Below are 115,033 nucleotides of genomic sequence, written 5' to 3'. Positions count from 1 at the left end.
AGAAGCCTGCGAGTGCCTGGCCCGACGGGCCGGGGAAGATCGTCCGCCCGTCGGTGGTCTCCGTGTGGCGCGAGGACGGCTGCGACATCGGCGTCTGATCCGCCGGGGGCCGCCTCAGGCCGTTGCCGCGTCCGGCAGGCGCTCGCGATACGCGGGTGCCTGCCGGGCCGCTTCCCAGTAGGCGTCCTCCAAGTCGCCGTAGACCGCGTCGAGTTCGGCCTCCGTGCGGGCGGCGAGGACGAGGCGTACGCCGATCGGGTCGCCGTCGAGGGGTCTTATGGCCATGTCGGGGCGGGCCCGTGACGTCGGCTGGCACAGGGTGACGACCTCGCCCGTGGCGACCAGGGACGCCGCCGTGAGGTAGTCGCCGTGCAGGATCGGGGGGTTGAGCCCGGCGGCACGCAGCACCCGCAGGAGGCCGTGCCATTCGCCGTCCACGGTGGGGTCGACCATCCACCGGTCGTTCGCGAGGTCGGCGAGGCGCACGACGGGGCGGCGCGCTGCCGGGTGGTCGGCGGCCAGGGACACGTACTGCGGCTCGCGTTCGACGAGTACGCGGCAGCGCAGGCCCGGTGGGACGCGCAGCGGGCTGCCCTCGACCTCGTGCACGAACGCCACGTCGAGCCGGCCGTCACCGACGAGCCGGAGCAGGGTGTTCGCCGAGACGTCCATACGGAGCGCGGGCTCACCGCCGGACGGGTGCTCGCGCTGCCGCAGCCGCCGCAGCCAGCCCGGTATGGCCCGGCTCGCCGTGGAGCCGATCCGCAGATGGGGACCGCCGGCGGCGAGGGCGCCGGCCGCCCTGGTCTCCGTGACGAGAGCGCGCATGCCGTCGACGAGGGGGCGGGCGCGGTTCAGGACGACGCGGCCCAGGGGGGTCGCGCGGCACCCGGTGCGCTCCCGGGCGAAGAGCGCGCCGCCGAGCGTGTCCTCGATGCGCCTGAGCTGGGTGGACAGCGACGGCTGGGTCATGCCGAGCAGACGGGCCGCCTTGTGCAGGCTCCCGGTGTCGTCGATGGCGCACAGCGCGCGCAGGTGCCTCACCTCGAGCTCCATGGGCATCGAGCGTAAGGCGGTCACAGACGTCGCACCAGACGTCCAAATGCGAACCGAAACGGGCGAGTTGGGCGGGTGATAGCTCCGTCCTATCGCCAATTGCCATCATCCCCAGGGGCCTCGTGCGCCACCACACTCTCCCTCGTACCGAACCGTTCACGTAACCCCCACTCACGGAACGAGGAGGAGCCCCCCACATGAAGCTCTCCCTGCGCTACGCCTCGGTCGCGGCCGGCATGGCCCTGGCCGCCGGCGCGCTCGCCACCGCGGCCCCCGCGTCCGCCGCCCCGGCCCCGGTCGGCGCCGGCTACACCCACTACGCGGGTTCGGCCGAGGAGGCCGCCGCCAACAAGGCGTTCTTCCAGGCCGTGCTGAAGTCGGTCGCGGAGAAGCGCGCCGCGCACCCGCACGCCGCGTCGGTCACCGTCACGTACGACGCGTCGGGCGCCCCGTCCTTCGCGCAGCAGATAGCCAACAGCACGTCGATATGGAACTCCTCCGTGTCGAACGTGAAGCTCCAGGCGTCCTCGGGCGGCGGCGACTTCTCCTACCGCGAGGGCAACGACCCGCGCGGTTCGTACGCGTCGACGGACGGGCACGGCAGCGGCTACGTCTTCCTGGACTACGCGCAGAACCAGGAGTACGACTCCACCCGTGTCACCGCGCACGAGACCGGTCACGTCCTCGGGCTCCCCGACCACTACGAGGGGCCGTGCAGCGAGCTGATGTCGGGCGGCGGCCCGGGCCCGTCCTGCACCAACCCGAACCCGGACGCGAACGAGAGGTCCCGCGTCGACCAGCTGTGGGCCAACGGCTTCGCCAAGGCCATGAAGTCGCTGAAGCAGTCCGCCAAGACCGGCTGACCGTCTCCGGCTGAACAGCACCGGCCGGCCGTCACCGGCTGAAGGTACCGGAGCAACCCCCCACACCGATGCGGGCCGTCCCCTCCCCGGGGCGGCCCGCATCCGCGTGCCGGCGTCAGTGCGGTGAGGCGATGGCGCGGGCGGCGGCGACCTCCTGGCGTACGGGTTCCAGCACCCCGTCGCGGTCCGCCTCGCTGAAGTCGGCGCGCACCCCCCTCAGGACGTCGGAAGTGCGCAGCCCCTGTGCCAGCTCACGCAGTTGCTCCGCCGCCTGGGCCACCTCGGCGGGCCCCGGCGTCGGCGCCCCCTCCTTGACCCTGACCCGCGCCGCGGTCGTGGCGTCCACGATGCGTTCCACGGCGACGACGAGCGGCCACCAGGCGGCGGCGCGGCGGCCGGTGGGAGGCGGTTCGGTCAGGGCGCGCTGGAACTCGGAACGGATGACGGACAGATCGCGGTAGAGCCGGCGGCGCATCCGCGCGCGGGCGGCCGGGACGTCCGGGTCCGCGGACGCCCCGAACGCGTGGTCCACGTATGTCGCGGTGTCCGCGACGGCGTCGGCGAGCCGGTCGCCGATGCGGGTGTGCCAGCTCTCGGGCCACAGCAGATATCCGGCGACCAGCGCGATGGCGCAGCCCATGAGGCTGTCCAGGAGCCGTGGCAGGACGAGCCCGATGCCCTGGTGGTTGAGGGTGTCGGACAGCAGCAGGATGGCCGGCGTGATGGCGGCGGTCTGATAGCCGTAGCCGCGCGGGGTGAGCGCAGGGATGAGCGCGGCGAGGACCATCAGCACGGGCACGTCCCACCACCCGCGGGGCACCACGGAGAGGACCGCCGTGGCGAGGACGAGCCCCACCGCCGTGCCGAGCGCGCGCTGGACGGCCCGCGAGAACACCGAGCCGAAGTCGGGCTTGAGGACGAACGTGATGGTCAGCGCCACCCAGTAGGAGCGCGGGACCGGCACCGTCGAGACGAGGACCTGGGCGATGCCGATGCACACGGCCAGGCGCAGCCCGTAGCGCCAGGAGGCGCCGGACAGCACGACCTTGCGCGCGGCGCGGACGGTGCGCACGCGCAGGACGGCGGGGCGGCCGAGGCGGTCGACTGCGAGGGCGCGGTGGGGGTCCGTGTTCTTGCTGGTGACGAGGCCGGCGGCGTGCCGCACCGCGTGGTCGACGGCGCGGGCGGCGGGTCCTTCGGGTGCGGGCAGGTCGAGGGGCCCGGCGTCGGTGCTGCCGGTGTCGACCGCGTCGGCGAGGCGTCGTACGGCGTCGGGGACGGCGGCGGGGAGCGGCACCCCGTGCTGGTGGGCGGCGGGCGCGGACTCGGCGATCGGGGTGAGCGCGTTCAACAGGGCGAGCAGGCGCACCAGTTCGGGGTTGCGGCCGTGGGCGAGGGCGCGCCGGGCGAGGACGAGGTCGTAGGCCTGGTTGAAGGACTGGGTGACGGCGTAGCGGGTCTCGGCGTAGTTCTCGGGGTCGGCCGCCGACGCGAGCAGGTTCGCGACGGAGCGGTACGTGGTGGCGACGGCCGCGCGTTCCGGCACCCCGGACCGCAGCGGCCAGGCGAGCAGCGCGAGCGCGAGGACGAGGAGTCCGCCGCCCGTCATCAGGAGCGGCGCGAGCCACCACTCGCCCGGCAGGGGCAGCCCGGCGCCGATCACGCAGTTGAGCAGGAGCAGCAGCCCGGACACCGAGGCGACCGCGCCGATCGTCGAGATCATCCCGGAGACCAGTGCCACGCCCGTGACGGTGGCGACGGCGACCCAGCCCTGCCCGTACACGAGCGTGCCGACCGTCACGCCGACCGCGCCGAAGAGCTGGGGGACCGCGATGTTGAGGATCCGCATCCGGTAGGCGTCGGCGGTGTCGCCGATGACGCCGGACAGGGCGCCCATGGAGGCGAGCGCCCCGTACGCGGGCTGCCCGGCGGCGAGCCCGATCGCGAGCGGCAGCGACAGCGCGAGGCCGGCGCGCGCGACGGCCGCCCAGGGGACCGGCGCGGGGTGCGGACGCAGGGTCCTGACCAGCCAGTCGGGTGGCGCGAGATGGCGGGCCGGGGACTCTGGGCGCATGCCGTCCATTGAACGCTACGGGGCCCGGCCGCTCAGGACGCCGCCGGCCGGTGCATCGTCAGGTCGACCAGGAGGGCGCGGTGGTCGGTGTCGGCCAGCTCGACGAAGCGGGCGGAGTGCGCGGAGAAGTCCTCGCTCACGAGGACGTGGTCGATCTGGGTGCCGAGCGGCGGGCGCAAGCGCGAGGGCCAGCTCGGGGCGCGGGACTTCCCGGCGAGGCGGGCACTGTCGTGCAGGCCCGCGTCGAGGATGTGGCGGAACGCGGCGTGGTCCTGCGTGGCGTTGAAGTCCCCGGCCAGGATGGTCGGCTGCGAGCGGCCCGCGGCGGCGAAGTCGCGCAGCTCGCCCAGTTCGGAGCGCCACAGGCCGACCTGCCGGGGCAGCGGCGGCATCGGGTGCGCGAGCTGGAGCCGCACGCCGTGGCCCTTCACATCGGCGACGGCGCCTGGCATGCCCATGGTCCCCGGGACGCCCGCGGCGGCCCTGAGCGGATACCGGCTCAGAATGACCGACCCCTGTGAGCCTCCCGCCTCCACGGCCTGCCGGTACGGGAAGTCGGCGCGCGGCAGCTCACGGCGCAGGGTGTCCTGGCACCCCTCATCGCACTCCTCGACGAAGACCAGGCCGGGCCGCTCGCGGCGCACCGCGCCCACGAGCGACTCGGTGCCGTGCCCGAACCGGACGTTCGAGGTGAGGACCCGCACATCGGCGACCGGCGGCCCGCTCGCGTCGACGTCCTTGCCGTACGGCTCGATGTACCAGGCGAGGGCGCCGAGCGCCGCGACGCCCCACACCATGCCGATACGCCAGCGCGCGAGCACAGTGAGCAGCAGCGCGGCGCCCGTCGGCGCGAGGAGCCAGGGCAGGAACGCCAGGAGCTGCGGGACGGGGGTGACCCCGTCCACGTCCGCGATCCGGCAGCCCACGACCGCGCTGACGCCGGCGAGGAGAAGGCCCGCGGTCCAGGCGGCCACGGTGCGGCCCGGCCTGCGGTCCCGGTCGTCGTGGGGGAGGACCGGCGGTGGGCCGGGCGCTTGCGTCACATGCTCCAAGGCCCTGGCCCGCCTTCCGCTCGCTCCGGCACCCTCCGGCGCCGGATGCCGGAATCCTTCCTCAAAGACGGGGAGGCCCGGGGAACGGTTGCCCGCTTCAGGCGCGGGCGGGGCGCCTGGGACCCTCGGTGGCCAGCGCCCAGATGACGAAGACGCCGATCGCGATCGCGATGAGCGACCAGAAGGGTTCGTAGGGCAGGAACATGAAGTACGCGATGACGTACAGCGAGGCGATGGCGATGCCGACGCCGCGCGCCCAGTCGCCGCCCTTGAGGATGCCGAAGCCGGTGACCGTGACGATGACGCCGAGCACCAGGTGGATCCAGCCCCACGTGGTGAGGTCGAAACCGTAGGTGTAGTTGCCGATGCGGGTGTACACGTCGTCCTTGGCGATGCCCGCGATGCCGTTCAGGATGCCCAGGATGCCGCTGACGATCATCAGGACGCCGGCGAACACCGCGCCGCTCGTCGCCCACTCGTTGCCCGCGCCGTCACCCCTGGTGGGGTCGGGCCCGGGGGAGCGGTGCTTGTCCGACCAGACGCCGTGGCCCGCATCGGGGTCGGGGGGCGGCGTCGAAGTGGGAGTCTCACTCATCAGTCCTCCTCGGTGTCACTGGAATGCTCACCCGGGAAGCGTCGGGCCGCATTTCGGGAGGAACCGGATGGGCCGGAGGACGCGGCGGGGTTCTGCGGCGCAGGTGCTCCGGCAGCCAGGCGCGGACGGCCACCGCGAGGGCGGCGCTCACGGTCCACCAGGACGCGGTGCTCACCGACGAGCCGAGGGCGTCGTAGGCCGCGCCCGCCGCGGAGCGGTCCACGTCCGAGGGCAGGTTGTCGAGGGTGACGGAGCGGCTCGTCGCCAGCGCGACGAGGAGCGCTCCCGCGGCCACCGCGACACCGAGCGCGGTCGCGGTCACGGCCCGGCGGCGGCGCCGGGCGAGCGCGAGGCCCGCGGCGGCGGAGGCGACCGCGGCGAACGGGAGCCACAGGCCCGCCCGTTGGAGCAGGTGCAGCGACGGGCGCAGCCGGTCGAGGTCGCGCGCGCTGATCACGGTGATGGAGGTGTGCGTGACGGGGATGCGGTCGGCGAAGGGCACGCCGTCGTTGCCGAGCTGCTGTTTGACCTGCCCGGTGACGGGCGCGAGGTCGAGGGTGACCGGGCCTTCGGTGCCGTCGTCGATGGCCTGCTGCACGGCGTCGTGCGCGGCCCGGCTCGCCGTGTTCCACGCCTTCTGGAAGGCGTCGGTGCCGGTGAAGGACCGCACGGCGTCACGCACGAACGCGTCCACGGCCGACTGGATCGGCCCCGCGTCGAGTTGCGGCACGATGGCGTTCGTGACGGCGTCGGCGACCGCGCCCCGCACGGCCGGTTCCGCGGCGAGCGGAGCCATCGTCGCGACGTACCGGTCACTGTCCCCGACCTCGTACTTCGCCCAGACGGAGAGCGTGCCGAGCGGCACGAGCAGGCAGGCCAGGGTCAGCAGGACGACGGACAGGGCTCTTCGCATCACCCTCCCAGGCAACGGGCGGGCGGCAGGGAGCGCCAGCGGGGGCGGGGCAGATGGCGGCTTCCGCGGTGGCGGGCTCGACCGAACGGGGGGTTCCCGGCCGGTCAGTCCTCGCGGGTGTAGTAGCGGTAGAACATGGTCGCGAACACAGCGACGGCGACCGTCAGGGCCATGATCGTGGAGCGCAGGACCGAGGCGTCGGTCAGGCTGTAGAGATAGCCGAACGCGATACCGGCCCACGCCGCCCAGGTGACGGCGCGCAGTTCGCGCGGCAGCCGGAACGAGGCCCGGTGGACCCCGAAGGTGACCACGGCGACGATGACGCCCGTCAGGACGCCGAACAGGACGTTGCCCGTGGTGATCGGGCTCGGGCCGGCGTCGCGGCGGATGCCCGCGGCCCAGATGCCGTAGACGACGCCGAGCAGGAGAGAGAGCTTCATCGAGAGCCTGGAGCCGGCCGCCATGGAGCGCATGCCGGAGGTTCCTGAGGCGGGTGCCGCGTGAGCCATGACGGCTCCTTTCTGCCTTTCCCCCCGCCTTCCATTGACCTCCGTCGTCTTCCGATCCGCAACATCGCGGCCGGTTCTCTGTCGCTCTGCCGCTCTATGCCGCGGGGATACGGGCGAACCGCCCGGCGACGTGCAGATCGGCCTCGATGCGTGAGGCCGTGGCGAGCAGCGCGGGCAGGACCTCGTCCGTGACCCGGGCCAGGTCGCGGCGGCTGCTGTGCGTGGCGACGTTCACCGCGGCGACGACCTGCCCGGCGAGGTCGCGCACCGGTACGGCGACGGAGCGCAGCCCCTCCTCCAGCTCCCCGTCCACGAGCGCGTGCCCCTGTCGCCGCACGTCGTCCAGGAGCGCGCCGAGCAGGCCGGCGCCGGTGACGGTGCGCGGGGTGAGGGGAGTCAGGTCGGCGCGGGCGAGGAACGCGGCCCGCGCGTCCGGGGCCAGACCCGCGAGCAGGACCCGGCCCATGGACGTGGCGAAGGCGGGGAAGCGGGTCCCGACCGAGATGTTCACGCTCATCACCCGGCTCGTCGCGACGCGCGCCGTGTACCGGATGTCGTCGCCGTCGAGCACGGTCAGGGACACCGAGTCGTGCAGCTCGGCGGAGAGCGCCCGCATGTGGGGCGTGGCGATCTCGGCCAGCGTCAGATGGGACAGGGGCGGGAAGCCGAGGGCGAGGACGCGGGGCGTGAGCCGGAAGTCCCGGCCGCGCGAGGCCACGTATCCGAGGTGCTCCAGCGTGATCAGGGCGCGGCGCGCGGTGGCCCGCGCCAGGCCCGTCGCCGCGGCGATCTCGGTGAGGTTCAGCTCGGCCCGCCCGGCCCCGAAGACGGTCAGCACGGCGAGCCCGCGCGCCAACGACTCGACGAAGTCCCGCCCGAGCCGCTGCTTGGCCTCGGCGGCCCAGGCGGCGTCGGGCCCCTTCGCCTGCGCTCCGGCCGGCGCTCCGGCCGGCGCTCCCGCAGGCGCGGGAGCGTCCGGTGCCGGACCCGGCGCAGGGCTGTCCGGTGCCGGTTCGCGCAGTGCCTCCTCCATCTCCGTGACAGCGGCCCGCAGCCGTCCCAGCATCGCCTCGCGCAGGGACGCGGCGGTGTGGCGGCTGGTGTGGCTGACGACGCTGACCACGCACGCGACGGCGCCCCCGGGACCCCGTACGGGCACGGCGAGCGCGACGAGGCCGGGCTCGATGAGCTGGTCGTCGAGGGCCCAGCCGACGGCCCCGGCGTGCGCCACGCGCTCCTCGAACCGCTCCTTCTCCGGTTCCTGACGGGGCGGCACCGCGGGGAACCCGCGGTCCTCGGGATCCGCCGCCCGCCGGGCCCGCCACCGCGCCCACATGTCCTCGTCCCACGCGCCCGCGAAGAGCGGTCCCGGCGCGGTGCGTTCGACGGGCAGCAGGTCGCCGATGCGGAAGCTCAGCGACATGGCGCGGCGCCGAGTCGCCTGGTGCACGAAGCGGATCCCGTCCCCGTCCGGGACCGCGAGGGACACCGACTCGTCCAGCTCGTCCGCGAGCCGCTCGGCGCGCGGCCCGAGCAGCGCGGGCACCCGCAGGGCGCCCAGATACGCGTTGCCCACGGCCATCAGCGGCGGCGCCAGCGTGGCGTCACGCCCGTCGAGGCGCAGGCAACCCATGTGCGCGAGGGTCGCGCAGATCCGGTCGACCGTGGACCGGGCGAGGCCGGTCGCCCGCGCGAGCTCGCTGAGGCTGAGGGTGCCGCCGGCGTCGGTGAGCCGCCGCAGCACGTCGATGCCGCGCATGAGCGGCGCGACGGCCTCCGCGGGCACCGCGACGCCGGGGTCGAGGGTGGGAACCGGTCCAGTGGACATGTGCGATGACTGCTCTCCGTGGCGCATTCTCAGGCAACGGTAGAGGAATCCCCCCGCCACCCGGTTCCCGGCCGCCCCGCGGGTGCGCTCAGCGGGCGAGGAGTTCCAGGATCCGGTCGAGCGCCGCGGGGGCGAGATGGCGGCGGAGGGACTCGACGACCTCTTCCGGGGTGCCCCGGCTGTCGATCTTGATTACGCCGTAATCACGCCGGGCCTTCGGCACGGTCGGCGGGGGTGCGCCGGTGTCGCCGGGGAGCGCCTGTTCCTCCTGGGGGAGGCGGGCGATGCGGCGGGCGTCCTCGACCGAGACGCGTCCGTCGGCCAGTGCCTCCTGGATGTCCTCGCGCAGCTTCATCAGGGACAGCCGCTGCGAGACGAAGCCCTGCGTCTTGCCGATGCGGGCGGCGACCTGGCGCTGCGAGTAGCCGTAGCTCTTGATGAGCCCCTGGATGGCCTGGGCCTGCTCCAGCTCGGTGAGGTCGTCGCGCTGGACGTTCTCGATCAGGGCGTCCTCGTCGGTGCGGGACGCGTCCTCGCGCACCAGTACGGGCACCTCGTCCAGGCCCGCCATCCGGGCCGCGGCGAGCCGCCGGTGGCCGTGCAGGACGACGTAGGGGGCCCGGCCCACGGCCTCCTCGTGGTGGGGGTGCGCCGCGACGAACACGGCACGGGGGACCACTCCGAGCGCCTGGAGCACCCCGCGCTCGCGCACGGTCTCGGCGAGCCCGTCCAGGTCGCGCAGCTCGTGGCGCGGATTGTCGGGGTTCTCGGCGAGGTCGGCGAGCGCGACGGTGACGGGGTGCGCGGCGTCGCGGGCGACGGGCTCGGCGCCTGACCGCGACGGCTCCGCGGCCGGGGCGGCGGCGGAGGAGGAGGACAGCAGGGAGGACAGATCGGTACGGCGCCCCATCAGACGTTCACCTTCTTGGCGGTCTTGTCGTTCTTGGTGTTCCCGGCGTTCCTGGCCTTCGCGCCCTTGGCCGCCGCGGGCTGCGCGCTCTTCTTCGTACTGGTACGGCTGCTGCTCGCGGAGCGCTTGGCGGGGGCCGGGATCGCGGCGAGGCCCACTTCCAGGGCGAGGCGGAAGAAGTCCTCGCGGGCCTGGAGCGCGACGCGGTTCGCGCCGTACTGGGTGACGACGAGGCCGTCCGCGGAGGCGCGCGTGTGCAGCTTGTAGTGCCGTACGACCGTACGGGCCAGCGGCCACTCCTGGGCCTCGACGAAGGCGCGCGTCTGCTCCAGGTCGGCCTTGCCGTCGCGCGGGTCCCAGTTGTTGATGACCACGCGGTAGGGCAGGCCGCGCGGCTTCACGACGCGCTCGATGGTGCGCTGTGTGGGCTGGAAGCCGAGCGGCTCGGGCTCGATCGGCACGATCACGTCGTGGGCGTTGGACAGGACGGCGCGCAGCGCGTCCGCGGCGGCGCCCTTGCCGAGCGGGTCCTCGCCGGCGGACTCGGCGAGGTCGAGCCAGCCCGGGGTGTCGACGAACACGTGCTGGGCGGAGGGGATGCGGGAGAGCGCGGCCAGCCCGGACAGGTCGTCGTGGGCCTGCACGAAGTCGAAGGGGAGGCCGCCGCCGACGCGCTCCGACCACCACACGGCGGAGCCCTGCGGGTCGATGGAGACGGCGACGACGGGCGGCCGGCCGCCCTCGGTCCCCGCGCCCAGCACGTCCGCGGTCACGGCGGCGAGGTTGACGGCGAGCGTGGACTTACCCACGCCGCCCTTCTGATTGAGGATCACGTGTACGTGGGCCATGCTCGCCACACTCCCTGAGAGACCGGCGTAACGAACGAATCTGATGAAACGCGCGAAACGGGTGATTCTGTACCTGGTCACTGTGGCAGTCAGGCAGGGGCGCGCGGAGCGAACACGCCGTGGACGGCGGGTGGTTACGCCCAGACATCCACCTGCTCGTACCCCACGGCCCGCCCCTCGGCGTCCAGGAGCCGCCCCATCAGCTTCACGGCGCGCAGGGCGACGGCCCGGTCGGCGATGCGCAGGTGGGGGAGTCTGCCGGCGAGTTTGACCTCCAGGAGCTGTGCGTCGAGCAGGGACGCGACCCAGACCGTGGCGATCAGGTTCTGCGGCCCCGCGGTGCCCACGCAGAGCCGGATCTCCGGGAGCTTCGCCAACTCCCGGGCCGTGGCGTCGAGATGCTCGGGCGGTACGGACCCGAAGAACGTGACGGAGACGGGGGAGCCGGACAGGGAACGGGCCAGGTCGCAGCGCAGGACCAGGCGGCCCGAGTCGAGAAGCCGGCCCAGGCGCCGGCTCGCGGTGTTCACGCTGACGCCGAGGCGCGTGGCGAGTTCCCCGACGGGCAGGCGGCCGTCCTCGCCGAGCGCGGTCACCAGGGCGCGGTGGTCCGCCAGGTAGGGGGCGGCGCCGCCGGCGGAGCGGCGGGACGCGGCGAGGGCCTCCTGCTGGGTGCGGGTGAGGCTGCGCAGGCGCCAGATGCTGCCCTCGGTGTAGCTGCGGGTGATGAGGTGCGCGCGCGAGGACGTGACGCCGGGGACGGCGCCGAGCGTGTCGACGATGTACGCGGACAGGGCGCTGAAGTCGGGCGTCATGGCGGTGACGAGCAGATCGCGGCCGCCCGCCGTGTGCTCGACGGTGACGACCTTCGGGTCCTCGGACAGGACGGCCGCGACGGCCGCGTCCTGGCCGGGCGCGCAGTCGACCTCGACCAGCGCCCCGCCGCCGACGTCGTACGCGTACGCGGTGACCCAGGCGAGGCCCGCCGAGCGCAGCCGTTCCCAGCGCCGGGCGACGGTGGCCGCGTCCACGTCGAGGGCGGCGGCGAGCTTGGTCCAGGGGGCGCGCGCATCGATCTGCAGGGCGTTGACCAAGGCGAGGTCGAGCTCGTCGAGATGGTCCGGGGTGCGGGCGGGCGTGCGGGTGGGCGTTTCGGCCATGCAGGGTCGGCTCCTTCTCCTCGGCGCGAGGCGGCCTGACGGCCGTGTGACATATCCCTGCATTTGATCTACGTGAATGCCACAGAAGAGCAATTCTGCCGGTCCGAATGGCGTCTGAATAGCATCGCCCCATCGTTCGGAACCGGCCACGCCGAGACGTTGGAGGTGTCATCGCATGGAGCGTCGCATGTCTTGCATCGAACAGCCGTTCGAAACATTGAGTGGTGCGGTGCACGCCCTGCGCACCGGCGCCGTCAGCAGCCGTGAGCTCGTCACCACCGCGCTCGCCGACGCCGACAGGCTCGACCCGCTGCTCGGCATCTTCGTCACCCGCTTCCCCGAGCAGGCGCTCGCCACCGCACGGGCGGCGGACGCGCTGCCGGCCGGCGAGCGCGCACCCCTGCACGGCGTGCCCGTGGCCGTGAAGGACAACTTCGCCGCCGCCGAGGGCCCGGTCACCGCGCAGAGCCCGGCCCACGACCCCGGCCTGTGGCGCGGACTCGACGCCCCGGCCGTGATGCGCCTGCGCTCGGCCGGAGCGGTGGTCATCGGCAAGACGACCATGGCCGAGTACGCGATGGGCCGCCCCGACCCGGCGCACTCCTTCCCCGTACCGCGCAACCCGTGGGACGTGGAGCGCTGGACCGGCGGCTCCAGCACCGGCAACGGCGCCGAGATCGCCGCGGGCCACCGAGGCAAGCGGGTCGCCGCGCACGCGCAGGGCCGCGGCGGCATCCTCAACGCCGTGCGCGGCGGTGTGGCCAGCGTCGAGCACGGCTACGAGATCGACGACGAGGCCATCGACCTGATGCTGGAACGCGGCACGTTCCTCGTGCCGACGCTGACCACGGCGAACACCGACCCCGACCCGCTGAAGGCCGCGAGCTGGGCGTACGCGAAGAAGAAGCACTGGCAGGCGGTCGCGCGCCGGCACATCCCGCACGCCATCGAGCGCGGTGTGCGCGTCGCCATGGGCACGGACTGCGGCATCGCGGCGCACGGCACGAACCTGCGTGAGCTCGCCCATCTCGTCGAGTCCGGCATGACCCCGATGGGTGCGATCCTCGCAGGGACGTCCGAGGCGGCGGAGCTGCTCGGCCTCGCCCACGAGATCGGCACGCTGGAGCCGGGCAAGCGGGCCGACCTCGTCATCGCGCGCGGCAACCCGCTCACCGACATCGCCTCCCTCGGCAAGCCCGAGAACGTCCTGCTCGTGGCGAAGGGCGGCGTCCCTTACAAGGACACGGACGGCCTCGCAGCCTGACCGCCGTCTGTCACACGAATGGACGCGGCCCACGGGCCGCGTCCATTCGGGCGCTGATATCCACGAAGGAGCACATCACCGCTGTCTGTGGGGGGCCTGACCGCCCGGCGCGCCAGCGCGTACGGGCCCCAGCGAGTGGAGGACCACTCATGCGCCACCTCACCGACACCGCCCCACTCGCCGTGGACTTCACATCGGGCCTCAACGATGCCTGGTCGAAGGTCGCCCAGTTCGTGCCGAAGCTCGTGGGCTTCCTGATCGTCCTGGCCATCGGCTGGTTCCTCTCGAAGATGATCGCCCGCGTGCTCGACCGGGTCCTGCGCAAGGTCGGCTCGGAGAGACTCGCCGAGCGCTCCGGCGCGGCCCGCATGCTGGAGGGCTCCAAGTACGACATGACGGGGATCGTCTGCAAGGTCGTGTACTACGCGCTGCTGCTGATCACCCTGCAGATCGCACTCGGCGTCTTCGGGCCGAACCCCGTCAGCAACATGATCAACGGCATCGTGGCCTGGCTGCCGCGCGCCGTCGTCGCGATCGTCCTGGTCGTCGTCGCCATGGCCATCGCCAACGTCGTGCGCGACATCGTCACCAACTCGCTGTCGGCGGTCTCGTACGGCAGGACCATCGGCACGATCGTGTGGGCCTGCATCGTCGCGCTCGGTGTGATCGCCGCGCTCGGCCAGGCGGGCATCGCCACGTCGGTCACCCAGCCGGTCCTGATCGCGGCGCTCGCCGCCGCCGTCGGCATCGTCGTCGTCGGGGTGGGCGGCGGTCTCATCGTCCCGATGCGGCAGCGCTGGGAGCGCATGCTGAACAGCGCCGAGCGGGAGACGGCCAAGGCCCGCGGCATCTCCGCCTACCAGGCGGGCCGCGACGACGCGCTGACGAACCAGCCCGTCCAGGAGCGCGAGCGCACCGACGACATGTGACGCGCGCCCTCGGGCTCCCCTACGCGAGACCGTGCCGCCTCACCAGCCAGCTGATGGCGGTGAGGCGGCACACCGCGTAGTCGTGGCCCACGGGCTCGCGCCAGCCGTTCTCCGCGAGGGCGTCGAGGAAGCCGAGCGCGTAGTCGGAGAGGACCTCCCGGTCGGGGGCCTGCGGCAGCAGCGCGCCCCCGCCCGCCTCCAGCTTGTCCCGCAGTTCCGCGACATGCTGGTCGACGGCGGCCGTGAAGCCGGGCTCGAACGCGAACTCCGCGAAGCGCGGGGTGTACGAGGTGCTGATGCGGGCCAGGGGAGACATGCGCTCCACCGTAAACGGGGCATAGCGCCCCGGAACAGGTCTTTTGTCATGCCATTGGTCACAGGCCCCGGGTGGGCCCGGGGGTGATCAGAAGCCGGGCAGCGAAGCCTGTACGGCGGCGGAGCCGTCCGCGCCGTAGCGGGAGCCGTTGACCGCCCCGCCGACGAGACCGAGCACGAGAAACGCCCCGACCAGGATCTTCGCTCCGGTCCCCAGGAACAGGGGCCGCGTCGGGGACGGGCCCGCGATGGTGCCGACGACGGCGTCCGGCGCCGACTGGTCGCCGAAGAGCCGCTTCGGGTAGGCGGGGGTCAGCAGCAGCAGGTACGCGCCGAGCCGCATCCGGTAGCGCAGGACCGCGGCCGTCGCCTCGAACAGCGGCAGCGGCGTCCGGCCGAGGAGCAGCACGACGAGCCACGACAGCACGGAGACGGCCCACCAGCCTGCGGTGGTGATCGCCCCGACGAGCGCCGCGGGGATCACCAGGAGCAGCCGGAGGAACACGGCCAGCCGGTTGAGGTGCACGGACTGGAGCACGCGCACCCGCACCGGGTAGCCCATCGGCTCGCCGAGTTCGAAGGGCGGATAGCGGCCGGTGAGGAGCATCGCGCAGGCGTTCACGCGGGTGTCGTAGCCGAGGAACCCCGTGAGGTACCGCTCGACCGGACCGGGCAGCCGCCCGATGAGCAGCGCCGCGAACCAGCCGGCGACCGCCGCGAAGAACGCCCCCACCGACAGCAGGGCGAGCACGACGAGATGCGGCAGGAGCAGCAGGAGCCGCACCAGCACGAAGAGCCGGTTCTGCCGCCCCGGATGCGGGATGTCCAACTCGGGCAGGGCCTCGGCCCCCGGAACCAGCGGGACCGTGCCGTAGTGGGGTTCCATGCCGGTAACTCTGCCGAGGGGACGGTACGCGGGCACCCCGGGTCGTCCGCCCGGGTGGACGACGGCGGCCGGCACGCACGCTCGCGGGGCGCCGGGATGCCCTGGCAGCTCCGGTACGAGGACATCCCGGGCGCCTTGCGCGCGCACGCACCGGCCGCCGCCGGGTGCGCGGATGACGGGAACTCAGGAGAGGCCGGGGCCCCCGCGGCGCCCGGGCGCCGCTCAGTTCACCCCCCGGTCCCGGCCCTCCCAATACGGCGCCCGCAGCTTGTACTTCTGGAGTTTTCCGGTTGCCGTGCGGGCCAGTTCCTCGCGGAACTCCACCGATGTGGGGGCCTTGAAGCCGGCCAGGCGAGCCTTGCAGTGGCGGATCAGCTCGTCCTCCGTGACCGTCGCGTCGGGGGACCGGACGACCAGGGCCTTGATCGTCTCGCCCCACTTCTCGTCCGGGACGCCGATGACGGCGACCTCCGCGACGCCGGAGTGGCTGAAGAGGGCGTCCTCCACCTCGATCGACGAGACGTTCTCGCCGCCGGTGATGATCACGTCCTTCTTGCGGTCGCTGATCGTCAGATAGCCGTCCTCGCCGACCGTGCCGCCGTCGCCCGTGTGGAACCAGCCGCCCGCGAGGGCCTTCGCGCTCTCCTCGGGCTGCTCCCAGTAGCCCTCCAGGATCACGTTCGAGCGGGCGAGCACCTCGTCCTCCTCGTCGGTGCGCAGCGTCACGCCGAGCGCGGGCGCCCCGGCCCGTACCAGCTTCTCGGCGCGCGCGGAGGCGTCCAGCCCGTCCCACTCGGCGCGCCCGCGGTTCACCGTGAGCAGCGGCGACGTCTCCGTGAGGCCGTAGATCTGGATGAACTCCCAGCCGAGTTCGGACTCGACGCGGGCCACCGTGCGCGTGGGCGGCGGCGCCCCGGCCACGATGATGCGGACCCGGTCGCGCCCCGGGATCGCGCCCTTCCAGGAGCGCGCGGCGTCCAGGACGGCGTTGACGACGGCGGGCGCGGCACACATCACGGTCACGCCGTGCTCGGCGACACGGCGCAGGATCTCGGCGCCGTCGACCTTGCGCAGCGCGATCTGGCGCACGCCGAGCGCGGACATGGCGAACGGCATGCCCCAGCCGTTGGCGTGGAACATCGGCAGCGTGTGCAGATAGACGTCCCGGTCGGTGACGCCCGCGTGCAGGGCGAAGGTGACGGCGTTGACCCAGATGTTGCGGTGGGTGATCTGGACGCCCTTGGGCCGGGCGGTCGTGCCGCTCGTGTAGTTGATCGTGGCGGTGGCGTTCTCGTCGGGCGTCCAGTCGCTCGGGTCCGCGTCGAAGCGGTAGAGCTCGGAGTCGGTGGCCGCCCCCATGGTGAAGCGGTGCTTGGCGGGGACCGAGGCCAGGCGGTCGGTCAGTTCGGGGTCCACGAGGAGGACGTCGGCGCCCGAGTGCGCGACCACGTAGCTCACCTCCTCCGCGGTGAGGCGGAAGTTGACCGGCACGAGGACGCGGCCGTAGCCGCTGACCCCGAAGAACGAGGTCAGCAGCCGCGCGCTGTTCGGCGACACGACGGCGACGCGCGCGCCGAGCGGCACCCCGAGCGCGTCGAGCCCGGCGGCCTGGGCCCGTGCCAGCTCGGCCACCCGGCGGTAGGTGAGATCCTCCCAGGGTTCGGCCGGCTGGACCGGCTCGTCGACCACTCCGATCCGGTCCCCGTAGACGGTGGCGGCACGTTCCAGAAAATCAAGGGCCCCGAACGGGACGAACATCCTGGCCTCCCGAGCACTGACGATGAACAACACATCTGGTTCTGTGCGGTGGTTCTGTCCGACCACAGCATGGGTGAACCGGGCCGCTGCGGCATTACCTCCGGCGTAATCGACCCCGGTCCGCCCGCCCGGCAGGCTGAAGGCATCCGGAGTCCGGGCGGCGCACTCCTCCCGGGCTCCGGACCCTCGTCCGACCTGGCTGGCTGGTGTCCGTCGCGGACGGCTCCGCGCCCGTCGCCGGATCCGACGTGATCTCGCTGGCCGAGGACGGCCGGATCCGTACGGTGCGGGGGTTCCTGGACCGGATCCCGGCGGCGTGACCCCTCCCTCTAGCGCAGCGTCACCTTGAAGCTCCGCCCGTACGCGTGACGGGTGTCCACGTCCAGGCGGGTGCCGCCGGGGACGCGGGACACCCGCACCTGCGGGTCCGCGGTGACCGGGCCGAGTGGGCTCCCGTGGAGCAGGACGCTCACGGTGTCGCGCTGTGTCGTCGGGTCCGCGACCGCGACGGTGGTCGGGTCGCCGTGGCGCCGCCCGCGCCGCACCAGCAGCGACGCCGGCCCCTCGACGCGCAGGCCCGCGGTCTCGTGCCGGCCGGGCGTGAAGGTGTTCGCGGCGGTCAGACCGAGGCCCTCGTGGGTGACGGCCTGGAGGCGCGGTGTGTTCGCGTGGACGGTCAGGGGGCCGTCGTGACGGGTGTACGAGCGCAGGGCGGCCGCCGCCGCATTGGGCACCAACGCATAGGCCAGGCAAGCGGGTTCGGCCCCCGCCGCATGGTCGACCGTCACGCCGAGGACCTCGCGGGTCACCGCCGTGTCCGGGTTCGAGGTGCGGACCACGCGGCGGCTGCGGGTGACCTCGTCGAGGGAGACCCGCACGCGCGGGGCGTCGAGGAAGACATAGCCGAGCGACGTGCCACGGGTCGTGTTGGCGTAGCGCAGCCAGTGCAGGTCGCCGGTGCCCGGACCGGACCACGGGCGGCCGTCGCGCAGCGCTCCGGTGACCGTGGTCAGGTCGTCCGGCGCGGCCGTGCGGGAGTCGACGGTCGTCGTCACGGCCCGCCCCGCCGCGTCGCCGACACCGGCCGCGAGGACCACGATCTCGTCGTCGAACAGGAACCACGACTTCGTCGCGGTCGCGTTGCGGTAGACCACGAAGTCGTCGGGCAGGATGCCCTTCTGCTTGTCCCGGTAGGGGACGTCGTCCGACTGCACCATGGCGGCCGCGCCGTACGCGCCGAGCACGGCGCCGCCCGAGTGCGGGCCGGTGCCGCACGGGAAGTAGACGTAACGGTTCTGCGACTCGGACGACGACGTGAAGTTCAGCGGGTGGCCCGGGTTGTCGTAGTACGGCTTCCCGTAGAGCTCGGGGACCGTGCGGCGCTCCTCGACCGGCGCGGTGACGCCGGCCAGCGCGTACGGCGAGACCGCCGTGAAGTAGTCGACGCCGTACGCCTGCGTCTGGTCCTGGCCGGACAGGTACAGGTAGTACGCGCCGTCGCCCTGGAACCACGGCATGAGGTTCTCGCCGCTCATGTACTCGTACTTGCTGATGCGGCTCGAACTCCGGGCGAGCGCGAAGGCGTAGCCCGGCCTGCGGTGCACGGTCCGGTCCATGGAGTTGAACGCGACCGTGCGCGCCGCGGGGTTGAGGTCCTCGGCGGGGACGGACGCGTCGCCGGTGATGTCGGCGTAGCGCGTGATGCTCACCGGCGAGACGAACGAGGACGGGTCGAGGGCGGCGCGCGAGGTGGCCCGGATGTGTTTGACGTAGCTCTTCAGCGCGGTGGCGTCGGTGCCCGCCGGATCGTCCGCGAGTGACGCCAGATCCACGACCGCCTCGACGACGATCGCGACGTCGGTGTAGCCGGTGTCCGGGCGGGACACCGCCCGGCCCTTGACGATCTCCATCATCCAGCCCTCGAAGATGAGCGGCGCGAAGCCGTTTCGCACCCAGCCCACGACGGTCGGCACCAGCTCCCCGCCGTGCGCGAAGCCGGTGCCGTCGAGGATCTTGAGGGTCTGCACGACCCGCGTGAGCAGGCCCTTCCCGTACGACCCGGTGTAGGCGACGGAGGCGTGCTGGATGAACGAGCCGTCGGCGTAGTACCCGTCCGTGACACCGTGGTCGAGGGCGTACGGGTCGATCGTCGCGAAGACCGTGAGCTGGTCGGTGAGGGCCTTGCGGACACGGGCCTCGCCGTCGGGGGCGCCGCCGCCGTCCGCGACGAGGAGGGCGCCCTGGAGGATGCGGTTCGTGGTGATGTCGGCGAGGTTGGCGCCCGTGTGGAAGCGCGAGTCGAGGTTCACGTCGCCGTCGGTGCCGTTGCGCAGGTACGCGTCCATGGAGGCGACGTAGGTGCGCAGGAGGTCCGGACGGTAGGCCTTCACCTCGTCGGCGAGGAGGACGAGGGTCTTGCTGATGTACTGGGAGAGGCCTATCTCCCAGTAGAACCAGTTGCCGTAGTAGCCCTTGGACTGGTCGCCGTAGTAACGCTCGTGCAGCCACGCGAGACCGTCGATGACGCGGCGCTGCACCGTCGCGCTGCCGTCCAGGTCGGGGGCCGCGCCCGGCGCGCGCGTCGCGAGGGCTGTCTCGTACAACTGCTTGTACGCGGTGTTGAGTCTGCCCTCGTCGGTGCCGAGCACGAGCCCGGCGAAGAGTTCACCGGGGCCCGCCGCGTCCATCGACTTCAGGTTCGCGCGGGCGGCCTTGTCGATCGCGGCGCGCTTCGCGGCCGTCTCCGGCCGGGCGTTGGACTCGGCGCTCCCGGCGAAGATCTCCACGGTGTTGGCCAGGAGCCGCGCGCTGTCCGCCGCCGCGTCGGCGGCGCTCGCCCGGCCGGTGGGGACCACCGTCATGAGACCGGCGGCTGACAGGGCGGACAGCAGGCGTCTGCGGGTGATCTCCATGGCTTCCTCCGCCGGTGAGTTGGCGTGCTGGCGGGCGGAGTCAAGCAGATGAGCCCGAGGGCGACAAGAGGTCCACGGGCCCGGAGGGAAAGCGCGTACTGCCCCTGTCCCGTACGGGTTTCGTCCTGCACGGGTCCTGTCCTGTACGGGCGCCTGTACGGGTGCCCTGTCCTGTACGGCTCCTGACCGCTACCGGTCCTGGCGCGGCGTCACACGGGAAGCCAGTCGGCGCCCTCCCCCTCCCCGTCCGGGACGACCCGGCCGAAGACGACGTCCGCGAAGTGGATGCCGAAGCCGAGGGTGCCCGGCTGCTGCAGTTCGCCGATCAGCCGGCGCCGGTGGTGCTCCGACCGGGCCGGGTCGCCCTCCGACACCGTGAACCACTCGGGGTGGCGCACCTGGAGCGGCGAGTGCAGCGCGTCCCCGAACGCGAGCAGGCGGCGGCCCCGCGAGGTGATGATGAAGCCGGTGTGGCCCACGGTGTGGCCGGGCAGCGCCAGCGCGCGCACGCCCGGGAAGATCTCCTCGCCGGGGACGACGAGCCGCAGCCGCCGCTCCAGCGCGGCCGGCGCCCCGGCGGCCGGCCCCGCCACCTGATGCCGGTTCTCCCACTCGCTCTTCGGCACCGCGAACGCGGCAGTGGTGAAGACCGGCGGATCCGCGCACGCCCAGCCGATGTGGTCCCGGTGCAGATGGGTGAAGGCCACGACCTCTATCTCGTCGGGTCGTGTTCCGAGCCGCGCCAGATTGTCGGGCAGCGAACCGCCGTGCACTGCGCCGATGTACGGGTGCTCGGGGTCCTCCGGCACGGAGTGCGGACCGAACCCCGCGTCGATGAGCAGCGCCCGCCCGCCGAACTGGACCAGCAGCCCGCCGGTGTTGGCGACGAGATGAGCGGTGTCGTTGAGATAGGCGCCACCGCCCCCAGCCCGGGGCGGCTCGGGCGGCTTGAACAGCATGGCGCCGTCCGGCACGTAACTGACCTTCAGCTCACCCACCTGCACAGAACACACGGCCGAAGGCCGTCGCAGTCGCCGGTCGTTCACGGTAGGTCTCCCAGGTGATGTTCCGAAGGGACGCCCTTAGGGGCACGGGCTCGGCCCGCGGATGTACGACGGCGGCAGCGCCCCGGACGAGCGGCGCGGGGAACGGCGCAAACGGCACACGCACCCCGCGACCCAATTCCCGCCTTCGCGGAACGGCTAGGCGCGCCTGCGCAGCACAGTCGCCGCGAGGCCCCCGCCCACCAGGGCGATGACACCCGCGGTGGCCATTCCGGCGTGCAGCCCCCCGAGCGTGGCGCCCGCGTCAGAACCGGCCCCGCCCGAGAGGGCATGCGTGCGGGCAGCGGCAATCGCGCTGAGCCCGGCCACGCCGATCGCGGCGACGTACTGCGGGAGCTGTGACAGGCCGCCCACAACGCCCTGGTCCTCCTCGCTGACGCCCGTGGTCATGACGGTGAGGAAGGAGACGACGCTGAGGACGTGGCCGAGGCCCATGACCGAGGACGTGATGACGAGCGGCGCGATGCTGCCGCTCTGCGGCAAGGTGAACATGGCGAGGGTGCCGGCACCCTGGATCAGCAGACCGGCCGCGAGGACCCGCTCGCCGCCGAACCGGCCGAGCAGCTTCGAGACGTACATGCCGCCGAGCATCGCGGCCGCGCCCTCACCGAGGTAGCTCAGACCGGCCTGGAGCGGGGTGAAGCCGAGGACGTCCTGCATGTAGAGGCTGAGCAGCACGGTCGTGCCGGCGCACATGCCGAACGTGACGACACCGAACAGGCCGGACCATCTGACGGTGGGGCGGCCCAGGACGCCGAGCGGGATCAGCGGCTCGGGGTGGCGCCGCTCGACCAGGAGGAACGCGCCGAGCAGGACGAGGCCGCCGACGACGGAGCCGAGCGAGTCGGCACGGACCCAGCCCTTGTCGCCGCCGTCGGAGATGCCGAAGACGAGACCGAACAGGCCGAGCGTGGCGAGGACCGCGCCGGGGATGTCCATGTGCCTGGCGGCGGCGGACTCCCCCATCACGGGCAGCGCGAGCGCGCCGGCCAGGGCGACGGCGCCCATGACGCACAGCACGACCATCGTCCAGCGCCAGCTGAAGCCGCTGGTGATGACGCCGCCGCCGAGCGCCCCGAGCACGAAGCCGAGCGACATGACGGCGCCGTTGAGACCCAGGGCGCGGGCGCGCTGCGGGCCCTCGGGGAAGTAGCCCGTCATCAGGGCGATGGCGGCGGGGGCGATCATCGCGGCGGCCGTGCCCTGGCCGGCGCGGGTGGCGATCAGGGTGCCGGGACCGTTGGCGAGGGCCGCGCCCAGCGAGAACAGGGTGAACAGGGCGACACCGAACGTGAAGAGCTTCTTGCGGCCCACCAGGTCGGCGACGCGGGCGAACAGCGGCAGCAGGCTCGCGGAGGGCAGCAGGCTCGCGGTGGCGACCCACTGGAGCGTGCCGGGCGAGGAGAAGCCGAGGCTGCCACCGATGTCGGGCAGCGCCACGGTGACGATGGAGAAGTCCAGGCCGCACATGAACGTCGCGCAGCACAGCGTGATCAGGACCAGCAGCCCTCGCGTGCTGAACGAGCTGTCGGCGGGGCCGGCATCGGCGACCGGCGGTGGCGGGGCGAGGACGTCGGTCTCGGTCGGCGGAGAGGACTCGGTGACGGCCATCAGGGGGGTCCTTTCGTGAGCGATCGGGCCTGACCAGCATCGAATCGGCGCATCTGCGCAACAAGAACGATCTGTGCAACGATCGATTCACCGGGCTCATGGTTCGAGGTGAGCGGGCCGGCGAGGGGCACGAGGCCGGGGACGGGGGAGGACATGGAACGCCAGGAGATCGAGATCTTTCTGACGCTGGCGGAGGAACTGCACTTCGGCCGGACCGCCGAACGTGTGGGTGTCTCGCAGAGCCGTGTCAGCCAGACCGTCGCCCGGGTCGAGCGCCGCATCGGCGCGAAGCTGTTCGAGCGCAGCAGCCGGCGCGTGACGATGACGGCCATCGGGGAGCAGCTCAGGGACGGCATCGGCCCGGCCCAGCGCCGTATCGAGGAGGAGATCGCCAAGGCCACGGCGGCCGGCCGGGGGATCACCGGCACGCTGCGGATCGGCTTCTCGGGGGCGTTCACCGGCCATCTGCTGCACAGCGTCGCCGCGGTGTTCGCGCGCCGTCATCCGGGCGTGGACGTGCAGATACGCCAGGTGCAGATATCCGACCCGTACGGGCCGCTGCGCGCCGGGGACATCGACCTCCAGGTCACCGAACTCCCGGTGGCGGAGGACGACTTGACGACAGGTCCGGTGCTGCTGTCGCAGCCGCGGGTGCTGCTCATGGCGTCCGCGCATCCGTTCGCGCGGCGCGAGACGCTGAGCGTGGAGGATCTGGCGGAGGCGACGCTCCTGACGGTGGCGAGGCCGGTGCCGGCCCACTGGCTGGACCATCACTTCCCGCGGCAGACACCGTCGGGGCGGCCCATTCCGCACGGCCAGGCGATCACGCACTGGGAGGACGCGCTGTCGCTGGTCCTCGCGGGCAAGGGGGTGACGCCGGTCGCTGCGGCGGGCGTGCGGTACTACGCGCGCCCCGGCCTGGTGTTCCGGCCGTTCGGTGATGCCCCCCGCATCGAGTACGCGTTCCTGTGGCCCGCCGACCACGAGACGGGCCGGCTGCGGGCGTTCGTGGGTGCCGCGCTGGAGCATGTGCGCTCCCTGGGCGGGCCCACCAGGGCACTGGAGACCCTGTGGGAGTCCGAGGGCGGCGCCTGAGGAGTCGTTTGCGCCGGTACGGGCGAAGGCCCGGCCCGGGGGTCAGAACCCCGGGCCGGGCCTCGGTCGTTGCGGCGATGCTCAGCTGATGCAGAGAAGGCCGAGTACGCAGATGGGCTCGGGCGACGCCGTGGAGGGGGCGGGCGTCGTCGCCTGGTCCCCGCCGGACGACCCCGAACCCGTACCCGTACCCGAACCCGTACCCGTACCCGAGCCGGAACCCGTGCTTGAGCCGGAACCCGTGCTCGAACCGGAACCCGTGCTCGAACCGCTGCCGGACTGGGCGGCCGGTGCGGGCGAGGAGGTCTGCGGGGCAGGGGCGGCGGGGGCGGCGGTGTGCGTGGCGGCGGCCGGCGCGGAGTCGGTGTGCGGCGCGGTGCTCCGGGCCGGGGCGGCGTGGCGCGGGGCTCCGGTCGGCGCGGCGGTCGTGGCCGGCGCGGGCGTGCCCGCCGGGCGGGCGTGGCGCGGGCCGGTGGCCTTGTGCGCGCGGTCGCTGCCGCTCCGCGAGGCGCGGTCGTCCGGCGTGTCCGTCGAGGAGTCCGTGTTGGCCAGGGCCGGCGAGGTGGCCACCGGGTCCGGGGCCGCGGAGGCGTGGGTGCGGTCGGGGGAGGCGTCGTTCGGCAGCGCGGCGATGGTGAGCCCGCCACCGACGATGGCGACGGCGGTCGCGGCGACGGCGCGGCGCTTGTTCTTCTTCCACTGCGCCAGCTTCCGCCGCCGGGCGGCGCGGCCGCCCTGCGAAGCGGCCACGGGCGTGGAGACCTCGACCGCGGCGGCCTCACCGCCCGCGTCGTCCAGGTCGAAGGCCTTTGCGGAGGAGAAGGCGTCGAAGTCGTCGAACGAGTCGGCGGGACCGGCAGAGCCGCCGCTGTGACCACGGACGTCGGAGGGGGACACCCCGAAGAACGACGAGGAAGCCGGGGAAGCCGAATGCGGCGACACCGACGAACGCGACGAGAACGACGTCGTCGCGGGCGGGGCTATGTCGGGGGCGTACGCGCCGCAACCCGGGCACACCAGTGCTCCGTTGAGGGTCCGACGACACGAGGAGCAGTAGTCCATCTTCGATCTTTCTGTGGCTGACTGCGCCGCCGGGACGCCGGGCATTTGGTCACGTTCGTACGCGAGATCGAGCGGCCAGCAACGCTATCGACGCTTTCCGAAGGCAATGCGGGCACGATGTGATGCTCTTGCGAAGATGTGTGACGCCTGTGACGGAAGGGGCCGGCGGGCACGGCCGCCATAACGTCACCGGTCGCCCGCCACTTGGCGCAGACCGGTCCCCCCGTCCGCTCCGGGACGGCCTGCTCCCGGGCGACGCCCCCGCAGGAGCGCACGCCACCCGGACAGCTCAACCGGCGTGGCCGGTCCCGCGCCCGGCGCGGAAGGTCGAAGCAGGTCGGCTGAGCATCCGCCGGTCAGTGACCGGACCGGAAGGGATCACCATGCGGCGCTACCCGCCCATCGCGGACCACGGAATGGTCGGAGACCTCCAGACCACGGCTCTCGTCTCCTCCGACGGCGTGGTCGACTGGTTCTGCGCGCCCCGGTTCGACTCGCCCAGCCTCTTCGCATCCCTCCTCGACCACGACCGCGGCGGTCACTTCGCGATCACCGTGGAGGGCCCGGACGTGACCACGCGCCAGCTGTACCTGGCCGACACCGCCGTCCTCATCACCCGCTTCCTCACCCCGCACGGAGTCGGCGAAGTCGTCGACTTCATGCCGCTGGACCACCCCGAGACCGTCACGGACCGACACCGGCTGGTCAGGGTGATGCGGGTGACCCGCGGCCGGATCCGCTTCGCGCTGACCTGCAACCCCCGCTTCGACTACGCCCGTGCGGTGCACCGGCTCACCCTGGACCAGGGCGCGGCGCACTTCGCGGGCCCTGACACCGACGCCCACCTCCAGACCCTGGGGCCCCTGGAGCTGGAGCGGGACGGCGAGGCCGTCCGGGCCTTTGTCGAACTGGAGCAGGAGCACATGGCGGCCGCCGTGCTGACGGTGTGCGCGACGGGCGGCGAGGCGCCCGCGCCCCCGACCCGCGAGAGCGTGAAAGAGGAGTTCGACGCGACCTGCGCGTTCTGGTACCGGTGGATCAGCCGCAGCCGCTACCGGGGCCGCTGGCAGGAGACGGTCCACAGGTCGGCGATCACGCTCAAGCTGCTCACCTACGCCCCCACCGGCGCTCCGGTCGCCGCCGCGACGGCGGGCCTGCCCGAGCAGCTCGGCGGTGAACGGAACTGGGACTACCGCTACACCTGGGTCCGCGACGCCTCCCTCTCGCTGCACGCCCTCTTCGGACTGGGCTTCACCGAGGAGGCGCACGCCTTCCGGCGCTGGCTCGCCGGCCGGCTGCTCGAGGGCCCGGACCACACGGTCACCGGTGAGCCGCTCCAGATCATGTACCGCGTCGACGGCGACCCGCACCTGGCCGAGGAGACCCTGGACCACCTGGAGGGCTATCGCGGCTCGGCGCCCGTCCGCATCGGCAACGGCGCCGCCAGCCAACTCCAGCTGGACATCTACGGCGAAGCGGTCTACGCCCTCACTCACACCGATGACCTCGCCCACGTCATGGGCTATGACGGCTGGCTCGGACTCTCCGACGTGCTCGACTGGCTGGCGCGGAACTGGGACCGCCCGGACGAGGGCATCTGGGAGACGCGCGGCGGCCGAAAGGACTTCACCTACAGCCGCCTGATGTGCTGGGCGGCCTTCGAACGGGGCATCCGGGTCGCCGGGGCGCTGGCGCGGCCCGCCGACCTGACCGCGTGGACCGATGCCCGCGACACCATCCTCCGGCAGATCATGGACCGCGGCTGGAGCGAGAAGCGGAGGGCGTTCGTCCAGCACTACGGCAGCGACGTCCTCGACGCCTCGCTCCTGCTGATGCCGGGGGTCGGCTTCATCACGCCACGGGATCCGCGCTGGCTCTCCACGCTCGACGCCATGGACGACGAGCTGGTCTCCGACAGCCTGGTCTACCGCTACGACCCCGCCGCTTCCCCCGACGGCCTGCGCGGCAGCGAAGGCACCTTCTCGCTGTGCAGCTTTCTCTACGTCGACGCCCTCGCCCGCGCCGGCCGCCTCGGCCAGGCCCGGTACGCCTTCGACAAGATGCTCACCAACGCCAACCACGTCGGCCTCTTCGCCGAGGAGATCGGCCCCACCGGTGAGCAACTGGGCAACTTCCCGCAGGCGTTCACCCACCTCGCCCTGATCACCGCTGCCCTGGCCCTGGACGAAGAACTCGACCGGGCCGGGCGATGACGCGCGGCCGGACCGGGCACGGAGGGCGCGCGGCAGGTGCGGTTGCGACGCCCATAGGGGCGACTAAAGTGAAATCTGGCTTTATGTGAGTAACTGCTCCAAGGGGATAGTTATGCTCGCAATGAAGAGAAGGCGGGTCGTTCTGAGCTCGGTCTTCATCGCCGCCTCCATCGGTCTTGCGCCCGTCGGCTGGACGCAGGCTTCCGCGGCCACACCGAGCGAGACCCACGTCAGTACAGGTGCAAGCGTCAAGGTTCCCCAGTCGCACCAGGACTACCGGCGCGGCTTCAAGGACGGCTTCCGATCCGGGTTCCACCAGGGGAAGGACCGCTGCAGGCACGGCAACCGGCACGACAACAGGCACGACAACGTGAACGGAATCGGGCATGCGGGCGGCAAGCAAGCCGCCACCGTCCACCACAAGAACGCCCAGCAGGACTACCGGCGCGGCTTCAAGGACGGCTTCAAATCCGGGTTCCACCAGGGGCAGAGGTCTTGCCACCGCTGAATCTGCGGTCGGACAGCGCACAGCCGACTGGCGAAACAAGGAGTCACGGGAGGGCGGCCGGTCCCTTCCGGAGTGAACGTCGACGGTGGGCCGTCAGGGCGCGCAGGGCTTCGGGTGAGCTAGCTCCGGAGCTCGCGAACACCTCCTACCGCGACCTGCTCATCGACTACGCGTGCGCGGGGCCGGGCCTGCCTGGGCATCTCGTGGCCGAGGCCCGCCGTATTTCCGAGAGCTGAACCTGTGATCACTGGCGGAACGCTCAGGGGCTGACCGGCTCCGCTTCTCCCCGGTGACCCCTCCGCCACTGGTTGCGCTTCCCGACAGCCCCACGTGCGGCTGGTCCGCGCCGACGGGGCGGCCGCTCTGTGAATGCCGCCCCGTCGGCCGGCCCCCTGGCGGAAGCCGGCCAGGAACATTACTGAGCTCAGGGGATAAGTCCCGGCAAGCGGTCACGTTCAGCGCAGTCCGACTGGCAGAGCACGGTGGCGGACCGAAGGATGTGCTGTGACGGTCGTGGACGCCCATTGCTGCTCAGCCGTCGCCCTCATCATGACGGCTCCCGAGAGCCGACCGGCCTGGAGGAAGAATGTCCCGAACTCCCCCTGAGCTCCTGCCAGGCGACGTCTCCGCATCCCCGCGCCGTAGGGCACTGCGCCAGTGGCTCAACCGGTTGAGCGTCGTCCTGGCGGCGTTCTCCATCGCCCTCCTGTCCGCCACGGATTCTCACGCCTATGCGGCGTCGCACAAAGACAGGCGCAGTGATCGCCTCTATGTCGCCAACGGCGGCTCGGACACCGTGTCGGTGATCAACACCCGAACCAACGCGGTCGTCGGCTCCGCGATCCATGTCGGCAAAGGCCCCGCCGGGGTGGCCGTCGACCGCGTCCGGGGTCGCGCCTACGTCGCCAACTCCGGCTCGGACACCGTGTCGGTGATCAACACCAGGACGAACAAGGTCGTCGGGACCGCGATCCACGTCGGCGTCCTCCCCGCCGGGGTGGCCGTCGACCGCGTCCGGGGTCGCGCCTACGTCGCCAACTCCGGCTCGGACACCGTGTCGGTGATCAACACCAGGACGAACAAGGTTGTCGGGACGGCGATCCCCGTCGGAGACTTCCCGTACGCGGTGGCCGTCGACAGCGGTCGCGGCCGCGCCTACGTGGTCAACGCCCACTCGTACACGGTGTCGGTGATCGACACCAGGACGAACAAGGTCGTCGGGCGCTCGATCCCCGTCGGCAACCTCCCCCTCGGGGCGGCCGTCGACAGCGTCCGCGGCCGTGCCTACGTGACCAACGGCATCTCGAAGTCCGTGTCGGTGATCGACACCAACACGAACTCGGTCGTGGGCTCCCCGATCCCCGTCGGCGGACTCCCCGCCGGTGTGGCCGTCGACAGCCGCCGAGGCCGCGCCTACGTGACCAACTCCGACTCGAACACCGTGTCGCTGATCGGGAAGAACACGAACGCGGTCGTCGGCTACCCGATCCCCGTCCGCTACGGCCCCGCCTGGGTGGCCGCCGACGCCCTCCGCGGTCGCGCCTACGTGGCCAACACCGCCTCGGACAGCGTGTCGGTGATCGACACCAGGACCAACACGGTCGTGGGCTCCCCGATCCCCGTCGGCAACGCCCCCGCCGGGGTGGCACTGGGTAAGTCGTTCCGACCCGCGCCTCACTGACCCTTCAAGGCCGGAGCCGGACGCCGAAGGGCACCTACGGAGATCCGTAGGTGCCCTTTTCGCTGGTGCCCCGGCAGCGACCACAACCTCACAACCGTGACCCGAGCACACAATCGGTCGGGGGCCGTTCCCCTGCGCGCTGTCCGTCGGACGTCGTGGGCGGCGTTGCCGGCATTCAGGTCGTCGGCGTCGCTTCAGCTGACGGCTCATCCTTTGATGCCGTCGGCGGGCCCGAGGGCGCATGAAGCCACCGAGCGGCGAGGCCGTAATGTGCAGCAGGCGGGGCGGGCGCCGCTGATGCGTCGTAGCCGTCCGACGCAACTGGGCGACCCACTCCGTATCAGGAGCCCGACGAACGCCCAGGAGGTTGACCGGTGATCACTCTGACCGCAGTCGGAGGAGTGGCCCTGGTCGAACTGGGCATGGCCCTGACTCCGGGACCGAACATGATCCACCTTGCCTCCCGCGCGATCACCCAAGGCCGCAGGGCGGGCCTGGTCAGCCTCAGTGGGACCGCCGTGGGATTCGTGTGCTACCTGCTGGCCGCGGCCGCGGCCGCGGGCCTGTCCGCGTTGTTCGCCGCCGTGCCGGTGGCGTTCATGGTGGTCAAGCTTGCCGGGGCCGCCTACCTGGCCTACCTCGCCTGGGGCATGCTCAAGCCCGGCGGCCGCTCGCCCTTCGCCCCGGCCGAGGACTTGTCTCCGGTCTCCGACGCTCGCCTGTTCTCGATGGGGCTGCTGACCAACCTGCTCAACCCCAAGATCGCTCTTATGTACGCCGCCCTACTGCCCCAGTTCCTGGACCCGCAGGCAGGTCCGGCCTGGGGGCAACTGCTCCAGCTCGGTGGTGTGCAGATCGTCGTGGGAATCTCCGTGAACGCTCTGATCATGCTGAGTGCAGCACGGGTGTCGGGGTTCTTGGCCGCCCGGCCCCGCGCCATGACCGCCCAGCGCTTCACGGCAGGCGGCCTGCTCGGCGCCTTCGCGCTGCGCACCGCCCTGTCTCGCACTCCTGTCTCCACCTGAACCAGGCTGACGGCACCCGTGGATGCCGGACAACTCCCTTGCCCAGCCCGCCACTCACCCCCTTCGGGCGTGAGCCGACCGACCGTCGTCGCTCCGCTGGATGTGCGCTGTAAAGCACCCGGTTCCCGTGCTCGGCGGAGTGGTCCAGAAGGAACTGGTGGCCCTGCGCCGGATCGCTACCTGCTAGGGCTCAACGTGCGAAGCGCCACAAGGAGCCGCGCGAAGGACCCGCCCGACAGCCCAGATGGTGCGGATGTGGTGCGCGACAGCTGAAGGCAGCTGAACAGGTCCAGACAACGAACAAGATCCAGACAACGAACAAGGCCCAGGTCGTTGACCTGGGCCTCAAGTATGGAGCGGGTGACGAGAATCGAACTCGCACTCTCAGCTTGGGAAGCTGATGTTCTACCACTAAACTACACCCGCGTAAGACGCCGGTTGAGCCGGAGTCGTAACGTCGCACACTGTACCTCACCTCGGACCCCCGGCGCTTTCGCCGTGGGGTCCGTATGCGTTGCGCGTGCTGGATGTGACTGCGGGTGAAGGGAGTTGGGGCGTACGGTGGGGCCGGCTTCGAGGGTCCTTCCGTGTGCGGAGTGCCGCCTGGAGTGGCGTCCCTTTCATCCCGTAATGTGACCCATCGTTGTCAGCCAGAAATGGCGTAGTGGCTCGTGGGGAAGGGACTCTGGGACTCGATGGAGCGCACATTCGTCCGTTGTGCCGAGGGGCACGTGTTCAGCACCGCTTCGTTCCCGATGCAGCAGGCCGACCGGCTCGGACCCGGCCGGCTGATCCGATGTCCGCGGTGTGCGCGGCTGAGGAACGCGGTTCCTGTGGAGTTCGAGAAGCGGTAGCCGGCGCATAGCCGGAAGGCAGGCGCGCGGGTGCGCCACAGTCGCGGTGCAATGGCCGGATTGTGGCGGGCCCGCGCGCTCTGCGTATCCTCGCTACGTGCTTCTCTCAGACAAGGACATCCGGGCCGAGATCGACGCCGGACGGGTCCGCATCGATCCGTACGACGAATCCATGGTGCAGCCCTCGAGCATCGACGTGCGGCTCGACCGCTACTTCCGGGTGTTCGAGAACCACCGCTACCCGCACATCGACCCCGCGGTGGAGCAGGCCGACCTGACGCGGCTCGTGGAGCCGGAGGGCGACGAGCCCTTCATCCTCCACCCCGGCGAGTTCGTGCTCGCCTCCACGTACGAGGTCATCTCCCTGCCGGACGATCTCGCCTCGCGCCTCGAGGGCAAGAGCTCCCTCGGCCGGCTCGGGCTCGTCACGCACTCCACCGCCGGCTTCATCGACCCCGGTTTCTCTGGGCACGTCACGCTGGAGCTGTCGAACCTCGCGACGCTGCCGATCAAGCTGTGGCCGGGCATGAAGATCGGGCAGCTGTGCATGTTCCGGCTGAGCTCGCCCGCCGAGTTCCCCTACGGCAACGAGCGCTACGGGTCCCGCTACCAGGGCCAGCGCGGCCCCACGGCCTCCCGTTCCTTCCTCAATTTCCATCGAACGCAGGTGTGAGCAGCAGCATGAGTGACGTACGCGAGAACCTTACGTACGAGAAGTTCGGCATTGCCGTGCGCGAGCTGGCGCAGACGATCGCCGACGACGGTTACGAGCCGGACATCGTGCTGTCCATCGCGCGCGGTGGCGTCTTCGTGGCCGGCGGGCTCGCGTACGCCCTCGACTGCAAGAACATCCACCTCGTGAACGTCGAGTTCTACACGGGTGTGGGAACGACGCTCGAGATGCCCGTCATGCTGGCGCCCGTGCCCAACGCGATCGACTTCTCGGACAAGAAGGTGCTCATCACCGATGACGTCGCCGACACCGGGAAGACCCTGAAGCTGGTCCACGACTTCTGCCTCGACACCGTGGCCGAGGTGCGCTCCGCCGTGATCTACGAGAAGTCGCACTCGCTCGTGAAGTGCGAGTACGTGTGGAAGCGCACGGATGAGTGGATCAACTTCCCGTGGTCCGTCGAGCCGCCCGTCGTGAGCCGGGCCGGGCAGGTTCTGGACGCCTGAGCAGGCGGTACGGCATGCAGCGCGCGTGGGGCCCGGCACACACAGTGCCGGGCCCCACGCGCGTTCCCGGCAGGCTAGGGCGTTGCCGAGCGGGGCTGGGTCGTCGGGATCCGTGAGGTGAAGAACATGGCGACCAGCGAGGTGAGGGCGAGGACGGCGAGTGCGGCGCGGAGGCCGTCGAGCCGTGCTTCGCTGTTCGCGTCGAGCGCCGCCTGTGAGACCTCCGCGCTCGTGCCGGCTTTGTCGAGCGCGGTCTTGAGCTGAGCGTCCGAGAGGAAGGGCGCGCCGCTCTGGAGCTCGACGGAGGTCTGGCTCTTGACCTCGGCCGGGACCGCCGGATTCTGTTCGATGCCGGTGACGAACGAGGCCGTGAGCGCGGCGATGAGGATCGACCCGGCGAGCGCTGTACCGAGCGAGGCGCCCAGGTTGGTGACGGCGTTCTGGACTCCGCCGACCTCCGCGCTCTGTGTCTCCGGCACCGCGGACACGGTGACCGACCCGAGCTGGGACGCCAGTGCGCCCATGCCGAGCCCGATCAGCAGGAGGGGGAGGGTGACGATCTCCGCACCGGCTCCCACGTCGAGCGCGGCCAGCAGGGCCACCGCGCCGGCGAGCAGCGCGAGGATCCCGAGCCGCACCACCCGGCGCGGTGAGGCATCCGGGAGGAAGCGCGGGATCAGGATCGCGCCCGCCAGCAGTGTCAGCGAGAGCGGCAGGATGCGGGCACCGGTCTTGAGCGCGGACAGGCCGAGGGCGACCGACAGATACAGCGGGACGACGAAGAACACACCCATCTGCACGAGGTACTGGAAGAAGAACATCGTCAGGCCGCCGGTGAGCTGCTTGTTCTGCAGCAGGGCCGGGTCGACGAGCGGCTCCTTGCGCTGCTCCACCAGGCGGGCCTCCCAGCGGAGGAACAGCCAGATCAGCAGCAGACCGGCCAGCGCCAGCCAGACGACCAGCGAAACACCGAGCCACGAAGGCGCCCCGGGTTTGGGCCGGAGCCAGCCCCACTCGTCCGAGCGGAGGACTCCGTAGACGAAGATCCCGAGGCCGAGGGCGCAGAGCGCGCAGCCGAGGAGATCGATGCGGGAGCGTTCGCCGACCGGCGCGTCGGCGATGCGGCGGGCGAGCACGAGGATGCCGAGCACCACCACGACCTCACCGGCGAACACCCAGCGCCAGGAGAAGTACGTCGTCGCGACACCTCCGACGAGCGGCCCCACCGCGATCGCCACGGCCCCCGCGGCCGCGACGAGACCATAGGCGGCGGGGCGGCGTTCCGTGACGAAGTTGCCCGCCACGAGCGCCACGATCGCGGGCATGATGAGGGCGGCTCCGATCCCCTCGAGGAGCGCCCAGCCGAGCAGCAGTACGGGGAGGTTGGGTGCGAGCGCCGTGGTCAGGGAGCCGCAGCCGTAGATGACGCAGCCGATCATGAACGCGCGTTTGCGGCCGATCAGCGCGCCGACCTTGCCGCCCGGGATCATGAACATCGCCATCACGAGGGTGTACGCCGTGATGGCGCCCTGGATTCCCGTCACGGTCGTGCCCACGTCCTCGGCGACGGTGGCGATCGAGACGTTCATGACCGAGCTGTCGAGTGCCATCAGGAACTGACCTGCTGCGAGTGTCAGCAGGACGAGTCGCGCCTTCGTCGAGCTTTCAGCAGTGCCTGCCGCAGGTGCCATGGGCGCATCGTGGCAGCTGTCCCAAGGGCCGTTGCTCCGACCCGCCACCGGCGTCACCCGTTGGCGGTGAGGCGGTGAGGCGGTGAGGCGGTGAGGCGGTGAGGCGGTGAGGCGGTGAGGCGGTGGCGGCGAACGCGAGTGGGGCCCGGCACACACTGTGCCGGGCCCCACTCAGGTGTCCCAGGTCTCTAGAACGTGCCCAGCTTGATGATCGACAGGAGTGCGATCAGCTGGATCGCGGAGGCTGCCAGCGCCTTCGGCCACGGCAGGTCGTGCGACCTGCTGACCATGAGCGTCAGCAGGAAGCCCGCGAGCGCCCACGTCGCCCAGCCGATGACCTGCACGAACGGGGCGTCGCCGCCGAGGAACATCGCGAAGAGCAGGCGCGGGGCGTCCGTGATCGCGGTGATCAGCATCGCGAGGCCGACCGTGGGCTGCCACGCCCCGTCACCGCCGAGCTGGCGGGCCAGCGTGTGCGTGACCACGCCGAGCACGAAGAAGCTGAGGGTGATCGCCACGCCGGTCGTGAGGACGTACGGGATCGCCGCCGAGAGCGTGGCATTGATCACGTCCTCGCGGGCCGAGTCGAAGCCGAAGATCGCGAGCAGCCCGTAGAGCAACGTCACGATGAGGGCGGGGCCCCACATCGCGTGGTCCCGCATCTGGAGGTACGTCTGGCCGGGGCGCAGGACGACCCCGGACAGCAGCGGCTTCCAGTGCAGTCGCGGACCGGCGGGTGCGGCCGGGGCCGAACCCGCGCGGTAGGTGCCGCCCTGGCTGTACGGGTCCTCGCCCACGGAGAACGCCTGGGTGTGCCCCGGGTTGTTCGCCGCGTACGGGTCGTAGCCCTGGCCCTGCTGACCGTGCCCCTGTGGGCCGTTCGGGTCGCCGAAGTACTCCGGCTCGCCGTGGCCTCCGGACTGGGGCCACTGCTGCTGCTGACCGTACGGCTGCTGCGGTTGCCGGCCGCCGTACTGGTGCTGCCGCGGTTGCCCGTTCGGGGGCGCGGGAGGGTAGCCGTACGGGGCCTGCCCCTGGGGGGCACCCTGTCCGTACGGTCGCGATTGCGAGGCGCGGTTGTCCCGGCCGCGTCCGATCCTGAATCCAGCCACGTCATCGAACGTACCTGGTCCCGGGGATCGAGGTGCCGGGCCCGGTGGATCGGGCCCGGCTTTGCTGCCGAGCTGTGACATCCCCTAAGGGTGTCGGGAGGTGCCTACGGGGTGGTCGGAGGTAAGGAGGCTCCGTACCGATTCGTTCACCAGATCACTTTGACCGCAGGGGCGTTCCCCAGCCGGCCGTCTAGTCAGCCATCACGTTTCCGAAGGACGGCGATCCGGTCGTGGAGATGCCGACGGACGACACTCCGAAGCTGACGGCGCCCGTGGTGGTCAGGCCCGTTGACGAGCCATGCAGGCTCCAGAGGGCGCCGTCACCGTTGTTCTCGCCCTGCGCGCCGACGGAGAGGTCCGCGCGGCCGTCCGCGGTGAGGTCGGCGAGCCGCACGGCCGAACCGAAGTGGTCGTTGTCCTCATCGGCGCCCGGGATGCCGGTGGTGCCCTGGTGGAACACCTTGACCCCGTCCGTGGACAGGCCGAGCGGGTTCCCGCGGAACACGGTGACGCTGCCGGTCAGCGAGGCGTCGCCGATGCTCTCGTAGTAGCTGCCGACCGCGGCGTCGTCGTGTCCGTCCCCGTCGATGTCACCGATGGAGATCGCGTTGCCGAAGTAGTCGCTCGACTCGTCCTCGCCGGGTACACCCGGGGTGTCCTGTTCGATGACTCTTTCCGTGTCGGTACGCACTCCGGCATCACCCCCGAGGTAGGAGGTGATGGCGCCGCCCACGTGGCCCTGGTCGTCGCCGTTAGGCGCGCCGACGATCACGTCGTCGTAACCGTCGCCGTTGAGGTCGCCCGTGGCCACGGTGTCGCCCTCGGCGAGAATGTCCTGGTAGGTCATGCCTGTCGCGGAGCCCAGATAGACCAGACTGCCGAAGGCGGCGCTGTAGCTGTTCGGGTTGTAGAAGCCCGTGATCAGCAGGTCGCTGTAGCCGTCGCGGTTGAAGTCCCCGGAGGTGAGGGTCCGCGCCCCGTTGGAGGTGCCGGGCTCCAGGTCGGTGCCGAGCTTGAACTTGGAGGCGGCACCGGAGGACTTGGTGAACCCTCCCCGGTAGATCCAGACCGCGCTGCCGGTGCTGCCCACCGCGAGATCGGCTGTGCCGTCGCCGGTGAAGTCGCCCACGGCCAGGGACTTGCCGAAGAGATCGTGGCCGGACGGGTCCGGATCGTTGACGGTCGTCCCGCCGGAGAGGCCGTCGGCACTGCCCCAGAGCACAACGACCGTACCGCCGTCGGTGTCGGTGCCGACGTCCTCGCCAGCGGTCCCGACCACGAGGTCGGCGAATCCGTCGCTGTTCAGGTCGCCGGATGCGAGCACGGAACCGAAGCCGTCGTTCTTCTCGGCCGTTCCGGGGACACCGCTGGTGTTCTGGCTGAGGACCGTGCGCCGGGCGGCGCTGATGCCGGAGGCCGAACCGTAGGTGACCACGACGGCGCCGGCGCAGCTCGCGCCGCCCACGGTGGCACAGACCGCGGAGGTCGCGAGGTCGCGGAATCCGTCGCCGTTGAAGTCGTCCGTGTACTTCGCGGACGCGGCCGTCGCCGGGGTCGGGAGGGTCAGGGGGGCGAGCAGGCCGGAGGTCACGGCTGCCGCCAGCGCGAGGGCGCGCCGTTTGTGCATGATGTCGGGCTTCCTGGAGTGGGGAGGCCGGGTCCGCGACGGGGGCGCGGACCCGGCCGGTTTGTGGGGGCGGCGTCAGTCCGTGAAGTTGGCGCCCAGGCGCGGGGTGCCGGTGGCGGAGATGCCGAGCGTGGACGTGTAGATGCCGGAGGACGCCGCGAGGGTGCCGTCCGCCTTGACCTTCACCGGGTAGACGGCGCCGTTGCCGCCGTTCTCGCCGTCGGCGCCGATGAGGATCTCGTCCCGGCCGTCGTGGTTGAGGTCGTCCAGATGCACGTCGGAGCCGAACTGGTCGTTCTTCTCGTTGGAGTTGGGGACGAACGCGTTGTTCTGCTCCAGGAACAGGGCGCCCGTGCCGGTGATGCCCGAGCCGTCGGCCGAGCCGTACAGGACGGTGGCCGCGCCCGCGTTGGCACCGCCCGTCAGGTCCTCGCCGGGGGCGCCGACGACGAGGTCCAGGTGGCCGTCGCCGTTGACGTCGCCGAGGTCGATCTCGCCGCCGAAGGTGTCGCCCTTCTCGCTGGAGCCGGGGACGCCCGCGGTGTTCTGCGTGAACTTCTCGGTGTCGCCGGCGGACGGGCCGCTCGCCGTGCCGTGCACGATGTACACCGAACCGCCCGTGGTGGCGCCCGCGATGCCGGAGTCCCAGGAGTTGCCGATGACGATGTCGTCGTAGCCGTCCTCGTCAGTGTCGCCGAGATCGGTGATGATGCCGGCGGGCAGCTTCTGCGCGGCGGAGTTGGTGAGACCGGTGGTGCTGCCGGGGATCCAGTAGTTGGCGTTCAGGTTGTCCGACGGGTCGTAGCCGTTGACGATCAGGTCGTCCTTGCCGTCGCCGTTCGCGTCACCGGAATGCAGGCTGTTGATCCCGTCCCCGGTCTGGACACCGGTGCTCAGCGTCTTGTGGACCGCGGCGCCGGAGGTGCGGCTGAAGCCGCCGGAGAAGACGTCGACGGTCGTTGCGCCGAGCGAGCCGACGGCTATGTCGTCCTTGCCGTCGCCGTCGAAGTCGCCTGCCTCGACCACGCCGCCGAACAAGTCGTGCTTGGTGGGCCGAGGGTCGGCGACGGTGCTTCCGCTCTTCAGCCCGGCGGCCGAGCCCCACAGGATGGCGGCGGTGCCGCCGTCCTTGTCCGAGCCGACGTCCTCGCCGAGCGCGCCGACGAGGACGTCGTCGTAACCGTCGCCATCGAAGTCGCCGTAAGCGGAGTCGCCGCCGAACAGGTCGCCGGCCTCGGCGGTGCCAGGGACACCGGGGGAGTTCTGGCTGATGGTGGCGTAGTGGTTGCCGGTGGCTCCGCCGTAGACGACGGCGAGCTGGCCCGCGCTCGCCTTGCCGTTCACGTAGGCGCCGTACGCGGAGGCGACGGCGTCCGCGTAGCCGTCGCCGTTGAAGTCGGCGTCCCCTTGGGAGACGCCGGCCGCGGCCGTGTCGGCGGACGCCACGCCGGCCGACGTGGCCAGCAGGCCCCCGGTCAGTGCGGCGGCGGCCGCGGTGGCGGTGGCGAGCCGGATCCGGACGGGGGAGGGCTCGGGCGTGCGCTTGTGCTTGGCGTGTCTGGTCATGCGTGTAACTCCTGCGTCAACCGGGGGATGTGGGGGCATCCGCAGTCAGTAAGGGTGCGTTCCGGCGGCGTTTGCCGGGAGTTGTCCCGGACATGGCCCTGCGGTCGGCTTACAGGAGACGGTTGGTGGGGGTGGAGGGTTGTACGGGGCGAGTGGGAATCCGTGGGATCCGCGGGCGCCGCGCCACCGGACAGGAACGAGCCCCGTCGGCCGGGGCGGGTCGACGGGGCTCGTTCACGCGGGTGGGCCCTACTGGAGGAAGCCCTCGATCAGGTCCGACGGGACCGGCGCGGCGCCCGTGGTGGTGATTCCGGAGGCCGAGCCGGGCAGACGGAGCGAACCGACCATGCCCGCCACGTACAGGTCGGCGTAGCCGTCGCGGTCGGTGTCGCGCAGCCGCACCGTGGAGCCGAACATGTCGTCCGTGTCGAGCGCCCCGGTGACCCCCGGACTGTTGCGGGCGAACCACTGCGAGCCGGTGCCGCTGACGCCGCTCGCGCGGCCCTTGAAGACGTGGACGCCGCCCGCGTACTCCTTGTCGTCGATCTTCTCGCCGTAGGCGCCGACCGCCAGGTCCTGGTAGCCGTCGCCGTTGACGTCGCCCGCGGAGACGGACCAGCCGAAACTGTCGTCCGGCTCCGGCGTGCCCGCGACGCCGCTGGTGGACTGGGAGATGCGGGCGCTGGTGCCGGGGCCCGTCGAGGAGCCGTACCAGAGGGAGACGCGGCCCTCGTAGCCCGAGTAGGCGGGAGTGCCGATGGCGACGTCGCCGTAGCCGTCCTTGTTGAAGTCGGCGATGACGCCGTCGCCGCCGTAATCCTCCGAGTTGACGTGGAGGGACGGGCCGGACGTCAGCGTGGAGCCGCCCTTGACGAACCAGGCGTCCGCGGCCGTGGCCGCGCCGGAGAAGGTGTCGCCGACGATGACGAGGTCGGTCTTGGAGTCGCCGTTCACCTTGCCCGCGATCAGTGCGGTGGAGTCGAAGCCCGTCTTGTCCAGGGTCGAGACCGAACCGGCCACTCCGGAGCGGGTGATGGGGCCGCGGTACACGTATGTCTTGCCGGCGTTGACGGCCGCGAGATCCGGTTTGCCGTCACCGTTGAAGTCGCCGGTCGCGAGGTCGTTCGCGAAGTAGCCGAACTCCTGCTTGGCCTTGTTGGTGACGGATGTCCCGCCGGACAGGCCCGTGGGTGAGCCCCAGAGGATCATGACGGCTCCCTGGTCCTCGTTGCTGCCGACGTCCTCGCCCCGGGCGGCCACCGCGAGGTCGCCGTAGCCGTCCTGATCGAAGTCGGCGGCCGTCCTGACTTCGCCCCACATGTCGTCGGCCTCGTCCTCGCCGGGCACTCCGGCGCTGCTCTGGTCGATCACCTGGGTCTTCGTGCCCGGACCCGTGGCGGTGCCGAAGGTGATGAGGAGGGCGCCGCCGGGGCTGTTCCAGGACATGGACGCGTAGTCGCGGTACCCGTCGCCGTTGAAGTCGTCGGCGTACTTGGCCGTGGCCGCGGAGGCGGGGCCGGAGGGCAGGGTGAGAGGGGCGAGGCCGGCCGCGACGAGTGCGGTGAGGGCCGTTGCGGTGCGCATGCGCACGGGTGGGGCTCCTTTCGGGGTCAGCCGCTGATGTGGTCGCCGAACATGGCCTGGTCGCCGTCGAAACCGAGCGCGGACGGGCCGAAGCTGGTGGCGCCGGACGTGGTGAGGCCCGTGCTGGATCCGCGCAGGTTCCAGACCGCCCCGGTGCCGCCGTTCTCGAAGGCCGCGCCGGTCGTGAGGTCGGCCCGGCCGTTCTTGTTGATGTCGCGGAGCAGGACGGCGGAGCCGAAGCTGTCGTTCTTCTCCGAGGCGCCCGGCACGCCGGACGTGCTCTGGGAGTACGCCTGGGCGCCGGTCACGGTGAGGCCGGCCGCGGAGCCGCGGAGCAGGACGACGGTGCCCGCGTCCGTGGCGGAGCCGATCGCCTCGCCGGGCGAGCCGATCGCGAGGTCGCCGTACCCGTCGCCGTTCGCGTCGCCCACGGACAGGGAGGCGCCGAAGCGGTCCATCGCCTCGGCGGTGCCGGGAACGCCGGCCGTCGCCTGGGTGTAGCTCTTCTGGGCGGTCAGGGCGGGTCCCGTCGCGCTTCCGGGGAGGACGGTGACCTTGCCGCCGAGGGCGCCGCCCGGGTCGGACGTCTTGTCCAGGGGGTTGCCGAGAACGATGTCCCCGTAGCCGTCCTTGTTCAGATCGCCGACAGTGGCCGCGTACGCGCCGGGGAGCGTGATCGCGGACGGGGAGGTGACCGGCTGGAGGAAGAGGTACGTGGCCGCGTACTGGTCGTCGGCGCCTTCGCCGTAGGGCGCGTAGCCCTGTACGACGAGGTCGTCGACCCCGTCCCTGTTGGTGTCGCCCGCGGTCAGGCTGCCGGATGTGGCGTTGGGGTCGAGTGCGGTCGTCACGGTCGAAGTGCCGCCGCGCGTACCGGACGTGGTGAAGCCGCCGCGGATGATGTCCACGGTGGAGCCGGTCGAGCCGACCGCGAGGTCGTCGTGGCCGTCGCCGTCGAAGTCGCCCACGGCGAGCGTCGTGCCGAAGTAGTCGTGCTTGGTGGGGCGCGGGTCGGTGACCGTGGTCCCGCCGGAGAGTCCGCTCGCCGAGCCCCACACGATGGTGACCGCTCCGGCGTGCGTGTCGGTGCCGGTCTTCTCGTTCGGGGCGCCGACGACCAGGTCGGCGTATCCGTCGCCGTTGAGGTCGCCGGTGGCGAGGGAGTAGCCGAAGGTGTCCTCGGTCTCGGGCGTGCCGGGAATGCCGGTACTGGCCTGGCTGAGCACCGTCCGCTTGGCGGTGTTCAGTCCGGCGGACGAGCCGTAGACGACGGCCGCGCGGCCGGCCATGTATGTGCCGGACACTGTCGCGGTGCCCGCGGTGAGGGCGATGTCGCGGTATCCGTCGCCATTGAAGTCGCCGGGCAGCCCGGACGGCGCGGCGGTCGCGGAAGTGGCGGGCAGGGCGAGCAGCCCCGTCGTGAGAGCCGTGGCCAGGAGCAGGGTGCGCTTGCGCATGGGGATCCAGGGGTGCGTGGTCGGGAACGGGCCCGCACCGAAGCGGTGCGGGCCCGACGAGCGGGCGAGAGGCCCTAGTTGGCCGCGTTGCCGCCCAGCATCGGGGAGGCGTCCGTCGAGACGGCGAGGGAGGTCGCCGAGAAGGAGCGCGTGCCCGTCGTGGTGATCTTCGTGCCGTTCGACGGGAGGTACGTCAGCGCGCCGTTGCCGCCGTTCTCGCCGTACGCGCCGATCGTCAGGTCGGCCTTGCCGTCGCCGGTGACGTCGGTGAGCTTGACCTCGTTGCCGAAGTAGTCCTTCGCCTCGTCCGAGCCGGGGACGCCGGCCGTGGACTGGGCGAAGAACTGGCCGCCGGACTGCGTGTCGATGCCGTTCGCGGAGCCGTAGAGGACCGTCACGGAGCCGGTGTCGGTGACGCCGCCCAGGTTCTCGCCGGCGGCGCCGACCACCAGGTCCTGGTAGTTGTCGCCGTTGATGTCGCCGAGGGACAGCTCGCCGCCGAAGTCGTCGCCGCGCTCGGAGCCGCCGGGCACGTTGCCGGTGTTCTGGCTGATGGCGGTGGTGGCGGCGGGGCCGCTCGCCGAGCCGTACGTGATGTTGACCTTGCCGCCGTCGGTCGACTCGGTCGGGTCCGGGGACCCGTCCGTGGGCTCGTCCCACTCCTGGCCGGTCACGATGTCGCCGAAGCCGTCGCCGTTCACGTCGCCGATGTCGGTGATGACGCCGGGCTTCAGCGTCTGTGCGGACGACGCGAGGAGGCCGGAGGCGCTGCCGGGAACGTAGTAGTTGGTGTTCCAGCCCGCGCTGGTGTTCGTCTCGAAGCCGTCGACCACGAGGTCGGTGGCGCCGTCGCCGTTCACGTCACCCGCGGTGAGGGTGAGCGGGCCGGTGCCGTCGCCGGACTGGATCGGCGGCTTGAGCGTGTAACGGCCGCCCGCAGTGCCCGACTTGGCGATGCCGCCCTTGTAGACGTAGACCGTGCTCGCCGTGGAGCCGACCGCGAGGTCGTCCTTGCCGTCGCCGTCGAAGTCACCGGCGGCGAGCGTCTTGCCCCACTGGTCGTGGGAGGAGACGGCCGGGTCCGCGATGGTCGTGCCGCCGGTGAGGCCCGACGCGGAGCCCCACATGATCATGACGGTGCCGCCGTCGGTGTCGCCGTCCACGTCCTCGAAGCGCGCGGACGTGGCCAGGTCGTCGTAGCCGTCGTCGTTGAAGTCGCCGTACGCGCTGACCCAGCCGAAGCCGTCGTTGGTCTCGGCGGTGCCGGGGACGCCCGTCGTGTTCTGGCTGACGGTTTTGCGGGCGGCGGCGTTCAGGCCGTTCGCCGAGCCGTACAGGGCGACGATCTGGCCGGCGCCCTTCTTGCCGCCGACCGTCGACCAGCCGGCGGAGAACGCGATGTCCCCGATGTGGTCGCCGTTGAAGTCGGCCTCGTGGTGGTGGACGGAGTCGGCGGCGAGGGCCGAGCCCGTGGAGAGGGAGAGCAGCCCGCCCGTCAGCGCGACCGCGGCGGCCGAGGCGAGGGCGATACGTATGGGCTTGTGCATGCGGGATTCTCCTGCAGCATGCGGGGATGCCTGGCGGGCATCCGCAGTCAATGGGGTGCGTTCCGCGGGTGTTTGCCGGGAGTTGTTCCAGGCGTGGCCCTGCGGTTGGCGAACAGGAGACTCGTAGTGGGGCCAGAGGGTTGTATGTGGTCCACAGTTATTTCCGGCGGCCCGGGTCTCGGTCTTCCCGGAGCCCGTTCGGCGCAGATCAGCGCAGGACCGTCCCGAAGGCACGCCCCGCGCCGCTCGTCACCGTCCCGAAGTCCGCGCCGTTGAAGGACGTGGCGTACGACGTGGTGACGTACGGGACCGCGCCGCGCAGGACCCAGACGGCGCCCGCGTCGGCCGAGGTGCCGATGTCCTCGCCGTTCGCGCCGATCGCCAGGTCGGCCCCGCCCTTCATGTACACGGTGCAGGGCTTGCCGTCGGCACGCTCCCCGTAGAGGACGTACGTGTAGCCGTCCTTGGAGAGGAACGTGGGCGCCTCCATGCCCTCCAGGCGGACGCCCTCGGGCAGGAGGTCGCCCTCGGGGGCGACGGCGCGGGTCGGGTCCGCGCTCTCGGCGTAGTACCACCAGCTGTCGGAGCTGATCACGGCGAGGTCGGCGGACCCGTCGTCGATGTCGACGAAGGAGGCGGCCTCGCCGAAGCGTTCGGTGTCGGTGGTGGGGGAGTTGAGGATCTTGGCGCCCCGGTCGAAGGCCCTGGGGCCGCCCCGGACGATGGTGACGGAGCCCGTGGTGTTGCACGCGGCGCAGCGCACGCGGGCCCGCCCGGTCTCAGAACTCCGCTGTGGAGAAGGTGACTTGAGGCTTTCCGGCGAGGAGAGCGCCGCCCTTGACTCCGGGGTACACGGCGATCGTGTCCGTGCTCTCGCCGAGGTACGTGCGGAGCACGAGGTCGGCGCGTCCGTCGCCGTCGAGGTCGGTCGCCTCGAGGACCTCGGTGGTGCCGGCGGCCCCGGGGGTGACGGGCACGGCCGCCCTCCCGTTCGCGGGCAGGACCTTCGGGGCCTTCGACGCGCCGCCGGACACGACGAGTTCGGCCACGCCGTCCCCGTCGAAGTCACCCGCGGTGATGGCCGTCCCGGTGGCCTCGAGGGCGGCGGCGCCCGGCCGCGAGAGGGTGACGCCGGAGGCCGTGAGCAGCGCGGTGTCCGCGCCCGCGCCCTTGGTGAACCGGCCCACCGCGAGGCCGAGGCCGGACGGCAGCGCGGCGCCGGAACGGGCCGGTCCCTGCGGGCCGCCCAGGACGATCCGGGACGGTGACGAGCCGCGGGAGGTGCGGCGCACGAGGAGGTCGTCGTACCCGTCGCGGTCGACGTCGAAGGCCGGGCCCACGGGTACGTTGCCGGGTGCGGTCAGCGGCTTGCCGGCCGCGCGCGGGGCGCCGTTGCGCGTGAAGGGGCCGCGCAGGAAACTCAGCCGCCCGCCGCTCGCGTGGACCGTGAGGTCGACCGAGCCGTCCCCGTCGAAGTCGCCGCACACCGGCTGGTCCGGCCAGTCGTTGCCGAACCGCGCCTGGGCGGGGACGACGAGCTTCACGCCCCGGTGGGTGAGCCCGCCCGGGCCGCCGAACAGGATCTGCAGCGGCACCGGCGGCTGCCCCTGCCCGTCGAACGGCGGATCGGTCGACACCACCAGATCGGTGAAGCCGTCCTTGTCGAGGTCGCAGCTCGCCTCGGAGTCGAACGCGGCGGGCGTCTCGCCCTCGGTCGGCGCCGCGTACTTCGCGGGACGCAGCAACTGCCGCGCCCCGGGCACGAGTCCGTGCCCCTTCTTCCCGTACACGACCCCGATCCCGGCGTCGTCCCCGAGCCCGTCGTGCACGAGATCGTCCAGTACGAGGTCGGGGGCGCCGTCCCCGTTGAAGTCGTCCGGCACCTTGCTGCCGCGGCCGTGCGGGACGGGGAGCGCGGCGCCGGACTTGCCGGACATGGCCACGGGGCGGTGCTTGGCGGGGGCGGGCTCGTCACCGCCGCCGCAGCCGGTGACGGCGGCGACCATGAGCAGGGCGCACCCCGCCGCGGCCCTGCGTATCGCGACGCCGCGGCCGCCCCGTTTGCCCACCATCGCCTCTGACCCCGCCCGCCTCATGCGCCACTTGACCCGTTCATGATGCCGCCGGGGTGAGGGAGGGGGTAGGGGCGGGGCCCGCCGGTTCGGTCGCGGAGCGCGGCCCCTGTCCCGTAAACGCCCCTCCTGTGTCCGGTAAACGCCCCCCCGCGAACGCCGAAGGGGCCGACCGGGTCTCCCCGGTCAGCCCCTTCGCGTACGGCGGTACGGAACTACGGAACCGCTACTTCACCGGCTCCGGCTCCGGCGCGTCCTCGGTCTCCTGCGAGCCCGCCGGGGGCGGGTTGTCGGAGGGTGTCTTCACGGAGTCGAGGAGGAGCTGGGCGACGTCGACGACCGTGACGTGCTCCTTGGCCTGGCCGTCGTTCTTCTTGCCGTTGACCGAGTCGGTCAGCATGACGAGGCAGAACGGGCAGGCGGTGGAGACGATGTCGGGGTTCAGCGACAGTGCCTCGTCCACGCGTTCGTTGTTGATGCGCTTGCCGATCCGCTCCTCCATCCACATCCGCGCGCCGCCGGCGCCGCAGCAGAAGCCGCGTTCCTTGTGGCGGTGCATCTCCTGCTGGCGCAGGCCCGGGACGGCGTCCATGATCTGACGCGGGGGCGTGTAGACCTTGTTGTGACGGCCCAGGTAGCACGGGTCGTGGTAGGTGATCAGGCCCTCGACCGGGGTGACGGGGATGAGCTTGCCCTCGTCGATGAGGTGCTGGAGCAGCTGGGTGTGGTGGATTACTTCGTAATCGCCGCCGAGCTGCGGGTACTCGTTGCCGATGGTGTTGAGGCAGTGCGGGCAGGTCGCGACGATCTTCTTCGCGGACTTGGGCTTGGCGGACTCGGGCACGACCTTGCCGTCGTCGTCGAGTTCCTCGCCGAACGCCATGTTCAGCGCCATGACGTTCTCCTGGCCGAGCTGCTGGAACAGCGGCTCGTTGCCCAGGCGGCGGGCGGAGTCACCGGTGCACTTCTCGTCGCCGCCCATGATCGCGAACTTGACGCCCGCCATGTGGAGCAGCTCCGCGAAGGCCTTGGTGGTCTTCTTCGCGCGGTCCTCGAGCGAGCCGGCGCAGCCGACCCAGTACAGGTACTCGACCTCGGTGAGGTCCTCGATGTCCTTGCCGACGACCGGGACCTCGAAGTCGAGCTCCTTGAGCCACTCCAGGCGCTGCTTCTTCGCCAGGCCCCAGGGGTTGCCCTTCTTCTCCAGGTTCTTGAGCATCGTGCCCGCCTCGGACGGGAACGCGGACTCGATCATCACCTGGTAGCGGCGCATGTCGACGATGTGGTCGATGTGCTCGATGTCGACCGGGCACTGCTCGACGCAGGCGCCGCAGGTGGTGCAGGACCACAGGACGTCCGGGTCGATGACGCCGTTCTCTTCGAGGGTGCCGATCAGCGGCCGCTCGGCCTCCGCGAGCGCGGCGGCCGGCACGTCCTTCAGCTGCTCGGCACTCGCCTTCTCCTCGCCCTCCATCGACTTGCCGCCGCCGGCGAGCAGGTAGGGGGCCTTGGCGTGCGCGTGGTCGCGCAGCGACATGATCAGCAGCTTCGGCGACAGCGGCTTGCCGGTGTTCCAGGCGGGGCACTGCGACTGGCAGCGGCCGCACTCGGTGCAGGTGGAGAAGTCCAGCAGACCCTTCCAGGAGAACTGCTCGACCTGGCTGACGCCGAAGACGTCGTCCTCGCCCGGGTCCTCGAAGTCGATCTCCTTGCCGCCGCTGGTCATCGGCTGCAGGGCGCCGAGCGCCGTGCCGCCGTCCGCCTCGCGCTTGAACCAGATGTTCGGGAACGCGAGGAAGCGGTGCCAGGCGACACCCATGTCGGTCTTCAGGGCGACCGTGATCATCCAGATGAAGGAGGTCGCGATCTTCAGTCCGGCGAAGAAGTACGTGAGGTTCTGCAGCGTGGAGACGTCCATGCCGCGGAACCAGGCCACGACCGGGTACGAGACGAAGAACGAGGCCTCGTAGGAGTCGACGTGGTGCTGGGCGCCCTCCAGGGCGTGCAGCGTGAAGATGCAGATGCCGACGATGAGGATGACGGCCTCGACGAAGTACGCCTGGCCGGTGTTCGAGCCGGCGAAGCGGGACTTGCGGCCCGGCCGGCCCGGCCGGTTCAGCTGCCGGATGACGATCAGCGTCAGGATCCCCAGGGCCGTCATCGTGCCGAGGAACTCGACGAAGACGTTGTACGGGGCCCATTCACCGATGATCGGGAGCAGCCAGTCCGCCTGGAAGAGCTGGCCGATGGCGTTCACGATCGTCAGCAGCAGCGAGAAGAAGCCCACCGCCACGAACCAGTGCGCCACACCGACGATGCCCCAGCGGTTCATCCGGGTGTGGCCGAGGAACTCCTTGGCCACCGTCACGGTGCGCTGTACGGGTTCGTCGGTGCGGGTGCCGGCGGGGACGTTCTGGCCGAGCCGCATGAAGCGGTAGATCTGCGCGATGGCTCGGACGAACAGTGCGACGCCGACCACGATCAGGACCAGCGACACGATGATCGCGGCGAGTTGCATTCGGGGGCTCCTCGGGCCTGCGAGGGTGGATATTCAGCGATTACTAAGCGGTAACTTATTTCAGTCCATGCTGAGACTACCCACTTGTGTGGCCGCACTGTAGCCAGCCGGGCGGTGATCTGCGTCGCTGAGGCCACCCTCGGTCGACAGCGAAAGCAAATCGTGTTATTCACCCCATATTGCGACATAAGCGACTAGCTTATGAAGGTCTCCGGCCGGGCGTGCCCCTCCGGTGTCACCCCGATACCGCAAACCGAGCTGACGGGACGTCCGCCGTGTCCTACGGGATCGCCGCCGCCGCGACCGCCCTGCTGGCGGCCTCCGCCCTCACCGCCCTGCTCCGCCCCGTCGCCCTGCGCACCGGACTCACCGTCCGGCGGGTCGGCCGCACGGGGCGGCGGACGCCACGCCTGGGCGGCGCCGCCATCGCCACGGTGACGGCCGTGGTCACCGCCGTCGGTGCTTGCACCGGACTCCTTCCGCTCGGCTCCGGCGTCCTGACGCTGCTGATCGCGGCCGGGGCCGTCGCCGCGCTCGGGTTCCTCGACGACGTGCGGCCGGTGGGGGCGCGGGCCCGCGTCGTCGTCGAGGCGGGGGCGGCGACCTTCGTCGTGCACACCGCTCAACTCGGCTTCCTGGCCGGCGCGCCGGCCGTCCTGTGGATCGTCTTCGTCACCAACGCCTGCCGGCTCTTCGACACCTCGGACGGGGCGCTCGGCACCGTCGCCGTCGTGACCGCGCTCGGTCTGAGCGCCTGCGCCACCGCCCAGGGGCTCGGCCCCCTCGCCGCCACTCTCGGGGTGCTCGCGGCGGCGCTCACCGGGTTCCTCATGCACAACTGGCACCCCGCGCGGATGCGCCTCGGGAGCTGCGGGTCCCTGTTCACGGGCTTCCTGCTGGCGTCCGCCGCGGTCCTGGTGAACGCGGGCCACGAGGCGCTGCCCGGCGTGGGCTCGCTGTTCGCCGTGACGGTCGTGGTGACGGCGGACGCGGCCCTCGTGGCGGTGTCGCGGCGGCGCGCGGGGCGGCCGCTCTGCCAGGGCGGCGCCGACCACATCGCGCACCGGCTCCGTCTGCTCGGCCTCACCCCGCGGGGCGTGGCGGTGGTGCTCGGCATCGCGTCGCTCGCCGGTGCGGTGACCGGACTCATGCTGCACGACGGGACGCTGGATCCGCTGGCCGCGCTGTGGCCGCTCTGCGCGGCGGCCGGGTCGGTCGCCGGGCTGCTGCGGGTGCCGGTCTACGGGGTGCGGCGGCGGGGTCGCCGGCCCGTACGGACCGCTGTCGTGGACGTCGCAGGTTCATGACGAAGACCCCGACGCGGTAACTGACCTGCGCGTTTCTCCTGGCTTCCATAAGGGCGACATAAAAGTTGAGTCGGCTCGACTCAGCTCTGTTGACCGAACGGCGGCCGTCATGCATCCTTGAGCCAGATCCACTCAAGTAGTCATGCTGGAGGAATTGAAATGGCACGTGCGGTCGGCATCGACCTGGGCACGACTAACTCCGTCGTCAGCGTTCTCGAAGGCGGCGAGCCCACCGTCATCACCAACGCCGAGGGCGCCAGGACCACGCCGTCCGTCGTCGCCTTCGCCAAGAACGGTGAGGTGCTCGTCGGAGAGGTCGCGAAGCGCCAGGCGGTCACCAACGTCGACAGGACGATCCGTTCGGTCAAGCGCCACATGGGCACTGACTGGAAGATCGAGATCGACGGCAAGAGCTTCAACCCGCAGCAGATGAGCGCCTTCATCCTGCAGAAGCTGAAGCGCGACGCCGAGGCGTACCTGGGCGAGAAGGTCGCGGACGCGGTCATCACCGTCCCGGCGTACTTCAACGACTCCGAGCGCCAGGCGACGAAGGAGGCCGGTGAGATCGCCGGTCTGAACGTCCTGCGTATTGTCAACGAGCCGACGGCCGCTGCCCTGGCCTACGGTCTCGACAAGGACGACCAGACCATTCTCGTCTTCGACCTCGGTGGCGGCACCTTCGACGTCTCGCTGCTCGAGATCGGCGACGGCGTCGTCGAGGTGAAGGCCACGAACGGCGACAACCACCTCGGTGGTGACGACTGGGACCAGCGCGTCGTCGACTACCTGGTCAAGCAGTTCAACAACGGCCACGGCGTGGACCTCTCCAAGGACAAGATGGCGCTCCAGCGCCTGCGCGAGGCCGCCGAGAAGGCGAAGATCGAGCTCTCGTCCTCGACCGAGACCACGATCAACCTGCCCTACATCACGGCGTCCGCCGAGGGCCCGCTGCACCTGGACGAGAAGCTCACGCGCGCCCAGTTCCAGCAGCTCACGTCCGACCTCCTGGAGCGCTGCAAGACGCCGTTCCACAACGTCATCAAGGACGCGGGCATCCAGCTCTCCGAGATCGACCACGTCGTTCTCGTCGGTGGCTCGACCCGTATGCCCGCCGTCGCGGAGCTCGTCAAGGAGCTGACCGGCGGTCAGGACGCCAACAAGGGCGTGAACCCGGACGAGGTCGTCGCCATCGGCGCCGCCCTGCAGGCCGGTGTCCTCAAGGGTGAGGTCAAGGACGTCCTGCTCCTCGACGTGACCCCGCTGTCCCTCGGCATCGAGACCAAGGGAGGGATCATGACGAAGCTCATCGAGCGCAACACCACGATCCCGACCAAGCGTTCCGAGATCTTCACGACGGCCGAGGACAACCAGCCGTCCGTGCAGATCCAGGTCTACCAGGGCGAGCGCGAGATCGCGGCGTACAACAAGAAGCTCGGGATGTTCGAGCTCACCGGTCTGCCGCCGGCCCCGCGTGGTGTCCCGCAGATCGAGGTCGCCTTCGACATCGACGCCAACGGCATCATGCACGTGACCGCGAAGGACCTGGGCACGGGCAAGGAGCAGAAGATGACCGTCACCGGCGGCTCCTCGCTGCCGAAGGACGAGGTCGACCGGATGCGCCAGGAGGCCGAGCAGTACGCGGACGAGGACCACCGTCGCCGCGAGGCCGCCGAGACCCGTAACCAGGGCGAGCAGCTCGTCTACCAGACGGAGAAGTTCCTCAAGGACAACGAGGACAAGGTCCCCGGCGAGGTGAAGACCGAGGTCGAGGAGTCCGTCGCCGAGCTGAAGGAGAAGCTCAAGGGCGAGGACACCGCCGAGATCCGCACCGCCACCGAGAAGGTCGCCGCCGTCTCGCAGAAGCTGGGCCAGGCCATGTACGCCGACGCCCAGGGTGCGCAGGCCGCGGGCGGTCCCGAGGCCGGAGCCCCGGGCGACGAGCACAAGGCCGCCGATGACGACGTCGTCGACGCCGAGATCGTCGACGAGGACCGCAAGGACGGTGCCGCGTGACGGAGGAGACCCCGGGCTTCAGCGAGAGCGACAAGCCTGACGTCCCCTCCGGCGCCACCCCCGACGACGCCGAGCCGAAGTCCGCTCCCTCGCCCGACAAGGGCGAGGGGGCGGCCCCGGCCGGGGACGCAGCAGCAGGAGCCGCTTCGGCGGTTCAGAACGCAGGCCTGACGGCCCAGCTGGACCAGGTACGCATGGCGCTCGGGGAGCGCACCGCGGACCTCCAGCGGCTCCAGGCCGAGTACCAGAACTACCGTCGCCGGGTGGAGCGGGACCGGGTCACGGTCAAGGAGGTCGCGGTCGCGGGCCTTCTGACCGAGCTCCTTCCCGTACTCGACGACATCGGCCGTGCCCGCGAGCACGGCGAACTGGTCGGCGGCTTCAAGTCGGTCGCCGAGTCGCTCGAGATGGTCGCCGCCAAGATGGGGCTCCAGCAGTTCGGCAAGGAGGGCGAGCCCTTCGACCCGACGATCCACGAGGCCCTGATGCACTCGTACGCGCCGGACGTCACCGAGACGACCTGCGTCGCGATCCTGCAGCCGGGTTACCGGATCGGCGAGCGCACCATCCGCCCCGCGCGGGTGGCCGTGGCCGAGCCGCAGCCCGGGGCCCAGTCGGCCAAGGGCGAGTCCGCCCAGGGCAGGGAATCGGCTGCCGCCGACGACGAGGACAGCGGTGGCCCGGACGAGGGCTGACGTCAGTAAGCAGCGAGAGGAGGGACGTCGAGGATGAGCACGAAGGACTTCATCGAGAAGGACTACTACAAGGTCCTCGGCGTCCCCAAGGACGCCACCGACGCCGAGATCAAGAAGGCGTACCGCAAGCTCGCCCGTGAGAACCACCCCGATGCCAACAAGGGCAACACCAAGGCGGAGGAGCGCTTCAAGGAGATCTCCGAGGCGAACGACGTCCTCGGTGACCCCAAGAAGCGCAAGGAGTACGACGAGGCGCGCACCCTGTTCGGCAACGGCGGATTCCGTCCGGGGCCGGGCGGGCCGGGCGGCGGCTCCTTCAACTTCGACCTGGGCGACCTCTTCGGAGGCGGCGCCCAGGGCGGTACGGCGGGGGGCGCAGGCGGGTTCGGCGGCGGACTCGGGGACGTCTTCGGCGGCCTGTTCAACCGGGGCGGCGCGGGTGCCGGCACGCGCACGCAGCCGCGCCGCGGTCAGGACATCGAGTCCGAGGTCACCCTCAGCTTCACCGAGGCGGTCGACGGGGCGACGGTGCCGCTGCGCATGTCGTCGCAGGCGCCCTGCAAGGCCTGTTCCGGCACCGGCGACAAGAACGGCACACCGCGCGTGTGCCCGACCTGCGTCGGCACGGGCCAGGTCTCGCGCGGCGGCGGCGGCGGTTTCTCGCTGACCGACCCGTGCGTGGACTGCAAGGGCCGCGGCCTGATCGCGGAGACCCCCTGCGAGGTCTGCAAGGGGTCGGGCCGTGCGAAGTCCTCCCGGACGATGCAGGTCCGCATCCCGGCCGGCGTCTCGGACAACCAGCGCATCCGGCTTCGCGGCAAGGGTGCACCGGGCGAGCGGGGCGGCCCCGCGGGCGACCTGTACGTGGTCGTGCACGTGGACTCCCACCCGGTCTTCGGCCGCAAGGGCGACAACCTCACGGTCACGGTCCCGGTCAGCTACCCGGAGGCCGCGCTCGGCGGTGAGGTCAAGGTCCCCACGCTCGGCGGGCCCCCGGTCACGCTCAAGCTGCCCCCGGGCACGCCGAACGGGCGGACGATGCGGGCCCGCGGCAAGGGCGCCGTCCGCAAGGACGGCACCCGTGGCGATCTGCTCGTCACGGTGGAGGTCTCGGTCCCCACGGATCTGACCGACGCCGCGAAGGACGCCCTTGAGGCGTACCGGAAGGCGACTGCGGAGACCGATCCGCGGGCAGAACTGTTCCAGGCCGCGAAGGGAGCATGAGCGTATGGACGGCCGTCGACGACAGAGTTCCTTTGTTGGCAGGGCCTACGAGCTGACCGACGAGACTCCGGTCTATGTCATCTCGGTGGCCGCCCAGCTCAGCGGGCTGCATCCGCAGACCCTGCGCCAGTACGACCGTCTCGGCCTGGTCTCCCCGGACCGCACGGCGGGCCGCGGCCGGCGCTACTCGGCCCGGGACATCGAACTGCTCCGCCAGGTGCAGCAGTTGTCCCAGGACGAGGGCATCAACCTCGCGGGCATCAAGCGCATCATCGAACTGGAGAACCAGGTCGCTGCGCTGCAGGCGAGGGTGGCCGAACTGTCCTCGGCGGTCGAGGGCGCCGCGGCGGCGATGCAGCAGCGCGAGGCGGCCGTCCACGCCTCCTACCGGCGGGACCTGGTCCCGTACCAGGAAGTGCAGCAGACGAGCGCGCTGGTGGTGTGGCGGCCCAAGCGGCCGCCGGAGCAGTAGGCACGACGGATACGCGCATGTGTGAAGGGGCCTGGAGGCCGACAACTGTCGGCCTCCAGGCCCCTTCACGTGTCCCTCAGCGTCGCCCGACGCCTCCCGCACGGCCCGTACCCCCTGGAATGGCCGCATTCTGCCAATCGCCCGCTCATGTCCCTCGGTTGTGCGGCCCTCGGCAGGGTGTCGCGTAGATGACCTGCGCGTTCGTGAAGGGGTGGCTGGGTCTGCTGTCCGGAGGGCCGTGACCGGCAGGTTTGGGACACGGCCCCGGCGCGCCGTTCGCCCGGCGGAGCGCGCCCGCGCGGCGTGGCGGAGGGTCCGGCGGACGGTCCTGCCCCTCAAGGCTGTCGCGGGGTGTACGCGGGGCGCCGAAGCGGAGGTGGCGTGAACAGGGTGCGGAGGAGGCGTGGGGGAACCGTGACTTTGCTCACCGAAGGGGCCGGGCGCGGTCGGGGCGGACGGCTGTGACGGTTGTGGCCACTGGGGTTACCCGGAGTACGAGCAGATTCATCTCCGGAACGCATGGGCCCGATTACGAGTCGTTACGGATTCACCTCTTGACGCTGTGTTTCAGGCGGAGTTGGCTTCCAGCCACCTCGGCCGCAACGACGCGGTCACTTCAGGGAGGTATGGAAAGTGAATCCGCGTACGAAGCGTGCCGTCGTTGTCGGCGTCGCGTCCGCCATGGCCGTGACTCTCACCGGGTGCGGGAGCAGCTGGCTCGAGCCGGAGAGCGACTCCGCGGGCAAGGCGTCCGCCCGGCAGAACCAGGACCTGAAGATCGGTGTCCTCCTGCCGGAGAAGGAGACCGCCCGCTACGAGAAGTTCGACTATCCGCACATCAAGAAGGAAGTCGAGGGCCTCACCAGCGGCAAGGGCCGTGTCCTCTACGCCAACGCGGAACAGGACGCGAAGCGCCAGGAGAGACAGGTCGACCAGATGATCGCCGACCGGGTCGACGTACTCGTCCTGGACGCGGTCGACTCCAAGTCCATCGCCGGATCGGTCAAGAAGGCCAAGGACGCGGGCATCCCCGTCATCGCCTACGACCGCCTGGCCGAGGGCCCCGTCGACGGCTATGTGTCGTTCGACAGCGACCAGGTCGGCCATGTGCAGGGCATGGCGCTCCTCAAGGCACTGGGCAGCAAGGCGTCCAAGAGCAGCCGGATCGTCATGATGAACGGCTCGGTCACCGACCCGAACGCCGCGCTCTACAAGGACGGCGCCCTGGCCGAGCTCAAGGACCAGGTGACGATCTCGAAGTCGTACGACACCAAGGACTGGAAGCCGGAGAACGCGCGGGCCAACATGGCCACCGCCATCCAGGCCGTCGGTGCGCAGAACATCGCCGGTGTCTACTCCGCGAACGACGGCATGGCGGGCGGCATCATCACCGCTCTCAAGGCCGCCGGTGTCACCCACCTGCCACCGGTGACCGGTCAGGACGCCGAACTCGCCGCCGTCCAGCGCATCGTGACGGGCGACCAGTACATGACGGTCTACAAGCCGTATCCCGAAGAGGCCTCCGCCGCCGCGCAGATGGCGGTCCTCATCGCTCAGCAGCGCGGCATCGAGTTCGACGCGCTCGCGAAGGACCGCGTCGACAGCCCCACCACCCCCAATGTGAAGTCGCTCCTGGTCCAGGTCGTCCCGATGACGCAGAGCAACATCAAGTCGACGGTGGTCAAGGACGGGATCTACAAGGTCGGGGACATCTGCACGGCGAAGTACGCGGCGGACTGCGCGCGGCTCGGGCTGAAGTAGACCGGCCGATCGCACGGCGCCCCTCCCCTTGGTGCGGGGCGCCGTGTCGCCCCGCTGCCGGAGATCGTGCACTCGGCCGTGTGGGGCCGGCCGGTCGGGGGTCGGGGGTCGGGGGTCGGGCGTCGAGGTGTCGGGTCCGGGCCGCGGTTCCTCACGCCGACGCGGGCCCTGAGCCCGCAGCCCGGGACCTCCGGCCCGGACCCGAGGTCAGCGGTCCTGTTCCAGCATTCCGGACTGACCGATGAGATAGCCCAGCTGGGCGCGGCTGTCGCTGCCGAGTGTGCTGGCTAGCTTGGCGATGTGGACGCGGACGGTGCGGATGTTCATGCCCAGGCGTTCGGCGATGACGGCGTCGTTGTGCCCCTCGATCAGCAGCCCGGCTATGGTCCGCTGCCGGGAGGGGACGCCGCTCGTCACCGGGGTCCCCCGGCCCGTGTCGGGGAACAGGGGGGTGGCCAGGCGCCACAGCCGTTCGAAGGTCGTGACCAGATACGCGATCAGGGCGGGGTGCCGGATCTCCAGGGCGACCGTGCGGTCGGGGTTCGCCGGGATGAACGCGACGCTCCTGTCGAGCAGGATGAGCCGTTCGGTGACCTCGTCCAGGGTGCGGACCTCGACGTCGCCCTCCAGCTGCTCGTAGTGGGCGAGCACCGCGGGCGAGTGACGGGACGTGTGCTGGTAGAGGGTGCGCATACGGCAGCCGCGGGCCAGCATTTCCTGTTCGCGCGGCAGGGCCGCGGCCAGGAGTGTCGCGGGGCGGTTCCCGCCGGGCTGGATGGTGAGCAGCTCCGCCTCGGACTCCGCCATGGCTTCGCCGATGGCGTCGTTGATGCGCTGGAAGCCGAGCAGCACCGTGAGCATGGGGGCGTGGGGGACCGCGGCGCGCTGTGCGTCGAGGGCCATCAGCGGCGCGAACGCCTCTGCCAGGCGGGCTTCGCGGCGGCGTTGCTGGGCGATCTCGTCCTCTATGGTGCGCAGGAGACCGGGCAGGGCCACGGCCGGCGCGACGGGTGTGAGCCACTGGATGTCGTCGGCGGCGGTGTGCAGGAGACCGAATTCGAGAAGGCAGGGCGTGGGGTCGGCGTCCTCGCGGTGGATACGGCCTTCTCGCAGGGCGCGCGCGTAGAGCTGCGAGCCGGCCGCGCACAGCTCCTCGACTCCGTGGGGATGGACCTCGGCGGTCACGTGTGGCTCTCCTCCTTCGACATTCAGTGATCCTGGTCGAGGATCCCCGACTGCGCTATGAGAAAGCCGAGTTGCGCGCGGCTTCCGCTGCCGAGCGCGGCGGCGAGCTTGGCGATGTGGGCGCGGCAGGTGCGGACGTTCATGCCGAGGCGGCGCGCGATCGCCTCGTCGACGTGGCCTTCGATGAGCAGCTTGGCGATCGACCGCTGGACTCCGGTGATGCCGTCGGTCGGGGGTGCGTAGGGGGTCTCCTCCAGGAGGGGGACCCCGCGGCGCCACAGTTGCTCGAAGACCTTGGCCAGGTATTCGACGAGGCCCGGATGCCGGAGTTCCAGGGCGACCGGGTGCTCTCCGGGGACCGGTATGAACGCCACGGTCCGGTCGAAGACCATCAGCCGCTCTATGAGTTCCTCGAGGGTGCGTATCTCTACGTTCCCCTTGGCCATGTGCTCGGCGTACACGAGAGTTCCCTGGCTGTGCCGGGCCGTGTGCTGGTAGAGCGTGCGCATCGTGATGCCGCGCGCGATGACCGCCTGGCCCCGTTCGAGCGCCTCCGCCAGGGAGTGCTCGCTGCGGCCGCCGCCGGGCTGGACCGTGAGGATCTCCGACTGGCACTCGGCGATGGCGAGTTCGATGGCCGAATTGATCCGGTTGATTCCTTCGAGCACGGTGACGGCGTGCGTCGTGGGCAGGTCCTGCGCACTGATGGCGATGAATGGCTCGAAGTATTCGGTCAGTTCGACCGCTTGGCTTCGTCGCTCCTGGATTTCCCGTTCGATGGGGTGGAGGCGCTGTGCCAGGGCGGCGGCGGGAGGAACCGGGCGGAGCCAGCCGGCGTCATCCGGGTCTGGGTGGAGAAGGGCGAAATCCATCAGGCAGGGAGCGGCCGTCACTTCGCTTCGGGCGATGCGTCCGGAACGCAGAGCACTGGCGTACAACCGCCTGCCCTCGTCGCACAGTTCAGTCGTGGCGTGAGGATGTGTCCGATGTGCGTCATTCATGGTCATAGATCCACCCCCCAGGGTCCTGAACGTGCAGGAACATGATGCATCGATCCTGTGGTGTTTGGATGGCCGAATGAGCCATCGTCTAGTGAGTCGGGGGAGAGAAGCCATGGAAGTGAGGACGAAGCCCACTATGTGCAAGAAAATGCTTCGCTCGGTGATGGCTGTTGCCTTCTCCGCCGGTCTGGCTTTCGGTGTGCTCAGCACCCAGGACCTCTCCTGGAGTGGCACACCCGCCACTCACGCGTCCGCCGGAAAGAACATCGCGCCTCCGGATCTTTCCTGGAGTGTCGCTCCCGTGGACGCGGCCGTATGACGACACCCCCCGACGACAGAACATTTCGCCGTGAGATGGCGACCGCCTACCGGTCCGGGTGGCATTTCATCGACCTCGCCACGGCGATTCCTCATCGCGGCGATTCGTTGATGGTCACCCTGTTCGGTGAGCCGATCGTCGTCGTGCGGGACGAGTTCGACGACGAGGAGATCCGGGCCTACCGGTGTCTTCGCCGCCCTCGGGGTGCCCCACAGCCCGTGCGGTGCGCCGTCCGATACGGAATGGTCTTCGTCAACCTCGACCAGCGTGACCACCAGCTGGATCGGGAGGCGGGACCAGAAGTTCCGCGTACTGCCTCAGCCACCCCCCGCAGTGCCTGACGCGATTCCCCCGTCGTTGTAGATCGCGCAGGTGCTTCCCCCCGCAGCGGCGCCACCGTGGACCTGAACACGGTGGCGCCGCTGCAGTTTTGTGTCACCGTCACGACGGCGACCCGTTTCCCGTCGCCCGCGTCAGCGTGATCTCGATGGCCACCCGGTCCGGGTTGGGTGCGGGCGCGCGCTCGTAGCGCTCCGCGTACCGGCGTACCGCCTCCTCGACGCGGTCCGGCTCCGTGCGGACCACCGCGAGGCCCTCCAGCGTCGCCCAGCGCCGGCCGTCGACCTGGCAGACCGCGACCCGGGCCCCGCCCTGTGCCGTTTCCGACCCCGCGAGCACGTGCGCCACCTTCGCGCTCGACTTGTTCGCGATCACCCGCGCGAGGCCCGCCTCCGGGTCGTACGTGACGCCGACCGGCACCACGTGCGGGGTGCCGTCGGGGCGCAGGGTCGTCAGCGTGCACAGGTGCCGTTCCCGCCAGAAGCCGAGGAATATCGGGTCGGGGTTCAGGGGGTCGTTCCGCTTGGCCATGCTCCGGAAGATATCCCCGTTCCAGGACATATCCCGCCCGGGGGTATCCGGCTCCCGTCCTTGAGTGGAATCGACTCAACTTTGTGTATGCTGTCAGGGTCAGTGTGCTGGAGAGGTATACGCAAGGAGGAGAGTGCGCACGTGGACGCCGAGCTGACGAACCGGAGCCGGGACGCGATCAACGCGGCCACCAGCCGGGCCGTGTCCGGAGGGCACGCGGATCTGACTCCCGCGCATCTGCTCCTGGCGCTTCTCGAGGGCCGAGAGAACGAGAACATCACGGATCTGCTGACGGCCGTCGAAGCCGATCAGGCCGCCGTGCGGTCCGGGGCCGAGCGGGTCCTCGGCGCGCTGCCCAGCGTGACCGGCTCGACCGTCGCGCCGCCCGGACCCAACCGGGACCTGCTGGCGGTCATCGCGGACGCGGCGCAGCGCGCCAAGGAGCTCGGGGACGAGTACCTGTCCACCGAGCATCTGCTCATCGGCATCGCCGCGAAGGGCGGCACTGTCGCCGACGTACTGACAGAACAGGGGGCGAGCGCCGAGAAGCTGCTCGCCGCCTTCGAGAAGAGCAGGGGAGGGCGCCGGGTGACCACACCCGACCCCGAGGGCCAGTACAAGGCCCTGGAGAAGTTCGGCACCGATTTCACCGCCGCCGCGCGCGAGGGCAGGCTCGACCCCGTCATCGGGCGGGATCAGGAGATCCGGCGCGTGGTGCAGGTGCTGTCCCGCCGCACGAAGAACAACCCCGTCCTGATCGGTGAGCCCGGCGTCGGCAAGACCGCCGTCGTCGAGGGGCTCGCCCAGCGGATCGTGAAGGGTGACGTGCCGGAGTCGCTCAAGAACAAGCGGCTCGTCTCGCTGGACCTGGGCGCGATGGTCGCCGGCGCGAAGTACCGCGGCGAGTTCGAGGAGCGCCTCAAGACCGTCCTCTCCGAGATCAAGGAGAGCGACGGGCAGATCATCACGTTCATCGACGAGCTGCACACGGTCGTCGGGGCCGGGGCGGGCGGCGACTCGTCCATGGACGCGGGGAACATGCTGAAGCCGATGCTCGCGCGCGGCGAGCTGCGCATGGTCGGCGCGACCACGCTCGACGAGTACCGCGAGCGGATCGAGAAGGATCCGGCCCTGGAGCGCCGCTTCCAGCAGGTGCTGGTCGCCGAGCCGACGGTCGAGGACTCGATCGCGATCCTGCGCGGCCTCAAGGGCCGGTACGAGGCCCACCACAAGGTCCAGATCGCCGACAGCGCGCTCGTCGCGGCCGCGTCGCTCTCCGACCGGTACATCACGTCCCGTTTCCTGCCGGACAAGGCCATCGACCTCGTGGACGAGGCCGCGTCCCGGCTGCGCATGGAGATCGACTCGTCGCCCGTCGAGATCGACGAGCTCCAGCGCGCCGTCGACCGGCTGAAGATGGAGGAGCTGGCGCTCTCCAAGGAGACGGATCCGGCCGGCAAGCAGCGCCTGGAGAAGCTGCGGCGCGACCTCGCCGACAAGGAGGAGGAGCTGCGCGGCCTCACGGCCCGCTGGGAGAAGGAGAAGCAGTCCCTCAATCGCGTCGGTGAGCTGAAGGAGAAGCTCGACGAGTTGCGCGGCCAGGCCGAGCGCGCCCAGCGCGACGGTGACTTCGACACCGCCTCCAAGCTCCTCTACGGCGAGATCCCCACCCTGGAAAGGGACTTGGCGGCCGCCACGGAGGAGGAGGTGGAGGCGTCCAAGGCCGACACGATGGTCAAGGAGGAGGTCGGCCCGGACGACATCGCGGATGTGGTGGCGGCCTGGACCGGCATTCCGGCCGGGCGGCTCCTGGAGGGCGAGACGCAGAAGCTGCTGCGGATGGAGGACGAGCTCGGCAAGCGCCTGATCGGGCAGAGCGAGGCCGTACGCGCGGTGTCCGACGCCGTGCGCCGCACGCGCGCCGGGATCGCCGACCCCGACCGGCCCACCGGTTCCTTCCTGTTCCTCGGCCCGACCGGCGTCGGCAAGACCGAGCTGGCCAAGGCGCTCGCCGACTTCCTGTTCGACGACGAGCGGGCCATGATCCGCATCGACATGAGCGAGTACGGCGAGAAGCACTCCGTGGCGCGCCTCGTGGGCGCTCCTCCCGGCTACGTCGGGTACGAGGAGGGCGGCCAGCTCACCGAGGCGGTGCGCAGGCGCCCGTACAGCGTCGTCCTGCTGGACGAAGTGGAGAAGGCGCACCCGGAGGTCTTCGACGTCCTGCTCCAGGTGCTCGACGACGGTCGCCTGACGGACGGCCAGGGCCGCACGGTCGACTTCCGCAACACGATCCTCGTGCTCACCTCGAACCTCGGCAGTCAGTTCCTGAGCGGACAGGAGCCGACGACGAGCGAGGAGCAGAAGAAGCAGCAGGTCCTGGACGTGGTACGGGCTTCCTTCAAGCCGGAGTTCCTCAACCGGCTCGACGACCTCGTCGTCTTCTCCGCGCTGAACAAGGAGGAGCTGGAGCGGATCGCGAGGCTCCAGATCGGCCGGCTCGCCAAGCGGCTCGCCGAGCGGCGGCTCACCCTGGACGTCTCCGACGCGGCCCTGGCCTGGCTCGCGGAGGAGGGCAACGACCCCGCGTACGGCGCCCGGCCGCTGCGCCGCCTCGTGCAGACGGCGATCGGCGACCGGCTCGCGAAGGAGATCCTCTCCGGCGAGGTCACCGACGGCGACACGGTCCGCGTGGACGCCTTCGGCGACGGCCTGATCGTGGGCCCGGCCACCGGAAAGACGCTCTGACGCAGGGCGAACGCCGATGCCGGGCCGGGGCGGTGCCACAACTCGGCCGATCCAACCGGTTGGGGGTTGTCACATCCCACCCGGCATGGGGGAGGATGGCGGAATCCGTACGAAGGGACCAAGCACGTGAGCATCGACCCGTCCTCGATTCCGAATTTCGGGGGACAGCCCGAGCAGCCGCAGGGCTCAGGACCGGCGGGCCCCGTGGTCCCCGATCAGGACCTCGTCAAGCAGCTCCTGGAGCAGATGGAGCTCAAGTACGTCCTCGACGAAGAGGGTGACCTCGCGGCTCCGTGGGAGGAGTTCCGCACGTACTTCATGTTCCGCGGCGAGGACGACCAGCAGGTCTTCTCGGTGCGGACGTTCTACGACCGCCCGCACGCCCTCGAGACCAAGCCCGCGCTCCTCGAGACCATCGACGACTGGAACCGCCGCACCCTGTGGCCCAAGGTCTACAGCCACACCCACGACGACGGCACGGTCCGCCTCATCGGTGAGGCGCAGATGCTCATCGGCACGGGCGTCAGCCTGGAGCACTTCGTGTCGTCGACGGTCAGCTGGGTGCGCGCCGCCATCGAGTTCGACCGCTGGCTGGTCGAGCAGCTCGGCCTGGAGCAGGCCGTGGACTCCGCCGCCGACGACGAGAAGCCGTCCGACGACGAGTAGGCAGTCTCCGTAACTGCCTACAGGGGCCTGTGCGCGAACGCGACCAGATACGTCCCGTACGACAGTGAGAGCCCGGCCAGGGCGCCCACCACCAGGAGGGCGCTGCGCGGCCGGGCTTTCGCCGTTCGCGCCAGCGCGAGGGCCAGTGGCAGCAGCAGCGGGAACGCGGGCAGCAGGAAACGCGGCTTGGACGGGAAGAAGCCGGCGCCGCCGAGCGCGATGAGCAGGAGTACACCGCTGTAGACGATGAGTGGCAGCGGGGCCGCCCGCTCGGCGACGAGCAGCGCGAACAGCAGCATCGCGGCGGCGACGATCAGGACCGTCATGGGGAAGACGAGGGGATCGCCCTTGAGTAGCAGATGCTGTACGACGCGCCATGCGCCGACGCCGAAGTCGAAGCGCGAACCCCAGTCCCGCTGCACGGCGAAGTAGCCGCCGAGCGGATCACCCCTTTGGACGCCGACCCACAGCACGTACCCGGTCCAGCCGAGCGGGGCGATCACCGCGCCCGTCCACAGCCTGTGGGAAACATTTCTGCCGCGCTTGCCGATCACCTCGTACACCGCCGTGACGAGGACCGCGGCGGCGACCGCGAACCCGTTGGGGCGGGACACCCCGGCCAGTGAGGCGAGCGTGCCCGCCCAGATCCACCGGCCGGTCAGGACCGCGTACAGGGACCACGCGGCGAAGGCGGTGAGCAGGGGCTCGGTGTACGCCATCGTGAGGATCACGGAGTGCGGCAGCATCCCCCACAGCAGGACGAGGAGGAGAGCGACCGGCCGGGAGTACAGGCGCACCCCGATCGCGTAGATCCCTGCCGCGGCGGCCAGGGACGCGGCCCAGGCGATGAGCATCCCGGTGGCGCCGCCGCTGAGGGGGAGCACGGTCTGTACCGCGCGGACCAGGCCCGGGTAGAGCGGGAAGAACGCGAGGTCGTTGAAGATGATGCCCGGTTTGTAGGGGACGGAGCGGCCGTAGCCGTCCGCGGCGATCCTGAGATACCAGAGCGAGTCCCAGGACCGGCCGAGCAGGACGGTGGAGCGCTTTCCGGTCAGTGAGGCGGCGAGGCTCATCGCGGCGACACCGGTGAGCCGGACCACGGAGAACAGGACGAGTGCGGTGAGCAGGGGGGCGGCGGCCCTGAGCCGGGCCGAGCGGGAACGTGGTCCGGCGCCGGGCTCCGCGACGGGGACGGTGGCGGGGGCCGGGGCAAGTTGCTGCTGGGTCACATCTCCGCACCTTGTCGGCACCGCGCGGCGCGCGCGAGTCGGGAGCGTCCGCACGGGTGCGGATGGAGGACGGTCGGCGTGGCTGCGTGACAACGGGGCGCGGGGAGGGCCCGTGTCGGTCCGTCAGGAAGGGTCCTCTGCACGGCAGATGCGGTGTACGCGGCCGGGGCAGGGACCCGTACCGCCGGAACGCATCAATTTCCCCACAGAACACGCCAGTTGAGTACCTGGCCAACGGCCGGCCGCGGCACCGGATGCCGTCGCCCGGGCCATGAATCGAACAATTCAAGCCTTGATGGCCACCAGGGCCCCTTTCGGCGCGGCTGACCACGGGCCACTTTGGGAAGGAGGTGGGTCTGCGCCGCGGGGCCGCGAGCGGGAGCCGACAGGGGGAAGTTTGACGTGAGGACTTCTACGACTGACATCGAGACCGGACTTGTCGATCTCAGCCGTTGGGGCCTTCAGGAGGCCATGGCACTGAGGGACCCGTTGGTGGCGGCCGCGCAGAACGCGCTGCTCGAGCATTTGACGGAGGACGCCGTCGGGCAGGTGGGCGACGGCGGCGGCCAGGACAACCCCTACCTCAGTGCGAGACGGCACAGCGGCACGGCGCCTCAGGAGCCATGGCACGAACACGGGCCGCCCGTGCCGTCCGGCCCGGCATCCCCATGCGACGAATCCGACACGCCCGACCGGCCTGCCCTGCCGTGCTGACACGGCACCACATGCCGGTCGCCGACCTGGAGGCCATTGCCGCCGGCCGCATCAGCGAACCCACCGGGAACCGTGTCGCGGCGGCGGAACGCAGCCGCCGCATGCTCATGCTGCGGGCCCTGGCCGCCGATCGCCGCGGCGAAGCCGGTAATCTCCACGGCTTCCGCAGCGGGGGCCGCTTCTGGTGTCCAAGGTGTCGGGGCAGTCGGGACAGTACGCTGAACTCAGCGGGATCGGTCCCGCTCACATGGTGTCCAGGAGGTGCGTCATGACTGCCGAGACGGTGGCTCCTGCGTGGATGCACGAGCAGATCACGGCGGAGCAGTACGAATCCTGGTCCGAGGAGCAGTGTGCGGGGATCGAGATCGTGGACGGGATGGTCGTCGTGAGTCCCAGTGCGTCCAAGCGCCACAACCGGCTTGCCCGGATTCTGGCGAATGCCTTGGAGGCTGCCGCGGGGCCGGAGTGGAACGCCGACACCGACTTCGACGTCCGGCTGCAGGATGTTCCGCTGACAAATCGGCGTCCGGACGTTGTCGTGTATCGCGCGGACACGATCGATGTCTCGCCGACCCGGCCGGAGCATGTGCTGCTGGTCGTGGAGGTTGTCTCTCCGGGGTCGGAGACCACCGATCGGATCGTGAAGACGGACCAGTACGCGAAGGCCGGCATCGCCTTCTACTGGCGGGTCGAGCAGGCCGCGACCGGGGTCCCGCTCGTGTACACCTACGTGCTCGATCCGGCGACCAGGGCCTATCGGGAAGGTGACGTCTTCACCGGTGTCGTCAAGGTCTCGGCGCCCTTCCCGGTCGAAGTCGACCTCGGCCGCATCTGAGCCTCACGCCGGCGCCCCAGGCAATTTGCGTGAGCGCCGCGTGAACGGACTGGGCGGTACGAGGCCGGATCAGCTGTCATGGCGGTCGGCCGTACGCTTCTGAACAGCACGAGCGCCACGAGATCCATGAGCGAGTCGATCCGGTAGTCCGCTGTCGCGACCACGTCGGCGTCATCCGCCCAGGTGCCCCCCACGGACCGCGACGCAGATGGGCAGTCCGTAGCCCTGCCCGCGCGGCAGGGAGCGTGTCGTTCTGAGGGTGATCTCCTACGTAGAGAACGTCTTCGGCTGCACCGCCGGCCTCGGCGACGAGCCGCGCGAAGAAGTCCGCCGAGGGCTTCGCGACGCCCCATTCGCCGGACGTGGCGACCAGGTCGGCGGGCAGGTCGAGAGCTCGCAGCAGCTCGCCGGCGCGGGTGGTCTGGTTGCCGGCGACGATGACGTGAACGCCCCGCTCGCGCAGCGCGGCGAGGGCCGGGCGGTCGTCCTCGTACAGGTCCGACTCATCGAGATATTCGCCGCGGCCCGCTGCTTCGCGGGCCCGGTAGGCAGCGGCGATGTCAATGCCAGGACTCAGAAGCCGGGGTGCCTCGGCGTTGTCCTTGCCCTGGGCGACGACCGCCCCGACAAGCGCCGACACCGTGTGGCGTGGAGCCAGTCGGCCCATTGATCCCCAGTAACGGTCGTCCCGGACGGGGGGTTTCGCCCACGTCGAATGCGATGGTGCGGATCATGCCGTGACCTCAACTTCGACAACGTCGATTCTGCTGGCCAACGTAACTACGCCAGCGTCCCGAGGCGCTCGACCGCTTCCTCCAGGACCTCGACCCGCTTGCAGAACGTGAAGCGGACCTGGCTGCGGCCGACCTCGGGGTCGTCGTAGAAGACGGAGTTGGGGACGGCGACGACGCCGCAGTGTTCCGGGAGGGCACGGCAGAAGGAGTAGGCGTCCTTCTCGCCGAGGGGAGTGATGTCGGTGGTGATGAAGTACGTGCCCTGCGGCTCGTAGACCTCGAACCCGGCCGCGCGCAGGCCGTCGCCGAGCAGGTCCCGCTTGCGGCGCAGGTCGTTACGGAAGTCGTCGAAGTACGAGTCCGGCAGCCGCAGCGCCTCGGCGATCGCGTACTGGAACGGGCCCGCACTGACATAGGTCAGATACTGCTTGGCCGTGCGCACGGCCGCGAGGAGCGGGCCTTCCGCCGTTACCCAGCCGACCTTCCAGCCCGTGAATGAGAAGGTCTTGCCCGCGGAGCCGATGGTGACCGTGCGCTCGCGCATGCCGGGCAGGGACGCGATGGGGCGGTGGGCGCCGGCGAAGACCAGGTGCTCGTACACCTCGTCGGTGACGACCAGCAGGTCGTGCTCGATGGCGAGGGCGGCGATGGCGCCCTGTTCCTCGGCGGTAAGTACCATCCCCGTCGGGTTGTGGGGGGTGTTGAGGAGCAGGAGGCGAGTCCGCGGGGTGATCTTGGCGCGCAGCTCATCCAGGTCCGGGCGGAACGACGGCGCATGCAGGGTGAGAGGGACCCGCTTGGCGCCCGCCATGGCGATGCACGCGGCGTACGAGTCGTAGAAGGGCTCGAACGCGATCACCTCGTCGCCGGGTTCGAGCAGCGCGAGCATGGACGCGGCGATCGCCTCCGTCGCTCCCGCGGTGACCAGGACCTCGGTGTCGGGGTCGAAGCTCAGGTCGTAGAAGTGGCGCTGGTGATCGCTGATGGCCGCGCGCAGTTCGGGGATGCCAGGGCCCGGCGGGTACTGGTTGCCGTGGCCTTCGCGCAGGGCGCGCACGGCCGCCTCGCGTACGGACTCCGGGCCGTCGGTGTCAGGGAAGCCCTGGCCCAGGTTGATCGCGCCTGTCGCCGTCGCGAGCGCCGACATCTCCGCGAAGATCGTCGTCCCGAGCCCGTCGAGCCTGCGGTTGAGCAGGGGCCTGTCGTTCATCTCTTCACCGTTCTCGCTCGGGTTCCCGTCGACTTTCCGAGGACCATCCTGGCTCATGGTCGGCTGTGGCCTCGCGCGGCAGGGGGAGGATCGAAGGGGAGGGGAGAGATGTGCTGCTTGCGTCAGGTTCCTCCCCGGGCTGCAGAACAGCACGGGCCTTTGCCGAGATGTCGCGCAGGATCGCGTCCTGCAAGGCACGCAGAGTTGAGATCGCGGAAACCAGTAGCCGCGCTGTCGCATGCAGCGGATCGACCTTGACGTGGAAATCCTCGCGGATGCCCGGGTCGGGCCAGGCAATGCTCAGGCGAGAGAGGGCGCGTGCGGAGATCTCTCGGGAGTTCTGGCCCGGGGCCGCCTGTGCGATGTCGCTGCTCCGGCTTCTCATCTCGTGGAGGAGCTACCAACCGTCCTCGTCGTGCGTCGGCCGCAGCGCCACGACTCCTCGGGTGGGTAATGCCGGACGTTGCGTCACGGCGATGTGCGCGCCGTCGGGACGAGTGCTCAGCATGAAGGTGCCGGGTGGCCATGCTGTCGCAGTCTGTGCAGGGCTACTGAGCCGAAAGTTCTTTACATAGGGCGCCAAGAGGTCGAAGAGGTCGTTCGGGGTGATCACATCGACGCCGGGCTCGCCCGGCCTGTGAGGAATGGAGCGCGCGGAACCGCTGCCCGTTTTCGCCTTGGCTACCTTGCCGAGGAGCCGTGTCTCCCAAGCCGGACTTGCGGAGGCGCAATAGTCGGCATGGATCGCGTCGGCCAGCTCCATTGCCCTTCGCACAGCCGTCTGGTGGCGCTGGATCATCTCTTCGATGAGGCGGAAGGCTGTGTCGTACCTGGCGATGATCCCTGGCGGGGGGAGAGGGAAAGTCATGTGGCGGAGCGTGCCGAGACTCACCGTCGGTTCGACGTGCGCCGTCACGTCCTCTTCGATCCGTGACTTCGCCGTGGGCGTCTGCAGCCAGATACGCAGCCACTTCACGACGTGTGGGTCTCCACGAATGATTCCGATCGACCTGGAGGCAGCCCTCCCCGCATGGTCAGCAGTGACATCGACTTTTGCGGCATGTGCGTCCTTCCTGAGGTCAAGGAGATCCACGAGAGGCCGAATGGCCCGTGTGATCCCCGGCGACAGGTAGGACAGTAGAAGCTAGGGTCCAAGTGGCCCATGGTGCACGGGGTTTGGGATTTCCTAAAGAGCCCGCGCGCGAAGACCAGGTGTCTGGCGAGTGCACGCCTTTTGGGACTTGCGAGAGCGCGAGCACAGCTGTCGGCGTGATCGCGTGCGTGAGACGTGAGGGAAATAGGTGTGCGAAGAAGGCTTGCCCCAGCCGACCTTCCAGCCCGTGAACGAGAACGTCTTGCCGGCCGACCCGATGGTCACCGTGCGCTCGCGCATGCCGGGGAGCGTGGCGAGCGGGATGTGCCCGGCGTCGCCGAACGTCAGGTGCTCGTACACCTCGTCGGTGATGACCAGGAGGTCGCGCTCGACGGCGAGGGCCGCGACGGCGGCGAGTTCCTCGCGGGTGAGGACGGTGCCGGTCGGGTTGTGCGGGGTGTTGATCAGAAGGAGGCGGGTGCGGTCGGTGACCGCGGCGCGCAGCTCGTCCAGGTCGAGCCGGAAGGCGCCTCCGTCGGGGCGCAGGGTGACGGGGACGCGGGTGCCGCCCGCCAGCGCGATGCTGGCCGCGTAGGAGTCGTAGTACGGCTCCAGCGCGACGACCTCGTCGCCGGGTTCCACCAGGGCGAGCAGCGAGGCGGCGATCGCCTCGGTGGCGCCGGCCGTGACGAGGACCTCGCGGTCCGGGTCGAAGGTGAGACCGTAGCGACGCTCCTGGTGCGCCGCGATCGCGGTGCGCAGCTCGGGGACGCCGGGGCCCGGCGGGTACTGGTTGCCGTGGCCGTCGCGCAGCGCCCGCACGGCCGCCTCGCGGATCTCCTCGGGGCCGTCCGTGTCGGGGAAGCCCTGGCCGAGGTTGATCGAGCCTGTCGCCGTGGCCAGCGCGGACATCTCCGCGAAGATCGTGGTCCCGAACTCGGCGAGACGGCGGTTGAGCAGGGGGCGCGCGCTGGAGGTCATGCCCGCCATCCTGCGCCGAACCTCCGGAGTTCCTCAACTCGTCTTCAGGGCGTGCTGATGCGGCGCCGTCCGACGGATTTTCCTATTCCGACATTTACTTCTCATTAGAGTTTATGCATCTATTAACGGCATATAGTGCGCCTGTGTGTGTGGCCGTCCGGTACGAGGCGTCTGGCCTGCCGCCGCCGGTCACGCGCCGGCACCCGGAAGCCCGGACACGGAATCGGAGACATCGGTGAGCAGAGAACACCCGCCGTAGTAGCTGCCTGCGCAGCCCTCTCACGCGGCTCCCCGGATGCCTGCCGGGCGGGTCAGGCCGCGAATTCCCTGAAAGACCCTCAGAAGTTCCTCAACTCTGCTTTGGCGGGGCGCGGGCCCGGGAATCCCCGAATCACGCCCGACGGGGGCGTTCTCGGGGGAATGAGAGGAAGGTGAGGGCCGTGATCATCGGAGCCATCATCTTTGGGCTTGTGGTCGTGGGCATCGTCGTGGCTGTGTCGTCCGCGGGCGGCTCGGGCAAGGCGCGGAAGACGTCGCTGAGCATGGGCCGGTCGGGGCGCTCCAGGGGCAGCTGGTGGGCCGGCGGCGGCGGTGCGGCGAGCGGATACTCCTGCTCGTCCGGCAGCTCCGGCGGACATCACGGACACTCCTGCGGCGGCGGATCCTCGTGCGGGGGCGGAAGCTCCTGCGGCGGCGGGTCCTCCTGCGGCGGAGGCGGCGGGTGCGGCGGCGGAAGCTGACCGCGACACCAGGACACGTACGGCCCACAGGGAGGCGGCTGACACGGGGCAGCCGGTCCGCGTGGGCCGTACGTATGTGTGAGGGGGTCGGGAGATGTGGGTGCGGGCAGGGCGCCATATGCGCCTGGAATGGTCCGTTGTGCGGGAAGCGCATGCAAGTTGCCCGGAGAAGTTGAACAGTTGAGCTGTGGGGTCCCCGGAGGGGATGGAAACCCGGCGAAGTTGGGTAAAAACACTGTGGCGGCGCCGCTGTTCATGATTCCCTCTTAACCGTCAAAGCGGCCCTCGTACGTTCTCGTGGGCACGTGCCGGCCCTCCCCCCTCAGCGCCGGCCTCACCTTCCTTTTGCGTGTTAGCGGAGCCGACCCATGCTCACGACCCTGAACACCGCCTACACCGACACGCGCGCGGACGACCTGGCCTGGGCCCTCGGCCGCGAACCGCTGCCCGCGCTCGCCACGCTCGACCTCGAACTCGACGGTGCCCAGCTCCAGTTGAGGCTCCTCGGTGCCTCGCACCAGGTACTCCTGGAGGAGGAGCGGGGCACCTGCTCCGAGACCGTCGCCTGCATTCCGGGCAGCAGTACCCCGCTGCCGCTCGGCGTCGCCAAACGCATGGGCGACTGGGAGTACGAATTCGCGGCACACGTCGAGACCCTCTCGGAGGGCTCGTTCGCGGGCCGCGCGCAGGAACTCATCGCGCTGGTGTCCGACCACCCCAACGGCCTCGCCGGGGTGTTCCCCGGCAGCCCGCACGCCTTCACGGCACTGCTCGCCCACCGGCAGGAGGGGCAGGTGCACTGGCGCACCTGGCACGCCTATCCGCAGGAGGGTCAACTCGTCGTCACCCGGACCCGGGTGGGCGTGCGGACCCCGGCCGCGCTGCGGTGACGCCGTGCGCCACGCCCCATGCCCGCACACGCCCACTTCCACACGTGTGGGTGACCGGACGGAGTTGCGGGGTGACGTAGCGTTCGCAACGTGATCGAGCCGCGCACCCCCGTCCCGTCCGGCGTCCGACGCGCCCGGAGCGAGGAGGGCAGGGCACCCCTTCCCGTGAAGCCGGCGACGGGCCGGTTCCTCGTCCTCGCGGGCGTCTTCCTCTGCGCGGCCTGCGGACTCGTGTATGAACTCGAACTGGTCGCGCTCGCCTCGTACTTGATCGGCGACTCGGTCACCCAGGCGTCCGTCGTGCTGTCCGTGATGGTCTTCGCCATGGGCATCGGCTCGCTCGGGGCCAAGCGGCTGCGGCTGCGGGCCGCCGCCGGGTTCGGCGCGGTCGAGGCCGCTCTCGCGCTGGTCGGCGGGTGCAGCGCGATGGCGCTGTACGCGGTGTTCGCGTGGACCGGCGACTGGGGCGGGTCCTGGGCGGGCGGCTCGCGCTACATGCTCGTCGGGTTCTCCCTCGCCATCGGTGTGCTCATCGGCGCCGAAGTGCCCCTCCTGATGGTGCTCATCCAGCGGATCAGGCGGCAGGACGCCGGCGGCGCCGTCGCCGACCTGTTCGCCGCCGACTACGTGGGCGCGCTCGTCGGCGGGCTCGCCTTTCCCTTCCTTCTGCTGCCGATGCTCGGGCAGCTGACGGGCGCGCTGCTGACCGGAGCGGTCAACGCGCTCGCGGGCGGCGCCCTCGTACTCGGCCTGTTCCGCAGGGACCTGACGCGCCGGGGCCGCTGGACGCTGCTCGTGGCGAACGTCGTCGTGCTCGGCCTGCTCGCCTGCGCCGCGGCCCGCGTGGACGACTTCGAGCGGGCCGCCCGGCAGGCCATGTACGGCAGGGACGTACGCGTCGCCGTCCAGACCGGCGTACAGGAAGTCGTCCTCACCGGCGGCAAGCACGAGCCGCTCGGCCTCTACCTCGACGGGCGCCTGCGCGTCAGCGGCCGGGACGAGCAGCGCTACCACGAGGGACTGGTGCGGCCCGCGATGGCCGGGCCGCACGCGCGCGTGCTCATCCTCGGCGGCGGTGACGGCCTCGCCGCCCGCGAGGTCCTGCGCTTTTCCGGGGTGCGGCAGGTGGACATCGTCGAGATCGACCCGGGCGTCGTACGCCTCGCCAGAAACGATCCGTCGCTCAGCGCGCTCAACGGACACGTGTACGAGGACCGGCGCGTGCGGGCCGTGACCGGGGACGCCTTCCAGTGGCTGCGCGGGCCCCACACCCCGTACGACGTCGTGATCTCCGATCTGCCCGACCCCGGGATCACGGCCAGCACGAAGCTGTACTCGCAGGAGTTCTACGGCCTGGCGGCCCAGGTCCTCGCGCCGGACGGGCGGCTCGCCGTGCACGCCGGGTCGCTGTCGTCGCGGCCCCGCGTGTTCTGGACGGTCGACACGACGCTGCGCGCGGCGGGCCTGCGGACCGTGCCGTACTGGGTGGGTACGGGCGAACCGCCGGCGCCGGCGGGGCGGCGGCACGGGGCGTGGGACCGGCTCACCGGGATCGCCGACGGGCCCGACCGGACGCTCGACGGGACGCGGGCGCCGAGCGACTGGGGGTTCGTGCTCGCGGGCCTCGGGCCACCGCCGGAGGGCGCCGTGCCGCGCGACCGGGTGCGCGCGGCGGAGCGCTCGCGGATCACCGGACTCGCCCCGTCGACCTTGGTTCATCCGCGGTACGCCGGCTGAGTACGCGCCGAACGCGGGACGCGTGGGGCCGGGCGTGGGTAGGCTCGGGCGGCATGGAGCATGAGGTGTTCGTTCCGGTTCCGGCGGAGTCGTTGAGGGGCGCGCTGGCAGCCCCGGAGTTGGTGGCGAGGGCGGTGCCCGGGCTTCAGCGGGAGGCCTCCGGCGACGGCGGCAGGCTGAAGCTCCGGATCGGCGGCCACACCATCACCTACCGCGGCTCCCTGCGCGTCACCGAGACGGAGACCGGCGCGTTCGCGATCGAGGGCGACGGCATCGAGGCGCGCGGCACCGGGTCCGTGAAGTTCGCGGTGACGGTGCGGGTCGCCGCCGTGTCCGGCGGCTCGAACGTCACGTTCGTCGCGTCCGGCAGCGGGGACGGCCGGGTCGCCGAACTCTCCGAGGACGCCGTGCAGTCCGCGGTGCGCCGTCTCCTGAGCCGCTTCGCGGAGGCGCTCGGCACGGCGGCTGAACCGGGGACGGACCCGGGGGTGGAGGACGCGGCCCCTGCGGAAGACGCCGCCGAGGACACGGCGGACGCCGCAGACGACGCAGACGACGCGGACGCCACCGACACGGACGCAGACGCCGAGGACGAGGACCACACCTCCGCCTTCGAGACCGAGATCCCGCCGCCCTCGCTCGCCCCTTTCGCGGAGCTGGAGCCCGAAGCCGACGCGGCCGGCGAAGAGGCCGGGTTCGATGCCGACGTGCCTCCCGCCGAGGCCGCCCACGCCCGCCGCACCATGATCGGCCGCAGCGCCGAGGAGGTCGACCACGCGCCGCCGCGCGGTCGCTACGCCCCCGTGCCCGCGCCCGAGTCCACGGCGGCCACCGCCACCCTGCGCTGGGCCGCGCCCGCCGCCGCCTTCGTGGTCGCGTCCGCGATCGTCGTCGGCCGAGTACTGCGCCGCCGGCACTGATCGAAACGTAAGGTCGGCCCGTGACTACCCAGGAAACGACGCTGACCGCGGGTGACGCGGAAGTGACCGTGCAGCCCGGCAACGGCTGTCGCGTGAGCAGCCTGCGGATCGGCGGCACCGAACTCCTCCGGCAGGGGGAGCGCTACGGCTGCTTCCCGATGGTGCCGTGGTGCGGCCGCATCAGGGACGGCAGGTTCCGGGACGGCGGTCGGACGTACCAGATGCCCCTGAACTCGCCGCCCCACGCCATCCACGGCTTCGCCCGCGACGCCGAGTGGACGACCGCCCGCGCGAGCGCCGACGAGGCGGTCTTCACGTACGACCTCGCCGAGCCCTGGCCCTGGACCGGCCGCGTCACGCAGCTGGTGCGCCTCGCCGAGGACTCGCTCACGCTGACGCTCGGCATCGAGACGTACGGCGACTCGTTCCCCGCGCAGGCCGGCTGGCACCCCTGGTTCAACCGGACCCTCGACGGCTCCGCCGACGGCGTGCGCGTCGAGTTCTCCCCGGCCTGGCAGGAGGAGCGCGGCGACGACCACCTCCCCTCCGGCAAGCGGATCGACCGCACGGAAGGCCCCTGGGACGACTGCTTCGGCATGCCCGATGGCGTGGACGTGACCCTGACCTGGCCGCAGCGGTTCGAGGTCAAGGTCGCGAGCCGGGAGCGGTGGGTCGTCGTCTACGACGAGCAGGAGGCGGCCGTGTGCGTGGAGCCGCAGACCGGCCCGCCGGACGGCCTGAACACGCTGCCGCGCCTCGTCACCCCGGTGGACCCCCTCGAGGCGTCGACCACCTGGACGTGGCGAGCCCTCTGAGCCGGAGCCTTAAGCTCGTAGCCATGACGAACGACGTGCGCGACGCGCTTCTCCAGCAGATCAAGGACAAGGCCGTGGTGCACGGCAAGGTGACGCTCTCCTCCGGTCTGGAGGCGGACTACTACATCGACCTGCGCCGCATCACCCTCGACGGTGAGGCCGCCCCGCTGGTCGGTCAGGTGCTCCTCGACCTGACCGCCGACCTCGACTTCGACGCCGTGGGCGGCCTGACGATGGGCGCCGACCCGGTCGCCGGTGCCATGCTGCACGCGGCCGCCGCCCGGGGCGAGCGCCTCGACGCGTTCGTGGTCCGCAAGGCCGCCAAGGCGCACGGCATGCAGCGCCGCGTCGAGGGCCCGGACATCAAGGGCCGCCGTGTCCTCGTCGTCGAGGACACGTCCACCACCGGCGGCTCCCCGCTCACCGCCGTCGAGGCCGTGCGCGAGGCCGGTGCCGAGGTCGTCGGCGTCGCCACGATCGTGGACCGCGCCACCGGTGCCGCCGAGAAGATCAGCGAGGGCGCCGGGGTGCCCTACCTGTTCGCGTACGGCAAGGACGAGCTGGGCCTCGACTGAGGCCGGTCGACAACGGTCCGGACCCAGTACGCGACCAGTACTGGAGCTGTCCGGCAAGTCTGGAAAGATGGGGGCGACGATGACGTCGCCATCCGGGGCCGATCCAGACGAGAGGCCCCAGGTCAGGGTCTGACAGCACACACCCGCACATCCCAAGGAGCGGACACATGCCCATCGCAACTCCCGAGGTCTACGCCGAGATGCTGGACCGGGCGAAGGCCGGCAAGTTCGCCTACCCGGCCATCAACGTGACCTCCTCGCAGACCCTGAACGCTGCGCTGCGCGGCTTCGCGGAGGCCGAGAGCGACGGCATCATCCAGATCTCCACCGGTGGTGCGGAGTTCCTGGGCGGCCAGTACAACAAGGACATGGTGACGGGCGCCGTGGCCCTCGCCGAGTACGCGCACATCATCGCCGAGAAGTACGACGTCACCGTCGCGCTGCACACCGACCACTGCCCCAAGGGCAAGCTGGACGGCTATGTGCGTCCGCTGCTCGACATCTCCGCCGAGCGCGTCAAGGCCGGCCGCAACCCGCTGTTCCAGTCCCACATGTGGGACGGCTCCGCGGAGACCCTCGCCGACAACCTGGCCATCGGCCAGGAGCTGCTTGCGAAGGCCGCCGCGGCGAAGATCATCCTCGAGGTCGAGATCACCCCGACCGGCGGCGAGGAGGACGGCGTCAGCCACGAGATCAACGACGAGCTGTACACGACCGTCGACGACGCGATCCGCACCGCCGAGGCCCTGGGCCTGGGCGAGAAGGGCCGCTACCTGCTCGCCGCGTCCTTCGGCAACGTGCACGGCGTGTACAAGCCGGGCAACGTCGTCCTGCGTCCGGAGCTCCTCAAGGACCTCCAGGAGGGCGTCGGCGCCAAGTTCGGCAAGACGGCCGGGTCGCAGCCGTTCGACTTCGTCTTCCACGGCGGCTCCGGCTCCACCGAGCAGGAGATCGCGACCGCGCTGGAGAACGGCGTCGTGAAGATGAACCTCGACACCGACACCCAGTACGCCTTCACGCGTCCGGTCGCGGACCACATGTTCCGCAACTACGACGGCGTCCTGAAGGTCGACGGCGAGGTCGGCGTGAAGTCGCAGTACGACCCGCGCACCTGGGGCAAGTCCGCCGAGGCGGGCATGGCCAAGCGCGTCTCCGAGGCCTGCGCGAACCTGCGCTCCACGGGCACGAAGCTCAAGTAGTACGAGGCCGGCCACCGGAGGCCCGGCATCCCTGTCGGGGTGCCGGGCCTCCGGTGTACCCCGAGGGAGATGACTGTGCGCTACGACTTCGACACCCCGGTCGACCGGCGCGGCACGTGGTGCGTCCAGTGGGACGGGGTCGCGGACCGGTTCGCGGTGCCCGATCTGCTGCCGTTCACCATCTCCGACATGGACTTCGCCTGCGCGCCCGAGGTCCTCGCGGCGCTCGGGTCCCGGCTCGCGCACGGCGTGTTCGGGTACACGGACTGGCGGCACGACGACTTCCGCGGCGCCGTGCGCGACTGGTTCGCGACCCGGTACGGCACCGAGGTGGACGTGGACGGGCTCGTGTACGCCCCGTCCGTGCTCAACCAGATGGCCCAGCTCCTGCGCATGTGGACGCGGCCCGGCGACGGCGTCGTCCTGCACACCCCCACGTACGACGGCTTCCGCAAGGCGGTCACCGGGCTCGGCCGCGAGATGCGCACCGCCGGTGTCGACGACTGGGCGGGTCTGGAGCGGGAGCTGGCGCGGCCCGACAGCCGGGTCCTGATCCTGTGCTCGCCGCACAACCCCACGGGCAAGGTGTGGACGGACGCCGAGCTGACCCGGATCGCGGACCTCGCCCGGCGCCACGACGTCGCCGTCATCAGCGACGAGATCCACGCCGACCTCACGCACAGCGGCCATGTCCACCGCCCGTGGACGCCGTACGGCGATGGCCTGCGCTGGGCGCTCGTCACCTCCGGCGCGAAAGCCTTCAACTTCCCCGCGCTGAGCGGGAGTTACGGATTCGTCGGCGATCCGGACGACCACGCCGAGTTCGTGCGGCGCATGGACACCGCGGAGGGCCTCGCCTCGCCGGCCGTCCTGTCGCTGACCGCGCACATCGCCGCGTACCGCGAGGGCGGGGCGTGGCTGGACGGCGTGCGGGAGTACACGCACGGGAACCTGGAGATGCTCGCGGAGCGGCTGGAGGCAGCGTTCCCCGGGCTCGGGTGGCGGCCGCCGCAGGCCGGCTATCTCGCCTGGATCGATCTGCGTCCTCTCGGCGTCGACGACGACGCGCTCCAGCGGGAGCTCGTCGAGCGGGAGCGCGTGGCGATCATGCCGGGCACCACCTACGGGGCGCCCGGATTCGTCCGCCTGAACGTCGGCTGCCCGCGTGCCAAGGCCGAGGCGGGCGCGGACGCGCTGGTGCGGGCGCTGGGCAGGCTCGCGATCACCGGCATGGAACGCACCGCCGGTCATGGCGCAGACTGGAACCCATGAGCCTTCACGAGAACCTTCTCGGGGGACCGCCCCCGACCGAGCTGCCCGACGACCCGGAGCCGCGCGAGCTGCTCGCGAGCGGCACGGCGCCCGCCGATGTCGCCGCGAAGTACCCGACCTCCTCCCTCGCCTGGGCGCGTCTCGCCGACGAGGCGTACGAGCGCGGCAGCGTCGTCGAGTCGTACGCGTACGCCCGCACCGGCTACCACCGAGGCCTGGACTCCCTGCGCCGCGCGGGCTGGAAGGGCCACGGCCCGGTGCCGTGGGAGCACGAGCCGAACCGCGGCTTCCTGCGCGCTCTGCACGCCCTCGCCCGCGCCGCGCAGTCCATCGGCGAGCAGGCGGAGTACGAGCGCTGCGCGCAGTTCCTCAAGGACTCCTCGCCCGCCGCGGCCCAGACCCTGGGCTAGCCTCCCGCGCTTGTGCCAGGCCCGCCCGTGACGATGTGACCGGGCGGGCCTTGCCGTTTCGGGGGACGATTGCGGAGGATGCCCGTGGGGACCGGGGCCCCCGTGCCGGAATTCGGCAGGGGCGGACCGCTACCCGGAGTACGTTCAAGGAGACAGCGATGTCCCACGAGGCTCACGAGTCGAACGAGCCAGAGACGCCGTATCTCGACTTTGCGGGAACCACCCCCTACGAGGACTACGTCCAGGCCGATGTCCTCACCCACCTCCAGCACACCCGCTCCGACGACCCCGGAGAGATGGTCTTCCTGGTCACGACCCAGGTGATGGAGCTGTGGTTCACGGTCATCGTCCACGAGTGGGAGACCGCGTCGCGGGCCCTGCGCGGCGACGACGTGCCGACCGCGGTGGCCGCCCTGAAGCGCTCCGTGCGCGAGCTGGACGCGCTGAACGCGTCGTGGCGCCCGCTCGGCCAGCTGACCCCCGCGCAGTTCAACTCCTACCGGGCCGCTCTCGGCGAGGGCTCCGGCTTCCAGTCGGCGATGTACCGGCGCATGGAGTTCCTGCTCGGCGAGAAGTCCGCCTCCATGCTCGTCCCGCACCGGGGCGCGCCGCGCGTGTACGCGGAGCTGGAGAAGGCCCTTCAGGAGCCGAGCCTGTACGACGAGGTGCTGCGGCTGCTCGCCCGCCGCGGCCACGCCGTCCCCGAGGCCGTGCTCAAGCGGGACGTGGCGCAGAAGTACGAGCCGTCCCCCGAGGTGGAGGCCGTGTGGACCGCGCTGTACGCCGGTGACGAGGGCGACGAGCTCGCCCGCCTCGGCGAGGCCCTCACCGATGTCGCCGAGCTGGTGTGGCGATGGCGCAACGACCATCTGGTGGCGACCCGCAGGGCGATGGGCGCCAAGACGGGCACGGGCGGCTCCGCGGGCGTGGCCTGGCTGGAGAAGCGCGCGCAGAAGAACGTGTTCCCCGAGCTGTGGACAGCGAGGTCCCATGTCTGACATCACTGCGCTTGCCGGTAAGGCGCTGGAGCTGGACACCGCCGACGAGCTGGGCAAGGTGCGCGAGCGGTTCGTCCTGGACGACACCGGCGACACTGTGTACCTCGACGGCAACTCGCTCGGCGCGCTCCCCGCGCATGTGCCGGGGCGCGTCGAGGACGTCGTGCGCCGGCAGTGGGGCGAGCTGCGCATCCGTTCCTGGACCGAGTCGGGCTGGTGGACGGCGCCGGAGCGGATCGGCGACCGGATCGCGCCCCTCGTCGGAGCCGCCGGGGGACAGATCGTCGTCGGCGACTCGACCAGCGTCAATGTGTTCAAGGCGCTGGTCGGCGCGGTGCGCCTGGCCGGTGAGGGGCGCGACGAGATCCTCGTCGACGCGACGACGTTCCCGACGGACGGGTACATCGCCGAGTCCGCCGCCCGGATGACGGGCTGCACGCTGCGTCCGCTGACTCCGGCGGAGGTCCCGGGCGCGCTCGGCGACCGTACGGCCGCGGTGCTCCTCAACCACGTCGACTACCGCACGGGCCGTCTGCACGACCTGCCCGCGCTGACCGCGGCGGTGCGCGCGGCGGGCGCCGTGTCCGTCTGGGACCTGTGCCACAGCGCGGGCGCGCTGCCGGTCGGGCTCGACCGGCACGGGGTCGACCTCGCGGTCGGCTGCACCTACAAGTACCTGAACGGCGGCCCGGGTTCACCCGCGTACCTGTATGTGCGCAGTGATCTGCAGAGCCGTTTCGACTCACCGCTGCCGGGGTGGAACTCGCACGCCGAGCCGTTCGGTATGCGGCCCTCGTACGAGGCCGGGGACGGGGCGGTGCGGGGCAGGGTCGGTACCCCCGACATCCTGTCCATGCTCGCCCTGGAGGCGGCGCTCGACGTCTGGGACGGGGTGTCGGTCGACGCGGTGCGCGCCAAGTCGCTCGCGCTGACGGACTTCTTCCTGGAGTGCGTCGAGGCGTATGTGCCCGCGGGGCGGGTCGAGTCGGTGACGCCGGAGGCGCACGCCGAGCGCGGCAGCCAGGTGGCGCTGCGCGCCGACGACGCCGGGGCCGTCATGGAGCGGCTGATCGCGGTGGGTGTGGTCGGTGACTACCGCGCGCCCGACGTGCTCCGGTTCGGCTTCACCCCGCTGTATCTCGGGTTCGCCGAGGTGGAGCGGGCCGCGCGCGTCCTCGCGGATCAGCTGGCGGCCGCGGCGGAGTAGACGCCCGCTTCCGCCGCCGCGACGGCGGCGTCGGCGGCCTGGTCCGCGTCGGCTTCGGTCGGCGCGGATCCGGCCGTCAGGAGCTGGTAGTACAGGGGTGCGGACACGGCCCGCACGACGGCCGCCGCGTCCGTGCCGGTCCTCAACTCGCCGCGCCGCACGGCCTGTTCCACGCACGGAGCCCACTCGGCGACCCGTACCTCGTAGAAGCGGCGCAGCGCCGCCGACGTCTTCTCGTCGCAGGTCGCGGCGGCGATGACGGCCCGGAACAGGGCGCCCTGGCGGGGGTCGGCCAGGGTGTGGCGCACCAGGCGGGCGTTGGCCCGCAGGTCGCCGCGCAGGGTTCCGGTGTCGGTGCGCGGCAGCGACTGCTCGGCCATGTCGGCGAGCAGATCGGCGACGAGCCCCGTGACCGAGCCCCAGCGCCGGTACACCGTCGTCTTGCCGACCTCCGCGCGCCGCGCGACGTCCGCCAGGTCGAGATGGGCGAAGCCCTGTTCGGCGAGCACGTCACCGGCGGCGTCGAGGACGGCGGCGCGCACCCGCGCCGTGCGCCCGCCGGGACGGACCGTGCCGGGCTCCGCCTGCACGGTGCCGGGTTCCGCCTGCACGGTGCCGGGTTCCGAGGGTGAGGTCCCGTGCTCTGCTTGTTCGGGCATACGGCCCAGGGTAACGGCACAGGGGAACCGTTTATCCGGTTACGGTGTGTGTCCGCCCACGTGACCGGCCTGGTAGCGTCCGCATACTTTCCAATTCCGCCGTGACGCTGAGAGGTTGGAGCATGCCGGACGACGCCGCCGCCCGCGACGAGGCCGAAGAGGCATCGGCCTTCTCGCACCCCGCGGTCCCGCCAGACGTCACCGCCGCGTACGGGGCTCACCCGGACCAGGTCATCGACTTCTACGCGCCCCGCGACGGCGCGGAATCCGCGCCCCTGGTGGTGCTCCTGCACGGCGGCGCGTGGCGCGCGCCCTACGACCGGCAGCACCTCACGCCTTTCGCCGACTTCCTCGCGCGGCGCGGCTTCGCGGTCGCCAACGTCGAGTACCGGCGCGGCAGTTCACTGCCCCAGCAGGGCGGTACCGCGCCGGTGGCGGGGCGCTGGCCGGAGACGTTCGACGACATCGCCGCCGCCCTCGACGCCCTCCCCGGCCTCGTACGGGACGCGCTGCCGCAGGGCGACCCGCGGCGCACCGTCGTCGCGGGGCACTCGGCCGGCGGGCAGCTCGCTCTGTGGGCCGCCGCGCGGCATCTGCTGCCCGAGGACGCGCCCTGGCGCACCGCCGCCCCCGCACCGCTGCGCGGCGTCGTCGCGCTCGCCCCGATCGCCGACTTCGTGACGGCCCGCGACCTCGACGTCTGCTCCGGCGCACCCGCCCAGTTCCTGGGCGGCAAGGCCGTGTTCGAGAAGCGCCTGCCGTACGCCGACCCGGCCGCGCTGCTTCCCACGGGCATCGCGACGACGCTGGTGCAGGGACGGGCGGACACGACGGTGCCGTACGCGGTCGCGGAGGCCTACGCGGACGCGGCGGCGAAGGCCGGCGAGGTCGTGGGGCTCACGCTCCTGGAGGACGTCGGCCACTTCCCGCTGATCGACCCCGCCGCGGACGCGTGCGCCGTGGTGGCGGAGGAGATCGCCCAGCTGGCGTGGTGACGGCGCCCGGCTCCGACGGGCGCGTGTAGTACCTGCGACGGAGGGCCCAGAACCCTCCTCCCGTGGGACGCGTTCGGGGCGGGCCCCCGCTTACGGTGCTGTACGTGACCGAGACCCAGACCCGGACGATGCCCACGGGGGCGGCCAAGAGCCACAGCCCCGAGTACCGTCTCGCCGCCGGCGCGCTGAGCGGCCTGCGGCAGGACCTGTTCAAGGATCCCTTCGCCTACCGTCCGCTGCCGCCGTGGTCGCCGGACGGCCCGCTGCTCGGGCGGCTGCCGGAGCGGGTGCGCCGCTACGCGGTGTGGACGCCGCACGCAGTGGTCCTGGGCGCCGCCCTGTTCACGCTGCTGATCGCCCTCGCCGTCGGCGACTCGATGGGTGGCGACGTGATGCACGCGCTGGCGGGGTTCGTCCCGGCGCTCGCCGTGGCGATGACGCTGCTCAGGCCGGTCGGGGCGTGGTGGATATCCCTCGTGTCGACGCCGTTCGTCGCGATCATGGGAGGGGACGGATTCGGCGCCCCGTGGGCGCCCGCCGGGTTCTTCGCGCACGTCGTCGTGATGACCGTGGTCGCGGCCAGGACCCGGCCCCGCACGGCGGCCTGGATGTGGGCGGGCACGGCCGCCTTCGGCTTCTTCGCGTCGGTCCTCTGGTACAGCCTGGACTCGGACACCGGACCGATGCTCTTCGTCTCCGCGCTCGCCCTCCTCGTCACCACGACGGTGCACGTCAGGCGCGAGGCGAAGGTGGAGATGACCGCGCAGCGCCAGGTCACGGCCGTGGAGCGGGACAGGCGCACGCTCCTGGAGGAGCGCACGAACATCGCGCGCGAGCTGCACGACGTGGTGGCGCACCACATGTCGGTCGTCGCGATCCAGGCGGAGGCCGCGCCGTACCGCGTGGAGAACCCGCCCCCTGAGCTGGAGCAGGCGTTCGTCACGATCCGCGAGAACGCGGTGGCGGCGCTCACCGAGCTGCGCCGGGTCCTGGGCGTCGTACGGGCCGAGGATTACGAGGCGCCCGACGCCCCGCAGCCCACGCTCGCCGACCTCGGCCGGCTCCTGGAGAACGTCGGGGAGGCCGGGCTCCGGGTCGGGCAGACGGTCACCGGCGCGGTCCGCGACCTGCCGCAGGGTGTCGAGCTGTCGGCGTACCGCATCGTGCAGGAGGCGCTGAGCAACGCGCTGCGGCACGCGCCCGGCGCCGAGGCGCGCGTCGAGGTGGCGTACGTCCTCGGAGGGCTCGGCCTGCGCATCGTGAACGGCCCGCCGACCGGCCTGGTCAAGCCCTCGCCGGGCGCGGGCCACGGGATCACCGGCATGCGGGAGCGCATCGCGATGCTCAGCGGCGAGATGACGGCGGGCCCGACGGCGGACGGCGGCTACGAGGTGGCGGCGTTCGTGCCGGTGGCGTCACCGGAGCCGGAGCCCGCGCCGCAGCCGACGACGGCGCCGGACCGGCCGGGGGATTCCGCATGACCATCCGCGTACTGATCGCCGACGACCAGATGATGGTCCGTGAGGGCTTCTCGGTGCTGCTCAACGCGATGCCCGACATCGAGGTCGTCGGCGAGGCTGTCAACGGCCGCGAGGCCATCGCCCGGGTCCGGGAACTCTCCCCGGACGTCGTCCTCATGGACATCCGCATGCCGGAGCTGAACGGCATCGAGGCCACCCGCGAGATCGCCGCCATGGACCGCAGCGCGAAGGTGCTCGTCCTGACCACCTTCGACCTCGACGAGTACGTCTACCAGGCGCTGCGCGCGGGCGCCTCCGGCTTCCTCCTCAAGGACGCCTCGGCCCGCCAACTGGCCGACGGCGTACGGGTGGTGGCCGAGGGCGAGGCGCTCCTCGCCCCCTCGGTCACCCGCCGCCTGATCACGGAGTTCTCCAAGCTCTCCGAGATCCCCAAGCTGCCGGCGGTGGCGAACCCGGGGGCGTTCGGCGAGCTGACGGAGCGTGAGACGGAGGTGCTGGTCCTGATCGCCCAGGGCCTGTCGAACGCGGAGATCGCCGAACGGCTCGTCGTCGCCGAATCGACCATCAAGACCCACGTCAGCCGGGTCCTCGTGAAGCTGGGCCTGCGGGACCGCACCCAGGCGGCGGTCTTCGCGTACGAGGCGCGGCTGGTCAGGCCCGCGTAGGCGGTCGGCGTGCAGCCGCGGTCGGCGTACAGGGAGGGCCGTCAGCTCCGGGGGCCGAGGTCGAGCGTCTCGCGGTGTGCGTGCCACCGCTTCATCAGGCCCTTCAGCTCGCTGTCCAGGAACTCCATGAACGCCGCCGTCTCGGCGATGCGCAGGCCCGCGGGGCTGTCCGGGCCCAGTGATTCCACCCCGTCGCGCAGGACCCTCTCCCAGCGCGCGAGGAGCTGGTCGCGGCGGGTGAACGTCTCGAACCACAGGTCGTTGTGGAGCCGGTAGCGGTCGCGGCGCGAGCCGGGCTCCCGCTCGCGGCCGACCATGCCCGCCTGCGTCAGATAGCGCACGGCCCCGGACACCGCCGCCGGGCTGATCTGCAGTCGTTCGGAGAGCTCGGCGGAGGTCAGCGCGCTCTCGTCGGAGGCGAGCAGCGAGGCGAAGACGCGGGCGGCCATCCGCTGCATCCCGGCCTCGGTCATCTCCGCGGCGAACCGCTCCACGAAGCGTGACACCGCCGCCTCGGCGCCGTCCTGGTCCGCCCCGGTGGCGCCGTCGCCGTCCTTCGTCGCGCTCATGTCCCGATCATCTCCCCTGGGTGACGTGCGGCCTCAAGTTTATACGCTTCCTTAACTTCACAAGTTTGTGAAAGTAGCGTACGTTCTGAAACATGACGAAGGCAATGACCGTCTCCGGACTGCACAAGTCGTTCGGCAAGACGCACGCTCTGGACGGCCTCGACCTGGACGTCGAGGCCGGCGAGGTGCACGGCTTCCTCGGCCCCAACGGCGCCGGGAAGTCCACCACCATCCGCGTCCTGCTCGGCCTGCTGCGCGCCGACTCCGGTGCGGTGCAGCTGCTCGGCGGCGACCCCTGGGCCGATGCCGTCGCCCTGCACCGCAAGGTCGCGTACGTGCCGGGCGACGTCACGCTCTGGCGCAACCTCAGCGGCGGCGAGGTGATCGACCTCTACGGGCGGCTGCACGGAGGCCTCGACAAGGCGCGCCGGGCGGACCTGATCGAGCGGTTCGAACTCGACCCGACCAAGAAGGGCCGCACCTACTCCAAGGGAAACCGGCAGAAGGTCGCCCTGGTCGCCGCGTTCGCGTCCGACGTCGACGTCCTCATCCTCGACGAGCCGACCTCCGGCCTCGACCCGCTGATGGAGGAGGTCTTCCAGGAGTACGTCAAGGAGTCCGCCCGCGAGCGGGGCCAGACCGTGCTGCTGTCGTCGCACATCCTCAGCGAGGTCGAGTCGCTCTGCGACCGGATCAGCATCATCCGCAAGGGCCGTACGGTCGAGACCGGCTCGCTCAGCGAGCTGCGGCACCTGACCCGCACCAGCGTCACCGCCGAACTGGCCTCCGCGCCCAACGGACTCGCCCAGCTCCCCGGCGTGCACGACCTGGACGTCCAGGGCCTGCGCGTCAAGCTCCAGGTCGACAGCGACAAGCTCGACGCGGTGCTCCGCTCGCTCACCGGCTCCGGCGTACGGTCGCTCGCCAGCACCCCGCCCACGCTGGAGGAGCTGTTCCTGCGGCACTACCAAGGCGATGGCGCGGACGGGGCCGGCGCCGCCGGTGCCTCCGCCGAAGGGGCGATGTCGCGATGACCGCCGCCGTGGCCGACACGCGGTTCGCCCCCCGCGCCGCCGGAGCGCGCCAACTCGCGGGCACGGGGACCCTGTTGAGGCTCGCGCTGCGCCGCGACCGCGTCATGATCCCCGTCTGGGTCGCCGTCATCCTCATGATGGTCCTGTCGATGCCGGGCTCGCTGAAGAGCGTGTACAGCACCGCCGCCGAGCGCGCCGACATCGCGCAGTCGATGGCCACGAACAGCTCGATGCGCGCCCTGTACGGGCCGGTCTTCGCCGACTCGATCGGCGGACTCACCGCGTGGCGCATCGGGGTCTACGGCGGGCTGTTCGCGGCCGTCATGAGCCTGCTCGTCGTCGTACGGCACACCCGTGACGAGGAGGAGAGCGGGCGGCAGGAGCTGGTGTCGTCGGCGATGGTGGGGCGGCGCGCCCCGCTGACCGCCGCCCTGCTCGCGGCGCTTGTCGCCAACGCGGCCACCGCCCTGCTCATCGCGGGCGGCCTCGCCTCCCAAGGGAACGGCGGCGCACTGGCGCTGGGGTGCGCGGTCGCCGGGACCGGCATGGTGTTCGCCACGATGGCGGCGATCGTCGCGCAGCTCACGGAGAGCGCGCGCCTCGCCAAGGGCCTCACGTCGGCGGTGCTCGGCCTGGCGTTCGTCCTGCGCGCGGCCGGGGACGCGGGGACCTCGGGGTCCCCCCGGGCCTTCGGCTCCGGGGGAGGCTCTTCGGTCCTGACCTGGCTGTCGCCGCTCGGATGGCTGGAGAACACGCGGGCGTTCGCGGACGAGCGCTGGTGGGTGCTGCTCCTGTTCGTGGCGGGCGTCGCCGCCCAGGGTGTGGTCGCGTACGGCCTCGCGGGGCGGCGCGACATCGGGATGAGCTTCCTGCCGAGCCGCCCCGGACCCGCCGAGGGCCGGCTCGGCACGGCGGGCGCGCTCGCCTGGCGGCTCCAGCGCGGCACCGTGTTCGGGTGGAGCGCCGGGTTCCTCGTCGCCGGCATCGCGTTCGGCGGGATGACGCAGGGCGCGGCCGATCTTGTCGGCGACAACGAGAAGACGCGCGACATCATCGAGCGGATGGGCGGCCAGTCCGGCGTCACGGACGCGTTCCTCGCCACGATGGTCGGCATGCTCGGCATGGTCGCCGCGCTCTACATCGTGTCGTCGGTCCTCCGCCTCAGCGGCGAGGAGACGTCGCAGCGCGCCGAGCCGGTCCTCGCGGCGGCGGTCGGCCGGCTGCGGTGGGCGGCGGGCCATCTGGTCATCGCGTTCGGCGGGGCCGCGCTGATCATGGTGATCGGCGGCCTCGGCCTCGGGATCGGCTACGGGAAGAGCTTCGGCCCCGTCCTGGGAGCCTGCCTCACGCAGCTCGCCGCGATCTGGGTCATCGGGGGCCTCGCGGTGCTGCTGTTCGGGGTGTTCCCGCGGGCGGCGGTGGCGGCCTGGGCCGTCGCGGGCATCGCGCTCCTGATCGGCTGGATCGGCCCGGCGTTCGAGCTCCCGCAGTCGGTCATGAACCTCTCCCCGTTCGGCCATCTGCCGAAGCTGCCGGGCGGCGAGATGGCCTGGACCCCGGTCCTGACGCTGACGGCGATCGCGGTGGTCCTCGTCGCGGCGGGCCTGACGGGCCTGCGCCGCCGGGACCTGTCGAGCTGACCGACCGGCGTCACCCGGGCAGGGTCAGCCCCCACGCACCCGCCCGCACCGTCCACGTGCGGGTGCGTACGGGGCCGGCCACCACCTGGTCCGCGCGGTAGCGGAAGTCCGGGCCCGACACCGTCACCGTGTGCGCGAGGACCCGCAAGGGCCCCGCCTCCGCCCCCACCGAGGACGGCCTGACCTCGACCCTGGCCCGGCCCGCCGCGTCGGGGGCCACGCTCACGCCCTCGACCGGACGGTCCAGATCGACCAGCGTCACTCCGTCCGCCTCGACCCGCAGCCGCTGCGGACCCGGGGCGGGCGCCGTCGCGCGCGGCGGGCGCGCCGCCAGTGTGCGGACGAGGGACTGGCAGGTACGCAGCCAGGGGTGCGCGGGATGGGAGTCCAGCGCCTCCGGGTGCGCCACCGGCGGGATCCGCAGATTCCCGAGAACCACCCCGTCGGAGTCGTCGACGAGCAGATCGAGCCGCCGCTCGACGCCCTCCAGGGCCGCCCGCGCCGCCGCCACCGCCCCGGTCGGCACGCCCAGGGAGCGCGCCAGCGAGACACCCGTCCCGACCGGGACGAGCGAGAGAACGGCACCCGTCAGCTCGCGCTCGCGGTGCAGCAGCGCCACCGCGCGCAGCAGCGCCCGGTCGTCCCCGATCACCACAGGCCGCCGGGAACCCCTTCTGACCAGCGCCTTCGCGAATTCCTCCGGCCCGTCCGGCAGACACACCTTCACCGTCGCACCGGCGCCGAGCACGTCCTTCGCGATGCGTACCGACTCGCCGTCCGCACGCCGGGCGACCGGATCGACGACCACCAGTAGCTGGTCAAAAGCCGCCACCTCGGTCCTGCCTCGCTTCCTCGGGTAGCATCTTGGTGCAAGAGCCCCTTGCGCTATTGCGCCAGGGGCTTCGTCTATTCCGGGGCACACCAAGGCACACCCATACAGGCGGCTACGGCCCCTGACCTTGGTCTTGCCCCGCCCGGAAGGGGTGTACGCCTGTGCCCGCACTTGTGCTGCTCGGTGCTCAGTGGGGTGACGAAGGCAAGGGAAAGGCCACCGACCTGCTCGGTGGATCCGTGGACTATGTGGTGCGCTACCAGGGCGGCAACAACGCCGGTCACACGGTCGTCGTAGGCGACCAGAAGTATGCGCTCCACCTCCTCCCTTCCGGAATCCTCTCGCCGGAGTGCACGCCGGTCATCGGAAACGGTGTCGTCGTCGACCCGTCGGTCCTGCTCTCCGAGCTGAGTGGACTGAACGAGCGCGGCGTCGACACGTCGAAGCTGCTGCTCAGCGGCAACGCGCACATCATCACGCCGTACAACGTGACCGTCGACAAGGTGACGGAGCGCTTCCTCGGCAAGCGCAAGATCGGCACCACCGGCCGCGGCATCGGCCCGACGTACGCGGACAAGATCAACCGCGTCGGCATCCGCGTCCAGGACCTCTACGACGAGTCGATCCTCACCCAGAAGGTCGAAGCGGCGCTCGAGGGCAAGAACCAGCTCCTCACCAAGGTCTTCAACCGGCGCGCCATCGAGGCGGAGCAGGTCGTCGAGGAGCTGCTCGGCTACGCGGAGCAGATCAAGGGCTACGTCGCCGACACCACCCTGATCCTGAACAAGGCGCTCGACGACGACAAGGTCGTCCTCTTCGAGGGCGGCCAGGGCACGCTGCTCGACATCGACCACGGCACGTATCCCTTCGTGACGTCGTCGAACCCGACCGCGGGCGGCGCCTGCACGGGTGCGGGCGTCGGCCCGACGAAGATCAGCCGCGTCATCGGCATCCTCAAGGCGTACACGACCCGTGTCGGCGCGGGCCCGTTCCCGACCGAGCTGTTCGACGAGGACGGCGAGGCGCTGCGCCGCATCGGCGGCGAGCGCGGTGTCACCACCGGCCGTGACCGCCGCTGCGGCTGGTTCGACGCGGTCATCGCCCGCTACGCGACCCGTGTGAACGGCCTGACGGACTTCTTCCTCACCAAGCTGGACGTGCTCACGGGCTGGGAGCAGATCCCGGTCTGCGTCGCCTACGAGATCGACGGCAAGCGCGTCGAGGAGCTCCCGTACTCGCAGTCCGACTTCCACCACGCGAAGCCGGTCTACGAGTACCTGCCGGGCTGGTCCGAGGACATCACCAAGGCCAAGACCTTCGCCGACCTGCCGAAGAACGCGCAGGCGTACGTGAAGGCCCTGGAGGAGATGTCGGGCGCCCCGATCTCCGCGATCGGCGTCGGCCCCGGCCGCACCGAGACCATCGAGGTCAACTCGTTCCTGTAGGCCTCGCGCCCCGGAACAGCAGGCGCCCCGGTCCGCTTCGGCGGGCCGGGGCGCCTTCGCATGTGCGGTCAGCCTCCGAAGACCGAGCCGAACTGTGGTGTGCCGGACGTGGACACGCCCACGGCCGAGGGCGAGAGCGACAGGGCGCCCGTCGTGGTGATCCTGCCGCCGCTGGACTTGAGGACGGTGACCGCGCCGTTGCCGTCGTTCTCGCCGCCGGCTCCGACGGCCAGGTCCGACCTGCCGTCGGCGTTGAAGTCCGACAGCAGGACGTCGGTGCCGAACGCGTCCTTGTACTCGCTGGTGCCCGGGACGCCCGCCGTGTCCTGGGTGAAGGTCTGGGCACCGGTTCCCGTGACTCCCGAGGCCGAGCCGTACAGGACGGTCACGGCGCCGCTGTCGCCCGTTCCCGAGGCCGCGCCGTCCTCGGCGAGGGTGCCGACGGCGATGTCGGAGAAGCCGTCGCCGTTGATGTCGCCGACGCTCACCTCCCAGCCGAACAGGTCCGACGCCTCACCGGTGCCCGGGACGCCCTCGGTGTCCTGGGAGATCACGGTGGTGCCGCCGTCCGGTCCCGTGGCGGAGCCGTACGTGACGTGGATGTCGCCCCCGAGGGACGTGCCCGGCTGCTCCTCGGAGTTGGAGGAGTCGGAGGTCAGGCCGGTGACCACGTCACCGAAGCCGTCTCCGTTGATGTCGCCGATGTCGCTGATCACGCCACCGGGCAGCGCGGTGGCGGTGGCGGAGGGGCCGGACGCGGTACCCGGCAGGTAGTAGTTGGCGAGGTAGTCGCCGTCGCTGGTGGCGTTGTTGCCGCTGACGACGAGGTCGTCCTTGCCGTCGGCGTTCACGTCGCCGGCCGTGAGCTTGCGCAGGTGGTACGGGCTGGTCGCCCGCACCGGGGTGGCGACGGCGGTGACCGAGCCGACCGTGCCCGACTTGGAGATGCCGCTCTTGAAGACGCGGACGGACTTGCTGCTGTCCGCCGTCACGAGGTCGGTCTTCCCGTCGCCGTCGAAGTCGCCCGCCGCGACGTCGAAGCCGAACCGGTCATGGCTGGAGGGCGCCGGGTCCGCGATGGTCGTGCCGCCCTTCAGCCCGCCGGACGAGCCCCACAGGATGGTGACGGTCCCGCCGTCGGTGTCACCGGGCATGTCCTCGTAGGGGGTGCCCACGGCGAGGTCGGTGAAGCCGTCACGGTTGAAGTCGCCCGGTGACGTGACGTATCCGAAGAGGTCGCCGGACTCGGGAGTGCCCGGCACGCCCGTGGAACTCTGGGTGAGGGTGGCGCGCTTCGCGGCGCTGATCCCGTTCGCCGAGCCGTAGAACACCGTGATCTGTCCGGCCTGCGCGTGGCCGTCGACGGAGGCTTCGGGAGAGGAGACGGCGACGTCCGGGTAGCCGTCGAGGTTGAAGTCGGCCTCGTGCGGCTGGGTCGCGGAGGCGCCGGGCGTCGCCGAAGCCGCGCCGGACGAGAGGGAGAGCAGGCCTCCGGTGAGGGCGGCCGCGGCGGCCGTCGCGGCCGCGAGACGGGTACGGCCGGGTCTGACTACGGGGGTGCGCTTGTGCTTCGGCATGGCGGATTCTCCTGCGGCGGGCTCGGCATGGCGGTTTTGGTGCTCAGGAGACCCGTGCCGGAGGCCGAAGGTTGTAGGCGCCATCGGGCTTTTTTCTGAGGGAGTTCCGGGGAGCGGGGGCGCCTGCGTCTGCGCACGGACCGGTGGCTCAGCCGCGGCAGGCCGCGGAGCCGTCGGGGGAGGTGCAGGACAGGTGCCCGGCGCGGGCGATGACGCGGTTGGCGGCGCCCTGGGTGAGGAAGTCGAGGAAGCTGTCGGCCAGGGAGCCGTCCTCGGGGTTGCCGATCGTGTACGCGTACTCCACGGCGTGGAAGGGATAGCCCTTCGTGATGTTCTCGCCGGAGGGGCCGAGGCCGTTCAGCTTCAGGGTGTGGGAGCCCTTGCGCGGGGTGCCCTCGGGCGGGGCCGCGTACCCGATCGTGCCGTCGATCCGGGCGACCCGGTCGAGCAGGTCGGGCGTGTTGTGCTCCTCGCAGCGCAGCACCTTCGAGGTGGGCAGCAGGTCCTTGGTGCGGCAGTCGCGCGACGACGTCGAGAAGGAGTCGGGGCGGCCGAGGACGCGGGCCTCGAAGGCGCCGCGCGTGCCGGAGCTGCCGGTCCTGCGGACGGTGCGCACGGGCAGGTCGGGTCCGCCCACGTCCTTCCAGTTGGTGATGTCGCCGAGATAGAGCCGGCGGACCTGGGAGACCGTCAGGTTGGTGAGCGGCTTGCCGTCGACGATCACGGCGTCGTTGACGACCATGGCGAACGCCATCGCGGCGACCTTCTCGTCGTGCAGCTTGCCCTCGGGGTCGCTCTCGGAGGTCGGGCCGTCGGAGAAGGCCATGACACTGGAGTGGTCGCCCGCCGTGTCCGAGGGGTCGGACTCCAGGAGCTGGCGGACACCGGTGCCGCTCGAGCTGGTCGCCACGGTGATCTTCGCGTCGTCGCAGTCGCGCGTGTACGCGTCGCGCAGCGCCTCCATCGCGGGCCGGAACGCGGAGGACCCGGTGAGGGTGAGTGAACCCGAGGCGCAGCCGCGGGGCTGGGGGACCGGGTCCGGCAGCGTGGCGAGGACCAGCAGGATCGCCATGCCGGTGCCGAGGATTCCGACGGTCCAGCGGCCGAGCGCGCTGAACAGGGGCGGCTTGTCGTCGGGGTGGGCGCCCTGGTTGGGGTGGACGGTGCCGTCGTTGAGGCGGCCCTCGATGTCCACCTGGGTGCCCGCGCCGCCGCCGCGGAGCATCACGAGGAGCTTGTAGTAGTCGCCGCTGTTGAGGGCGACGGGCGGCAGGAGGAGGCTGTTCTCGCCGGGCGTGTAGACGGGCCGGGAGTCGAGCCGTATCTGCCGGGCGGTGTTCGAGGTGAGGGCGGGCTGCACCGGATACGCGTCGGTGATGCGGCGCCCGGCGAACGTCACGGTCAGGCCCTTGGGGTCCGAGATGTAGTCGCCGTCGGTGATCGTGGCCGCGCCGTCGTTCTCGATCCGCAGGAGGACCAGGGTGGTGTCCTCGGTGATGTTGCGCCGCGGGATCAGGCCGTCCGGGCCCGGCAGGTCCTCGGAGATGGCGCGGCTGAGCGGGATGTCCATCTGGATGCGATGGCCGATCCGCTTGCTGTGCTGCTTGCGCCGCTCGACGTACCACAGGGCCAGTGACGCGGCGATGGACAGCACCGTCGTGGCGATGGCGACGAGGTTCTGCGCGTCCTTGAGCCAGCCCATGGTGTACTCCCCCCGGAACCTGATGGTGGAGTCACCGTAGGGGCTCGTGCGGCGGCACGGCGGACGTCGTCCGAGGTGTCGACCGCTGTTCGCCGCGCGTTCACCCCGGACCTCGCCGGAGCGCACAACTCGCCTGTCCGCAGGCTGAATTCAGAGCCGAGGCGCGCCCGTCACCCCTTGCTGTACGTCAGCTCGTCGCCGTTGTCCATCGTGCGGCGCAACTCGCCCGACGGGAGCACCTCGACCGAACTCGGCTTGCCCGGACTGCACGAACCGGAGGGGCCCGAGACGACGTCCGTGGCGCCGATGCGCAGCGTTCCGCCGGACGCCGACACCAGCGCGCCCTGGAACACGCAGTGGTACGTGCCGCCGCCCTTGAGCGGGCCGTCCGCCGTCATCGACAGGACCGTGTCCCCGGGGCTGCCCTGCTGGATGCTCAGACGGCGGGTGTTGTGGCCCGTGCCGTTGTCGATCGAGGCGGTCCAGGTGCCGAGGAACTCGGTGGGCACGTCCCCGCCGGCGGGCGGTTCGGAGGACTCGGGCGGCTGCGAGGTCTCGGGGCCCTGTGAACTGGGGCCGCCCGTCGAGGGGCCCGGGCTCGTGGGCGCGCCGGACGTCGGCTGCTTGGGGTCGTCGCTCTGGGAGACCGTCTTGCCGTCGTCCTTCATCAGCGCGTACACCGATCCGCCCGCGCCGAGCGCCACGACGAGCGCCACCACGATCAGCGCCGCCGTGGAGCGCCCGCTGCGGCGCGGCTCCGGCTGCGGGGCGCCGATGGGGACGACCGCCGGGCCGTACGGGGGTGTGGAGCCGGGGCCGTAGGGCGGCGTCCCGCCCCAGCCGCCCTGCTGCGGGTAGCCGTAGACGGGTGCCTGGGGGTGGGGGTGCGGATACCCGTATGCGGCGGAGGCGGGCGGCGGTGCCGTCGGGAGCGCGGGGGCGGGCGGGCCGGAGGGGGAGACCATCGTCGGCAGGCGGTTGACGGGCGTGGCGCCGGGTGTGCCGGGCGGGGGAGGGGTCGCCTCGTCGCCGTCGCCGTCGCCGTCGCCGTCGCCGTCGCCACCGTCTCCGGTTCCGGACGGTGCGGGCTTGCCCTTGTCGAGGCCGGGCGGCTGCCCGGAGGGCGCCCCGGCCGGACCGTCAGGGTCCTCGTTGTCCAGCAACTGCACGGCGTGCCGCCCCAGTTGGGCCACCAGCGCCCCCGGTAGCCACGGGTCACGCGTGCGTCCGCCGTCGCCGAGCGTGTCCTCGGCGCCGGTCCGCTCCAGGAGCTGGTCCAGGGTCGGGCGGGCCGCGGGGTCCTTGCGCAGACAGTCCCCCACGAGCTCCTGGAGGCCCTCCGGGAGCTCGGTGAGGTCGGGTTCCTCCTGGGCGATACGGAACATCAGGGCGTGCACCCCGCTGTTGGCCGTGCCGAACGGCAGCGCGCCCGTCGCCGCGTAGGCGAGGACCGAGCCGAGGCAGAACACGTCGCAGGCCGGGGTGATCCGGTCGCCGCGCACCTGCTCGGGGGCCATGAAGCCGGGCGAGCCCACCAGGGCGCCCGTTCTCGTGAGGCCGCCGTCCGTCACGGTCTCCAGGGCGCGGGCGATGCCGAAGTCGATGACGCGGGGCCCGTCGATCGTCACCAGGACGTTCGACGGCTTCAGGTCGCGGTGGATGAGGCCCGCCGTGTGGATGTCCTTGAGCGCGTGCGTGAGGCCCGCTGCGAGGATCCGTACGGAGCGCTCGGGCAGTGCGCCGTGGTCGTGCGAGACGACCGTCTGGAGCGAGGGCCCCGCCACGTACCCCGTGGCCACCCAGGGGATGTCCGCCTCGGTGTCCGCGTCGAGGACCGGCGCGGTCCACGCCCCGCCGACCTGCCGCGCGGCCTGCACCTCGAGCCGGAACCGGTTCCTGAACTCCTCCTGCTCGGCGAGCTCCTGGCGCACCAGCTTGACCGCGACCGTGCGTCCGCGGTCCGAGCGCGCCAGATAGACCTGGCCCATCCCGCCCGCCCCGAGCCGCGCCAGCAGCCGGTACGCACCGATGCGCTGCGGATCTCCCGCCCCCAGCTTCTCCATGTCGCGCCACCCTCCCCCATGTGTGACCAACATCCCGAGAATAGTGGGCGGTTGTGACACTGGGGACGGGGTCGCGTCTACGGTTCGGTAACAGGGTGGGCCGCCGGGCCGGTGCCGTCACCACGTCCAGGGCCGCCCACAGTCGTTCGCGCACCCGTACCGTCGCGGCGAGTCCGTCCTCGGAAATTTGTTTCCGTCAAGCGGAACAATCTTGCGGTCCGGTACGTACTCTTCACGACGACTCACGACGACTCACGACGACCACGTCACGACGTACCCCTTCACGACTACGACCTCCCCCGACCGAGGAGACCGTGTGCTGAACAGGACGCCTGTCGCCGTCCGCGCCCTCGCGCGCGCCGCGCTCGCCGCCCGCCCCGTCGGGCTCCACGAGACCGACGCCGAGGCCCCGCTGCTGCGCCATCACGGCCACAGTTATCTCGTCCCCGTCGAGCTCTTCCAGGACTTCGCCGCCCTGCTCACCGACCCCCGCAGGCCGGGCGGCCCCTACCGCGCCCTGTCGGTGGGCGGCCGCCGCTGGTTCGGATACCGCTCGACGCACTACGACACCCCCGCCCTGCGCACGTTCCACGACCACGCGCAGGAGCGCGCGCCCCGCTTCGGCATCAGGGAGCGGCTCTACCAGGACAGCGGGAAGCGGCAGTTGGAGCTCAAGGTGCGCGGCGCGGGCGGCGCGACGGTCAAGCACCGGACCCGTCTGGCAGAGGGCGACGACCCCCTCGACGACACCGGGCGCGCCTTCGTCGCCGGGGTCCTGCGCGGTACGTACGGCATCGGGGCGCCGCAGGAGCTGGCCGCCCGCGTCGTCACCGAGTACCGGCGTGCGACGTTCGTCGCCGACGGGCAGCGGCTCACCTGTGACGCGGGGCTCGTGGTGCGCGACGCGGGTGAGGGGCGCGCGGTGCGGGCGGACGGCGGGTCCGTGCTCGTGGAGACCAAGGCGGGTGCGCCGGGGCGGCCGACGGACGCGGACCGGCTCCTTGCGCGGTTCGGGGTGGCGCCCGTGGCGTTCGGCAAGTACTGCGGCGGGCTCGCCGTGCTGCGGCCCGAACTGGCGGCCGGACCGTGGCAGGAAGCGGTGCGGACGCTGTTCCCCGGAGCGGTGCCTCCGGGCGAGGGCGACAGTGTGTCGCGTTAGCGGCCGTCCCACAGACAGGACGCCGATGGTCTTCCACCATGCGGACATTTACCCTCGGGGCCATGACCCCTCAGCCGAATCCCCAGGTCGGCGCTGCCGTCAAGGCCGCGGACCGTGCGCACGTGTTCCACTCCTGGTCCGCACAGGAGCTCATCGACCCGCTGGCCGTCGCCGGTGCCGAAGGCTCGTACTTCTGGGACTACGACGGCAACCGCTACCTCGACTTCACCTCCGGCCTCGTCTTCACGAACATCGGGTACCAGCACCCGAAGGTCGTCGCCGCGATCCAGGAGCAGGCCGCCTCCCTCACGACCTTCGCGCCCGCGTTCGCCGTCGAGGCCCGCTCGGAGGCCGCACGCCTCATAGCCGAGCGGACCCCCGGCGACCTGGACAAGATCTTCTTCACCAACGGCGGCGCCGAGGCGGTGGAGAACGCCACCCGCATGGCCCGGCTGCACACGGGCCGTCACAAGGTGCTCTCCGCCTACCGCTCGTACCACGGCGCCACCTCCACCGCGATCAACCTGACCGGCGACCCGCGCCGCTGGCCGAGCGACCAGGGCGCGGCGGGCGTCGTCCACTTCTGGGCGCCGTTCCTCTACCGCTCCCCGTTCTACTCGGAGACCGAGCAGCAGGAGTGCGAGCGCGCGCTCCAGCACCTCGAGGACACCATCGTCTTCGAGGGCGCGGCCACCATCGCCGCGATCATCCTGGAGACCGTCCCCGGCACCGCCGGCATCATGACGCCGCCGCCGGGCTACCTCCAGGGCGTGCGCGAGCTGTGCGACCGGCACGGCATCGTCTTCATCCTCGACGAGGTCATGGCGGGCTTCGGGCGCACCGGCAAGTGGTTCGCCGCCGAGCACTACGACGTCGTGCCCGACCTGATGACCTTCGCCAAGGGCGTGAACTCGGGCTACGTCCCGCTCGGCGGCGTCGCCATCTCCGGCGCCATCGCCGACACGTTCGGCAAGCGCCCCTACCCGGGCGGCCTCACCTACTCCGGGCACCCGCTGGCCTGCGCCGCCGCCGTCGCCACCATCAACGTCATGGAGGAGGAGCGCGTCGTCGAGAACGCCGCCCACCTCGGCGAGACGCTGATCGGCCCGGCGCTGCGCGAGCTCGCGGAGCGTCACCCGTCGGTGGGCGAGGTCCGCGGCCTCGGCATGTTCTGGGCGCTGGAGCTGGTGAAGGACAGGGAGAGCCGCGAGCCGCTGACCCCGTACAACGCGGCGGGTGCGGCGAACGCGCCGATGGCCGCCTTCGGCGCCGCCGCCAAGAAGAACGGCCTGTGGCCCTTCATCAACATGAACCGCACCCACGTGGTCCCGCCGTGCAATGTCACGGAGGCCGAGGCCAAGGAGGGCCTCGCCGCTCTCGACGAGGCGCTGACCGTGGCGGACGGCTACACCTCGTAGGGAAAGCGGTACTCCGTGTCACTCCCCGTAGTGCGTAGGCTGACCAGCTGACCAGGACAGCCTCACCAGCTGACGACGCACTACGGGGGAGGGACACCACGTGCCCGGAACCGACGGCGGAGCTGCCGTCCAGCGCAGCACGCTGCGCCAGCAGATCGCCGACGCGCTGCGCGACGAGATCCTCGCGGGGCGGCTCGAACCCGGCCAGGAGTTCACGGTCAAGGAGATCGCCGAGCAGTACGGCGTCTCCGCGACTCCGGTCCGCGAGGCCCTGGTCGACCTGTCCGGGCAGGGCCTCCTGGACTCCGCCCAGCACCGCGGCTTCGCGGTCCACGAGTACTCCCTCGCCGACTACCGAGGCATGATCGAGGCCCGCAGCCTCGTCACCGACGGCATCTTCCGCGGCCTCGTCGCGAACGCCGACGCGCACCACGTGACCCCCGCCGCCCTCGCCGGGGTCCGCCGCCGCGGCGAGGAGGCCGCCCGCGCGGCCACGGCCGGCGACCTGAATGTGCTGATCGGCTACGACCTGCGGTTCTGGCGCGAGCTCAGCGCCCTGTTCGGGAACCCGTACCTCTCCGACTTCTTCCACCGGCTGCGTGTCCAGTCGTGGATGTACGCCGTCCCGCACCTGCGCCGGGTGGACGACCTCAGGGGCCGCCTCTGGGCCGGGCACTGCGGCCTCGTCGACGCGCTCGCTAACCGGGACGCGCGCGCCGCGCAGGACATCGTCACCGCGTACAACGCGGACTCCCTGGCCCTCGTCGAGCGGCTGGCCGCGCGGTGAGCACGGAGCGGACGGACCGTCCTGTCGCGGCGCGCACGGGCGTCGTGGACCTCACCGTCGTCGTCCCCGCGTACAACGAGGAGCACCGGCTCGGCCCCACCCTGGACGCGGTCACCGCCTACCTGGAGGACGGGGACGGCGGGAACCGGTGGGGTGACTGGGAGATCGTCGTCGTCGACGACGGTTCCACCGACCGCACCGGCGAGATCGCGGAGCGCGCGGCGGCCGCCGCCCCGGAGGGCCCCGGCCGCACCCCCCGCATCCGGCTCGTCCGGAGCCCCCGCAACCGCGGCAAGGGCCACGCCCTGCGCCAGGGCGTCCTCGCCTCCCGGGGCCGCCGCGTCCTGGTCACCGACGCCGACCTCGCCGCGCCCATCGAGGAGCTGGAAGCCCTCGACAAGGTGCTCGGCGAGGGGCACGCGGCGGCGATCGGCTCCCGGGCGAGGCCCGGCGCGACGATCGCCCGCCACCAGCACCGGCTGCGCGAACTTCTCGGCCGCACCGGCAACTTCCTGATACGCGCGACGAGTGTCCCCGGCATCAGGGACACCCAGTGCGGCTTCAAGCTCTTCGACGGCGACCGGGCCCGCGCCGCGTTCGGCGCCGCACGCCTGGACGGCTGGGGCATCGACGTAGAGATCCTGATGTACTTCCGCCGCTCCGGCTGGCCGGTCGCCGAGGTGCCCGTGCGGTGGTCGCACCAGGCGGGCTCGAAGGTCCGCCCCTTCGACTACATACGGGTCCTCGCCGAGCTGGTGACGCTCAGGGCGTGGGCGGTGCCGAAGGCCCACCTCCTGATGGCGGCGCTCTTCCTCGTCCTGTCCGTCGCCCTGTACTCGGGCCGGTGGGCGGCGCCCGCCCACCGCTACCTCCCCGACTCCCTCCAGGACCAGAACCAGTGGGAGTGGTTCTTCGCGGTGACGGCGGACAGCGTCCGCCACCTCCACAACCCCTTGTTCACGACGCTCCAGGGCTTCCCGGACGGCGTGAACCTGATGGCCAACACCGCGATGCTGGGCCTGTCCGTCCCGCTCGCGCCCGTGACCTGGCTCTTCGGCCCCGCCGTCGCTCTGAACGTGGCGATGACGGGCGGCCTCGCCGCCACCGCGTTCGCCTGGTACCGGCTGATCCTCAGACGGCTCGTGCGGACCCCGTGGGCCGCCGCGACCGGCGCGCTCCTCGCCGCGTTCGCGCCCCCGATGGTCAGCCACGCGCACGCGCACCCGAACTTCGTCGTCCTGTTCATGATCCCGCTGATCATCGAGCGGGCGCTGCGGCTGTGCGAGGGCAAGCGCGTGGTGCGCGACGGCGTCGTCCTCGGTCTCTTCGCGACGTACCAGATCTTCCTCGGCGAGGAGCCGCTGCTGCTCGCCGTCATGGGCATGGCGCTGTTCGCGCTCGCCTACGCCGTCGTGCGCAGGGACGTGGCGAAAGCGGCCTGGCGCCCGCTCCTGCGCGGGCTCGGGATCGCCGCGGCGGTCGCCCTGCCACTCGTCGCCTTCCCCCTGTACTGGCAGTTCCTCGGCCCACAGAGCTACAAGAGCGTGCTGCACGGCGACAACGCGGGCAACAGCCCTCTCGCCCTCCTCTCCTTCGCCGAGCGCTCCCTCGCCGGCTCCCGCGAGCGCGCCGCCACGCTCGCCCTCAACCCGACCGAGCAGAATGCCTTCTACGGCTGGCCGCTCGTCGCGCTGGCCTTCGCGATCGTCGTACGGCTGTGGCGCAGCGCCGCCGTGAAGGCGCTCGCGTTCACCGCGGTCGCGGCGGCGCTGCTCTCGCTCGGCCCGAAGTTCCGCATCCCGCTGACCGACGTCGTGCTGCCGGGCCCCTGGGCGCTGCTCGCCCACCGGCCCCTGTTCGAGTCGGTCATCGAGTCGCGGGTCGCGATGGTGTGCGCGCCCGCGCTCGGGATGCTGCTCGCCCTGGCGCTCGACCGGCTCGGCGCGGCGCGGGTGCCGTACCGGCTCCTCGGGATCGCGGCGGTCGCCGCGGCGCTCGTGCCGATCGTCCCGGCGCCGCTCAGGGCCGTCGAGCGGGCCGACGTCCCGGCGTTCGTCGCCGACGGCACCTGGAAGCGGTACGTCGGCCCCGGCGAGAGCCTCGTGCCGGTGCCGCTGCCCGACCCGGGCAACGCGGAGGCCCTGCACTGGCAGACCGAGGCGGGCCTCGGCTTCCGCCTGCCCGGCGGCTACTTCAACGGCCCCTACGGACCCGACCACGTCGGCATCTACGGCGCCTCGCCCCGCTGGACCTCCAACCTGCTGCGCGACATCCGCTACTCGGGCCGCGCCCCCGAGATCACCGACGCGTGGCGCGCCCAGGCCCGCCGCGACTTCGCGTACTGGCACGCCGGCGTCCTCGTGCTCGCGCCGCAGCAGAACGACGGGGTGCTGCGGGCGACGGTCGACCAGCTGGTCGGCAGGGCCGGAACGTGGACCGGAGGCGTATGGATCTGGGATCTGAGCAATGTGCAGAGGGGGAGCTGAACCGGCTCCCCGCGCATTACGCTGCCTTTCCGCTGTTCATTACGGGCTTTCACACCGGAGGAGTCGCCTTGGCCTGTGACCTGTGGCTGGTCCCGCTCGTCGATGTGCTGTGCCACAGCCCCGACAACCCCTTCGCCGAGGAACTCGCGCTCTACGACAAGGCGTTGCACGAGGCAGGACTGCCACCGGTGCCGGTCTACTCGTACATGCCCGGACTCTCCGGTGACGTGGCCCCCGTCGCCGGCTTCGACTACGACGCGCTGCACTTCCTGCGCCGCGCGTACCTCCTCCAGATGTGCGGCCTCGCCGTCACACCGGTCGACGAACTGGGCGGCGACTACGAGCAGCTCCTGGAGATGTTCGAGACGACGGCCCAGCAGTCGCACCTGGTCTGGCACTACGACCACGCGGGCGCGTACGTCCCCGTGGACTTCCCGAGCCCGCTGTCCAACGACGAACTCCTCGCCGGCGGCGGCCCCCTCTGCTCCTCCCACGCGCTGCTGCGGGAGCTGGAGTACGTGGCCCGGTCGATCGGCATAGACCCGGCCAACCCGCCGGCGCCCCCGGTGCCGCCGGAGGGCCCCACGTCCCTGGAGGAACCGGCGGCCCCGGCCCCCGTGGACGACAGCCCCTTCGCCCGTGAACGCCACGTCTGGCTCGGCCTGCACGCGGCCGCGACCCGGAGCCTGGCCCAAGGCTCCATGATCATCTTCAGCTGACCTGGAGCCCCGTGCCCGAGATGCGCCCCGCCCACGTCCGCGACCACCCCGCGCTCGTCCGCCATGTGCAGAACTGGTGGGGCGACTCGCGGAGCCCCGCCCGGGCCCGCGAGCTGTCCCGGCTGCTGCCGAAGGTGTTCCTGCAGTTCTTCGCCGGCACCAGCCTGGTCGTCGAGGACGGGGCGGGCATCAGGGCGTTCCTCGTCGGCTTCCACTCCGCCGACGATGACACCGGGGCGTACATCCACTTCGTGGGGGTCGACCCGGAGCTGCGCGGGCGGGGCGTGGCCCGGGGCCTCTACGAGACCTTCTTCCGGCAGGCCGCCGGCGCCGGGCGCCGGGAGGTCCGCGCGATCACCTCGCCGGGCAACAAGGGGTCCGTCGCCTTCCATCGGGCCATGGGCTTCACGCTGGTCGCGGGCGACCGCGAGATCGACGGCGTGCCCGTGCACAGCGACTACGACGGGCCCGGGGAGGACCGGGTGTGCTTCGTCCGCGCGCTCGCGCCGCACCGGGAGTGACGCGGGGCGGGGCGGTCAGCGCGGCTCGGGCGGGCGCTGGCGGGGCATGTTCGGGCGGGCGCCCGGGGGGAGCGGGAAGCGGCCCGGCGGGGGTTCCACGGGGCGGGTGCCCGGGGCGACGGAGGACTGCATCACCAGCGGCGCCGGACCCGAGCGGAACTCCACCATCCAGTCCGCCGTCTCCGCCCGCACCAGCTCCGTCACGTCGTCCGTGAAGCGCCGCAGCACCGACAGGCACCGCTCGGCGGCCTCGCTGGCCGTGCCCTCCGTAGGGCCGAGCACCTCCCGCACGCTCTCCGACGCCCAGTCGAACTGGAGCGCCTGGAGCCGCCGCTGCACCGCCTGGGCCGTGGCCACGTCCCTTATCCAGCCCGACGTGAGCCCGAAGTACCGGTCGCAGGCCACGCACGCCACCGCGAGCAGCAGCGCCAGATACCCCCAGGGCGCGACCCCGCCGAGAGCCCCGGTCAGGTCGAGCAGTGGCAGCGCCGCCCCCGACACCGCACCGGCGACCGCACCGCCGCGCAGCGCCCGAGCCCCCCGCCGCTTCCACACCCGGTCGGCGAGGTACCAGTACGCCGTGTCGAGCGCCCCGCGCTCCACCCACCGGTAGAGCTCGTCGAGCCGCTCGGCGGGCTCGCCCCAGTCCCCGACGGGGAACGTCCGCCCGGTCAGGTCGCCCGGCCGCACCGCGTCACCCGTGCCGTCACTGCGCTCGCCCCGCGCGCCCCGCTCCTCCTGCGGCGGTCCCTCGGGCTGCATCTCCGGCTGGCTCACCCGGCACTCCCTACGACTGGTCCTGGTCACGGATGGGGCTCATGTGCAGAGCATCTTCCTACCGCCCAATGGGTGGCCAAGGACCCGTTTTCGCGGTATTTCCGCCCGGAAGTGGGTCTTGATCAGGTATAGGCGGCGGGCCCGACTCACTCGAAAGAGTGCAGCGAAAGGTGCCGGAGCGGGCGACACCCCGACCACGTAGGCTCGTTCCAGGGCGGAGACCCCGCCCTGGAACGCAGGCCGAAACAGGACGCAACAGGAGCTGATCGTGATTCCCGGTGGTGGCCAGCCCAATATGCAGCAGCTGCTCCAGCAGGCCCAGAAGATGCAGCAGGACCTCGCCAAGGCCCAGGAAGAGCTGGCGCTGACCGAGGTCGAGGGCCAGGCCGGCGGCGGTCTGGTCAAGGCGACGGTGACCGGTTCCGGCGAGCTGCGCGGCCTCGTCATCGACCCGAAGGCCGTCGACCCGGAAGACACCGAAACCCTCGCCGACCTGGTTGTCGCGGCGGTTCAGGCGGCGAACGAGAACGCGCAGACGCTCCAGCAGCAGAAGCTCGGTCCGCTGGCCCAGGGTCTGGGCGGCGGAGGCATCCCGGGGCTTCCCTTCTAAGGAAGCCGCAGCGCAACTAACGTACGTACTACTCAGCGGCTGGCATGCTCAGCGGCACGGCATCACCAAGCAGAAGTCGGAAGGCACTCCGTGTACGAAGGCGTGGTCCAGGACCTCATCGACGAGCTCGGCAGGCTGCCGGGCGTCGGTCCCAAGAGCGCGCAGCGGATCGCCTTCCACATCCTGCAGGCGGAGCCGACGGACGTACGGCGTCTCGCGCAGGCCCTGATGGAGGTCAAGGCGAAGGTCCGCTTCTGCGCGACCTGCGGCAATGTGGCGCAGGAGGAGCTGTGCAACATCTGCCGCGACCCGCGCCGCGACCTCACGGTCATCTGCGTCGTCGAGGAGCCCAAGGACGTCGTCGCCATCGAGCGGACCCGCGAGTTCCGGGGCAAGTACCACGTGCTCGGCGGGGCGATCAGCCCCATCGAGGGCGTCGGCCCGGACGACCTGCGGATAAGGGAACTCCTCGCCCGTCTCGCCGACGGCACGGTCACCGAGCTGATCCTGGCCACGGACCCGAACCTGGAGGGCGAGGCCACGGCGACGTACCTCGCCCGCATGATCAAGCCGATGGGCCTCAAGGTCACCCGCCTGGCCAGCGGGCTCCCGGTCGGGGGCGACCTGGAATACGCGGACGAGGTCACGCTCGGCCGCGCCTTCGAGGGGAGACGACTCCTAGATGTCTGACGCCACACTGAACGCCGTCAAGGACCATCCGGACGACTTCGCGGTCCAGATCTCGGACCAGATCGAGTCCTTCCTCGTCGCGGTCGCCGAGGTGGCCAGGGGCGACGAGCCGGACTCGGCCGTTCCCTTCCTGCTCCTCGAGGTCTCCCAGCTGCTCCTGGCGGGCGGTCGGCTCGGCGCGCACGAGGACATCGTCCCCGACGAGCGCTACGAGCCCGATCTCGGCCCCGAGCCGGACGTCGACGACCTGCGCCAGAAGCTCGCCGTGCTCCTGGAGCCGATCGACGTCTACTCCGAGGTCTTCGACCCGTACGAGCCGCGCAAGGCGCCGGTCGCCTGCCGGATCTCGGACGACCTGGCCGACGTCATGGCCGATCTGCGCCACGGCATGGCCCACTACCGCGCGGGCCGCACCACCGAGGCCCTGTGGTGGTGGCAGTTCTCCTACTTCTCGAACTGGGGCTCCACGGCCTCCGGCGCCCTGCGCGCGCTCCAGTCCCTGGTCGCGCACGTCCGCCTGAACCAGCCGCTGGACGACCTGGACGGCCTCGACACCGACGAGGACCTCGCCGAGGAAGCCCTCGCCGAGGCGGCGGGCAAGGTCATGGCGGAGGAGATCGCGGGCCCGCTGGGGCTCCGTACGGTGAAATGACCCCTCACCTGTGGATACGTGCCGGTGAAACGACCCCCACCCGGGGGGTGCTCGCCGGCGAGATGAACCGGCCGGTGAAGTGACCCACCCCACTTTTCCGGTTGCCGGGCCGGGGCGCGGGCATGCGCCTGTCCGAGCGGCCGGAGCGTGAAGCCCCACCGGGCCCCTGTGCCCGGTGATCACTTCCTGGGCGGGACATCTCAGGATGTGGTATTCCCGGGGCTGATTTCGGCCGCTCGTTAGACTGAGCCGACCGAGACAAACTGAGCGAGGAGCGCACGTGGGCCTTGTCGTGCAGAAGTACGGAGGCTCCTCCGTAGCCGATGCCGAAGGCATCAAGCGGGTCGCCAAGCGAATCGTCGACGCCAAGAAGAACGGCAACCAGGTGGTTGTCGTGGTGTCCGCGATGGGCGACACGACGGATGAGTTGATCGATCTCGCCGGGCAGGTATCCCCGATCCCTGCCGGGCGCGAATTCGACATGCTGCTGACCGCCGGAGAGCGGATCTCCATGGCCCTGCTGGCCATGGCGATCAAAAACCTGGGCCACGGGGCCCAGTCGTTCACGGGCAGTCAGGCCGGCGTCATCACCGACTCGGTCCACAACAAAGCCCGGATCATCGATGTGACCCCGGGACGGATCAGGACGGCGCTCGACGAGGGCAACATCGCCATCGTCGCCGGGTTCCAGGGCGTCAGCCAGGACAAGAAGGACATCACCACGCTCGGCCGTGGCGGGTCCGACACGACCGCCGTCGCCCTCGCCGCGGCCCTCGACGCCGAGGTGTGCGAGATCTACACGGACGTCGACGGCGTGTTCACCGCCGACCCCCGCGTCGTGAAGAAGGCGCGGAAGATCGACTGGATCTCCTTCGAGGACATGCTGGAGCTCGCCAGCTCCGGGTCCAAGGTGCTCCTCCACCGCTGTGTGGAGTACGCGCGCCGCTACAACATCCCGATCCACGTCCGCTCGTCCTTCTCGGGACTGCAGGGCACCTGGGTCAGCAACGAACCGCACTTTGATCAAGGGGACCAGAAGGTGGAGCAGGCCATCATCTCCGGTGTCGCTCACGACACCTCCGAGGCGAAGATCACCGTCGTGGGTGTCCCGGACAAGCCCGGGGAGGCCGCGAACATCTTCCGGGCCATCGCCGACTCCCAGGTCAACATCGACATGATCGTGCAGAACGTGTCCGCGGCCTCGACCGGCCTCACGGACATCTCGTTCACTCTCCCGAAGACCGAGGGCCGCAAGGCCATCGACGCCCTGGAGAAGACGAAGAGCGCGGTCGGCTTCGAGTCCCTGCGCTACGACGACCAGATCGCCAAGATCTCCCTCGTGGGCGCCGGTATGAAGACGAACCCGGGTGTCACGGCCGGGTTCTTCGAGGCGCTCAGCGACGCGGGCGTCAACATCGAGCTCATCTCGACCTCCGAGATCCGCATCTCGGTCGTCACGCGCGCCGACGATGTGACCGAGGCCGTGCGCGCCGTGCACACCGCCTTCGGCCTCGACTCGGACTCCGACGAGGCCGTGGTCTACGGAGGCACCGGCCGCTGATGGCTCAGACCGACAGGCCGACGCTCGCGGTCGTGGGAGCGACCGGGGCCGTCGGCACGGTCATGCTCCAGATCCTTTCGCAGCACGCGGACATCTGGGGCGAGATCCGCCTGATCGCCTCCTCGCGCTCGGCCGGCCGCAAGCTGGCCGTGCGCGGGGAGGAGGTCGAGGTCATGGCCCTGTGCGAAGAGGTTTTCGACGGGGTCGACGTCGCGATGTTCGACGTACCCGACGAGATCTCCGCGCAGTGGGCGCCCGTCGCCGCCTCCAAGGGGGCGGTCGTCGTGGACAACTCGGCCGCCTTCCGCCTGGACACGGACGTGCCGCTCGTCGTGCCCGAGGTCAATCCGCACGCCGCGCGCGTGCGGCCGCGCGGCATCGTCGCCAACCCCAACTGCACGACCCTGTCGATGATCGTCGCCGTCGGCGCGCTGCACGCCGAGTTCGGGCTGCGCGAGCTGGTCGTCTCCAGCTACCAGGCCGTCAGCGGGGCCGGCCGCGCCGGCATCGACACCCTGCGCCAGCAGATGTCGCTCGTGGCGGGTACGGAGCTCGGGACCCACCCCGGCGACGTACGCCGTGCGGTCGGCGACAACACCGGCCCCTTCCCCGAGCCCGTGGCGCTCAACGTCGTGCCGTGGGCCGGGTCCCTGCGCGAGGACGGCTGGTCCTCCGAGGAGATGAAGGTGCGGGACGAGTCCCGCAAGATCCTCGGCCTGCCGGACCTCAAGGTTGCGGTGACGTGCGTACGCGTCCCCGTCGTCACCACGCACTCCCTGACCGTCCACGCCCGCTTCCAGAGCGAGGTCACGGTCGACAAGGCGCGCGAGATCCTCGCGACGGCGCCCGGTGTCGTGCTCTTCGACAATCCGGCCGCCGGTGAGTTCCCCACGCCCGCCGATGTGGTGGGCACCGACCCGACCTGGGTGGGCCGTGTCCGGCGCTCGCTCGACGACCCGGCCGGGCTCGAATTCTTCGTGTGCGGGGACAATCTGCGCAAGGGCGCGGCCCTGAACACCGCGCAGATCGCCGAGCTGGTGGCCCAGGAGTTCCCGCCCGTCGCGTGAGTTCGGCCTCTTCACCGTCCGGAAGCCGGACTTGGTGTTCCTTTATCCGGCGCGCTTTATAAGATCTGTGTAGGACCTGTGAGCGATAGGTGGTCTTAACCACTTGAACGCGGCGGTCCGCGCGCCCGATGATTCGTCGAAGATCCCTCCCCGTTCCGTGCAACCGCGCACGGGACGGGGAGCGTCTTTGCGATCGCCTTTCGGGGGCGCCGGGCCTAGGGGCGCCAGGGGAATCTGGGGCATAGGGGAAGAGCGGGTACGCATGAGGGCACTTGACGCAGCGTCATGGATGATGCCTGCCGCAAACAGGACGCCTGTCGCGTACAACCCTGACGGGGGGAAGCGTGTCCAACAGGCGTGGCAGAGGTACTCGATTTCACAGCGGTTCAGGCGAGGGGCGCGGTCCTTCGCCCGCCCCGGCGTCCCCGGATGTCCGGTTCGTCCGGCGGCATGCCGGTGATCGCCCCCATGCCAGCAGCGCGGCCTGCCCGCATTCCCGCTCAGCGCGAAGGCGCTGAGGAGACGATGGCGGCAGGCACCACGGTCGACCATCTCACCGAGACCTACCGCGCCCACTACCGGTCGCTTCTCGGTCTCGCGGCCCTGCTCCTGGACGACACGGCCTCGTGCGAGGACGTCGTGCAGGAGGCGTTCATCAGGGTCCACTCCGCCCGCAAGAGAGTGCGCGACCCAGAGAAGACGCTCGCGTATCTGCGGCAGACGGTCGTGAACCTCTCGCGCTCCGCCCTGCGCCGCCGCATCCTCGGCCTGAAGCTTCTGACGAAGCCGATGCCCGACATGGCGAGCGCGGAGGAGGGTGCGTACGACCTTCTTGAGCGCGACGCGCTGAAGAAGGCGCTGCGCGGGCTGCAGCGCCGCCAGCGCGAGGTCCTCGTCATGCGCTACTTCGCGGACATGACCGAGGCGCAGGTGGCGGAGGCCCTGGGTATCTCCCTCGGTTCCGTGAAGGCGTACGGCTCCCGGGGCATAGCGGCGCTCCGCGTCGCCATGGAGGCCCCCGCATGAGCAGCGACAAGCACCGCAATGATCGGGATGAGCAGAACAGGCGTGTGGGATCCGGGGATGGAACTGTGAATCACGGCCCCGGCCAGGACGACGGCCTCTGTGGCGGTCCCAAGGATCCCTTCGGCCGCCCGGACTCCGCGGGCGGCGCGGACTCCGTCGACCCGCTGGACTCCCTCGGCAGTGACGAGCTGGCGCTGCGGCGCCTGTTGCACGAGGCCGTGGAGGAGATCGAGCCGGCGGACGGGACGCTCGAACATCTGCGCCGCGCAGTGCCCGCCCGGCGGGCCCGCAAGCGGCAGGCCGTCGTCGGTATGGCGGCCGCGGCCCTGTTCATCGGCACGGCGATCCCCGCGCTCGTCCATGTGACGGGCCAGAGCGGGTCGAACGACCGGCCGTCCATCGCCGGCAACAGCGAGGCGACGCGCGGCGGTACGGGTTCCGGGAAGGGTCCCGACGGCGGCGAGAACAGCACGGGGAGCCCTTCGGGCAAGTCCAGGTCCAAGGACAAGGACGGCAAGAAGGGCAAGCCCGGTGACAAGGGCAAGGGCGTTGGTGGTGGTGCCACCGGCGGCCCTGATCCCGCGAGCACGGCGGCCGCGAGCTCACCGGTCTGCGGGGCGGCCGACCTCGGCGGCGCCCCGGCGAACGTCGGCGCGGCCGACGCGGCCGGCAGGGTCTACGGCTCCTTCCGCGTCACGAACGTCTCGCAGGCGAACTGCTCGGTGGACGCGCCCGGCGCCGTCTCCGTCCTCGCCCAGGGCGCGGCCGAGCCGTCCAAGGTCAACGTCGTCGACCACACGGCGGGCGACGCCGCGACCGGGCTGCCCGACCCGTCGACGGAGCCCAGCCAGCTGATCCTCGAACCGGGCATGTCGTACGAGGTCCGCTTCGCATGGATCCCGTCCGCGGAGTGTCCGACCACGGGAGGCGGGGGCGACCCGTCGCCCAGCCCGAGCCCGTCCGGTGGCACCACGGGTGACGCGACGGGCTCGAACCCGGAGCAGAGCGGCCTGTCCACGCAGCTGGTGGCGGAGGGCCCCACGGCCGACGGCAGCGTGGCGGTGTCCCACACAGCGGAAGCGGGCTCGCCCTCGTCCAGCGCGACCATCCCCAACGCGTGCGCGGGAACGGTGTACCGCACGGGGATTCTTCCGGCGTCGTAGGGGGAGCGGGGAGCGGGGAGCGGGGAGCGGGGAGCGGCGGGGCGAAACCCGGGCTCAGCCGGGGCGCCTCGCCCTTGCCCTCGCACTTGCCCTCGCGCCGGGGTGCCCGGCCGGAGGTGCCGGACTAGCTGCGGGCCGCTTCGGGGCTCGCGGGCTCCGGGGAGTCCGCAGCGTCCGCAGCGTCATCCGATTCCGTGAGACCCAGCGCGGTGTCCCGCGCGAACTCCGCCTCGCGGCGCAGCAGGCGGAACCACATGAAGACCACGAAGCCCGCGAAGACGAACCACTCGCCGGTGTAGCCCAGGTTCTGGAACGCCTTCAGGTCGAGGCCGCTGCCCTGCGGCGCCGTCGCGGGAACCGCCGTCATCCCCGAGTCCGCCTTGTCGAGCGTGACCCACGCGTCGTAGACGTCGTACGGGACGAGGTTCACCAGGGACGCCGCGCTGATCGCGCCGAGCTGCCCGGCCGGCAGGCCCCCCGCGGCGGGCGCCCCGCCCGAGCCGGGGCTCTCGGAGGCCTGGAGCGCACCGGTGACGGTGACCTCGCCCCGGGGCGCGGCGGGAGCCTTCGCGGCGCTCGCCGCACCGGGCACCCAGCCGCGTACGACGGGCAGCGCCCGGCCGGCGCCCCCGTCCGTGCGCAGCAGCGTCACCACGTAGAAGCCGGTCCTGCCGTCGAGTTCACGGTCGGGGACCAGGAGCTGCTTGCCGTAGTGCCCGGTCGCAGTGGCCCGCTTGCCGGACGTCTTCTGGTCCACGGGCAGCAGGGAGTCGAGCGGCCGGGGCGCGGCCTTCTCGTTCGCTGTCGACTGCGCCGAGGCGTCCTTGTGGCCCTGCACCCGGTCCTCGAAGCGGCCGAGCTGCCAGGAGCCCATGAAGACGCAGAAGGGGATGGCGAGCACGACGAACACGTTGATCCCCCACCACCGGGGGGTCAGGAGGAACCGGTACACCCTCCCCACGGTACGGCTCCCGCGCGGGGACCCGGGCCGCGGGGTGGGCCCGGCCCTCAGGACCGTCCCCCCGCCCCGGGACCCGTGGCCTCGCGTCCCGCTGCCCGCCCCGCGCGAGAGCGTCGCCGTCAGGGCAGATGCCGCGCCGCGAAGTCCAGCTCCAGCCGTACCTGCTTGATCCGCTCCTCCACGACGAGCGAACCGTGCCCCGCTTCGTACCGGTACACCTCGTGCGTCGCGCCGCGTGCCGCGAGCCGGTCCACATAGTTCTCGATCTGGCGGATCGGGCACCGCGGGTCGTTGACCCCTGCCGAGACGTAGACCGGGGCCTTCACCTCGTCCACGTACGTCAGCGGGGACGAGGCGGTGAAGCGGTCGGGGACCTCTTCCGGGGTGCCGCCGAACAGCGTGCGGTCCAGCGCCTTGAGGGCCTCCATCTCGTCGTGGTACGCCGTGACGTAGTCCGCGACGGGCACGGCCGCGAGGCCCACCGCCCAGACGTCCGGCTGGGTGCCGACGCCGAGGAGCGTGAGGTAACCGCCCCACGAGCCGCCCGCGAGGACGAGCCGGTCCGGATCGGCGAGCCCGGACGACACGGCCCACTCGCGGACCGCCGCGACGTCCTCCAGCTCGATGAGGCCGACGCGGTGCTTGAGCGCGTCCGTCCACTCGCGCCCGTATCCGGTCGAGCCCCGGTAGTTGACCCGGACCACCGCGTACCCGTGGTCCACCCAGGCCGCGGGTCCGGCCGCGAACGAGTCGCTGTCGTGCCACGTCGGCCCCCCGTGCACCTCGAACACGGTGGGCAGCGGCCCCGTCGTCCCCGCCGGCTTCTGTACGAGGGCGTGGATGCGGCCGCCGGGCCCCTCGACCCAGACGTCCTCCACCGGCACCGACGCCGGCGCCTTGAGCCCGGGCGGATCGAGGACCACGCCGCCCGACGTGGACCGGACGACCGACGGCTCGGCCGCCGAGGACCACAGATACTCGACGCTGCCGTCGGGCCGCGGCGTCGCCCCTGACACCGTGCCCGGCGGCGTCTCGACGCGGGTCAGCGCGCCCGAGCCGAACTCGTACCGCCACAGGTCGCTGCGGGCCTCGAAGCTGTGCGCGACCAGGAGGGCGGAGCCGTCCGGATACCACTCGGCGGAGATGTCACCGGGCAGGTCGAGGGCGAGATCGGTCTCCTCGCCCGACGCCACGTCCCACACCATCGGCTCCCAGCGTCCGCGCCGCTGATGCCCGACGAGGAGCCGGTTGTCCCCGTCGACCGGAGCGAAGCCGAGGACCTCCAGGCCCAGCTCCTGCGTGCCGCCCTTGGTGTCGTCGAGCTCGGCGACCGTCGTCCCGTCGGGCCGCACCACACGCAGCGCCGCGTGCATGGCGTCCCCGTGCTCCGTGTGCTCGATGGCGATGAGGGTGCCGTCGTGCGAGAGGTCACCGACGCCGGCCGATTCGCGATGCCGGTAGATCTCGCGGGGCGCGCCGCCGTCGCGGACGACATGGATCGTCGTGCCGTCCTCGTCCGTGGAGCGGCCCACGACCGCCGTCGAACCGTCCCTCCCGATGGCCAGGCCCGCCGGGTACGAGGCTTCGAGCCCGTCCACCGCGGGGACGTCGTCGCCCCCGCCGAAGGGCTGGCGCAGCCACACCCCGAACTCGTCGCCGTCCTTGTCGCTGAACCACCAGATCCACTCGCCGTCGGGGGACAGGACGCCGTCCGTCGTCCCGTTCGGCCGGTCCGTCGCTCTGCGCTGCTCGCCGGTCGCCCGGTCCCACGCGTACAGCTCGTACGTCCCCGTCGCGTTCGACACGAACAGGGAGCGGTCCGGCGCGTCCTCCGCCCAGTCGGGCAGGGACACCCGCGGCGCACGGAAGCGCTTCTCCCAGTCCGGCATGGATCCGCCGCCCGCCCCCCGAGGGGTCCCGTTGCTCTCAGTCATGGCCCCATAGTGCCCCCACCGGCCGACAATCCGCTGGCGAGGTTCCCCAGCCTGTGGACAACCCCAGCCTGTGGACAACTCCTGCCTGTGGATGACTTCCCGGTCACACGGGCGGCTCGGCGGGGGCCGGGCCGAGGGTGGTGGTGCCGGGCGCGGCGCGGTGCCCGAGGCCCGTGCGGTACGTGTCGAGGGCGGCGTCGATACGCCCCGTGCGGCGGTAGAGGTCGCCGAGCAGGCGGCACAGGTCGGCCAGGTCGCCCGCCGCGCCCGCGCGCTCGAGCAGGCTCAGCGCGGTGACGTAGTGCTCTTCCGCGGCCTCGGTCGCCGCGGTGTCCTCCGGGTCGCCCGCGGCCCCCGACTCCTCCGCGATGATGCCGAGCAGCCGGTGCGCGCCCGCCGCGTGGACGGCGCCGCGCTCCGGATTCAGGTCGCCGAGCAGGGCCCGCAGCAGCGCGGCGGCCTCGTCGCTGCTGCCCCTGCGGCGCAGCACGTCGGCCAGCTCCACCTCGACCTGCGTCGTGTAGAGCACCGCCCGCTTGGCCGACAGCATGTCGCGCGCGATTCTCAACTCCCGTTCCGCGTCGGCGAGCCGTCCGTCCTGAGCGTGCACATAGCCGCGCATCCAGTGGCAGTGCGCGAGTTCGGTGCGGATCTGGAGCCGCTGGTACAGCTCGGCGGCCTTGCTCAGGGAGGCGTCGGCCTCCGCGGCGCGCCCCTCGGCGAGGAGCGTACGGGCCACCGAGCGGTGCATCTTGGCGACGAGTACGGGGTCCCCGGCCTGCGGGGCCAGTGACAGCGCCAGCTCGGCGGCCTGCGCGGCGCGCGCGTGGGCGCCCATGTCCATGTACGGGGCGATGGTCGCGGTGTAGAGCAGGAGCAGGGCGTCCGGGTCGTGCAGGCCGCTGGTGTTCAGCTCGTCGAGCGCGGACTCCAGGAGGTAGCACGCGTACCGCAGCTCTCCGCAGAGGTAGTGCGCGAGGGCACGCGCGCGCACGACGGGGGCGCGCTGGGGCAGTGGTGCGCCTGCTGCGACGAGCAGTGCCTCGGAGGCCTCGAAGTGCCGGTGGGCGTCGGGGAGTTCGCCGGTCTCCAGGGCGCACTCGCCGAGGCCGAGTTCGGCGGCCGCCTGTTCGGCGGTGAGGCCGTGCCGCCCCGCCTCGGCGCGCAGCTCCTCGTAGAGGACGGCGGCCTCCTCGGCGGCGCCCGTGGCGAGCCCGCGCTGGGCCTCGGTGAGCCGCAGGCGCAGCCGGGTGGCGAGGTGGGCGGGCTGCCCCGTCGTGAGCTCCTCGTAGGTCACGCCGAGGCGCTCGGCGACGTGCCGCAGGGCGGCCTCGGAGGGGCGGACACGGCCCGCTTCCAGGGTGGAGATGTAGGCGGGCGTATAGACGGGCTCGGCGACCTGACGCTGAGTCAACCCGCGTTCCGTACGCAGACGGAGGACGCGGCGGCCGATGGTTTCGTCGGCAGGTTCGGCGTCCGGTACGAGGCCGGGTTCCCCGTCCGGTATAGAGCCGGGGCCCCCCGCCTCCGGGGTGTTGTCGTGCGTCATCGTGGGGCGCGCCGCCCTTCCTGTCCCGCTCCGTGGTTCCGCGTCCGCAACTGTCCTTCGCTGCGGAGCACTTGAGTCTCACCCCTTGTCAGCGGTCACGCCACCCCCTAGGTTGATCGACCGATTAAGTCTGATTAACCCAGCACTTATGTCTCCTACTTGAGTACCCGAGGTCCTCGTGCCGATACCCAAGTCCCCGCGCCGTCCCCTGCCCGCCGCGCTCCTGGCCGGCGTTCTCGCGGCCGCCGCCCTCGGTGGTGCGGGCCTCGCCGGTCGCGCCGACGCCGCCGAAGCCGCGGGAGGGCGCGACGCGGGGACCCGTACGGTCGAGTACTTCGCCGACTCCCACGGAGAGGGCCGGCACGTCCGGGTCCCCGCCGCCGTGCCGGCGAAGATCCGCGGGGAGAAGGGCGCGCCCGCGACGTCCGAGCCGGACGGCGAGGTCACCCCGCTGCAGAGGACGGGCCCCTCCGAGGGCCGCCTCGACCTCGTGATCATGGGCGACGGCTACACGGCGGACCAGCAGGAGGACTTCAGGCAGGACGCCGACTCCAAGCTCGATTCGATCTTCGCGATCGAGCCGTACAAGAGCTACAAGGGCCTCTTCAACTTCTGGCTCGTCAACACGGTCTCGAACGAATCAGGTGTCTCCGGGGACCCCACCCAGGACGTCGTCAAGGACACCGCGCTCAGTAGTTACTTCTTCTGCGACGACGTCGAGCGGCTGCTGTGCATCGACGAGAAGAAGGTCGACTCGTACGCACAGCGGGCCCCGGACTCCGACATCGTCTTCGTCGTCTCGAACGCCACGAAGTACGGCGGCGCCGGTTACAGCGGCATCCAGTCGACCGCCGGGCACACCGGCATCGCCACGATGTCCTCCGACAACGACCGCTCGTACCTGATCGGCGCCCACGAACTGGGCCACTCCATAGGCCTGCTGGCCGACGAGTACCAGTACGACGGCTACGGCAGGTACCCCGGCACGGAGCCCGTCGAGCCCAACACCAGCGTCCTGACGGCGGACGGCATGTCCGGCGCCCAGGCCAAGTGGTACCGCTGGCTCGGCGAGAGCGACCCGGCGGGCGGGACCGTGGGCACGTACGAGGGCGGCGGCTACTACGAGTACGGGATCTACCGCCCCACCCAGAACTCGATCATGCGTGCCCTGGACACCGAGCAGTTCAACCTCGTCGGCCGCGAGGCGATGATCGCCGGCTTCTACCGCGACGCCGACGTCCTCACCGCCCGCACCCCCACCACCCGCACCCTGCGCCCCCAGGACCACATCCGCGTGGACCTGGCGCCGCTCGCCAAGGGCCTGTCCGACGTGCGCGTGCACTGGTACGTCGACGGGGTCGAGGTGCGCCGCGCCGCCGCCGAGCGCACCGTCACCGGCAAGGAGCTCGGCGCGGGCAAGGGCACGCACACCATCACCGCGACCGCGGACGACAACAGCGCGTCGCTGAGGGACCCGGCGGCGATCCGGGCGGCGTCCAACAGCGTCACCTGGACGGTGAAGACGGCCAGGTGACGGGCCACGCGCGCGAGGAGGCCGGGTTCAGCGACCGGTCTCGCGCCTTGCTTGCCGCCATTCGTGCCCTCCGCTCCGCAATAATTCGCGCCCCGAATTACCGACAAATTACGGCACAGGCAGCCGTGTGCAACAGAAATCGGCCGCACCATTACTCCGGAATCCCCATAAATAGGGGTCCGTCGGATGGATGTCGTTAAAGGCCGTTACCTGGGCGGGGTGAGTCCGTTGAACTGGTATGCGGACGCGATCTCGCGGCCGTACCTGTCCAGCAAAAAGGAGAACGTGATGTCTCGCATCGCGAAGGCCGCCGCTGTCGCGCTCGGCACCGGCGCCGTGGTGTTCAGCGGTGCCGGCCTGGCCATGGCCGACGCCGGCGCCCAGGGCGAGGCCGCCGATTCGGCCGGAGTCATCTCGGGCAACGCCGCCCAGGTCCCGGTCCACGTCCCCGTCAACCTTTGCGGCAACACCGTCGACATCATCGGCCTGCTGAACCCGGCCTTCGGCAACGCCTGCGCCAACGACGAGGGCCACGACGGGGGCCACGACGGGGGCTACGACGAGGGCGGCGACAGCGGCTACGGCGGCTGACACCCCGA

96 protein-coding genes, 1 tRNA gene and 3 pseudogenes (1 of these 100 cut by a window edge) are annotated in these 115,033 nt (G+C 71.4%); 54 read left to right on the top strand and 46 right to left on the bottom strand.

From position 1 onward, the window contains the following. Positions 1-98: the 3' end of a PhoX family protein gene (locus ACZ67T_RS09320; protein WP_469982718.1), read on the top strand. It extends 1,993 nt beyond the left edge of the window; 98 of the gene's 2,091 nt are visible here — the last part of the coding sequence; its start codon lies beyond the left edge, outside the window; the stop codon is at positions 96-98. A gap of 16 nt (positions 99-114) precedes the next feature. Here ACZ67T_RS09320 and ACZ67T_RS09315 read toward each other — a convergent pair whose 3' ends face one another. Continuing rightward, entirely contained in the window at positions 115-1,056 is a 942-nt protein-coding gene (locus tag ACZ67T_RS09315) for a LysR family transcriptional regulator (RefSeq protein WP_469982717.1), read from the bottom strand. A gap of 197 nt (positions 1,057-1,253) precedes the next feature. Here ACZ67T_RS09315 and snpA point away from each other — a divergent pair, with 197 nt between their 5' ends. Continuing rightward, a complete protein-coding gene (gene snpA, locus ACZ67T_RS09310; protein WP_469982715.1) occupies positions 1,254-1,919 on the top strand; it encodes a snapalysin in 666 nt (221 codons plus the stop codon). A 115-nt stretch (positions 1,920-2,034) separates the two neighbouring features. On the opposite strand, the gene ACZ67T_RS09305 is transcribed toward snpA, so the two are convergent. The 9 genes from ACZ67T_RS09305 to ACZ67T_RS09265 form a co-directional block, all read right to left on the bottom strand. Continuing rightward, entirely contained in the window at positions 2,035-3,993 is a 1,959-nt protein-coding gene (locus tag ACZ67T_RS09305; RefSeq protein ID WP_469982713.1) for an FUSC family protein, read from the bottom strand. Between the two features lie 32 nt (positions 3,994-4,025). After that, the gene (locus tag ACZ67T_RS09300; RefSeq protein ID WP_469982712.1) at positions 4,026-5,036 is read right to left on the bottom strand and encodes an endonuclease/exonuclease/phosphatase family protein; all 1,011 of its coding nucleotides are present in this window, start codon (positions 5,034-5,036) and stop codon (positions 4,026-4,028) included. 106 nt (positions 5,037-5,142) lie between these two features. Beyond that, the gene (locus tag ACZ67T_RS09295; RefSeq protein WP_469982710.1) at positions 5,143-5,640 is read right to left on the bottom strand and encodes a DUF7144 family membrane protein; all 498 of its coding nucleotides are present in this window, start codon (positions 5,638-5,640) and stop codon (positions 5,143-5,145) included. After that, complete coding sequence (locus ACZ67T_RS09290) at positions 5,633-6,553, bottom strand: hypothetical protein (protein WP_469982708.1); 921 nt, start codon at positions 6,551-6,553, stop codon at positions 5,633-5,635. The genes ACZ67T_RS09295 and ACZ67T_RS09290 overlap by 8 nt, the downstream gene beginning before the upstream one ends. 104 nt (positions 6,554-6,657) lie before the next feature. Then, complete coding sequence (locus tag ACZ67T_RS09285) at positions 6,658-7,062, bottom strand: hypothetical protein (RefSeq protein WP_469982706.1); 405 nt, start codon at positions 7,060-7,062, stop codon at positions 6,658-6,660. Between the two features lie 94 nt (positions 7,063-7,156). Beyond that, positions 7,157-8,890, bottom strand: coding sequence for an IclR family transcriptional regulator domain-containing protein (locus ACZ67T_RS09280; protein ID WP_469982704.1), 1,734 nt, complete (start codon positions 8,888-8,890; stop codon positions 7,157-7,159). An 88-nt stretch (positions 8,891-8,978) separates the two neighbouring features. Then, positions 8,979-9,800, bottom strand: a complete 822-nt coding sequence (locus tag ACZ67T_RS09275; RefSeq protein WP_469982702.1) for a ParB/RepB/Spo0J family partition protein — start codon at positions 9,798-9,800, stop codon at positions 8,979-8,981. Next, entirely contained in the window at positions 9,800-10,648 is an 849-nt protein-coding gene (locus ACZ67T_RS09270) for a nucleotide-binding protein (RefSeq protein ID WP_469982701.1), read from the bottom strand. The genes ACZ67T_RS09275 and ACZ67T_RS09270 overlap by 1 nt, the downstream gene beginning before the upstream one ends. Before the next feature lie 134 nt (positions 10,649-10,782). Continuing rightward, entirely contained in the window at positions 10,783-11,808 is a 1,026-nt protein-coding gene (locus tag ACZ67T_RS09265) for an Lrp/AsnC family transcriptional regulator (RefSeq protein WP_469982700.1), read from the bottom strand. A 187-nt stretch (positions 11,809-11,995) separates the two neighbouring features. Between ACZ67T_RS09265 and ACZ67T_RS09260 the strand changes: the two genes are divergently transcribed. Next, positions 11,996-13,072, top strand: a complete 1,077-nt coding sequence (locus ACZ67T_RS09260) for an amidase family protein (protein ID WP_469982699.1) — start codon at positions 11,996-11,998, stop codon at positions 13,070-13,072. Between the two features lie 149 nt (positions 13,073-13,221). After that, positions 13,222-14,001, top strand: a complete 780-nt coding sequence (locus tag ACZ67T_RS09255) for a mechanosensitive ion channel family protein (RefSeq protein ID WP_469982697.1) — start codon at positions 13,222-13,224, stop codon at positions 13,999-14,001. A 19-nt stretch (positions 14,002-14,020) separates the two neighbouring features. Here ACZ67T_RS09255 and ACZ67T_RS09250 read toward each other — a convergent pair whose 3' ends face one another. From ACZ67T_RS09250 to ACZ67T_RS09240, 3 genes are all read right to left on the bottom strand, one after another. Next, positions 14,021-14,317: a DUF6401 family natural product biosynthesis protein gene (locus ACZ67T_RS09250; protein WP_469982695.1), complete on the bottom strand. Its 297-nt coding sequence runs from the start codon at positions 14,315-14,317 to the stop codon at positions 14,021-14,023. A gap of 87 nt (positions 14,318-14,404) precedes the next feature. Further along, a complete protein-coding gene (locus ACZ67T_RS09245; protein ID WP_469982693.1) occupies positions 14,405-15,202 on the bottom strand; it encodes a DUF4389 domain-containing protein in 798 nt (265 codons plus the stop codon). Positions 15,203-15,424: 222 nt separating this feature from the next. Continuing rightward, positions 15,425-16,960 (bottom strand): AMP-binding protein, encoded by a 1,536-nt coding sequence (locus tag ACZ67T_RS09240; protein ID WP_469982692.1) that lies wholly within the window; start codon positions 16,958-16,960, stop codon positions 15,425-15,427. Positions 16,961-17,148: 188 nt separating this feature from the next. Here ACZ67T_RS09240 and ACZ67T_RS09235 point away from each other — a divergent pair. Continuing rightward, positions 17,149-17,280 (top strand): annotated as a pseudogene (locus ACZ67T_RS09235) (nuclear transport factor 2 family protein); the annotation flags it as partial. Positions 17,281-17,289: 9 nt separating this feature from the next. On the opposite strand, the gene ACZ67T_RS09230 reads toward ACZ67T_RS09235, so the two are convergent. The 3 genes from ACZ67T_RS09230 to ACZ67T_RS09220 all read right to left on the bottom strand — a co-directional run bounded on the left by ACZ67T_RS09230 (position 17,290) and on the right by ACZ67T_RS09220 (position 22,547). After that, on the bottom strand, positions 17,290-19,872 hold the full coding sequence (locus ACZ67T_RS09230) for a polysaccharide lyase family 8 super-sandwich domain-containing protein (protein ID WP_469982690.1): 2,583 nt from the start codon (positions 19,870-19,872) through the stop codon (positions 17,290-17,292). A 209-nt stretch (positions 19,873-20,081) separates the two neighbouring features. Next, positions 20,082-20,870 (bottom strand): MBL fold metallo-hydrolase, encoded by a 789-nt coding sequence (locus tag ACZ67T_RS09225; RefSeq protein ID WP_469982689.1) that lies wholly within the window; start codon positions 20,868-20,870, stop codon positions 20,082-20,084. 204 nt (positions 20,871-21,074) lie between these two features. After that, positions 21,075-22,547 (bottom strand): MFS transporter, encoded by a 1,473-nt coding sequence (locus ACZ67T_RS09220; RefSeq protein ID WP_469982687.1) that lies wholly within the window; start codon positions 22,545-22,547, stop codon positions 21,075-21,077. Positions 22,548-22,700: 153 nt separating this feature from the next. Here ACZ67T_RS09220 and ACZ67T_RS09215 point away from each other — a divergent pair, with 153 nt between their 5' ends. After that, a complete protein-coding gene (locus ACZ67T_RS09215) occupies positions 22,701-23,642 on the top strand; it encodes a LysR family transcriptional regulator (RefSeq protein ID WP_469982685.1) in 942 nt (313 codons plus the stop codon). A gap of 81 nt (positions 23,643-23,723) precedes the next feature. On the opposite strand, the gene ACZ67T_RS09210 is transcribed toward ACZ67T_RS09215, so the two are convergent. Then, positions 23,724-24,704 carry an SCO2400 family protein gene (locus tag ACZ67T_RS09210; protein ID WP_469982683.1) on the bottom strand — a complete coding sequence of 327 codons (981 nt, stop codon included), beginning with the start codon at positions 24,702-24,704 and terminating at the stop codon, positions 23,724-23,726. Positions 24,705-25,087: 383 nt separating this feature from the next. Here ACZ67T_RS09210 and ACZ67T_RS09205 point away from each other — a divergent pair, with 383 nt between their 5' ends. The 4 genes from ACZ67T_RS09205 to ACZ67T_RS09190 all read left to right on the top strand — a co-directional run bounded on the left by ACZ67T_RS09205 (position 25,088) and on the right by ACZ67T_RS09190 (position 30,131). Next, on the top strand, positions 25,088-26,917 hold the full coding sequence (locus ACZ67T_RS09205; protein WP_469983087.1) for a glycoside hydrolase family 15 protein: 1,830 nt from the start codon (positions 25,088-25,090) through the stop codon (positions 26,915-26,917). A 112-nt stretch (positions 26,918-27,029) separates the two neighbouring features. Then, the gene (locus ACZ67T_RS09200; protein WP_469982682.1) at positions 27,030-27,425 is read left to right on the top strand and encodes a hypothetical protein; all 396 of its coding nucleotides are present in this window, start codon (positions 27,030-27,032) and stop codon (positions 27,423-27,425) included. A 586-nt stretch (positions 27,426-28,011) separates the two neighbouring features. Beyond that, the gene (locus tag ACZ67T_RS09195) at positions 28,012-29,106 is read left to right on the top strand and encodes a YncE family protein (RefSeq protein ID WP_469982680.1); all 1,095 of its coding nucleotides are present in this window, start codon (positions 28,012-28,014) and stop codon (positions 29,104-29,106) included. Between the two features lie 374 nt (positions 29,107-29,480). Continuing rightward, complete coding sequence (locus ACZ67T_RS09190; RefSeq protein WP_469982679.1) at positions 29,481-30,131, top strand: LysE family translocator; 651 nt, start codon at positions 29,481-29,483, stop codon at positions 30,129-30,131. Between the two features lie 352 nt (positions 30,132-30,483). On the opposite strand, the gene ACZ67T_RS09185 is transcribed toward ACZ67T_RS09190, so the two are convergent. Next, positions 30,484-30,557: transfer RNA gene (locus ACZ67T_RS09185), tRNA-Gly, on the bottom strand. Between the two features lie 525 nt (positions 30,558-31,082). On the opposite strand from ACZ67T_RS09185, the gene dcd reads away from it, so the two are divergent. Further along, on the top strand, positions 31,083-31,658 hold the full coding sequence (dcd, locus tag ACZ67T_RS09180) for a dCTP deaminase (protein WP_100596440.1): 576 nt from the start codon (positions 31,083-31,085) through the stop codon (positions 31,656-31,658). 8 nt (positions 31,659-31,666) lie between these two features. Continuing rightward, positions 31,667-32,164 carry a phosphoribosyltransferase gene (locus ACZ67T_RS09175; protein ID WP_383089047.1) on the top strand — a complete coding sequence of 166 codons (498 nt, stop codon included), beginning with the start codon at positions 31,667-31,669 and terminating at the stop codon, positions 32,162-32,164. 74 nt (positions 32,165-32,238) lie between these two features. Here the strand turns inward: ACZ67T_RS09175 and ACZ67T_RS09170 are convergent, their stop codons facing one another. From ACZ67T_RS09170 to ACZ67T_RS09125, 10 genes are all read right to left on the bottom strand, one after another. Next, complete coding sequence (locus ACZ67T_RS09170; protein ID WP_469982678.1) at positions 32,239-33,855, bottom strand: MFS transporter; 1,617 nt, start codon at positions 33,853-33,855, stop codon at positions 32,239-32,241. 188 nt (positions 33,856-34,043) lie between these two features. Continuing rightward, positions 34,044-35,048 (bottom strand): Yip1 family protein, encoded by a 1,005-nt coding sequence (locus tag ACZ67T_RS09165; protein WP_469982676.1) that lies wholly within the window; start codon positions 35,046-35,048, stop codon positions 34,044-34,046. Positions 35,049-35,157: 109 nt separating this feature from the next. Next, positions 35,158-36,594, bottom strand: coding sequence for an FG-GAP and VCBS repeat-containing protein (locus ACZ67T_RS09160; RefSeq protein WP_469982674.1), 1,437 nt, complete (start codon positions 36,592-36,594; stop codon positions 35,158-35,160). Between the two features lie 75 nt (positions 36,595-36,669). Further along, complete coding sequence (locus ACZ67T_RS09155; protein WP_469982672.1) at positions 36,670-38,160, bottom strand: FG-GAP-like repeat-containing protein; 1,491 nt, start codon at positions 38,158-38,160, stop codon at positions 36,670-36,672. 249 nt (positions 38,161-38,409) lie between these two features. Next, complete coding sequence (locus ACZ67T_RS09150; RefSeq protein ID WP_469982671.1) at positions 38,410-39,744, bottom strand: FG-GAP and VCBS repeat-containing protein; 1,335 nt, start codon at positions 39,742-39,744, stop codon at positions 38,410-38,412. A 26-nt stretch (positions 39,745-39,770) separates the two neighbouring features. Continuing rightward, positions 39,771-41,201 carry an FG-GAP and VCBS repeat-containing protein gene (locus ACZ67T_RS09145; protein ID WP_469982670.1) on the bottom strand — a complete coding sequence of 477 codons (1,431 nt, stop codon included), beginning with the start codon at positions 41,199-41,201 and terminating at the stop codon, positions 39,771-39,773. A gap of 74 nt (positions 41,202-41,275) precedes the next feature. Beyond that, positions 41,276-42,748, bottom strand: a complete 1,473-nt coding sequence (locus tag ACZ67T_RS09140) for an FG-GAP-like repeat-containing protein (RefSeq protein ID WP_469982668.1) — start codon at positions 42,746-42,748, stop codon at positions 41,276-41,278. A 208-nt stretch (positions 42,749-42,956) separates the two neighbouring features. After that, positions 42,957-43,511, bottom strand: a complete 555-nt coding sequence (locus ACZ67T_RS09135; protein ID WP_469982666.1) for a hypothetical protein — start codon at positions 43,509-43,511, stop codon at positions 42,957-42,959. Between the two features lie 16 nt (positions 43,512-43,527). After that, entirely contained in the window at positions 43,528-44,820 is a 1,293-nt protein-coding gene (locus tag ACZ67T_RS09130; RefSeq protein WP_469982664.1) for an FG-GAP repeat domain-containing protein, read from the bottom strand. Positions 44,821-45,046: 226 nt separating this feature from the next. Further along, positions 45,047-47,338, bottom strand: a complete 2,292-nt coding sequence (locus tag ACZ67T_RS09125) for a (Fe-S)-binding protein (RefSeq protein ID WP_469982662.1) — start codon at positions 47,336-47,338, stop codon at positions 45,047-45,049. Between the two features lie 275 nt (positions 47,339-47,613). Between ACZ67T_RS09125 and ACZ67T_RS09120 the strand changes: the two genes are divergently transcribed. The 6 genes from ACZ67T_RS09120 to ACZ67T_RS09095 all read left to right on the top strand — a co-directional run bounded on the left by ACZ67T_RS09120 (position 47,614) and on the right by ACZ67T_RS09095 (position 54,810). Further along, positions 47,614-48,645 (top strand): MraY family glycosyltransferase, encoded by a 1,032-nt coding sequence (locus ACZ67T_RS09120; RefSeq protein WP_469982660.1) that lies wholly within the window; start codon positions 47,614-47,616, stop codon positions 48,643-48,645. A gap of 159 nt (positions 48,646-48,804) precedes the next feature. Next, on the top strand, positions 48,805-50,658 hold the full coding sequence (gene dnaK, locus ACZ67T_RS09115) for a molecular chaperone DnaK (protein WP_469982658.1): 1,854 nt from the start codon (positions 48,805-48,807) through the stop codon (positions 50,656-50,658). Beyond that, a complete protein-coding gene (gene grpE, locus ACZ67T_RS09110) occupies positions 50,655-51,353 on the top strand; it encodes a nucleotide exchange factor GrpE (RefSeq protein WP_469982656.1) in 699 nt (232 codons plus the stop codon). Before dnaK ends, grpE begins: the two co-directional genes overlap by 4 nt. Before the next feature lie 33 nt (positions 51,354-51,386). Further along, positions 51,387-52,577: a molecular chaperone DnaJ gene (gene dnaJ, locus ACZ67T_RS09105; RefSeq protein WP_469982654.1), complete on the top strand. Its 1,191-nt coding sequence runs from the start codon at positions 51,387-51,389 to the stop codon at positions 52,575-52,577. Positions 52,578-52,581: 4 nt separating this feature from the next. Beyond that, entirely contained in the window at positions 52,582-53,049 is a 468-nt protein-coding gene (locus tag ACZ67T_RS09100; protein WP_469982652.1) for a heat shock protein transcriptional repressor HspR, read from the top strand. Between the two features lie 633 nt (positions 53,050-53,682). After that, the gene (locus ACZ67T_RS09095) at positions 53,683-54,810 is read left to right on the top strand and encodes a substrate-binding domain-containing protein (RefSeq protein ID WP_469982650.1); all 1,128 of its coding nucleotides are present in this window, start codon (positions 53,683-53,685) and stop codon (positions 54,808-54,810) included. 207 nt (positions 54,811-55,017) lie between these two features. Here the strand turns inward: ACZ67T_RS09095 and ACZ67T_RS09090 are convergent, their stop codons facing one another. Further along, positions 55,018-55,995 carry a LuxR C-terminal-related transcriptional regulator gene (locus tag ACZ67T_RS09090; RefSeq protein ID WP_469982649.1) on the bottom strand — a complete coding sequence of 326 codons (978 nt, stop codon included), beginning with the start codon at positions 55,993-55,995 and terminating at the stop codon, positions 55,018-55,020. 23 nt (positions 55,996-56,018) lie between these two features. Beyond that, positions 56,019-56,996 (bottom strand): helix-turn-helix transcriptional regulator, encoded by a 978-nt coding sequence (locus ACZ67T_RS09085; protein ID WP_469982648.1) that lies wholly within the window; start codon positions 56,994-56,996, stop codon positions 56,019-56,021. A gap of 315 nt (positions 56,997-57,311) precedes the next feature. Between ACZ67T_RS09085 and ACZ67T_RS09080 the strand changes: the two genes are divergently transcribed. Continuing rightward, a complete protein-coding gene (locus ACZ67T_RS09080; RefSeq protein ID WP_100596421.1) occupies positions 57,312-57,656 on the top strand; it encodes a Rieske (2Fe-2S) protein in 345 nt (114 codons plus the stop codon). A gap of 100 nt (positions 57,657-57,756) precedes the next feature. Here ACZ67T_RS09080 and ACZ67T_RS09075 read toward each other — a convergent pair whose 3' ends face one another. After that, entirely contained in the window at positions 57,757-58,185 is a 429-nt protein-coding gene (locus ACZ67T_RS09075; protein WP_469982646.1) for a pyridoxamine 5'-phosphate oxidase family protein, read from the bottom strand. 141 nt (positions 58,186-58,326) lie between these two features. On the opposite strand from ACZ67T_RS09075, the gene clpB reads away from it, so the two are divergent. Beyond that, positions 58,327-60,933 carry an ATP-dependent chaperone ClpB gene (clpB, locus tag ACZ67T_RS09070; RefSeq protein ID WP_469982644.1) on the top strand — a complete coding sequence of 869 codons (2,607 nt, stop codon included), beginning with the start codon at positions 58,327-58,329 and terminating at the stop codon, positions 60,931-60,933. Between the two features lie 126 nt (positions 60,934-61,059). Beyond that, complete coding sequence (locus ACZ67T_RS09065) at positions 61,060-61,599, top strand: type III secretion system chaperone family protein (RefSeq protein WP_453775145.1); 540 nt, start codon at positions 61,060-61,062, stop codon at positions 61,597-61,599. 17 nt (positions 61,600-61,616) lie between these two features. On the opposite strand, the gene ACZ67T_RS09060 is transcribed toward ACZ67T_RS09065, so the two are convergent. Then, positions 61,617-62,828, bottom strand: coding sequence for a hypothetical protein (locus tag ACZ67T_RS09060; RefSeq protein WP_469982642.1), 1,212 nt, complete (start codon positions 62,826-62,828; stop codon positions 61,617-61,619). Between the two features lie 471 nt (positions 62,829-63,299). Between ACZ67T_RS09060 and ACZ67T_RS09055 the strand changes: the two genes are divergently transcribed. Both ACZ67T_RS09055 and ACZ67T_RS09050 read left to right on the top strand, forming a co-directional pair. After that, positions 63,300-63,542, top strand: coding sequence for a hypothetical protein (locus ACZ67T_RS09055; RefSeq protein ID WP_469982641.1), 243 nt, complete (start codon positions 63,300-63,302; stop codon positions 63,540-63,542). Between the two features lie 268 nt (positions 63,543-63,810). Then, positions 63,811-64,377: a Uma2 family endonuclease gene (locus ACZ67T_RS09050; protein ID WP_469982640.1), complete on the top strand. Its 567-nt coding sequence runs from the start codon at positions 63,811-63,813 to the stop codon at positions 64,375-64,377. Between the two features lie 110 nt (positions 64,378-64,487). Here ACZ67T_RS09050 and ACZ67T_RS09045 read toward each other — a convergent pair. From ACZ67T_RS09045 to ACZ67T_RS09030, 4 genes and pseudogenes are all read right to left on the bottom strand, one after another. Further along, a pseudogene (locus tag ACZ67T_RS09045) lies at positions 64,488-65,111 on the bottom strand (HAD family hydrolase); the annotation flags it as partial. A gap of 46 nt (positions 65,112-65,157) precedes the next feature. Further along, positions 65,158-66,321 carry a pyridoxal phosphate-dependent aminotransferase gene (locus ACZ67T_RS09040; RefSeq protein WP_469982639.1) on the bottom strand — a complete coding sequence of 388 codons (1,164 nt, stop codon included), beginning with the start codon at positions 66,319-66,321 and terminating at the stop codon, positions 65,158-65,160. A 397-nt stretch (positions 66,322-66,718) separates the two neighbouring features. Further along, the gene (locus ACZ67T_RS09035) at positions 66,719-67,297 is read right to left on the bottom strand and encodes a restriction endonuclease subunit S domain-containing protein (protein WP_469982638.1); all 579 of its coding nucleotides are present in this window, start codon (positions 67,295-67,297) and stop codon (positions 66,719-66,721) included. Positions 67,298-67,642: 345 nt separating this feature from the next. Beyond that, positions 67,643-68,404, bottom strand: a pseudogene (locus ACZ67T_RS09030) (aminotransferase class I/II-fold pyridoxal phosphate-dependent enzyme); the annotation flags it as partial. A gap of 1,099 nt (positions 68,405-69,503) precedes the next feature. Between ACZ67T_RS09030 and ACZ67T_RS09025 the strand changes: the two are divergent. The 10 genes from ACZ67T_RS09025 (at position 69,504) to kynU (ending at position 79,158) form a co-directional block, all read left to right on the top strand. Continuing rightward, positions 69,504-70,025 (top strand): DUF2617 family protein, encoded by a 522-nt coding sequence (locus ACZ67T_RS09025; protein WP_469982636.1) that lies wholly within the window; start codon positions 69,504-69,506, stop codon positions 70,023-70,025. 90 nt (positions 70,026-70,115) lie between these two features. Further along, entirely contained in the window at positions 70,116-71,762 is a 1,647-nt protein-coding gene (locus ACZ67T_RS09020; protein WP_469982634.1) for a polyamine aminopropyltransferase, read from the top strand. A 53-nt stretch (positions 71,763-71,815) separates the two neighbouring features. Next, positions 71,816-72,682: an SRPBCC domain-containing protein gene (locus ACZ67T_RS09015; protein WP_469982633.1), complete on the top strand. Its 867-nt coding sequence runs from the start codon at positions 71,816-71,818 to the stop codon at positions 72,680-72,682. 20 nt (positions 72,683-72,702) lie between these two features. After that, on the top strand, positions 72,703-73,497 hold the full coding sequence (locus ACZ67T_RS09010) for an aldose epimerase family protein (protein WP_469982632.1): 795 nt from the start codon (positions 72,703-72,705) through the stop codon (positions 73,495-73,497). 23 nt (positions 73,498-73,520) lie between these two features. After that, positions 73,521-74,072, top strand: coding sequence for an orotate phosphoribosyltransferase (gene pyrE / locus ACZ67T_RS09005; RefSeq protein ID WP_383888292.1), 552 nt, complete (start codon positions 73,521-73,523; stop codon positions 74,070-74,072). Positions 74,073-74,239: 167 nt separating this feature from the next. After that, on the top strand, positions 74,240-75,271 hold the full coding sequence (gene fbaA / locus ACZ67T_RS09000) for a class II fructose-bisphosphate aldolase (RefSeq protein WP_227296381.1): 1,032 nt from the start codon (positions 74,240-74,242) through the stop codon (positions 75,269-75,271). A gap of 69 nt (positions 75,272-75,340) precedes the next feature. Then, entirely contained in the window at positions 75,341-76,543 is a 1,203-nt protein-coding gene (locus ACZ67T_RS08995; RefSeq protein WP_469982630.1) for a MalY/PatB family protein, read from the top strand. Further along, a complete protein-coding gene (locus ACZ67T_RS08990; protein WP_100596404.1) occupies positions 76,540-76,953 on the top strand; it encodes a DUF3151 domain-containing protein in 414 nt (137 codons plus the stop codon). The genes ACZ67T_RS08995 and ACZ67T_RS08990 overlap by 4 nt, the downstream gene beginning before the upstream one ends. A 158-nt stretch (positions 76,954-77,111) precedes the next feature. Beyond that, complete coding sequence (locus ACZ67T_RS08985; protein ID WP_469982628.1) at positions 77,112-77,951, top strand: tryptophan 2,3-dioxygenase family protein; 840 nt, start codon at positions 77,112-77,114, stop codon at positions 77,949-77,951. Continuing rightward, on the top strand, positions 77,944-79,158 hold the full coding sequence (kynU, locus tag ACZ67T_RS08980; protein WP_469982627.1) for a kynureninase: 1,215 nt from the start codon (positions 77,944-77,946) through the stop codon (positions 79,156-79,158). The genes ACZ67T_RS08985 and kynU overlap by 8 nt, the downstream gene beginning before the upstream one ends. Here the strand turns inward: kynU and ACZ67T_RS08975 are convergent. Next, positions 79,134-79,748 carry a TetR/AcrR family transcriptional regulator gene (locus ACZ67T_RS08975; protein WP_469983086.1) on the bottom strand — a complete coding sequence of 205 codons (615 nt, stop codon included), beginning with the start codon at positions 79,746-79,748 and terminating at the stop codon, positions 79,134-79,136. The genes kynU and ACZ67T_RS08975 overlap by 25 nt on opposite strands. Before the next feature lie 191 nt (positions 79,749-79,939). Between ACZ67T_RS08975 and ACZ67T_RS08970 the strand changes: the two genes are divergently transcribed. From ACZ67T_RS08970 to ACZ67T_RS08960, 3 genes are all read left to right on the top strand, one after another. Continuing rightward, positions 79,940-80,812, top strand: a complete 873-nt coding sequence (locus ACZ67T_RS08970) for an alpha/beta hydrolase (RefSeq protein WP_469982625.1) — start codon at positions 79,940-79,942, stop codon at positions 80,810-80,812. Positions 80,813-80,916: 104 nt separating this feature from the next. Beyond that, positions 80,917-82,293: a sensor histidine kinase gene (locus tag ACZ67T_RS08965; protein ID WP_469982624.1), complete on the top strand. Its 1,377-nt coding sequence runs from the start codon at positions 80,917-80,919 to the stop codon at positions 82,291-82,293. Beyond that, complete coding sequence (locus ACZ67T_RS08960; RefSeq protein ID WP_469982622.1) at positions 82,290-82,958, top strand: response regulator; 669 nt, start codon at positions 82,290-82,292, stop codon at positions 82,956-82,958. The genes ACZ67T_RS08965 and ACZ67T_RS08960 overlap by 4 nt, the downstream gene beginning before the upstream one ends. Before the next feature lie 41 nt (positions 82,959-82,999). Here the strand turns inward: ACZ67T_RS08960 and ACZ67T_RS08955 are convergent, their stop codons facing one another. Continuing rightward, positions 83,000-83,527, bottom strand: a complete 528-nt coding sequence (locus tag ACZ67T_RS08955) for a GbsR/MarR family transcriptional regulator (RefSeq protein ID WP_469982620.1) — start codon at positions 83,525-83,527, stop codon at positions 83,000-83,002. A gap of 92 nt (positions 83,528-83,619) precedes the next feature. Between ACZ67T_RS08955 and ACZ67T_RS08950 the strand changes: the two genes are divergently transcribed. Together ACZ67T_RS08950 and ACZ67T_RS08945 are read left to right on the top strand one after the other, a co-directional pair. Beyond that, positions 83,620-84,561 carry an ABC transporter ATP-binding protein gene (locus tag ACZ67T_RS08950; RefSeq protein WP_469982618.1) on the top strand — a complete coding sequence of 314 codons (942 nt, stop codon included), beginning with the start codon at positions 83,620-83,622 and terminating at the stop codon, positions 84,559-84,561. Further along, positions 84,558-86,201: an ABC transporter permease gene (locus ACZ67T_RS08945; protein ID WP_469982616.1), complete on the top strand. Its 1,644-nt coding sequence runs from the start codon at positions 84,558-84,560 to the stop codon at positions 86,199-86,201. The genes ACZ67T_RS08950 and ACZ67T_RS08945 overlap by 4 nt, the downstream gene beginning before the upstream one ends. A 10-nt stretch (positions 86,202-86,211) precedes the next feature. Here the strand turns inward: ACZ67T_RS08945 and ACZ67T_RS08940 are convergent, their stop codons facing one another. Then, the gene (locus tag ACZ67T_RS08940; protein WP_469982614.1) at positions 86,212-87,033 is read right to left on the bottom strand and encodes a diacylglycerol kinase family protein; all 822 of its coding nucleotides are present in this window, start codon (positions 87,031-87,033) and stop codon (positions 86,212-86,214) included. A 161-nt stretch (positions 87,034-87,194) separates the two neighbouring features. On the opposite strand from ACZ67T_RS08940, the gene ACZ67T_RS08935 reads away from it, so the two are divergent. Continuing rightward, the gene (locus tag ACZ67T_RS08935; protein ID WP_356276546.1) at positions 87,195-88,478 is read left to right on the top strand and encodes an adenylosuccinate synthase; all 1,284 of its coding nucleotides are present in this window, start codon (positions 87,195-87,197) and stop codon (positions 88,476-88,478) included. Positions 88,479-88,546: 68 nt separating this feature from the next. On the opposite strand, the gene ACZ67T_RS08930 is transcribed toward ACZ67T_RS08935, so the two are convergent. The 3 genes from ACZ67T_RS08930 to ACZ67T_RS08920 form a co-directional block, all read right to left on the bottom strand. Further along, entirely contained in the window at positions 88,547-90,055 is a 1,509-nt protein-coding gene (locus tag ACZ67T_RS08930; RefSeq protein WP_469982611.1) for an FG-GAP and VCBS repeat-containing protein, read from the bottom strand. Between the two features lie 148 nt (positions 90,056-90,203). Further along, positions 90,204-91,757, bottom strand: a complete 1,554-nt coding sequence (locus ACZ67T_RS08925; protein WP_469982609.1) for a substrate-binding domain-containing protein — start codon at positions 91,755-91,757, stop codon at positions 90,204-90,206. 170 nt (positions 91,758-91,927) lie between these two features. Further along, the gene (locus tag ACZ67T_RS08920) at positions 91,928-93,820 is read right to left on the bottom strand and encodes a serine/threonine-protein kinase (RefSeq protein WP_469982607.1); all 1,893 of its coding nucleotides are present in this window, start codon (positions 93,818-93,820) and stop codon (positions 91,928-91,930) included. Positions 93,821-94,136: 316 nt separating this feature from the next. Between ACZ67T_RS08920 and ACZ67T_RS08915 the strand changes: the two genes are divergently transcribed. The 6 genes from ACZ67T_RS08915 to ACZ67T_RS08890 all read left to right on the top strand — a co-directional run bounded on the left by ACZ67T_RS08915 (position 94,137) and on the right by ACZ67T_RS08890 (position 100,910). After that, on the top strand, positions 94,137-94,979 hold the full coding sequence (locus ACZ67T_RS08915) for a VTC domain-containing protein (RefSeq protein ID WP_469982605.1): 843 nt from the start codon (positions 94,137-94,139) through the stop codon (positions 94,977-94,979). 62 nt (positions 94,980-95,041) lie between these two features. Then, entirely contained in the window at positions 95,042-96,397 is a 1,356-nt protein-coding gene (locus tag ACZ67T_RS08910) for an aminotransferase class III-fold pyridoxal phosphate-dependent enzyme (RefSeq protein WP_469982603.1), read from the top strand. A gap of 100 nt (positions 96,398-96,497) precedes the next feature. After that, entirely contained in the window at positions 96,498-97,184 is a 687-nt protein-coding gene (locus tag ACZ67T_RS08905) for a GntR family transcriptional regulator (protein WP_469982601.1), read from the top strand. Next, positions 97,181-99,670 (top strand): dolichyl-phosphate beta-glucosyltransferase, encoded by a 2,490-nt coding sequence (locus tag ACZ67T_RS08900; RefSeq protein ID WP_469982599.1) that lies wholly within the window; start codon positions 97,181-97,183, stop codon positions 99,668-99,670. Before ACZ67T_RS08905 ends, ACZ67T_RS08900 begins: the two co-directional genes overlap by 4 nt. A 68-nt stretch (positions 99,671-99,738) precedes the next feature. After that, positions 99,739-100,389: a hypothetical protein gene (locus ACZ67T_RS08895; RefSeq protein ID WP_469982597.1), complete on the top strand. Its 651-nt coding sequence runs from the start codon at positions 99,739-99,741 to the stop codon at positions 100,387-100,389. Positions 100,390-100,409: 20 nt separating this feature from the next. Next, entirely contained in the window at positions 100,410-100,910 is a 501-nt protein-coding gene (locus ACZ67T_RS08890; protein WP_469983085.1) for a GNAT family N-acetyltransferase, read from the top strand. Positions 100,911-100,925: 15 nt separating this feature from the next. Here the strand turns inward: ACZ67T_RS08890 and ACZ67T_RS08885 are convergent, their stop codons facing one another. After that, positions 100,926-101,687, bottom strand: a complete 762-nt coding sequence (locus tag ACZ67T_RS08885; RefSeq protein WP_469982596.1) for an SLATT domain-containing protein — start codon at positions 101,685-101,687, stop codon at positions 100,926-100,928. A gap of 268 nt (positions 101,688-101,955) precedes the next feature. Between ACZ67T_RS08885 and ACZ67T_RS08880 the strand changes: the two genes are divergently transcribed. The 7 genes from ACZ67T_RS08880 (at position 101,956) to ACZ67T_RS08850 (ending at position 108,456) form a co-directional block, all read left to right on the top strand. Beyond that, positions 101,956-102,297, top strand: coding sequence for a YbaB/EbfC family nucleoid-associated protein (locus ACZ67T_RS08880; protein ID WP_100596383.1), 342 nt, complete (start codon positions 101,956-101,958; stop codon positions 102,295-102,297). Between the two features lie 90 nt (positions 102,298-102,387). Further along, a complete protein-coding gene (gene recR / locus ACZ67T_RS08875; protein ID WP_116511760.1) occupies positions 102,388-102,987 on the top strand; it encodes a recombination mediator RecR in 600 nt (199 codons plus the stop codon). Then, positions 102,980-103,639 (top strand): DUF5063 domain-containing protein, encoded by a 660-nt coding sequence (locus ACZ67T_RS08870; RefSeq protein WP_469982595.1) that lies wholly within the window; start codon positions 102,980-102,982, stop codon positions 103,637-103,639. Before recR ends, ACZ67T_RS08870 begins: the two co-directional genes overlap by 8 nt. Before the next feature lie 280 nt (positions 103,640-103,919). After that, positions 103,920-105,200, top strand: coding sequence for an aspartate kinase (locus tag ACZ67T_RS08865; protein WP_453775109.1), 1,281 nt, complete (start codon positions 103,920-103,922; stop codon positions 105,198-105,200). Beyond that, entirely contained in the window at positions 105,200-106,267 is a 1,068-nt protein-coding gene (locus tag ACZ67T_RS08860) for an aspartate-semialdehyde dehydrogenase (RefSeq protein ID WP_469982594.1), read from the top strand. The genes ACZ67T_RS08865 and ACZ67T_RS08860 overlap by 1 nt, the downstream gene beginning before the upstream one ends. Before the next feature lie 357 nt (positions 106,268-106,624). Further along, positions 106,625-107,293, top strand: coding sequence for a SigE family RNA polymerase sigma factor (locus ACZ67T_RS08855; protein WP_469982593.1), 669 nt, complete (start codon positions 106,625-106,627; stop codon positions 107,291-107,293). Between the two features lie 65 nt (positions 107,294-107,358). Continuing rightward, a complete protein-coding gene (locus ACZ67T_RS08850; RefSeq protein ID WP_469982592.1) occupies positions 107,359-108,456 on the top strand; it encodes a hypothetical protein in 1,098 nt (365 codons plus the stop codon). Between the two features lie 124 nt (positions 108,457-108,580). Here the strand turns inward: ACZ67T_RS08850 and ACZ67T_RS08845 are convergent, their stop codons facing one another. The 3 genes from ACZ67T_RS08845 to ACZ67T_RS08835 form a co-directional block, all read right to left on the bottom strand. Further along, a complete protein-coding gene (locus ACZ67T_RS08845; protein WP_469982591.1) occupies positions 108,581-109,408 on the bottom strand; it encodes an SURF1 family protein in 828 nt (275 codons plus the stop codon). 128 nt (positions 109,409-109,536) lie between these two features. Continuing rightward, entirely contained in the window at positions 109,537-111,351 is a 1,815-nt protein-coding gene (locus tag ACZ67T_RS08840; protein WP_469982589.1) for a S9 family peptidase, read from the bottom strand. A gap of 103 nt (positions 111,352-111,454) precedes the next feature. Next, the gene (locus ACZ67T_RS08835) at positions 111,455-112,900 is read right to left on the bottom strand and encodes a helix-turn-helix domain-containing protein (RefSeq protein ID WP_469982587.1); all 1,446 of its coding nucleotides are present in this window, start codon (positions 112,898-112,900) and stop codon (positions 111,455-111,457) included. A 178-nt stretch (positions 112,901-113,078) separates the two neighbouring features. Between ACZ67T_RS08835 and ACZ67T_RS08830 the strand changes: the two genes are divergently transcribed. Both ACZ67T_RS08830 and ACZ67T_RS08825 read left to right on the top strand, forming a co-directional pair. Then, entirely contained in the window at positions 113,079-114,434 is a 1,356-nt protein-coding gene (locus tag ACZ67T_RS08830) for a M64 family metallopeptidase (RefSeq protein ID WP_469982585.1), read from the top strand. 288 nt (positions 114,435-114,722) lie between these two features. Further along, positions 114,723-115,025 (top strand): chaplin, encoded by a 303-nt coding sequence (locus tag ACZ67T_RS08825; protein ID WP_469982584.1) that lies wholly within the window; start codon positions 114,723-114,725, stop codon positions 115,023-115,025. Positions 115,026-115,033 lie beyond the last annotated feature (8 nt).

It is taken from the genome of Streptomyces sp. NPDC107517, assembly GCF_055582645.1.
Note: the sequence above shows the minus strand (reverse complement) of the source record. Positions and strands in the feature narration are given on the sequence as shown.

What these genes read in the sequence shown, in the direction of transcription:
- ACZ67T_RS09315 (WP_469982717.1), bottom strand. Translation starts at nt 1,056, where the DNA reads ATGGAGCTCGAGGTGAGGCACCTGCGCGCGCTGTGCGCCATCGACGAC.
- snpA (WP_469982715.1), top strand. Translation starts at nt 1,254, where the DNA reads ATGAAGCTCTCCCTGCGCTACGCCTCGGTCGCGGCCGGCATGGCCCTG.
- ACZ67T_RS09305 (WP_469982713.1), bottom strand. Translation starts at nt 3,993, where the DNA reads ATGCGCCCAGAGTCCCCGGCCCGCCATCTCGCGCCACCCGACTGGCTG.
- ACZ67T_RS09295 (WP_469982710.1), bottom strand. Translation starts at nt 5,640, where the DNA reads ATGAGTGAGACTCCCACTTCGACGCCGCCCCCCGACCCCGATGCGGGC.
- ACZ67T_RS09290 (WP_469982708.1), bottom strand. Translation starts at nt 6,553, where the DNA reads ATGCGAAGAGCCCTGTCCGTCGTCCTGCTGACCCTGGCCTGCCTGCTC.
- ACZ67T_RS09285 (WP_469982706.1), bottom strand. Translation starts at nt 7,062, where the DNA reads ATGGCTCACGCGGCACCCGCCTCAGGAACCTCCGGCATGCGCTCCATG.
- ACZ67T_RS09280 (WP_469982704.1), bottom strand. Translation starts at nt 8,890, where the DNA reads ATGTCCACTGGACCGGTTCCCACCCTCGACCCCGGCGTCGCGGTGCCC.
- ACZ67T_RS09275 (WP_469982702.1), bottom strand. Translation starts at nt 9,800, where the DNA reads ATGGGGCGCCGTACCGATCTGTCCTCCCTGCTGTCCTCCTCCTCCGCC.
- ACZ67T_RS09270 (WP_469982701.1), bottom strand. Translation starts at nt 10,648, where the DNA reads ATGGCCCACGTACACGTGATCCTCAATCAGAAGGGCGGCGTGGGTAAG.
- ACZ67T_RS09265 (WP_469982700.1), bottom strand. Translation starts at nt 11,808, where the DNA reads ATGGCCGAAACGCCCACCCGCACGCCCGCCCGCACCCCGGACCATCTC.
- ACZ67T_RS09260 (WP_469982699.1), top strand. Translation starts at nt 11,996, where the DNA reads ATGTCTTGCATCGAACAGCCGTTCGAAACATTGAGTGGTGCGGTGCAC.
- ACZ67T_RS09255 (WP_469982697.1), top strand. Translation starts at nt 13,222, where the DNA reads ATGCGCCACCTCACCGACACCGCCCCACTCGCCGTGGACTTCACATCG.
- ACZ67T_RS09250 (WP_469982695.1), bottom strand. Translation starts at nt 14,317, where the DNA reads ATGTCTCCCCTGGCCCGCATCAGCACCTCGTACACCCCGCGCTTCGCG.
- ACZ67T_RS09245 (WP_469982693.1), bottom strand. Translation starts at nt 15,202, where the DNA reads ATGGAACCCCACTACGGCACGGTCCCGCTGGTTCCGGGGGCCGAGGCC.
- ACZ67T_RS09240 (WP_469982692.1), bottom strand. Translation starts at nt 16,960, where the DNA reads ATGTTCGTCCCGTTCGGGGCCCTTGATTTTCTGGAACGTGCCGCCACC.
- ACZ67T_RS09230 (WP_469982690.1), bottom strand. Translation starts at nt 19,872, where the DNA reads ATGGAGATCACCCGCAGACGCCTGCTGTCCGCCCTGTCAGCCGCCGGT.
- ACZ67T_RS09220 (WP_469982687.1), bottom strand. Translation starts at nt 22,547, where the DNA reads ATGGCCGTCACCGAGTCCTCTCCGCCGACCGAGACCGACGTCCTCGCC.
- ACZ67T_RS09215 (WP_469982685.1), top strand. Translation starts at nt 22,701, where the DNA reads ATGGAACGCCAGGAGATCGAGATCTTTCTGACGCTGGCGGAGGAACTG.
- ACZ67T_RS09210 (WP_469982683.1), bottom strand. Translation starts at nt 24,704, where the DNA reads ATGGACTACTGCTCCTCGTGTCGTCGGACCCTCAACGGAGCACTGGTG.
- ACZ67T_RS09205 (WP_469983087.1), top strand. Translation starts at nt 25,088, where the DNA reads ATGCGGCGCTACCCGCCCATCGCGGACCACGGAATGGTCGGAGACCTC.
- ACZ67T_RS09200 (WP_469982682.1), top strand. Translation starts at nt 27,030, where the DNA reads ATGCTCGCAATGAAGAGAAGGCGGGTCGTTCTGAGCTCGGTCTTCATC.
- ACZ67T_RS09195 (WP_469982680.1), top strand. Translation starts at nt 28,012, where the DNA reads ATGTCCCGAACTCCCCCTGAGCTCCTGCCAGGCGACGTCTCCGCATCC.
- ACZ67T_RS09175 (WP_383089047.1), top strand. Translation starts at nt 31,667, where the DNA reads ATGAGTGACGTACGCGAGAACCTTACGTACGAGAAGTTCGGCATTGCC.
- ACZ67T_RS09170 (WP_469982678.1), bottom strand. Translation starts at nt 33,855, where the DNA reads ATGGCACCTGCGGCAGGCACTGCTGAAAGCTCGACGAAGGCGCGACTC.
- ACZ67T_RS09165 (WP_469982676.1), bottom strand. Translation starts at nt 35,048, where the DNA reads ATGTCACAGCTCGGCAGCAAAGCCGGGCCCGATCCACCGGGCCCGGCA.
- ACZ67T_RS09160 (WP_469982674.1), bottom strand. Translation starts at nt 36,594, where the DNA reads ATGCACAAACGGCGCGCCCTCGCGCTGGCGGCAGCCGTGACCTCCGGC.
- ACZ67T_RS09155 (WP_469982672.1), bottom strand. Translation starts at nt 38,160, where the DNA reads ATGACCAGACACGCCAAGCACAAGCGCACGCCCGAGCCCTCCCCCGTC.
- ACZ67T_RS09150 (WP_469982671.1), bottom strand. Translation starts at nt 39,744, where the DNA reads ATGCGCACCGCAACGGCCCTCACCGCACTCGTCGCGGCCGGCCTCGCC.
- ACZ67T_RS09145 (WP_469982670.1), bottom strand. Translation starts at nt 41,201, where the DNA reads ATGCGCAAGCGCACCCTGCTCCTGGCCACGGCTCTCACGACGGGGCTG.
- ACZ67T_RS09140 (WP_469982668.1), bottom strand. Translation starts at nt 42,748, where the DNA reads ATGCACAAGCCCATACGTATCGCCCTCGCCTCGGCCGCCGCGGTCGCG.
- ACZ67T_RS09130 (WP_469982664.1), bottom strand. Translation starts at nt 44,820, where the DNA reads ATGGTGGGCAAACGGGGCGGCCGCGGCGTCGCGATACGCAGGGCCGCG.
- ACZ67T_RS09125 (WP_469982662.1), bottom strand. Translation starts at nt 47,338, where the DNA reads ATGCAACTCGCCGCGATCATCGTGTCGCTGGTCCTGATCGTGGTCGGC.
- dnaK (WP_469982658.1), top strand. Translation starts at nt 48,805, where the DNA reads ATGGCACGTGCGGTCGGCATCGACCTGGGCACGACTAACTCCGTCGTC.
- dnaJ (WP_469982654.1), top strand. Translation starts at nt 51,387, where the DNA reads ATGAGCACGAAGGACTTCATCGAGAAGGACTACTACAAGGTCCTCGGC.
- ACZ67T_RS09100 (WP_469982652.1), top strand. Translation starts at nt 52,582, where the DNA reads ATGGACGGCCGTCGACGACAGAGTTCCTTTGTTGGCAGGGCCTACGAG.
- ACZ67T_RS09085 (WP_469982648.1), bottom strand. Translation starts at nt 56,996, where the DNA reads ATGAATGACGCACATCGGACACATCCTCACGCCACGACTGAACTGTGC.
- ACZ67T_RS09080 (WP_100596421.1), top strand. Translation starts at nt 57,312, where the DNA reads ATGACGACACCCCCCGACGACAGAACATTTCGCCGTGAGATGGCGACC.
- ACZ67T_RS09075 (WP_469982646.1), bottom strand. Translation starts at nt 58,185, where the DNA reads ATGGCCAAGCGGAACGACCCCCTGAACCCCGACCCGATATTCCTCGGC.
- ACZ67T_RS09055 (WP_469982641.1), top strand. Translation starts at nt 63,300, where the DNA reads ATGGCACTGAGGGACCCGTTGGTGGCGGCCGCGCAGAACGCGCTGCTC.
- ACZ67T_RS09050 (WP_469982640.1), top strand. Translation starts at nt 63,811, where the DNA reads ATGACTGCCGAGACGGTGGCTCCTGCGTGGATGCACGAGCAGATCACG.
- ACZ67T_RS09040 (WP_469982639.1), bottom strand. Translation starts at nt 66,321, where the DNA reads ATGAACGACAGGCCCCTGCTCAACCGCAGGCTCGACGGGCTCGGGACG.
- ACZ67T_RS09025 (WP_469982636.1), top strand. Translation starts at nt 69,504, where the DNA reads ATGCTCACGACCCTGAACACCGCCTACACCGACACGCGCGCGGACGAC.
- ACZ67T_RS09015 (WP_469982633.1), top strand. Translation starts at nt 71,816, where the DNA reads ATGGAGCATGAGGTGTTCGTTCCGGTTCCGGCGGAGTCGTTGAGGGGC.
- pyrE (WP_383888292.1), top strand. Translation starts at nt 73,521, where the DNA reads ATGACGAACGACGTGCGCGACGCGCTTCTCCAGCAGATCAAGGACAAG.
- fbaA (WP_227296381.1), top strand. Translation starts at nt 74,240, where the DNA reads ATGCCCATCGCAACTCCCGAGGTCTACGCCGAGATGCTGGACCGGGCG.
- ACZ67T_RS08995 (WP_469982630.1), top strand. Translation starts at nt 75,341, where the DNA reads ATGACTGTGCGCTACGACTTCGACACCCCGGTCGACCGGCGCGGCACG.
- ACZ67T_RS08990 (WP_100596404.1), top strand. Translation starts at nt 76,540, where the DNA reads ATGAGCCTTCACGAGAACCTTCTCGGGGGACCGCCCCCGACCGAGCTG.
- ACZ67T_RS08985 (WP_469982628.1), top strand. Translation starts at nt 77,112, where the DNA reads ATGTCCCACGAGGCTCACGAGTCGAACGAGCCAGAGACGCCGTATCTC.
- kynU (WP_469982627.1), top strand. Translation starts at nt 77,944, where the DNA reads ATGTCTGACATCACTGCGCTTGCCGGTAAGGCGCTGGAGCTGGACACC.
- ACZ67T_RS08970 (WP_469982625.1), top strand. Translation starts at nt 79,940, where the DNA reads ATGCCGGACGACGCCGCCGCCCGCGACGAGGCCGAAGAGGCATCGGCC.
- ACZ67T_RS08960 (WP_469982622.1), top strand. Translation starts at nt 82,290, where the DNA reads ATGACCATCCGCGTACTGATCGCCGACGACCAGATGATGGTCCGTGAG.
- ACZ67T_RS08955 (WP_469982620.1), bottom strand. Translation starts at nt 83,527, where the DNA reads ATGAGCGCGACGAAGGACGGCGACGGCGCCACCGGGGCGGACCAGGAC.
- ACZ67T_RS08950 (WP_469982618.1), top strand. Translation starts at nt 83,620, where the DNA reads ATGACGAAGGCAATGACCGTCTCCGGACTGCACAAGTCGTTCGGCAAG.
- ACZ67T_RS08945 (WP_469982616.1), top strand. Translation starts at nt 84,558, where the DNA reads ATGACCGCCGCCGTGGCCGACACGCGGTTCGCCCCCCGCGCCGCCGGA.
- ACZ67T_RS08930 (WP_469982611.1), bottom strand. Translation starts at nt 90,055, where the DNA reads ATGCCGAAGCACAAGCGCACCCCCGTAGTCAGACCCGGCCGTACCCGT.
- ACZ67T_RS08925 (WP_469982609.1), bottom strand. Translation starts at nt 91,757, where the DNA reads ATGGGCTGGCTCAAGGACGCGCAGAACCTCGTCGCCATCGCCACGACG.
- ACZ67T_RS08920 (WP_469982607.1), bottom strand. Translation starts at nt 93,820, where the DNA reads ATGGAGAAGCTGGGGGCGGGAGATCCGCAGCGCATCGGTGCGTACCGG.
- ACZ67T_RS08910 (WP_469982603.1), top strand. Translation starts at nt 95,042, where the DNA reads ATGACCCCTCAGCCGAATCCCCAGGTCGGCGCTGCCGTCAAGGCCGCG.
- ACZ67T_RS08890 (WP_469983085.1), top strand. Translation starts at nt 100,410, where the DNA reads ATGCGCCCCGCCCACGTCCGCGACCACCCCGCGCTCGTCCGCCATGTG.
- ACZ67T_RS08870 (WP_469982595.1), top strand. Translation starts at nt 102,980, where the DNA reads ATGTCTGACGCCACACTGAACGCCGTCAAGGACCATCCGGACGACTTC.
- ACZ67T_RS08860 (WP_469982594.1), top strand. Translation starts at nt 105,200, where the DNA reads ATGGCTCAGACCGACAGGCCGACGCTCGCGGTCGTGGGAGCGACCGGG.
- ACZ67T_RS08840 (WP_469982589.1), bottom strand. Translation starts at nt 111,351, where the DNA reads ATGACTGAGAGCAACGGGACCCCTCGGGGGGCGGGCGGCGGATCCATG.
- ACZ67T_RS08835 (WP_469982587.1), bottom strand. Translation starts at nt 112,900, where the DNA reads ATGACGCACGACAACACCCCGGAGGCGGGGGGCCCCGGCTCTATACCG.
- ACZ67T_RS08825 (WP_469982584.1), top strand. Translation starts at nt 114,723, where the DNA reads ATGTCTCGCATCGCGAAGGCCGCCGCTGTCGCGCTCGGCACCGGCGCC.